The sequence below is a fragment of the Streptomyces sp. NPDC012935 genome (assembly GCF_042900345.1).
In the GTDB taxonomy this organism is placed as follows: Bacteria; Actinomycetota; Actinomycetes; order Streptomycetales; family Streptomycetaceae; genus Streptomyces.
This window is the reverse complement of the sequence record NZ_JBIBBC010000023.1, coordinates 1-114541: the sequence shown is the minus strand read 5'-3', so window position 1 is coordinate 114541 and position 114541 is coordinate 1. Positions and strand designations below refer to the sequence as shown.

General features: G+C 70.2%; 95 protein-coding genes, 1 other RNA gene, 4 pseudogenes and 1 riboswitch (1 of these 101 cut by a window edge). Of the genes and pseudogenes, 44 read left to right on the top strand and 56 right to left on the bottom strand.

The annotated features are described in order from the left end of the window. Nucleotides 1–666: the 5' portion of a peptidoglycan-binding domain-containing protein gene (locus tag ACFY5C_RS36990; RefSeq protein WP_389453317.1), read on the bottom strand. Its footprint begins 339 nt before the window's first position; 666 of the gene's 1005 nt are visible here — the first part of the coding sequence; it begins with the start codon at nt 664–666; the stop codon falls past the left edge of the window. Nucleotides 667–836: 170 nt separating this feature from the next. On the opposite strand from ACFY5C_RS36990, the gene ACFY5C_RS36985 reads away from it, so the two are divergent. Continuing rightward, nucleotides 837–2888: an MDR family MFS transporter gene (locus tag ACFY5C_RS36985; protein WP_389453314.1), complete on the top strand. Its 2052-nt coding sequence runs from the start codon at nt 837–839 to the stop codon at nt 2886–2888. 223 nt (nt 2889–3111) lie between these two features. Here ACFY5C_RS36985 and ACFY5C_RS36980 read toward each other — a convergent pair whose 3' ends face one another. Continuing rightward, a complete protein-coding gene (locus ACFY5C_RS36980) occupies nt 3112–3603 on the bottom strand; it encodes a GNAT family N-acetyltransferase (protein WP_389453311.1) in 492 nt (163 codons plus the stop codon). 102 nt (nt 3604–3705) lie between these two features. Between ACFY5C_RS36980 and ACFY5C_RS36975 the strand changes: the two genes are divergently transcribed. Further along, nucleotides 3706–4383 (top strand): hypothetical protein, encoded by a 678-nt coding sequence (locus ACFY5C_RS36975; protein ID WP_389453308.1) that lies wholly within the window; start codon nt 3706–3708, stop codon nt 4381–4383. Nucleotides 4384–4388: 5 nt separating this feature from the next. Further along, nucleotides 4389–4832 carry a hypothetical protein gene (locus tag ACFY5C_RS36970; RefSeq protein WP_389453305.1) on the top strand — a complete coding sequence of 148 codons (444 nt, stop codon included), beginning with the start codon at nt 4389–4391 and terminating at the stop codon, nt 4830–4832. Here ACFY5C_RS36970 and ACFY5C_RS36965 read toward each other — a convergent pair. Next, complete coding sequence (locus ACFY5C_RS36965) at nt 4821–5255, bottom strand: DUF1992 domain-containing protein (RefSeq protein ID WP_389453302.1); 435 nt, start codon at nt 5253–5255, stop codon at nt 4821–4823. The two genes, ACFY5C_RS36970 and ACFY5C_RS36965, sit on opposite strands and share 12 nt — an antisense overlap. A 97-nt stretch (nt 5256–5352) precedes the next feature. Between ACFY5C_RS36965 and ACFY5C_RS36960 the strand changes: the two genes are divergently transcribed. After that, nucleotides 5353–5745 (top strand): hypothetical protein, encoded by a 393-nt coding sequence (locus ACFY5C_RS36960; RefSeq protein ID WP_369270746.1) that lies wholly within the window; start codon nt 5353–5355, stop codon nt 5743–5745. Between the two features lie 8 nt (nt 5746–5753). On the opposite strand, the gene ACFY5C_RS36955 is transcribed toward ACFY5C_RS36960, so the two are convergent. Both ACFY5C_RS36955 and ACFY5C_RS36950 read right to left on the bottom strand, forming a co-directional pair. Beyond that, nucleotides 5754–6425, bottom strand: coding sequence for an O-methyltransferase (locus ACFY5C_RS36955; protein ID WP_389453299.1), 672 nt, complete (start codon nt 6423–6425; stop codon nt 5754–5756). Between the two features lie 75 nt (nt 6426–6500). Then, complete coding sequence (locus ACFY5C_RS36950) at nt 6501–7634, bottom strand: DUF2330 domain-containing protein (RefSeq protein ID WP_389453296.1); 1134 nt, start codon at nt 7632–7634, stop codon at nt 6501–6503. Between the two features lie 306 nt (nt 7635–7940). On the opposite strand from ACFY5C_RS36950, the gene ACFY5C_RS36945 reads away from it, so the two are divergent. Then, complete coding sequence (locus ACFY5C_RS36945) at nt 7941–9995, top strand: phosphatase PAP2 family protein (RefSeq protein WP_389453294.1); 2055 nt, start codon at nt 7941–7943, stop codon at nt 9993–9995. Here the strand turns inward: ACFY5C_RS36945 and ACFY5C_RS36940 are convergent. Together ACFY5C_RS36940 and ACFY5C_RS36935 are read right to left on the bottom strand one after the other, a co-directional pair. Next, on the bottom strand, nt 9949–11598 hold the full coding sequence (locus ACFY5C_RS36940; RefSeq protein ID WP_389453291.1) for a hypothetical protein: 1650 nt from the start codon (nt 11596–11598) through the stop codon (nt 9949–9951). The genes ACFY5C_RS36945 and ACFY5C_RS36940 overlap by 47 nt on opposite strands. Before the next feature lie 67 nt (nt 11599–11665). After that, on the bottom strand, nt 11666–12100 hold the full coding sequence (locus ACFY5C_RS36935) for an ATP-binding protein (RefSeq protein ID WP_389453289.1): 435 nt from the start codon (nt 12098–12100) through the stop codon (nt 11666–11668). 93 nt (nt 12101–12193) lie between these two features. Between ACFY5C_RS36935 and ACFY5C_RS36930 the strand changes: the two genes are divergently transcribed. Both ACFY5C_RS36930 and ACFY5C_RS36925 read left to right on the top strand, forming a co-directional pair. After that, nucleotides 12194–13042 carry a helix-turn-helix domain-containing protein gene (locus ACFY5C_RS36930; RefSeq protein WP_389453286.1) on the top strand — a complete coding sequence of 283 codons (849 nt, stop codon included), beginning with the start codon at nt 12194–12196 and terminating at the stop codon, nt 13040–13042. Then, on the top strand, nt 13002–13346 hold the full coding sequence (locus ACFY5C_RS36925; RefSeq protein ID WP_389453283.1) for a DUF397 domain-containing protein: 345 nt from the start codon (nt 13002–13004) through the stop codon (nt 13344–13346). Before ACFY5C_RS36930 ends, ACFY5C_RS36925 begins: the two co-directional genes overlap by 41 nt. On the opposite strand, the gene ACFY5C_RS36920 is transcribed toward ACFY5C_RS36925, so the two are convergent. Then, the gene (locus tag ACFY5C_RS36920) at nt 13330–14499 is read right to left on the bottom strand and encodes a steroid 3-ketoacyl-CoA thiolase (protein ID WP_389453280.1); all 1170 of its coding nucleotides are present in this window, start codon (nt 14497–14499) and stop codon (nt 13330–13332) included. The genes ACFY5C_RS36925 and ACFY5C_RS36920 overlap by 17 nt on opposite strands. A 291-nt stretch (nt 14500–14790) precedes the next feature. On the opposite strand from ACFY5C_RS36920, the gene ACFY5C_RS36915 reads away from it, so the two are divergent. After that, complete coding sequence (locus tag ACFY5C_RS36915; RefSeq protein ID WP_389453277.1) at nt 14791–16026, top strand: cytochrome P450; 1236 nt, start codon at nt 14791–14793, stop codon at nt 16024–16026. A 214-nt stretch (nt 16027–16240) separates the two neighbouring features. On the opposite strand, the gene ACFY5C_RS36910 is transcribed toward ACFY5C_RS36915, so the two are convergent. The 9 genes from ACFY5C_RS36910 to ACFY5C_RS36870 form a co-directional block, all read right to left on the bottom strand. Further along, on the bottom strand, nt 16241–16657 hold the full coding sequence (locus ACFY5C_RS36910; RefSeq protein ID WP_389453274.1) for a transglycosylase SLT domain-containing protein: 417 nt from the start codon (nt 16655–16657) through the stop codon (nt 16241–16243). 334 nt (nt 16658–16991) lie between these two features. Next, nucleotides 16992–17858, bottom strand: a complete 867-nt coding sequence (locus ACFY5C_RS36905; RefSeq protein ID WP_389453271.1) for an ECF transporter S component — start codon at nt 17856–17858, stop codon at nt 16992–16994. Next, complete coding sequence (locus tag ACFY5C_RS36900; protein ID WP_389453268.1) at nt 17855–19570, bottom strand: ABC transporter ATP-binding protein; 1716 nt, start codon at nt 19568–19570, stop codon at nt 17855–17857. The genes ACFY5C_RS36905 and ACFY5C_RS36900 overlap by 4 nt, the downstream gene beginning before the upstream one ends. Next, nucleotides 19567–20742, bottom strand: a complete 1176-nt coding sequence (locus ACFY5C_RS36895) for an energy-coupling factor transporter transmembrane component T (RefSeq protein WP_389453265.1) — start codon at nt 20740–20742, stop codon at nt 19567–19569. The genes ACFY5C_RS36900 and ACFY5C_RS36895 overlap by 4 nt, the downstream gene beginning before the upstream one ends. After that, the gene (locus ACFY5C_RS36890; RefSeq protein ID WP_389453262.1) at nt 20742–21407 is read right to left on the bottom strand and encodes an SCO2322 family protein; all 666 of its coding nucleotides are present in this window, start codon (nt 21405–21407) and stop codon (nt 20742–20744) included. Before ACFY5C_RS36890 ends, ACFY5C_RS36895 begins: the two co-directional genes overlap by 1 nt. Further along, nucleotides 21404–22639 carry a prenyltransferase/squalene oxidase repeat-containing protein gene (locus ACFY5C_RS36885; protein ID WP_389453259.1) on the bottom strand — a complete coding sequence of 412 codons (1236 nt, stop codon included), beginning with the start codon at nt 22637–22639 and terminating at the stop codon, nt 21404–21406. The genes ACFY5C_RS36890 and ACFY5C_RS36885 overlap by 4 nt, the downstream gene beginning before the upstream one ends. A 512-nt stretch (nt 22640–23151) precedes the next feature. Next, nucleotides 23152–23625, bottom strand: coding sequence for a nuclear transport factor 2 family protein (locus ACFY5C_RS36880; protein ID WP_389453256.1), 474 nt, complete (start codon nt 23623–23625; stop codon nt 23152–23154). Between the two features lie 34 nt (nt 23626–23659). After that, the gene (locus tag ACFY5C_RS36875) at nt 23660–24688 is read right to left on the bottom strand and encodes an MBL fold metallo-hydrolase (protein WP_389453253.1); all 1029 of its coding nucleotides are present in this window, start codon (nt 24686–24688) and stop codon (nt 23660–23662) included. Between the two features lie 93 nt (nt 24689–24781). After that, entirely contained in the window at nt 24782–25039 is a 258-nt protein-coding gene (locus ACFY5C_RS36870; RefSeq protein WP_389453250.1) for a hypothetical protein, read from the bottom strand. A 133-nt stretch (nt 25040–25172) separates the two neighbouring features. Between ACFY5C_RS36870 and ACFY5C_RS36865 the strand changes: the two genes are divergently transcribed. After that, complete coding sequence (locus ACFY5C_RS36865; RefSeq protein ID WP_389453247.1) at nt 25173–26630, top strand: aldehyde dehydrogenase; 1458 nt, start codon at nt 25173–25175, stop codon at nt 26628–26630. Between the two features lie 2 nt (nt 26631–26632). Further along, nucleotides 26633–26866, top strand: a complete 234-nt coding sequence (locus ACFY5C_RS36860) for a ferredoxin (RefSeq protein WP_389453245.1) — start codon at nt 26633–26635, stop codon at nt 26864–26866. A gap of 91 nt (nt 26867–26957) precedes the next feature. Beyond that, nucleotides 26958–27136: riboswitch (TPP riboswitch) on the top strand. Nucleotides 27137–27151: 15 nt separating this feature from the next. Here ACFY5C_RS36860 and ACFY5C_RS36855 read toward each other — a convergent pair. Further along, nucleotides 27152–27772: a TetR family transcriptional regulator gene (locus tag ACFY5C_RS36855; protein ID WP_389453242.1), complete on the bottom strand. Its 621-nt coding sequence runs from the start codon at nt 27770–27772 to the stop codon at nt 27152–27154. 210 nt (nt 27773–27982) lie between these two features. On the opposite strand from ACFY5C_RS36855, the gene ACFY5C_RS36850 reads away from it, so the two are divergent. From ACFY5C_RS36850 to ACFY5C_RS36840, 3 genes are all read left to right on the top strand, one after another. Then, nucleotides 27983–29575 carry a glycosyltransferase family 4 protein gene (locus tag ACFY5C_RS36850; protein ID WP_389453239.1) on the top strand — a complete coding sequence of 531 codons (1593 nt, stop codon included), beginning with the start codon at nt 27983–27985 and terminating at the stop codon, nt 29573–29575. A gap of 100 nt (nt 29576–29675) precedes the next feature. Continuing rightward, nucleotides 29676–30410, top strand: a complete 735-nt coding sequence (locus ACFY5C_RS36845; RefSeq protein ID WP_389453236.1) for a class I SAM-dependent methyltransferase — start codon at nt 29676–29678, stop codon at nt 30408–30410. Next, entirely contained in the window at nt 30407–31477 is a 1071-nt protein-coding gene (locus ACFY5C_RS36840; protein WP_389453234.1) for a prenyltransferase, read from the top strand. Before ACFY5C_RS36845 ends, ACFY5C_RS36840 begins: the two co-directional genes overlap by 4 nt. Before the next feature lie 8 nt (nt 31478–31485). Here ACFY5C_RS36840 and ACFY5C_RS36835 read toward each other — a convergent pair whose 3' ends face one another. Next, nucleotides 31486–31779: a hypothetical protein gene (locus ACFY5C_RS36835; protein WP_328428111.1), complete on the bottom strand. Its 294-nt coding sequence runs from the start codon at nt 31777–31779 to the stop codon at nt 31486–31488. Between the two features lie 171 nt (nt 31780–31950). Here ACFY5C_RS36835 and ACFY5C_RS36830 point away from each other — a divergent pair, with 171 nt between their 5' ends. Genes ACFY5C_RS36830 through ACFY5C_RS36820 form a run of 3 tightly spaced genes read left to right on the top strand, consistent with a single transcriptional unit; the run spans nt 31951 to nt 35604 of the window. Beyond that, a complete protein-coding gene (locus ACFY5C_RS36830) occupies nt 31951–33279 on the top strand; it encodes a hypothetical protein (RefSeq protein WP_389453231.1) in 1329 nt (442 codons plus the stop codon). Next, entirely contained in the window at nt 33276–34844 is a 1569-nt protein-coding gene (locus ACFY5C_RS36825; protein WP_389453228.1) for a substrate-binding domain-containing protein, read from the top strand. The genes ACFY5C_RS36830 and ACFY5C_RS36825 overlap by 4 nt, the downstream gene beginning before the upstream one ends. Further along, on the top strand, nt 34831–35604 hold the full coding sequence (locus ACFY5C_RS36820) for a hypothetical protein (RefSeq protein WP_389453225.1): 774 nt from the start codon (nt 34831–34833) through the stop codon (nt 35602–35604). The genes ACFY5C_RS36825 and ACFY5C_RS36820 overlap by 14 nt, the downstream gene beginning before the upstream one ends. A gap of 15 nt (nt 35605–35619) precedes the next feature. Here ACFY5C_RS36820 and ACFY5C_RS36815 read toward each other — a convergent pair whose 3' ends face one another. From ACFY5C_RS36815 to ACFY5C_RS36795, 5 genes are all read right to left on the bottom strand, one after another. Continuing rightward, the gene (locus ACFY5C_RS36815) at nt 35620–36630 is read right to left on the bottom strand and encodes an LLM class F420-dependent oxidoreductase (RefSeq protein ID WP_389453222.1); all 1011 of its coding nucleotides are present in this window, start codon (nt 36628–36630) and stop codon (nt 35620–35622) included. A 102-nt stretch (nt 36631–36732) separates the two neighbouring features. Beyond that, nucleotides 36733–37527, bottom strand: coding sequence for a hypothetical protein (locus ACFY5C_RS36810; protein WP_389453219.1), 795 nt, complete (start codon nt 37525–37527; stop codon nt 36733–36735). Between the two features lie 164 nt (nt 37528–37691). Next, entirely contained in the window at nt 37692–38630 is a 939-nt protein-coding gene (locus ACFY5C_RS36805; RefSeq protein WP_389453217.1) for an N-acetylmuramoyl-L-alanine amidase, read from the bottom strand. Nucleotides 38631–38694: 64 nt separating this feature from the next. Then, on the bottom strand, nt 38695–39345 hold the full coding sequence (locus tag ACFY5C_RS36800; RefSeq protein WP_389453214.1) for a class I SAM-dependent methyltransferase: 651 nt from the start codon (nt 39343–39345) through the stop codon (nt 38695–38697). A gap of 121 nt (nt 39346–39466) precedes the next feature. Beyond that, entirely contained in the window at nt 39467–40312 is an 846-nt protein-coding gene (locus ACFY5C_RS36795; protein WP_389453337.1) for a hypothetical protein, read from the bottom strand. 189 nt (nt 40313–40501) lie between these two features. Here ACFY5C_RS36795 and ACFY5C_RS36790 point away from each other — a divergent pair. Further along, nucleotides 40502–40768, top strand: a pseudogene (locus ACFY5C_RS36790) (hypothetical protein); the annotation flags it as partial. A 36-nt stretch (nt 40769–40804) separates the two neighbouring features. On the opposite strand, the gene ACFY5C_RS36785 reads toward ACFY5C_RS36790, so the two are convergent. Then, nucleotides 40805–42547, bottom strand: a complete 1743-nt coding sequence (locus ACFY5C_RS36785) for an MFS transporter (RefSeq protein WP_389453211.1) — start codon at nt 42545–42547, stop codon at nt 40805–40807. Between the two features lie 184 nt (nt 42548–42731). Between ACFY5C_RS36785 and ACFY5C_RS36780 the strand changes: the two genes are divergently transcribed. Beyond that, on the top strand, nt 42732–44162 hold the full coding sequence (locus ACFY5C_RS36780; protein ID WP_389453208.1) for an MFS transporter: 1431 nt from the start codon (nt 42732–42734) through the stop codon (nt 44160–44162). Nucleotides 44163–44557: 395 nt separating this feature from the next. On the opposite strand, the gene ACFY5C_RS36775 is transcribed toward ACFY5C_RS36780, so the two are convergent. Then, entirely contained in the window at nt 44558–45190 is a 633-nt protein-coding gene (locus ACFY5C_RS36775; RefSeq protein WP_389453334.1) for a response regulator, read from the bottom strand. A gap of 499 nt (nt 45191–45689) precedes the next feature. On the opposite strand from ACFY5C_RS36775, the gene ACFY5C_RS36770 reads away from it, so the two are divergent. From ACFY5C_RS36770 to ACFY5C_RS36760, 3 genes are all read left to right on the top strand, one after another. After that, on the top strand, nt 45690–46565 hold the full coding sequence (locus ACFY5C_RS36770; RefSeq protein ID WP_389453205.1) for a MaoC/PaaZ C-terminal domain-containing protein: 876 nt from the start codon (nt 45690–45692) through the stop codon (nt 46563–46565). Between the two features lie 32 nt (nt 46566–46597). After that, the gene (locus tag ACFY5C_RS36765) at nt 46598–47674 is read left to right on the top strand and encodes a Zn-dependent alcohol dehydrogenase (RefSeq protein ID WP_389453202.1); all 1077 of its coding nucleotides are present in this window, start codon (nt 46598–46600) and stop codon (nt 47672–47674) included. Between the two features lie 70 nt (nt 47675–47744). Beyond that, entirely contained in the window at nt 47745–48683 is a 939-nt protein-coding gene (locus tag ACFY5C_RS36760; RefSeq protein ID WP_389453199.1) for a 3-oxoacyl-ACP reductase, read from the top strand. A gap of 360 nt (nt 48684–49043) precedes the next feature. On the opposite strand, the gene ACFY5C_RS36755 is transcribed toward ACFY5C_RS36760, so the two are convergent. Further along, nucleotides 49044–50219, bottom strand: a complete 1176-nt coding sequence (locus ACFY5C_RS36755; protein ID WP_389453196.1) for a hypothetical protein — start codon at nt 50217–50219, stop codon at nt 49044–49046. 256 nt (nt 50220–50475) lie between these two features. Here ACFY5C_RS36755 and ACFY5C_RS36750 point away from each other — a divergent pair, with 256 nt between their 5' ends. Genes ACFY5C_RS36750 through ACFY5C_RS36740 form a run of 3 tightly spaced genes read left to right on the top strand, consistent with a single transcriptional unit; the run spans nt 50476 to nt 53467 of the window. After that, nucleotides 50476–51351 carry a Nif3-like dinuclear metal center hexameric protein gene (locus ACFY5C_RS36750; protein ID WP_389453193.1) on the top strand — a complete coding sequence of 292 codons (876 nt, stop codon included), beginning with the start codon at nt 50476–50478 and terminating at the stop codon, nt 51349–51351. After that, nucleotides 51348–52091 (top strand): zinc ribbon domain-containing protein, encoded by a 744-nt coding sequence (locus ACFY5C_RS36745; protein ID WP_389453332.1) that lies wholly within the window; start codon nt 51348–51350, stop codon nt 52089–52091. Before ACFY5C_RS36750 ends, ACFY5C_RS36745 begins: the two co-directional genes overlap by 4 nt. 11 nt (nt 52092–52102) lie before the next feature. Next, on the top strand, nt 52103–53467 hold the full coding sequence (locus tag ACFY5C_RS36740; RefSeq protein WP_389453190.1) for a bifunctional RNase H/acid phosphatase: 1365 nt from the start codon (nt 52103–52105) through the stop codon (nt 53465–53467). On the opposite strand, the gene eda is transcribed toward ACFY5C_RS36740, so the two are convergent. Together eda and yaaA are read right to left on the bottom strand one after the other, a co-directional pair. Further along, complete coding sequence (gene eda / locus ACFY5C_RS36735; RefSeq protein WP_389453187.1) at nt 53450–54082, bottom strand: bifunctional 4-hydroxy-2-oxoglutarate aldolase/2-dehydro-3-deoxy-phosphogluconate aldolase; 633 nt, start codon at nt 54080–54082, stop codon at nt 53450–53452. The two genes, ACFY5C_RS36740 and eda, sit on opposite strands and share 18 nt — an antisense overlap. A gap of 82 nt (nt 54083–54164) precedes the next feature. Next, nucleotides 54165–54947, bottom strand: a complete 783-nt coding sequence (yaaA, locus tag ACFY5C_RS36730) for a peroxide stress protein YaaA (RefSeq protein ID WP_389453184.1) — start codon at nt 54945–54947, stop codon at nt 54165–54167. 73 nt (nt 54948–55020) lie between these two features. On the opposite strand from yaaA, the gene ACFY5C_RS36725 reads away from it, so the two are divergent. Continuing rightward, complete coding sequence (locus tag ACFY5C_RS36725; protein WP_389453181.1) at nt 55021–56457, top strand: RNB domain-containing ribonuclease; 1437 nt, start codon at nt 55021–55023, stop codon at nt 56455–56457. Here the strand turns inward: ACFY5C_RS36725 and ACFY5C_RS36720 are convergent. Both ACFY5C_RS36720 and ACFY5C_RS36715 read right to left on the bottom strand, forming a co-directional pair. Next, entirely contained in the window at nt 56408–57022 is a 615-nt protein-coding gene (locus tag ACFY5C_RS36720; protein WP_389453329.1) for a hypothetical protein, read from the bottom strand. The two genes, ACFY5C_RS36725 and ACFY5C_RS36720, sit on opposite strands and share 50 nt — an antisense overlap. Continuing rightward, nucleotides 57022–57783: a MerR family transcriptional regulator gene (locus ACFY5C_RS36715; RefSeq protein ID WP_389453179.1), complete on the bottom strand. Its 762-nt coding sequence runs from the start codon at nt 57781–57783 to the stop codon at nt 57022–57024. The genes ACFY5C_RS36720 and ACFY5C_RS36715 overlap by 1 nt, the downstream gene beginning before the upstream one ends. Nucleotides 57784–57904: 121 nt before the next feature. Between ACFY5C_RS36715 and ACFY5C_RS36710 the strand changes: the two genes are divergently transcribed. From ACFY5C_RS36710 to rnpB, 4 genes and pseudogenes are all read left to right on the top strand, one after another. Further along, nucleotides 57905–58471 carry a Uma2 family endonuclease gene (locus tag ACFY5C_RS36710; protein WP_389453176.1) on the top strand — a complete coding sequence of 189 codons (567 nt, stop codon included), beginning with the start codon at nt 57905–57907 and terminating at the stop codon, nt 58469–58471. 21 nt (nt 58472–58492) lie between these two features. Next, nucleotides 58493–59341: an AraC family transcriptional regulator gene (locus tag ACFY5C_RS36705; protein ID WP_389453173.1), complete on the top strand. Its 849-nt coding sequence runs from the start codon at nt 58493–58495 to the stop codon at nt 59339–59341. A 19-nt stretch (nt 59342–59360) separates the two neighbouring features. Continuing rightward, nucleotides 59361–60143, top strand: a pseudogene (locus ACFY5C_RS36700) (DMT family transporter); the annotation flags it as partial. Nucleotides 60144–60243: 100 nt separating this feature from the next. Next, nucleotides 60244–60650, top strand: an RNA gene (gene rnpB / locus ACFY5C_RS36695) — RNase P RNA component class A. A gap of 64 nt (nt 60651–60714) precedes the next feature. On the opposite strand, the gene ACFY5C_RS36690 is transcribed toward rnpB, so the two are convergent. After that, nucleotides 60715–61161: a DNA/RNA helicase domain-containing protein gene (locus tag ACFY5C_RS36690; protein ID WP_389453326.1), complete on the bottom strand. Its 447-nt coding sequence runs from the start codon at nt 61159–61161 to the stop codon at nt 60715–60717. Between the two features lie 435 nt (nt 61162–61596). On the opposite strand from ACFY5C_RS36690, the gene pglW reads away from it, so the two are divergent. Continuing rightward, nucleotides 61597–65982, top strand: coding sequence for a BREX system serine/threonine kinase PglW (gene pglW / locus ACFY5C_RS36685; protein WP_389453170.1), 4386 nt, complete (start codon nt 61597–61599; stop codon nt 65980–65982). A 144-nt stretch (nt 65983–66126) separates the two neighbouring features. Here the strand turns inward: pglW and ACFY5C_RS36680 are convergent, their stop codons facing one another. The 3 genes from ACFY5C_RS36680 to ACFY5C_RS36670 all read right to left on the bottom strand — a co-directional run bounded on the left by ACFY5C_RS36680 (nt 66127) and on the right by ACFY5C_RS36670 (nt 69597). Beyond that, the gene (locus ACFY5C_RS36680) at nt 66127–67602 is read right to left on the bottom strand and encodes a hypothetical protein (protein ID WP_389453167.1); all 1476 of its coding nucleotides are present in this window, start codon (nt 67600–67602) and stop codon (nt 66127–66129) included. Further along, nucleotides 67599–68951 (bottom strand): KGGVGR-motif variant AAA ATPase, encoded by a 1353-nt coding sequence (locus tag ACFY5C_RS36675; protein WP_389453164.1) that lies wholly within the window; start codon nt 68949–68951, stop codon nt 67599–67601. Before ACFY5C_RS36675 ends, ACFY5C_RS36680 begins: the two co-directional genes overlap by 4 nt. Nucleotides 68952–69021: 70 nt before the next feature. Further along, on the bottom strand, nt 69022–69597 hold the full coding sequence (locus ACFY5C_RS36670) for a hypothetical protein (RefSeq protein ID WP_389453162.1): 576 nt from the start codon (nt 69595–69597) through the stop codon (nt 69022–69024). A 155-nt stretch (nt 69598–69752) separates the two neighbouring features. On the opposite strand from ACFY5C_RS36670, the gene pglX reads away from it, so the two are divergent. After that, nucleotides 69753–73514: a BREX-2 system adenine-specific DNA-methyltransferase PglX gene (gene pglX, locus ACFY5C_RS36665; RefSeq protein ID WP_389453159.1), complete on the top strand. Its 3762-nt coding sequence runs from the start codon at nt 69753–69755 to the stop codon at nt 73512–73514. A 66-nt stretch (nt 73515–73580) separates the two neighbouring features. Here the strand turns inward: pglX and ACFY5C_RS36660 are convergent, their stop codons facing one another. After that, entirely contained in the window at nt 73581–73772 is a 192-nt protein-coding gene (locus ACFY5C_RS36660; protein ID WP_389453157.1) for a DUF397 domain-containing protein, read from the bottom strand. Then, nucleotides 73769–74599, bottom strand: coding sequence for a helix-turn-helix domain-containing protein (locus ACFY5C_RS36655; RefSeq protein ID WP_389453154.1), 831 nt, complete (start codon nt 74597–74599; stop codon nt 73769–73771). Before ACFY5C_RS36655 ends, ACFY5C_RS36660 begins: the two co-directional genes overlap by 4 nt. 153 nt (nt 74600–74752) lie before the next feature. On the opposite strand from ACFY5C_RS36655, the gene ACFY5C_RS36650 reads away from it, so the two are divergent. Continuing rightward, nucleotides 74753–75262 (top strand): ATP-binding protein, encoded by a 510-nt coding sequence (locus ACFY5C_RS36650; protein WP_389453151.1) that lies wholly within the window; start codon nt 74753–74755, stop codon nt 75260–75262. On the opposite strand, the gene ACFY5C_RS36645 is transcribed toward ACFY5C_RS36650, so the two are convergent. Continuing rightward, nucleotides 75220–76329, bottom strand: coding sequence for a hypothetical protein (locus tag ACFY5C_RS36645; protein ID WP_389453148.1), 1110 nt, complete (start codon nt 76327–76329; stop codon nt 75220–75222). The genes ACFY5C_RS36650 and ACFY5C_RS36645 overlap by 43 nt on opposite strands. A gap of 340 nt (nt 76330–76669) precedes the next feature. On the opposite strand from ACFY5C_RS36645, the gene ACFY5C_RS36640 reads away from it, so the two are divergent. The 5 genes from ACFY5C_RS36640 to ACFY5C_RS36620 are packed head-to-tail and all read left to right on the top strand — an operon-like array spanning nt 76670 to nt 87082. After that, nucleotides 76670–80590, top strand: a complete 3921-nt coding sequence (locus ACFY5C_RS36640) for a PglY protein (protein WP_389453145.1) — start codon at nt 76670–76672, stop codon at nt 80588–80590. Beyond that, a complete protein-coding gene (gene pglZ, locus ACFY5C_RS36635; RefSeq protein ID WP_389453142.1) occupies nt 80590–83355 on the top strand; it encodes a BREX-2 system phosphatase PglZ in 2766 nt (921 codons plus the stop codon). The genes ACFY5C_RS36640 and pglZ overlap by 1 nt, the downstream gene beginning before the upstream one ends. A 5-nt stretch (nt 83356–83360) precedes the next feature. Then, nucleotides 83361–84692: a BREX system ATP-binding protein BrxD gene (brxD, locus tag ACFY5C_RS36630; protein ID WP_389453323.1), complete on the top strand. Its 1332-nt coding sequence runs from the start codon at nt 83361–83363 to the stop codon at nt 84690–84692. Beyond that, nucleotides 84689–86818, top strand: a complete 2130-nt coding sequence (locus ACFY5C_RS36625; RefSeq protein WP_389453139.1) for a DEAD/DEAH box helicase — start codon at nt 84689–84691, stop codon at nt 86816–86818. The genes brxD and ACFY5C_RS36625 overlap by 4 nt, the downstream gene beginning before the upstream one ends. 12 nt (nt 86819–86830) lie before the next feature. Then, nucleotides 86831–87082 carry a hypothetical protein gene (locus ACFY5C_RS36620; RefSeq protein WP_389453320.1) on the top strand — a complete coding sequence of 84 codons (252 nt, stop codon included), beginning with the start codon at nt 86831–86833 and terminating at the stop codon, nt 87080–87082. A 295-nt stretch (nt 87083–87377) separates the two neighbouring features. Here the strand turns inward: ACFY5C_RS36620 and ACFY5C_RS36615 are convergent, their stop codons facing one another. The 14 genes from ACFY5C_RS36615 to ACFY5C_RS36550 all read right to left on the bottom strand — a co-directional run bounded on the left by ACFY5C_RS36615 (nt 87378) and on the right by ACFY5C_RS36550 (nt 104032). Beyond that, complete coding sequence (locus tag ACFY5C_RS36615; RefSeq protein ID WP_389453136.1) at nt 87378–89231, bottom strand: DUF2075 domain-containing protein; 1854 nt, start codon at nt 89229–89231, stop codon at nt 87378–87380. Nucleotides 89232–89442: 211 nt separating this feature from the next. Further along, nucleotides 89443–91383, bottom strand: coding sequence for a DNA/RNA helicase domain-containing protein (locus tag ACFY5C_RS36610; RefSeq protein WP_389453134.1), 1941 nt, complete (start codon nt 91381–91383; stop codon nt 89443–89445). Between the two features lie 348 nt (nt 91384–91731). Then, entirely contained in the window at nt 91732–92481 is a 750-nt protein-coding gene (locus ACFY5C_RS36605; RefSeq protein ID WP_389453131.1) for a hypothetical protein, read from the bottom strand. Between the two features lie 24 nt (nt 92482–92505). Further along, a complete protein-coding gene (locus ACFY5C_RS36600) occupies nt 92506–92970 on the bottom strand; it encodes a hypothetical protein (protein WP_389453128.1) in 465 nt (154 codons plus the stop codon). Nucleotides 92971–93047: 77 nt separating this feature from the next. After that, entirely contained in the window at nt 93048–94325 is a 1278-nt protein-coding gene (locus tag ACFY5C_RS36595; protein WP_389453125.1) for an MCE family protein, read from the bottom strand. After that, nucleotides 94322–95617 carry an MCE family protein gene (locus ACFY5C_RS36590; RefSeq protein ID WP_389453122.1) on the bottom strand — a complete coding sequence of 432 codons (1296 nt, stop codon included), beginning with the start codon at nt 95615–95617 and terminating at the stop codon, nt 94322–94324. The genes ACFY5C_RS36595 and ACFY5C_RS36590 overlap by 4 nt, the downstream gene beginning before the upstream one ends. Continuing rightward, a complete protein-coding gene (locus ACFY5C_RS36585; RefSeq protein ID WP_389453119.1) occupies nt 95614–96765 on the bottom strand; it encodes an MCE family protein in 1152 nt (383 codons plus the stop codon). The genes ACFY5C_RS36590 and ACFY5C_RS36585 overlap by 4 nt, the downstream gene beginning before the upstream one ends. After that, entirely contained in the window at nt 96762–97922 is a 1161-nt protein-coding gene (locus tag ACFY5C_RS36580; protein WP_389453116.1) for an MCE family protein, read from the bottom strand. Before ACFY5C_RS36580 ends, ACFY5C_RS36585 begins: the two co-directional genes overlap by 4 nt. Further along, complete coding sequence (locus ACFY5C_RS36575) at nt 97919–99022, bottom strand: MCE family protein (RefSeq protein ID WP_389453113.1); 1104 nt, start codon at nt 99020–99022, stop codon at nt 97919–97921. The genes ACFY5C_RS36580 and ACFY5C_RS36575 overlap by 4 nt, the downstream gene beginning before the upstream one ends. Then, nucleotides 99019–100269 (bottom strand): MCE family protein, encoded by a 1251-nt coding sequence (locus ACFY5C_RS36570; protein ID WP_389453111.1) that lies wholly within the window; start codon nt 100267–100269, stop codon nt 99019–99021. Before ACFY5C_RS36570 ends, ACFY5C_RS36575 begins: the two co-directional genes overlap by 4 nt. Before the next feature lie 17 nt (nt 100270–100286). Beyond that, nucleotides 100287–101102 carry an MlaE family ABC transporter permease gene (locus ACFY5C_RS36565; protein ID WP_389453108.1) on the bottom strand — a complete coding sequence of 272 codons (816 nt, stop codon included), beginning with the start codon at nt 101100–101102 and terminating at the stop codon, nt 100287–100289. A gap of 11 nt (nt 101103–101113) precedes the next feature. Then, nucleotides 101114–101884: an MlaE family ABC transporter permease gene (locus ACFY5C_RS36560; protein WP_389453105.1), complete on the bottom strand. Its 771-nt coding sequence runs from the start codon at nt 101882–101884 to the stop codon at nt 101114–101116. Continuing rightward, nucleotides 101881–102831, bottom strand: coding sequence for an ABC transporter ATP-binding protein (locus ACFY5C_RS36555; RefSeq protein WP_389453103.1), 951 nt, complete (start codon nt 102829–102831; stop codon nt 101881–101883). The genes ACFY5C_RS36560 and ACFY5C_RS36555 overlap by 4 nt, the downstream gene beginning before the upstream one ends. A gap of 154 nt (nt 102832–102985) precedes the next feature. After that, nucleotides 102986–104032 carry a sigma-70 family RNA polymerase sigma factor gene (locus ACFY5C_RS36550; RefSeq protein ID WP_389453100.1) on the bottom strand — a complete coding sequence of 349 codons (1047 nt, stop codon included), beginning with the start codon at nt 104030–104032 and terminating at the stop codon, nt 102986–102988. Nucleotides 104033–104433: 401 nt separating this feature from the next. On the opposite strand from ACFY5C_RS36550, the pseudogene ACFY5C_RS36545 reads away from it, so the two are divergent. Beyond that, a pseudogene (locus ACFY5C_RS36545) lies at nt 104434–104658 on the top strand (helix-turn-helix domain-containing protein); the annotation flags it as partial. Next, nucleotides 104616–105406, top strand: a pseudogene (locus ACFY5C_RS36540) (hypothetical protein); the annotation flags it as partial. The pseudogenes ACFY5C_RS36545 and ACFY5C_RS36540, both read left to right, overlap by 43 nt. A 116-nt stretch (nt 105407–105522) precedes the next feature. On the opposite strand, the gene ACFY5C_RS36535 reads toward ACFY5C_RS36540, so the two are convergent. Both ACFY5C_RS36535 and ACFY5C_RS36530 read right to left on the bottom strand, forming a co-directional pair. Beyond that, nucleotides 105523–105897 carry a MazG-like family protein gene (locus tag ACFY5C_RS36535; protein ID WP_389453098.1) on the bottom strand — a complete coding sequence of 125 codons (375 nt, stop codon included), beginning with the start codon at nt 105895–105897 and terminating at the stop codon, nt 105523–105525. Between the two features lie 25 nt (nt 105898–105922). Then, nucleotides 105923–106495 (bottom strand): DoxX family protein, encoded by a 573-nt coding sequence (locus tag ACFY5C_RS36530; RefSeq protein WP_389453095.1) that lies wholly within the window; start codon nt 106493–106495, stop codon nt 105923–105925. A 165-nt stretch (nt 106496–106660) separates the two neighbouring features. Between ACFY5C_RS36530 and ACFY5C_RS36525 the strand changes: the two genes are divergently transcribed. Next, entirely contained in the window at nt 106661–106987 is a 327-nt protein-coding gene (locus tag ACFY5C_RS36525; protein ID WP_389453092.1) for a nuclear transport factor 2 family protein, read from the top strand. Between the two features lie 78 nt (nt 106988–107065). Beyond that, nucleotides 107066–108052: an aldo/keto reductase gene (locus tag ACFY5C_RS36520; protein WP_389453089.1), complete on the top strand. Its 987-nt coding sequence runs from the start codon at nt 107066–107068 to the stop codon at nt 108050–108052. A 265-nt stretch (nt 108053–108317) separates the two neighbouring features. Here ACFY5C_RS36520 and ACFY5C_RS36515 read toward each other — a convergent pair whose 3' ends face one another. After that, nucleotides 108318–109094, bottom strand: a complete 777-nt coding sequence (locus ACFY5C_RS36515) for an SDR family oxidoreductase (protein ID WP_389453086.1) — start codon at nt 109092–109094, stop codon at nt 108318–108320. 134 nt (nt 109095–109228) lie between these two features. Between ACFY5C_RS36515 and ACFY5C_RS36510 the strand changes: the two genes are divergently transcribed. Then, a complete protein-coding gene (locus ACFY5C_RS36510; protein WP_389453083.1) occupies nt 109229–110872 on the top strand; it encodes an alkaline phosphatase D family protein in 1644 nt (547 codons plus the stop codon). Here the strand turns inward: ACFY5C_RS36510 and ACFY5C_RS36505 are convergent. Then, nucleotides 110859–111905, bottom strand: a complete 1047-nt coding sequence (locus tag ACFY5C_RS36505; protein ID WP_389453080.1) for a Gfo/Idh/MocA family protein — start codon at nt 111903–111905, stop codon at nt 110859–110861. The genes ACFY5C_RS36510 and ACFY5C_RS36505 overlap by 14 nt on opposite strands. An 88-nt stretch (nt 111906–111993) precedes the next feature. Between ACFY5C_RS36505 and ACFY5C_RS36500 the strand changes: the two genes are divergently transcribed. Both ACFY5C_RS36500 and ACFY5C_RS36495 read left to right on the top strand, forming a co-directional pair. After that, on the top strand, nt 111994–113310 hold the full coding sequence (locus ACFY5C_RS36500) for a multidrug effflux MFS transporter (RefSeq protein ID WP_389453078.1): 1317 nt from the start codon (nt 111994–111996) through the stop codon (nt 113308–113310). Next, on the top strand, nt 113262–114437 hold the full coding sequence (locus tag ACFY5C_RS36495) for a serine hydrolase domain-containing protein (protein ID WP_389453076.1): 1176 nt from the start codon (nt 113262–113264) through the stop codon (nt 114435–114437). The genes ACFY5C_RS36500 and ACFY5C_RS36495 overlap by 49 nt, the downstream gene beginning before the upstream one ends. Nucleotides 114438–114541: the final 104 nt, after the last annotated feature.

Here is a 114541-nt window from a genome sequence, read left to right as displayed (position 1 = left end):
CGGCGAGGGGGAAGCGGACGCGCTCTGCGTGGGCGTCGGCGACGCCGGCGGCGCTGCCGACTGCGTCGATGGCACCGTGGGGGACGGCGTCTCCCGGGCCTCGCTCGTGGCCGGCGCCGGCACGCTCGCCCGTACGTCGTCCGGCAGCGCCGTGTCCCGTACCGGCGCCTCGTACGTGAACATGCCGCTCGCCAGGCCCGCCGCCGTGAAGACGGCCACGAGCGCTCCGCCGGCCCCGAGCAGGACCGTGCGCGTACGACGGCGACGGGTGGTGGCCGTGCCGGGATCGTCGGCCGGATCGGACCGGTCGGACACCCCGTCCGGTTCGAACAGGCTCAGGTCCTGCGCGCTCGGTGTCGTGGCCGGAGGTGCCAAGGGGGTGGGCGGCGATACCGGCACCGCCCGCAGCGGCATCGTCTCGCCGACCGCTTCGCCGGTACCCTCCAACTCCACGTATGGCCGTATCCGCAGCGGATCGAAGTCCTCCGCCGCGGCCGCCTCCGCCGTACGGGCGTCTCGCAGGGCTTCGGACACGCGCAGGCCGCAGCCGCAGGACGGGGTGTTGTCGGCCCCTCTTGGCGTACCGCACTCCGGGCAAAGGTGACCGTTCTGGCCTATCGGGCCGTCCTGGCTGTCCGGACCCTTCGCGCCCGTCGGCTCAGTCACGTGTTCGTCCCTCCCCTCGCGAACTCCCCAGATTATGCAGACGTTCCTCACGTCGTCTCCCCAAGCCCCCGGAAGGACTGCTTCCAAAGGGGCTCAACAGGCCATAACTGATCAAACCGATCACGATGGGAGGTGCATGGGAGGTGTAACGAGACGCTCGGGAGGTCTTCATGGCCGAGGACGCGCACGGTATGACGGGAAATGTGCGTGACGCGCAGCCCCCGCAACGGCGAGCCGACGCGCACGAGAACGTGCCCGGCAACGTCCTCGTCTCTATCGGCGCGCTGCTCCTCGGCATGCTGCTCGCCGCACTCGACCAGACCATCGTGTCGACCGCCCTGCCCACCATCGTCAGCGACCTCGGCGGCCTGGAGCATCTGTCCTGGGTCGTGACCGCGTATCTGCTGGCGTCCACGGCCGCGACTCCGCTCTGGGGCAAACTCGGTGACCAGTACGGGCGCAAGCGGCTGTTCCAGGTCGCGATCGTGATCTTCCTCGTCGGCTCCGCGCTGTGCGGCATGGCGCAGGACATGGCCCAGCTCATCGCCTTTCGCGCCATTCAGGGTGTCGGCGGCGGCGGGCTCATGGTGCTGTCCATGGCGATCGTCGGCGACATCGTCCCGCCGCGGGAGCGTGGGCGGTATCAGGGGCTGTTCGGGGGCGTGTTCGGGGCGACGAGTGTGCTCGGGCCGTTGCTCGGTGGGGTGTTCACGGAGCATCTGAGCTGGCGGTGGGTGTTCTACATCAACCTTCCCATCGGGGTCGTCGCCCTTGCCGTCATCGCTGTCGTGCTGCGCACTCCGCGTAAGTCGACGCGGCATGTCATCGACTATCTGGGCACTTTCCTCATCGCCTCCGTCGCCACCTGTCTCGTGCTGGTGGCCTCCCTCGGGGGGACCACATGGGCATGGGGGTCGGTTCAGATCGTCGGGCTGGCTTTGCTCGGAGTGGTGCTCGCCTTCGCGTTCGTCGCCGTGGAGCGGCAGGCTGCCGAACCTGTGCTGCCGCTGAAGCTGTTCCGCGTGCGGACGTTCTCGCTCTCCGCGGTCATCAGCTTCATCGTCGGCTTCGCCATGTTCGGCGCGATGACCTACCTGCCGACGTTTCTCCAGGTCGTACAGGGAGTCAGCCCGACCACGTCCGGGGTGCACATGCTGCCGATGGTGGCCGGCATGCTGCTGGCGTCGACCGGTTCCGGGCAGATCGTCAGCCGTACCGGACGCTGGAAGGTGTTCCCGATCGCGGGAACGGGCGTCACCACGCTGGGGCTGCTGCTGCTTCACCAGTTGGACAGGGACAGCTCCACCTGGGAGATGAGCGTCTACTTCTTCGTCTTCGGGCTGGGCCTCGGGCTCGTCATGCAGGTGCTGGTGCTGATCGTGCAGAACGCCGTGTCGTACGAGGATCTCGGCGTGGCCACTTCCGGGGCGACGTTCTTCCGGTCCATCGGGGCGTCGTTCGGTGTGGCCATCTTCGGGACGATCTTCGCCGGCCGCCTCGATGACAAGCTCGTCGAGGCGTTTCGGGGAGTGTCGCTTCCCCCCGGGGTCTCACTGGACGGGCTTGAGGCGGATCCGCGGGGTATCGGGGAACTGCCGGCGGGGCTGCGGCCGGCTGCGCTGGACGCCTACGCGTCCTCGATCACCGACGTGTTTCTGTACGCGGCGCCGGTCGCTCTGGTGGGGTTCGTGCTCGCCTGGTTCCTGCGGGAGGACAAGCTGCGGGGGTCCGTGACCGCGCCCGACGTCACCGAGACGCTGGCCAGCAATCCCGTCGAGCGGTCGTCCTACGACGAGGTGTGCCGGGCGTTGTCGGTGCTCGGTACCCGGGAGGGGCGGCGGGAGGTGTATCGGGACATCACCGAGCGGGCGGGCTACGACCTGTTGCCCGCGGCCAGTTGGCTGTTGTTGCGGATCAAGAGGTACGGGTGGGTGGAGCCGGGGGTGCTGTCGGAGCGGAGTTCTGTGCCGCTGTCCGTGATTCTCGATGCCGCTCGGGAGGTGGAGGGGCGGCGGCTGGCTGTTCGGGAGGGGCTCGATCTGGTGCTGACGGACCGGGGGCGGGAGGTCGCCGAGCGGTTGGCGCTCGTTCGGGAGGAGTCGTTGGCCGAGTTGTTGGGGGACTGGTGGGGGCCGGATCGGCCTACTGATCTGGTGCAGCTGGTCAAGGAGTTGAATGCGGAGTTGTGTGGGTCTGATCGGGAGCAGCCGCGGGATTCTTGAGCGCCGGGTGCCTGCGGCGGCCCCTCGCTGTCCGGTGGGGGTGCGCGTAGCGCCTGCGGGTGGGTTGTGGGTCGGGGACGTGCCGGGGGGTGTCCGTCCCCGGTCGGGCGGTTGCTGTCTCTTGAGGGGTGCTGGTTCTTGACGCCCGCCGCTGCGGGGCGGACATTCCCCGGTACGTCCCCTTGCCGCCGTGCGTGGCTGCGGCGCCGCGGGGTACGCCGACCTAGTCGAGGGGCTTCGTGAACCAGTGCTCGGCGTAGACGCCGTCGTTGTGTGGGGGTGTTTCCTCGTAGCCCAGAGCTGTGTACAGGGCGCGTGCCTCTGTCAGGTCGTGGCGGGTGTCGAGGATCATGCGGGTTGCGTGGAGCGTGCGGGCTGTGGCCTCGGCTGAGAGGACCAGGAGTTTGCCGCCGCCCTTGCCTCGCATCCTCGGGTCTACGAACACCCTGGTGAGTTCGGCTGTGTTCGGGTTCTGGAGTCTGATGCCGACTGATCCGGCCGGCTCGCCCTCGTAGCGGGCCACCAGCAACTGGCCTCCGGGAAGGGTGAGTTCGGTGGTCGGGGGGTTGGCGAGCTCGCGGGACAATTCGGACGGGTCGGTGGGGTGGCCCTTGTGGAGTAGGTAGTAGCGGTCGCTGACCTCGGTGTAGTACGCCCGCCAGAGGGCCTTGGCCATGGGGGAGTCGGGGGATTCCGGGGCTACGGTCCAGGTCATGGCCGCAATTGTCGGCGAGGGGACCGGCGGGCTCGCAACTGAGTTTGTGGGCGGCCGGTTCGACGGCCGTTTGGGGAGCGTTCTGGGGGCAACCCGGCACACATGTCCACAGGTGTGATCATTCTGATCGTGATAGCGGTGGTCGTCGTCGTGCTCGGCGCGGCCGTCCTGGCCCTGCGTACTCGGGGTGCGCAGGGCGGTCGGGGTCTGAAGCGGCGCTTCGGGCCTGAATACGAGCGGGCCGTTGCCCGGCACGACGGAGACGTCAACGCTGCCGAGCGTGAGCTGGCTCAGTTGGTGGAGCGGCACGGCGGGCTGCGGGAGCGGCCGTTGGAGCCGACCGAGGTCGAGCGGTTCGAGGCGCGCTGGGCCGCCGCCCAGGAGCACTTCGTCGAGTCGCCCAAGGAGGCCGTCGCCGAGGCGGACCGGCTGCTCGCGGAGCTGGCGCAGGCACGCGGGTTCCCGGACGGCGCGCAGTACGAGGAGCAGCTCGCCGCACTGGCCGTACACCACGCGGACCATGTGCAGGGCTACCGGCACGTGCACCACGTCTCTCACGCGCACGTGGGTGGCGAACGGGAAGGCGGGGGTGCGGGTACGGAGGAGATGCGCGAGGCCATGATCGAGGCCCGGGCCCTGTTCGAGGACCTGACGGGGCCGGTCGGGCGGCGGGCTTCGCACGAGTCCCGCAGGGACGCCGAAGGGCAGGCACCCGCCCGCAGCAACGGCCACCGCGGGCATCTGCCGTGGACGTTCACCCGTCACGCGAAGGGGAGTTGAGTGACATGACGGACGCCACGACCGGCATGGGCGCCGGCAAGGTGACGGATCACGACCTCGCGAAGAGCGCGCCCCCGGTCGCTCCCACCGGTGGGAGCGAGCGGCGTGGCAGTGAGGCGCGTGCGGCGGCCCCTGCGAAGAGCGGGCGTGAGGTCGCGCGGCTCTTCCCGCACGACGAGTCCGACAAGTTCGAGCTCAAGCTCCAGCACGCGGTCTCCGGATTCGTCGACGGCCCCCGGGGCGCCGTGGAGGAGGCCGACCGCGTCCTGGAGGAGCTCGCCGCCCGCTTCACCGAGGCGGTGACTCAGCGCCGGCGTACCCTGCGCGGGGCCTGGCAGACGACCGGTCCCGCGGCCGAGGGCAAGGGCGCGTCCTCCACCGACACCGAGCAGCTCAGGCTCGCGCTGCGCGACTATCGAGAGCTGGCGGAACGGCTCCTACGCATCTGACGCAACACCCGACTCGCCCGCCGCCCGGCGTCTCTCCCGCCACTGCCGTACGACCTCTTCGACGTCGTACGGCTTTCGGCCCAGGGGAGGGCCGGGCGGCGGCTTCAGCAGCATGTCGCGGATCTTGACGTTGACGTCCGTGATGATCTTCCGGACCGTCCGTTCCGTGGGAGCCGCGTACGCCGCGGTCAGGGCGTCCTCCGCCTCCTTGCGCAGGGCCAGGGCCGGGGGCAGGACCGACAGGCCCTCGCGGGCCATCTTGCGTTTGACCCACCACAGTTCGTCGTACGGCGCTTCCAGGTCGGTCGGCAGCGGTTTGCCGGTGCCGGGCAGTCTGTCGAAGTCGCCGCGGGACTGTGCGTCGTGGATCTGCTTGTCGACCCAGGACTCGAACGGGACGCCCGGGGGCTTTCGCTCGGTCATGAGTTCATTGTGCCGGACGCGGCAGTGCCGGGCGATTTATCATGCGGGCGCGGTGGCCAAACGGCCGCTGTTCAAGGATGTTTCAGAAGGAGCGCACGTGCTCGAACTCACCATGGCCGCCGTGTCCGCGGCGGACGAGGGTGCCACGGCCGGCATGCTCATGGCCGACGCGCCCAGCGAGCCGGGCGCCGTGCTGCGGGTGGGCCGCGACAAGTCGGTGTGCCGGCTGGTGACGCCGGACGAGTGGCTGTTCGTCTCGCGGGTGCACCTGGAGTTCCTGTGCGGGCCCGACGGCAGCTGGCAGGTGACCTGGCTGCGCGGCTCGCAGCCCGACCCGTCCTCCGAGGTGCGGCTGACCGTGGGGCAGTACGCCCAGCCGATCGGCTACGGCGGGACCGTGCCGCTGCCCAGGGGCGGCAGCGGCGAGATCATCATCCACGACCGCACCGAGCCGCGCAGCGTCAACGTGGGCTTCTATCACGAGGCTTGAGCCAGGCCTCAGGCGAGGACGCGCGCCAGCGCGAAGCCGTCGTAGCCCTTGCTGCCCACCGTCTGGATCGCCGTGCCGCTCAACCTCGGGTGGCTGCCGATCAGTTCGATGGCGGTCCGGGTGCCCTGGATGTCGGGGGCCGTGCTGTCGGCGTCGACGATCCCGCCGCCGCGCACCACGTTGTCGACGACGATCAAACTGCCCGTGCTGGTGAGCCTGAGGGCCCACTCGACGTAGTGCGGGTTGTTGGCCTTGTCGGCGTCGATGAAGACCAGGTCGAAGGGGGCCGGGTTCTCGTCGGCCAGCTTGGGCAGCGACTCCAGGGCCGGGCCGACCCGGACCTCGACGAGCTTGTCCAGGCCGGCCCGCGCGATGTTGCGGGTGGCGACCTCGGCGTGCCTGGGGTTGTACTCCAGCGAGATCAGGCGGCCGTCGGCGGGCAGGGCCCGGGCCAGCCAGATGGTGCTGTAGCCGGCGAGCGTGCCGATCTCCAGGATGTTGCGGGCGCCCTGGATCTGGGCGAGGAGCTGGAGGAACTTGCCCTGGGACCGGCTGACGGCGATCGGCGGGAGCTCGGCCGCCTCGCTCTCGCGCAGGGCTGCCTGGAGCGTCTCGTCATCCGGTGAGAGGTGGGCGGAGAAGTACTCGTCGACGTCGTCCCAGAGCTGCGACTCGCTCATCGCCTTGCCTTTCCTATGGCTAGTTAGATGCGCTAACTACCCGTCTTCGCCGTCGGTGATACCAGGATGGTCGATTCAGGTGCCGGGCGCAGGCGGCTGCGCCGGGGGTGTCGGCAGCTCCGGCCGCCAGGTGCGTCGCACGGCGAACCAGGCCGCCGTCGCCACGGTCAGGGCGAGACCGCCCGTCACCGTCAGCAGCCACGCCGGGAATCCGGCCACGGTGCGCAGCCGGTCCTCGTGGATCACCTGCTGGAAGGGGTCGTCGGCCGGCGCGCGGCGCAGCTCGTGGTCGCCCACGATGCGTTCGGGATACGGGAACTCCTGGCCGATCGCGGTGAGGAACGGTGTGCCTGCCGCCAGTTCGGCGAGCGGGCCCGTCCGCTGCGTGACCCGGCCCGCGTAGGTGACGCGAGGGCGCTCCCCGCCGATCGGGGACGCAGGTTCCATGCGGTGTGCGGCAAGGACGTACAGGCCCAGGGACTGGGGCGTGTCCGCGAGGCGTGACAGGCGCATCGGGTAGACCGGCCGGTCGGTGCGGAAGGTGAGGTGCAGGGGGTCGAGAGTGCCGGTGAGGGGGGTGCCGGTGGTCTGCGGGGTGAGCTTGACGGCCACGTACTCCCAGCGTTTGTCGACGTACGGGCGCAGGGCTTCCGTCAGGCGGGGCGGCAGTGCGAAGCCGTTGCTGTCCAGCCAGCCGTCCAGGGCGCCGGGATCGGTGGCGGTCAGCCGGGCCACGTCGAAGGGGCCGAGCCGCTGGCGGCCGACGACGCCCACCGGAGAGCCGGCGCCGGGCGGGGGCGGCGGGGCGCCCGCGGTGCCGTCGCCGCCGCTCACCAGCGGCCAGTCACCGTCCTGGGGCCAGAAGTGGTGGCGGGTGCGGTGCACGGGGGCCGTGATGGTGTGCAGCTCGTCGAAGAGGGCCGGGTCTCCGAGGCGGACCGTGGCCCGGCGCGGCACCGGCATGATCCACGCGACCCGCTCGGCGTCCCCGCCGACGGTCAGCCGCATCACGACCTGCTCGCGTGCCCCGTCCCACCGCACGACGGACTCCTCACGCCCGACCGCCACGCGCGCCGCGTCGCCGGGCACCATGGCCCCGCAGCCGCACGCCCAGGCGGGCGCCGCGAGCTGGCCGAGCTGGAGGGCGAGCAACGCCAGGACGACCGTCAGAACCCGCCTGCCCGCACCTGCCCGCAGTAAGTCCGCCATCGCGCAGCCCCTCCCTCCCCGCAAGCCCCTCCACCACCGTGACGGCGGCCGTTCAGACGGTACGGCGGATGACGCGGTTCCGTGGCCGGGGCCCGGCGATGTGATCGATTCCGCCCCTCCGGGGTGACCCACCGGAGGCGGGCGAACCGCCCCCCGACTATCGTCTCCGGACAAAAGGAGAGCGGACGTCAGGTGAAGTCGGGGTTGCCTGCGTCTCTCTCTGCGGGGGTGCGAGCCGCATAGGGTTCGTAAGGATTCCTGACGCGTGGGACGTGTGTGACGACCGGGGCGGGAGGCCGACGAGGCGTGGCGAATGCGGATCACGGTGGGCGACCGGCGGAGGCACTCGGAGCCACGGCCGTCGGCACGGTCCAGGCACGTGTGCGCGTGGCGCGGCTCGGCCTGTGGCTGGTCGCCGCGGTGCTCGCCCTACGGCAGGTGGCCGTCGTCCTCAGTACGCCGCGCGGGGAGCGGCTGACGGATCTGGAGACCTGGGTCGGGGCGGACGGCGTCCTGCATGTGAAGGGTTCGCTGTACGACTCGACGCAGTTCACCGGTACGCCGTTCGGCGGGCTCGCCCTCAAGCCGCTGACCCGCGCCGCCGAACAGGCCCTCGGCTGGGGCTGGACGTTCGGCACCCTCCTGCTCGTCGTCGCCCTCGGCCTGGTCGCCGCCCGCGCTCTGCCGCAGCCGGTGAGCCGCAGGACCTCGCTGCTCGCGGCGCCCGTCGCGATCAGCCTGCTGATGCTCTCGCTGCCGGTGCGCAACACCCTCTACCTCGGCCAGACCAGCATCATGCCGGTCCTGCTCGTGCTGCTCGGCTGCTTCGCCGTCCGCGGCGAGCGCACCAGCGGCGTGCTCATCGGCGTCGCGGCCGCGCTGCAGCCGACCCTGCTGCTGTTCACCCCGCTGCTGTGGTTCACCGGCCGGCGCCGGGCCGCGCTCTCCACCGGGGCCACGTTCGCCGCGTGCACGGCGCTCGCGTGGGCGGCGATGCCGCGCGACTCGTACACCTACTGGGTGCACCACATGGCCGGCGTCGGGCTCGGCGGCCGGGCCGACGACCTCGGCAACCAGTCCCTGCACGGCGCCCTGCTCCGGCTGGGCCTGACCGGCCCGCTGGAGATCGCCCTCTTCCTGCTCCTCGGCGCCGCCGTCGCCGTCCTCGCGCTGCGCCGGGCCGTTCGCTACGCCCATGACGGGCAGCTCCTGCTGGCGGTGGCGATCACCGGCTGCGCGGCGATCGCCGTGTCCCCCACCGCCTGGCAGCACCAGCTGCTGTGGGTGCTGCTCGCGATCGTCGGCCAGGTCGGCAAACGGGACTCCGACCGGTACGTGTGGCCGGTCGCCGTCATCCTGATCATGACGCTGCCGGCGCGGATGATGGTGCCGGACAAGGTGATCCTCCACCCGCTGCGCGCCGACCTCGTCCTTCTGGCCGCGCTCGCCACGGCCGCCGTCGTGCCCTTCCTGTCCCGCACGTCGCAGTACTGGCAGACGCCGATCCCCACCCAGTACGCCACGCCGGTGCCGTCCCGCTTCCGGCACATCCCGCTGGTGGGGTTCCTGCGCCGGGTGATCACCCGCCCGAACCTGCTCTTCGAGCTGCTCCTCATCCGGGTCACGTACTACGCCTACGCCCAGATCCGGCTGGCAGCCGCGGGCGGCTCCAACTCGGCCGGCCGGGTCACCGCCGAGGAACACGGCGAGGAGATCTACTCGATCGAACGTGCCCTGCACATCGACATCGAGCGCTGGGCCAACCATGCCGTCGTACAGGTCGACTGGGTCCGCGACTTCTTCGACTTCTACTACGAGTCGTTCCACTTCGGCGTCCCGCTCGCCATCCTCGCCGTCCTCTACTGGCGCCGCCCCGTCGACTACCGCTGGGCCCGCACGGCCATCGGCTTCGCCACCGTCTTCGCCCTGATCGGCTTCTGGCTCTACCCCCTGGCACCCCCGCGCCTGATGCCGGGCCTGGGCTTCATCGACACGGTCCACGGCCCGCAGGACTTCTCCCGGCCCGACTACGGCACCCTCACCGAACTCACCAACCAGTACGCGGCGATGCCGTCCCTGCACTTCGGCTGGTCCCTGTGGTGCGGCCTGGTGATCCTCGTCCTCGCCCCGAGGTGGTGGATGAAGGCCCTGGGCCTCCTCCACCCCCTGTTCACGCTCACCGCGATCGTCGTGACCGGCAACCACTGGGTCCTGGACGCGGTCGGCGGTGCGGCCGTCGTGGGCGCGGGCTTCGGGATGACGTACCTCTTCCAGGGGCCGCGGGCCCGGATGGTGGCGGCACAGGCCGAGAAGGTCAGCAGTGACTCCCCGGCTCCGGCGAAGGCGCGTACTCCGAGCTGATCCGGTACGTGCCGGGGGCGGTGACGGTGAGGCGGGTGAACTCGCCCTGCCGGGTGAGGCAGCCGCCGCCGTCGGCGTGCAGCCAGGGGGAGTAGGCGACCCGCACGGTCGCCGATCCGGACCGGGACATGCGCACGACGAGGTCGGCGCTGGAGGTCGAGACGACGCTCGCGGGATCGGAGACGAGGGGTACGGCGTCCCGCACCCGGAAGATCCGCCAGTGCTCGTCCTGCCACACGGGCTCCAGCCACTCGGGCCGGTCCTCGCGTATGAGCCGGGCCTCGACCTTGGCGTACCCGTCCGGCTTGCCCAGCGGGAGGACGACGTAACCGACGGCCCAGCGGTCCAGCCACTTCCGGTAGGTCGCCGCGGAGAAGGAACCGTCGTAGAAGAGGCGGGCCCGCTCCATGTCCAGCTGGCGGTTCCAGCCGCGGGCCATGTTCACGTGCGGGGCGAGCCCGCTGGCCTCGCGGTGGTTGCGGGCCGGCACGACCTCGACGCGGGTGCGGTCGGCGCCGAGGTGGTCCAGCGCGCGGACCACTCCGTGGGTCTCGGCGGCCCAGGCGGGCACCGTGGTGGAGACGTACAGGTCGTCGCCGGTCTTCTTGGTGACCCAGCCGACCGAGAGGACGAGAGCGGCGATCAGCAGGTTCCGGCGGACCTTGGCGAGACGGGGCTGGGCCACCAGGACGGCGAGGAGGGCAGCGGGCGCGAACAGCTCGGCGAAGCGCTCGACGTTCGTGCCGATGGGGGATGGGATGAGATACGTCAGGACCGCGCCGGCCGCGTATACGGCACCGCTCCAGCGGGCCACGCGCCAGGAGCGCGGGGCGAGGAACGTGACGGCCAGGCCCAGGAAGAACGGCGGCCATATTCGGTCGGCGAACATCAACTGCTCGCCCTTGAAGGGGAAGAGGAGGGTCGTCACGCCGACGGTGACGGCGGGCGGGAGCAGGAGAGTGAGGGCGCGGGCCCACTCGCGGGTGAGGAGGAACGCGGCCCCCACGACGACGAGGAACAGCCCTGCCACGGGGCTCGCCATCGTCGCGAGGGCGGCGTACGCGGCGGCGAGGACGAGCCGCTTCTCACGGGTCAGCAGCAGACAGGCGGCGAGTCCGAAGGCCACACCGAGCGCGAAGGTGGTGCGGCCCGAGGCCACGTTGCACCACAGGGCGAAGGCCGCGAGGAGGGCCGGGCCGAGGGGGCGCGGGATGCCCTTGGCGCGCGTGATGAGGACCGCCGCGAGCCAGGTGGCCGCGAGGCCGGACACGACGGTGACCGTGCGGACGCCGAGCGCGGCCATCAGGTACGGCGAGATCAGGCTGTAGTTGGCGGTGTGCGTGCCGCCGTACCAGAACAGGTTGTAGGCCGAACCGCCGTGCTGGGTGGCGAAGCCGGTCCACGCGTCCTGCGCGGCCAGGTCACCACCGCCGGTGGCGAGGAAGAGGGCCCAGATCGCATAGAGGGGGACGGTGGGGAGCGTGGCCAGCAGGGGTATTCGGTACCGGGCCCAGATCGTGTCCAGCAGCCGCTCCCGGGCAGGGGGTGCCTGCTGCGGGGCGCTCGGGCGGGTGCGGGTGCGGGTGAGGTCGGCTTGGGCCACGTGATCGAAGACGTCGAATCGAGTGAGAGCGTTTACTGGCCGATGAAGTGGCTGTCTCCCCTCCGCTTCAGGCCGGCCAGCCACTTCCGCACCAGCACTCGAACCACACCGCCTTGCCGCCGTCCGCCACCGGATCCACACCCCACTTGCCGGCCACCGCGTCCAGCAGCAGGAGCCCCCGGCCGCCCTCGTCGTCCGGCCCCGACTGCACGGCGAACGCGGGCAGTTGAGCGAAGCCGTCCGTCACCTCGACCCGCACCCCGCCCGGCCGCCGCAGGATCAGCACCTCGCACCGGCGGTCCGGAACATGCCGTACGACATTGGCGACCAGCTCGGTCACGCCGAGTTCCACGGCGTCGGTGAGTGCGGGCATCGCCCACTCGGCGAGCAGCGAGCGGGCGATGGTGCGGATGTGCCGGGCCGAGTGCGCGCCGGCGGTGAGGCGCAGCCGGTACTGGGCACGGAAGGGGACCAGGGAGGTGGGGGGAATGTATCCGTTCACGGTACGAGCGTGACCTGGCGCAACTACTCTGGGCTACCGAACGGATACAACAGGTCCAGAAGTGGGCCGAGTTGCGTTGAGAGGGGCCGCTGCGTGACCCACATCCACACCCTCGACCCGGGCGCCTCGCCACTCGACTACTACGGCTTCGAACTACGCCGCTACCGCGAGGCCGCCGCGCTGACCCAGAAGCAGCTCGGGGACATCGTGTACTGCACGGGGTCGCTGGTCGGCCAGATCGAGACGGCACGGAAGCTGCCGACGTTGCCGTTCAGTGAGCGGGTGGATGTCGCGCTGGGGACGGGCGGGTCGCTGTCCCGGCTGCATGAGCTGGTGATGCGCAGTCAACTTCCGGCCTGGTTTCAGCAGGTGGCGGAGTTGGAGGCGCGGGCGATCGAGATCTGCTCCTTCCAGGACCACATGGTTCTCGGTCTCCTCCAGACCAGGGCATACGCCCGTGCCGTGCTCGGCGTCCTGGACGAAACCGACCTCGACGACCGCACCGAGGTACGGCTGGCGCGTAAGCGCATCCTTGAGAAGGGCGACCCGCCGCTCTTCTGGGCGATTCTGGGTGAGGCGGCGCTGTTCCAGGAGATCGGCGGCCGGGAGGTCATGCGCGAGCAACTCGCCCACCTGTTGTCCTTCGAGAACAATCCTCGGATCAACATCCAGGTGTTGCCGTTCGCGGCGGGTGCGCATGCAGGGCTGACAGGCTCGTTTGACCTCTACCGGTTTGCGAGCGATCCGACCATTGTCTACACGGAGAGCTACGGCAGCGGGCATCCGACGGCCAATCCGGACACCGTCGGGGACTGCTCGCTCCGATACGATCATCTCCAGGCTGCCGCCCTCTCCCTCAAGGACTCGGCGGAGCTGATCCGGCGTGTAAGGGAGGAGCGCTATGGCGAGCAACGCGATTCCGGCGGGGACCCCGTGGCGTAGGTCGTCCTACAGCAGCGACCAGGGAGGTCAGTGCGTTGAATGCGCGCCGCTCGGTGCTTTGGCGTGGCGCAAGTCTTCGCGCAGCAGTGATCAGGGCGGCGATTGCGTCGAATGCGCGACCACCGGCTCACTGACCTGGAGCAAGTCGACGCACAGCGGCGACCAGGGCGGCGATTGCGTCGAGGTCGGTGAAACGCACACCGTCATCGCCGTCCGCGACTCCAAGAACCCGGCGGGGCCGATCGTCACCCTCGACCCCGCCGCATTCAACGCGTTCCTGGGTTGGGCTACAACCGCTGAATGATCGTGCCGGTGGCGAGCCCCCCGCCCGCACACATCGTCACCAGCGCGAACTCCTTGTCCGCCCGCTCCAGTTCATGCAGGGCGGTCGTGATGAGGCGGGCCCCGGTCGCCCCCACCGGATGCCCGAGGGCGATCGCGCCGCCGTTCACGTTCACCTTCTCCAGGTCCTGTTCGAAGACCTGAGCCCAGCTCAACACCACCGACGCGAACGCCTCGTTGATCTCGACGAGGTCGATGTCCTTGAGGGACATCCCGGCCTTGCCCAGCACGGCCTTCGTCGCGTCGATCGGTCCGTCGAGGTGGAAGTGCGGGTCGGCGCCCACCAGCGCCTGGGCGACGATCCGCGCACGGGGCCGCAGCTTCAGGGCGCGAGCCATCCGCTTGGACGCCCACATGATCGCCGCCGCGCCGTCGCTGATCTGGGACGAGTTGCCCGCCGTGTGCACGGCCGTCGGCATGACGGGCTTGAGCCTCGCCAGGGCCTCCATGGACGTGTCGCGCAGCCCCTCGTCCTTGTCGACGAGCCGCCACATGCCCTGCCCCGCGCGCTGCTCGTCCTCGGTGGTCGGGACCTGGACGGCGAACGTCTCCCTCTTGAAGCGCTCCTCAGCCCACGCCGTCGCCGCGCGTTCCTGCGACACCAGCCCCAGCGAGTCGACGTTCTCGCGCGTCAGCCCCCGATGGCGGGCGATGCGCTCGGCCGCCTCGAACTGGTTGGGCAGGTCGACGTTCCACTCGTCGGGGAAGGGCTTGCCAGGACCGTGCTTCGAGCCGGACCCCAGCGGCACCCGGGACATCGCCTCGACGCCGCAGCTGATGCCGACGTCGATGACGCCCGCCGCGATCATGTTGGCCGTCATGTGCGACGCCTGCTGCGAGGACCCGCACTGGCAGTCGACTGTGGTCGCGGCCGTCTCGTACGGCAGGCCCATGGTCAGCCAGGCCGTGCGCGCGGGGTTCATGGACTGTTCGCCGGCGTGGGTCACCGTGCCGCCGACGATCTGCTCGACCGCGTCGGCGGGGATGCCGGTGCGGCCCAGGAGTTCGCGGTACGTCTCGCCCAGGAGATAGGCGGGGTGGAGGTTGGCGAGCGCGCCGCCGCGCTTGCCGACGGGGGTGCGTACTGCTTCGACGATCACGGGTTCCGCGGCCATGGGGAGTGTCCTCTCCTCGGTTACCCGCGCGGCGCGGGGGCGTCCCGGCCGGCCCCGCCACGCGGAACTAGAACACGTACTAGTTCCATTTGCAGTCTGCTGACAGCGCGTCGACTGCCGCAAGAGTCGTGCAGCGTCTGAAGTCTTGATCTGCGGAGATCTGCACGAATCCCGCACGCAATTCGGGGTGCCGTGCCTCTTGCCACTTGTAGAACCCGTTACTACCTTCGCGGCAATCCTTGTTCTGATGGTCCGTCAGATGGCTACATGGCTAGATGGCTGGAGTTGCCGATGCCTTGTCCAGCGCTTCCCGACGGGTTCGACTTCACCGACCCCGATGTGCTGCACCACCGCGTACCCCTCCCGGAGTTCGCCGAGCTGCGCCGGGCCGAACCGGTCCGCTGGATCCCGCAGTCGGGCAACGTGGCCGGGTTCCAGGACGAGGGCTACTGGGCGGTGACCCGGCACGCGGACGTCAAGTACGTATCCACGCATCCGGAGTTGTTCTCGTCCTCACTGAACACCGCGATCATCCGCTTCAACGAACACATCGAGCGCGACGCCATCGACGCGCAGCGACTGATCCTGCTGAACATGGACCCGCCCGAGCACACCCGGGTCCGCCAGATCGTCCAGCGCGTCTTCACCCCGCGAGCCATCCGGGCGCTGGAGGAACGTCTGCACGCGCGGGCGCTGTCGATCGCCGCCAACGCCCGGCAGCACTCCGGCCCCTTCGACTTCGTCACCGAGGTCGCCTGCGAACTGCCCCTGCAGGCCATCGCCGAGCTCATCGGCGTCCCGCAGGACGACCGGGCCAAGATCTTCGACTGGTCCAACAAGATGATCGCGTACGACGACCCCGAGTACGCCATCACCGAGGAGGTCGGGCAGGAATCGGCCACCGAACTCATCTCGTACGCGATGAACATGGCCGCCGACCGCAAGGAGTGCCCGGCGAAGGACCTCGTCACGACGCTGGTGGCGGCGGAGGACGAAGGCAACCTGCGCTCCGACGAGTTCGGGTTCTTCGTGCTGATGCTGTCGGTGGCCGGCAACGAGACCACCCGTAACGCCATCACGCACGGGATGCACGCCTTCCTCACCCACCCCGAGCAGTGGGAGCTGTACAAGAGGGAGCGCCCGGCGACGGCGGCCGAGGAGATCGTCCGCTGGGCGACGCCCGTCGTCTCCTTCCAGCGGACGGCCACTCAGGACACGGAGTTGGGCGGAAAGCGCATAAGGAAGGGGGAGCGGGTAGGAATCTTCTATGCCTCGGCGAACCACGATCCCGAGGTCTTCGACCAGCCGGACACCTTCGACATCACGCGTGACCCCAATCCTCACCTGGGCTTCGGCGGGGGCGGTCCCCACTACTGCCTCGGCAAGTCCCTCGCGGTCCTGGAGATCGACCTCATCTTCAATGCCGTGGCCGACGCCATGCCCGGCCTGCGACTGGTCGGTGACCCGCGCCGATTGCGTTCGGCCTGGATCAACGGCGTCAAGGAACTCCAGGTGACCGCCGGCTGAGGACGCACGGCGCCACACTCGGGCCGACGGCTTCCCGGCGCCGTCGGCCCGTCCCGAGGGAGGCAGGAGCACCCCTTATCCCTACGCCCCGTTCCTGCCTCCCCCGAGACGGCTCCGTCGGCACACCGGTCAATACACGTGGTACGCATGGCGAAGGCGACGGCCCCGGGGATCGGGGGCCGCCGCCTTCGGTTCAGGGTCCGGCGGGGTCGGCTCAGTACCAGCCGTTCGACTGCCAGAAGTCCCAGGCGCCACAGGCGCTGCCGTAGCGCTCCTTCATGTAGTCCAGGCCCCACTCGATCTGGGTGGCCGCGTTCGTCTTCCAGTCCGAGCCGGCCGAGGCCATCTTGTCGCCCGGCAGGGCCTGGACGAGGCCGTAGGCGCCGCTGGAGGAGTTGGTGGCGTTCACGTTCCAGTCGCTCTCGTGATCGACGATCTTGGAGAAGCACTGGTACTGGGCCGAGTCCGAGATCATCTTCTTCGCGACCTTCTGCGCCGAGCCGGCCTCGGTCGACGCGGCCTGGGCGGGCGCGGCGGCGAACAGGGTGCCGGCGGCCGTGGCGGCCAGGGCGGCACCGGCGAGGGCCTTCTTCGGGGCGGAGATGCGGCGGAAGGTGGAAATCGCGGACACGGAGAGCCTTTCTTCGGGGACAGGGGCCGCAGGCAAGCCGGAACCACGCGATGCGAGGCGGGGGCGTACGTCGGCGCCGCGGCCCTGAGGGCACGTCGGCGCCGTGCGACGTCGTCCAGAGAAACAGGCCCGGAAGGTGTCCGCAATGGGCCCTTTTGCTAGTTGTGGTCGTATGCGGGGGAGTGGAGCCCCGTGTGAGGTGGCTCTCAGTGCGCAGGTCAGGCCGGGTTTCGGCATGCACATGGCATCCGATTTGTCCGACTAAGGCGGATCGTAGGTGATGTGAGTCATGTGGGGTGGTTCACCGTGTGGATCACGGACCGCGCGTGGCCCCTCACCCTGTGGGAGCGTCGAATGTGACCGGGCTCTCGAATGCCGCCCGGCGCGTGGCACGGCGCAGCGCCCTGAGGATCACCGGGCCGAGAGTGACGGTCAGGACGACGGTGACGAGGGCCCGGCCGAGGTCCCAGCCGAGGGAGGTCGCCAGGCAGTACGCCACGAAGCGAGCCAGGTTCGCAGGGACGGCCGCCTCGGGGTCGAAGGCCACGTCCGAGGCCAGGGCGGACATGAAGGGCCAGCCGGCGAGGTTCATGATCGTGCCGTAGACGAAGGCCGCGAGGAAGCCGTAGACGGCCAGCATCAGCAGTTCCGCCCGCCCGCGCAGGCGGTCCGGGCCCGGCAGCAGGCCCGCGCCCATCGTGAACCAGCCCATCGCCAGCATCTGGAACGGCATCCAGGGACCCACCCCGCCCGTCAGCAGCGCCGACGCGAACATGGTCACCCCACCGAGCACGAACCCGAAGCCCGGGCCCAGGACGCGCCCGCTGAGCACCATCAGGAAGAACATCGGCTCGAGGCCGGCCGTACCCGCCCCGATCGGCCGCAGCGCCGCCCCCGTCGCCGCCAGGACGCCGAGCATCGCGACCGCCTTGGGGCCGAGCCCCGACTCGGAGATCGTGGCGGCGACCACCGCGACGAGAAGGACCAGCAGCGCCGAGAAGAGCCAGGGCGCGTCCTGGGCGTGGGCGCTTAGCTGGGAGCTGGGCGGCGTGAGAAACGGCCAGCCGAACGCCGCGACGCCGACCGCGCTGACGAGGGCCAGGGCGGCGATGGAGCGGGGGCCGAGGCGGACGGCTCGGGCCTGGCGGGCGGGGCGTGCGGCTCCGGTTCGGGGAGCGGGGTGCGGGGCGTGGGCCTTCATGCCAGCGCCTCCCGTACCTGGGCGACCGTGAGCCACTTCTGCGGGGCCAGGATCTTGGCCACCTGCGGGGCGAAGGAAGGGGAGGCGACCACCACGTCCGCCGCCGCGCCGTCCGCGATCACCTCGCCGTCGGCGAGGAGGATCACCCGGTGCGCCAGTTCGGCGGCGAGCTCCACGTCATGGGTGGCCAGGACGATGGCGTGCCCCTCCGCGGCCAGCCCGCGCAGAATGCCGAGCAGGCGTGCCTTCGCCGCGTAGTCCAGGCCGCGGGTCGGTTCGTCGAGGAGGACAAGGGGCGGCTTGGCGGTCAGGACGACGGCCAGGGCCAGGGTGAGGCGCTGGCCCTCGGAGAGGTCGCGCGGGTGGATGTCGTCCGGGATGTCCGGGAGGAGCTCGGAGACGAGGGCGCGGCAGGTGCCCGGTGCTGCGCCGGCGTCGGCGTCGGCTGATGTGCACTCCGCCGCGACCGTGTCGGCGTAGAGCAGGTCGCGGGGTTCCTGGGGGACGAGGCCCACTTTGCGTACGAGGTCGCGGGGCTGGGTGCGGTGCGGGACGGCTCCGCCTACGTGCACCGTGCCGGCGGAGGGTTCGACGAGGCCGACCAGGGTGTTGAGGAGCGTGGATTTTCCGGCGCCGTTGCGGCCCATGAGGGCGATGGTTTCGCCGGGGGTGACGGTCAGGTCGACGCAGCGTAGGGCTTGGATTCGGTCGCGGGTTACGGCCAGGGCCTGTACTTCGGCCGAGTGGGGGGAGGGTGGGGTGGGTCCGGTGCGTTTGCGGCGGAACCAGCGGGGGGTGGCGCCCAGGGGGGTGGGGGGTGCGGACTCGTCGCGGGTGCTGGTCGGTTGTGGCTGGTCGCGCAGTTCCCCGCGCCCCTTTAGGGCGTTGTCGTCCCGCCCCTCAAGTCGTTGCCGTAGGTTCGTCGCCTTTCGCCTCGCGTCCCTGACCGTCAGGGGCAGCGGGGACCAGTCCGCCAGGCGGCCCAGGGCCACGACCGGGGGGTACACCGGCGATACGGCCATGACCTCCGCCGGGGTGCCCAGGACGGGGGCCGCTCCGGGCGAGGGGAGCAGGACGACCTGGTCGGCGTACTGGATGACACGTTCCAGGCGGTGTTCGGCCATGAGGACCGTGGTGCCGAGGTCGTGGACCAGGCGCTGGAGGACCGCGAGGACCTCTTCCGCGGCGGCCGGGTCGAGGGCCGAGGTCGGCTCGTCGAGGATGAGGACCTTGGGGTGCGGGGTGAGGACCGAGCCGATCGCGACGCGCTGCTGCTGGCCGCCGGAGAGGGTGGCGATGGGGCGGGCCCGGAGGTCGGTGAGGCCGAGCAGGTCGAGGGTCTCCTCGACACGGCGGCGCATCACGTCCGGCGCGAGGCCCAGCGACTCCATGCCGTAGGCGAGTTCGTCCTCGACCGTGTCGGTCACGAAGTGGGACAGGGGGTCCTGCCCGACCGTGCCCACCACGTCGGCGAGTTCGCGCGGCTTGTGGGTGCGGGTGTCGCGGCCGGCCACCGTGACGCGGCCGCGCAGGGTGCCGCCGGTGAAGTGCGGGACCAGGCCGCTGACGGCGCCGAGGACGGTGGACTTGCCCACGCCCGACGGCCCGACGAGGAGGACGAGTTCGCCCTCCGGCACCTCGAAGTCGACGCCCTGCACGGTGGGTTCGACGGCGCCGTCGTAGGTCACCGATACGTCCTCGAAGCGGATCACGACGGCTCCTTGGGGATCACGAAGGCGGGCAGCAGGCCCAGCAGTACGGCCGCCGCCGGCCACAGCGGGAGGGCCGGGGCGACCAGGGGCACCACACCGGGGTGCAGCGCCTCGGGGTCGCGGGAGGCGGCGAGGGTGAGCAGTGCGGCCACCGCGACGCCGGAGCCGGTCACCAGCCAGGCGCGGGCGTCCCAGCGGTCGGGGCGGTAGCGGGTGCGAGGGGTGCGGCGGCCCCCGAGCCGGAGTCCGGCCAGCGCGGCGGCCAGCCCGGCGAGGAGGACGGGCAGGCCGTAGGTGGCGCCCTGGGCGGTGAGCAGGCCGTACGTTCCGGCGCAGACGCCCAGCAGGCCGCCGAGGGTGAGCGCGGTGGTGGTGCGGCGGACCGGGGCGGGAACCTTGGCGGTGCGGCCGTATCCGCGGGCGTCCATCGCGGCGGCGAGGGCGACCGAGCGCTCCAACGCGCCCTCCAGGACCGGGAGTCCGACGTGCAGGAGGCCGCGGATGCCGCGATCGGGTCGGCCGCGCAGACGCCGGGCGGCGCGCAGGCGCTGGACGTCGGCGATCAGGTTGGGGGCGAAAGTGAGGGCGACGACCACCGCCACGCCCATCTCGTACAGGGCGCCCGGGAGGGACTTCAGCAGGCGGGTGGGGTTGGCGAGGGCGTTCGCCGCGCCCACGCAGATCAGGAGCGTGGCCAGCTTCAGGCCGTCGTACAGGGCGAACACGAGCGCCTCGGCGGTGACCGTTCCACCCAGGCGGATGCCCTGGGCCCAGTCGGGGAGGGGGACTTCGGGAAGGGTGACGATCACGTGGGTGCCGGGGATGGGGGAGCCGAGGGCCACGGCGAAGAAGAGGCGGATCAGGAGGACGGCCAGGGCGAGCTTGACGAACGCGGAGTAGGAGCGGGCCCAGGGGGCGTTCGGGCGGCAGGTCGCCACCACGTAGGCGGACGTGGCGATGAGGAGGGTGAGCAGGAGGGGGTTGGTGGTGCGGGTGGCCGCGGTGCCGAGGGACAGGGCCCAGAGCCACCAGGCGCCGGGGTGGAGCTGTGCGCGGGGACGCGGCTTGGGGACGGGGCCGCCTGCCGGCGCCGGCGGGGTGCCGTCTCCCTTCGGGACGGGCACCTCCCCGGCGGCACGAATGCCCGCAGGCCGGCTGGGGCGGCTTGCCATCAGGTCCGCCGCCGCCGCGCCTGCCACACCGCTGCCGCGCCCAGCACCGCCACCACTCCGATCCCCGCCACCAGCCCCAGCGACGGACCGTCGTCCGAGGCGTCCTTCTTCGCGGAGGACGCCTGCTCGGAAGGCGTCCCCTCGGACGCCGTCGACTTGTCGCCCCCGGCCATCTGCTCCCCGCACCCCTTCTCCGGATAGCCCCCGATCGCGCACAACAGCGCGTCCGTGGCGTACCGGAGGGGCTTGGCCACGGTGGCCAGGGCCTCTGCCGTGGTCGCGTCCGGGGCGACGCGGGCGCATACGGTGCGGCGGGCCGGGGGCGTCTCGCCCGACGGGGCGTCGGCCGCCGTACCGAAGTCGATGACGAGAGCCACCCGCTTCTTGCCGTCCTGTGCGGGCGTCCGCGCGCAGATCACCTCGAACTCTGCCGCGCCGCTCGGCTGGGCGGCGTCCTTCGAGTCCTCGCTGACCGCGAAGCGGAAGCCCTGGACGTCGCCGTCGGAGGGCCGGGCCGTGGAGGGGCCCTGGGTCGCGTACGTCCACTTGGCGCCGTCGCGGTCCCAGAACGACCAGTAGCGGTATCCGGCCGCCTGGGCGGCCTGGGCCGCGCCGGTCACGAGGACCAGCGCGACCAGGAGGAGGGTGAGAGCGCGGCGGATCACGATCGCTTGGCCTTGTTGCGGCCGCTCAGCAGGAAGCCGACGCCGATGCCCGCGACAAGGCAGACGCCGACGAACCACCACACGCCGAAGCCGTTGTCGTCGCCCTCCTGCTTGTCCGAGGCCTTCGCCGACGCCGTCACCGACCCGTTCGGCGCCGACTGCGGTGCCGGGCCGGTCGCGTTGAGCTGCTTGACCAGGTCCGTGCCCCCGAAGCCACGCGGGTCGGCGCCCGTCGCGTGGGCGGCGAAGATCAGCTGGGCGTAGGCGGCCGGGCCGCTCTGCGCGGCCCACTTCGCGGAGTTCTGCTCCAGCCAGCGCAACGGCTTCTGCGCGGCGCCCGCCCCGCTCTGCGCGGCGAGGGCGACGACCGCGTCGGCCGTGTTGCCGTAGTCGGGCTGGTCCTCGGCGCCCGGGAGTGCCGACGTCAGGTGACCGTCCTTGGCGAGGGCCTGCGTCAGGTAGGCGGCGCCGTTGGCCGCGGCCCGCTCAGGGGTCGCGGAGCCGGCGTCGCTGCAGGACGGGTCCGACTGCTTGCCCGCGCTGACCACGAGACCCTTGCCGAGCGCGCCGACGACACCCGCCGCGGTCGCGTCCGCGTTGGCGGCCAGGCCGCCCTTCTTGTCCGGCTGGAACGCGAAGGCACCGGCGTCGCTGCCCTTGCAGGGCAGAGCCAGCTCGAGCAGGGCGTCGTACGGGGACTTCCCGCCCTTGACGACCTCCGCCGGCTTCTCGCCCGCTGCGGCCAGCGCGCCGACCACGACCGACGTCGAGTTCGTGTCGGTGGCCCCGCCCGCCGTGTAGCCCCAGCCGCCGTCCTTGTTCTGGACCGACTTCAGCCAGGACACCGCCCTGTCGGCCGCGAGGTCGTGCCCGCCGAGCGCGGCCAGCGCCTGTACGGCGGCGGCGGTGCTGTTGGTGTCGATGAGATCCTTCGGGCCGCAGTCCGCGCTCGTGTCGGCGCGGTAGGGCGCGAAGGCCCCGTTCGCGCACTGCTGCCCGACCAGCCAGTCCACCGCCCCCTTCGCCGGCTTCACGTCCACGGTGTCCTGCGCGAGCAGGGCGAGGGACTGGCGCCAGACGCCGTCGTACTTGGGGTCGGAGTCGCCGTACAGCTCGGCGGGGTACGCCTTCGACGGCGACGTGGAGGGGGTCGGGTCGGCGGCTACGGCGGGCGCGGCCGCGCCGATCACGACGGTGGCGGCCAGGGCCGCTGCGCTGCGGCGGACGTACATGATCGGCGGGTGCCCTTCCCTAAGGGGAACCGGGCAGCACAGGGGAAACCCCCGGCGGCTCGGCTCCGTATACCTCGACGGTGCCGCGCTCCGGCAGGCTGCCGGTGCACGTGAGCCGGTCACTGTCCCGTACGCGGCGATCCGGCTCACCGGCCTTCGATGACCGGTTCACGAGGGGGTCCCTCCCAGGCCCTTAGGGCACTGGGGGAGGGTCAGCGCCGGATTTGCACCGGCTTTCCCCCGTACGGGTGTGATGACGACGCGGTCACTCTACCGGCCCGTAGGGAAGTGGCTGAGGGGAGGTTGAGGGGAGGTTGAGGACGGGGGTAGCTGCGCCCCGAACCGAGCAGCCGTCCGGTCCTCCCCGTGATCCCCATGCGGCCGAAAGGGCGACCCGGGTCTGGACTGGGGCATGTCCGCGGTGATCCTCGCGCAGGCGGCCCCGGCGGACGAGCGGTACGCCGCGCCGGCCGGCGCGATGCTCGCCGCCCTCCTCGCCGACCCCTCGGCCCTCACCCGGGGCGGCCTGACGGAGGCCCCGCGGACGCTCGCGGGGTCGGGCCGCCGAAGGCCAGGTGGAGGACTCGGGCGCAGAGCAGCCAGGTGCCGTCCGGCGACCTGCGGAACGTGTCCTCGTAGTGACCCACCTGGACCGGAGGCCCCGGCGGGACCAGGCCGCCCTCGTGGCCGTCGACCCGGTACGTCGTGAAGTACGAGGTCGCCGTCGCGGTGCCGGGGGACGTCACCGTGACGAGGACGTCGGACATCAGACGGCGCGAGAGCCGGTCGGCGGGACGGGAGCCGAAGTACTCGGCCAGCGCGTCCCGCCCCGCCACGAGCCGTTCTCCCGCCGGCCACTCCCACGTGCCGTCCTGCGTGAACAGCTCGGCGACGGAGGCCGGTTCGCCGAGGTCGAGGCGGTGGACGAAGTCGACGACGAGGCGCTCGCAGGCTCGCTCGGCGAGCAGCAGTTCCATGGGGTCCATGGCGTCCATGGTGATGCTTCGCAGGGGTGACGCCTCACACGGCCACGTACGTCACCGGCTCACTCCCCGCCACCGCCTCAGCCCGCCCCAGCTTCACCAGTCGCCGCAGATGGGCCTCGGCCTCCGCGATCGCGATGTTCCGTGATCCGTAGGGGATTTGGTCCCACGGCCGGTTCCACTCCATGCGTTCGGCGAGTTGCCAGGGGGTGAGGGGGGCGGCGAGGAGGGTGAGGAGGCCGGTGAGGCGGGTCTCGTGGTGGTTCAGCAACTCGCTCACGCGGGCGGGGGCGTCGGTGAACGTGTGCTGGTGGGCCGGGAGGATCTCGGCGGGGGTGAGGCGGCCGACGCGTTCGAGGGAGGCGAGGTAGTCGCCGAGGGGGTCGGTGACGGTGGTGTCGTCGGGGTCCTCGTACAGGCCGATGTGCGGGGTGATCCCGGGGAGCAGGTGGTCGCCGGAGAACAGGCGGCCGTGGCCGGGAAGTTGGGATGGGTGGTCCTCCTCCAGGTGCAGGCAGACGTGGCCCGGTGTGTGGCCCGGGGTCCAGATCGCGCGCAGGCGGCGGCCGGGGAGGTCGAGGAGTTCGCCGGGGACGATCTCGCGGTCGGGGGCGGCGGGGGTGAAGCCGGGCAGGGTGCTCGGGCGGCGGGCCGTGCGCAGGGGGGCCACGTGTGCGTCCGGGGCTCCGGCCGCCGTGAGCTTGGCCGCCATGTAGGAGAACCAGCGCTCCGGTCGGGTGGTGCGGGTGCGCCGTACGATCGCCGCGTCCGCCGCGTGCATCGCGATCCAGGCGCCGGAGGCCTCGCGCACCTTGCCGGACAGGCCGTGGTGGTCGGGGTGGTGGTGGGTGATCACCACGCCGTGGATGCCGGCGGGCGCGGTGCCGCAGGCCGCCAGGCCCTCGGCGAGGGTGTCCCAGGAGGCCGGGTCGTCCCAGCCGGTGTCGATCAGCACCGGGCCGCGGTCGGTGTCGACGACGTAGACAAGGGTGTGTCCGAGCGGGTTGTCGGGGATGGGGACCTGGATGGACCGCACGCCACCGCCGTGGTCGTACACCTGCGCCATGGGCTCCCCAATCGCCGCGACACTTTCCGGCCGACCGGCCCACTATAACTAGAACAGGTTCCGATGGGAGCTCGAGTCATCTACCCCTGTCGTCTACCAGCAGTTCGGCGAGAGCAGGGTGGGGAAGTGCTCGCAGGAATCCCACGCCGGCATCTCGACGGGTTCGGCCCGTTTGAGGCGCTCGGGAGTCCAGAACTTCCTGATCTCCTCGGGGCTCTTCGTCTCCCGGTGCACGGACACCCCGTTGCCGCTCTTGACGTCGCCCCAGGTTGATGCCATCCATGCGGCGCCGCCGACGCCCACCGCCATGGCCGTGGCGAACGCCGCCCAGTCGCGCCCGCGCGCAGCCATCCCATGCCCCCTCGCTGTCCCGCTCAGCGTAGGGGCGAGGTGTGTGCTCTCCGTGGACTCCTCCGGGTGGAACTGGTATCAGTTCCGTGTATCTGATGGATCGTCAGAGTCCCGCTCTGGGGAGGCAGTCGCCATGACCGAGCTCGTGGAACACGGACAGCTGTTCATCGGCGGGGAGTTGACCGACCCCCTGGGCAAGGACGTCATCGAGGTGATCTCGCCGCACACGGAAGAGGTCATCGGACGCGTGCCGCACGCCTCGCCGGCCGACGTCGACCGGGCCGTCGCGGTGGCGCGCAAGGCGTTCGACGAGGGGCCCTGGCCGCGGATGAGCCTCGACGAGCGGATCGAGGTGGTCACCCGGATCAAGGACGCCATCGCCGTGCGGCACGAGGAGATCGCCCGAGTGATCTCCTCCGAGAACGGCTCCCCGTACTCCTGGAGCGTCCTCGCGCAGGCGCTCGGCGCGATGATGGTGTGGGACTCGGCGATCACGGTCGCGCGGAACTTCCCGTACGAGGAGACACGCGACGGCGTGCTGGGGAAGATCCTCGTGCGGCGCGAGCCGGTCGGGGTCGTGGCCGCCGTCGTGCCCTGGAACGTCCCGCAGTTCGTCGCCGCCGCCAAGCTCGCGCCCGCGTTGCTGACCGGGTGCACGGTGATCCTCAAGCCGTCCCCGGAGTCGCCGCTCGACGCCTACCTCCTCGCCGAGATCGCGAAGGACGCCGGGCTGCCCGAGGGTGTGCTGTCCATCCTCCCGGCGGACCGCGAGGTGAGTGAGTACCTGGTCGGACACCCGGGGATCGACAAGGTCTCCTTCACCGGGTCGGTGGCGGCCGGCAAGCGTGTCATGGAGGTCGCGGCCCGCAACCTCACCCGCGTGACGCTGGAGCTGGGCGGCAAGTCGGCTGCCGTGGTCCTGCCGGACGCGGACGTCGAGGCGACCGTCGCCGGTGTCGTCCCGGCGGCCTGGATGAACAACGGCCAGGCCTGCGTGGCCCAGACCCGCATCCTGCTCCCGCGCTCCCGCTACGACGAGTTCGCCGAGGCCTTCGCCGCGGCGGCCGGCGCGCTGGTGGTCGGCGACCCGCTGGACCCGGCGACCCAGGTCGGCCCGCTGGTGGCGCAGCGCCAGCAGCGCAGGAACCTCGACTTCATCCGCATCGGACAGGAAGAGGGCGCGAAGATCCTGACCGGCGGCGGGCGTCCGGCGGGGCTGGAGAAGGGCTGGTACGTCGAGCCGACCCTCTTCGGGGACGTCGACAACTCGATGCGCATCGCCCGCGAGGAGATCTTCGGCCCGGTGATCTGCCTCCTGCCCTACGGCGACGAGTCCGAGGCCGTCAAGATCGCGAACGACTCCGACTACGGCCTGAGCGGCAGCGTCTGGACGGCCGACACCGCGCACGGCATCGACATCGCCCGCCAGGTCCGTACCGGCACCTACTCGGTGAACACCTTCAGCCTGGACATGCTGGGCCCGTTCGGCGGCTACAAGAAGTCCGGCCTGGGGCGGGAGTTCGGGCCCGAGGGGTACGGGGAGTACCTGGAGCACAAGATGATCCACCTGCCGGCCGGCTGGGAGGCGTAGGGATGGGCGACCGCTGGCACGTCGAGGTCGACCGGTCGGTGTGCATCGGCTCGGCCCAGTGCGTCCACCACGCCCCCGACGGCTTCCGCCTCGACACCGCCCGCCAGTCCCATCCGGCCGACCCGGAGACCGACGCGAACGAGACGATCCTGGCGGCGGCGGAGAGCTGCCCGGTGGAGGCGATCGTGATCACGCTGCTGGGGAGCGGGGAGCCGGTGTTTCCACCGGAGGAATAGGCGGTGGAGCAGGCGGTGGAGTAAACGGCAAAAAAATATGCTTCAGGGGGTTTCATCCCTGGGTGGGCGTTCTATCCTGGAAATTGGCCTACGGGACGAGTGAGGGAGTCCGAACCGGAGTAGCCGACTCAGGCAGGAAGCACACGGCTTCCGCCAGGGCCGACGTCGACGGTCCGGGCTGAGAGGCCGGAAGGCAGCAGTTGGGCCGGAAGGCGACCCCCAGCACCTGATCCGGACAATGCCGGCGAAGGGAACCCGTCTCGTAGGTTTTCCTGTGCGTGGAACCTACTTGTGCCCTTCCGGGCTCGTCAGGTCGATCAGCCGGCACACCGTCTCGATGTCGATCTTCACCTGGGCGATCGAGGCGCGGCCCGACAGCCAGGTGATCAGTGCCGAGTGCCAGGTGTGCTCGATGACGCGGACCGCGGATAGCTGCTCGGGCGTCGGGTTCTCCAGGCCCATCGCGTCCAGGATGATCACCGTGGTCTGCCGGGAGACCTGGTCGACCTCGGGGGAGACGCTACGGTCGGCGAAGGTCAGGGCGCGGACCATGGCGTCGGCCAGGTGCGGCTCGCGCTGCAGGGCGCGGAAGGCCCGCATCAGGGTCTCCGCGACCCGCTCGGCCGCCGTCTCCCCCTGCGGCGGCTTCTTGCGCAGCGTGCCGTGCATGTGCTCCAGCTGGTCCTGCATCGTGGCGACCAGCAGGTGCACCTTGGACGGGAAGTAGCGGTACAGCGTGCCGAGCGCCACCTGCGAGGACTCCGCGACCTCGCGCATCTGCACCGCGTCGAAACCGCCCCGGCTGGCGAGCTGCGCACTGGCGTGCAGAATGCGCCGACGGCGGGCCTCCTGCCGCTCGGTGAGGGGCGGTGAGGCGGGGCTCGCGCTACTGACTTCCGCAGGCATGGATCCCGTTCCGTGACAGTCGGTGAGGGTGAGTGACCGGACAGAGCATGCCAGCGCGTGGGCCGTGGCGTGAATCACCTGATCCATCGCTCACAGCGGCGCTACCTGCCGGTAGATTCAGAGCCTCTTGAACGATCAAGTCTGAAACTTGTTCTAGATTAGCGTCCCGGCGTAATCTCGCGGGACAGTGCAGGGAGAAGGGGGCCCAGAGTGACCGCTGAGGCCAGGGAGGCCGGGTCCCCGACGGACCTTGCCGCCGACGGCGAGCGACCGCTCGACATCGCGCTTCTCACCTATAAAGGGAACCCGTTCTGCGGTGGCCAGGGCGTCTATGTCCGGCACCTCTCCCGCGAACTGGCCCGCCTCGGACACCGCGTCGAGGTCATCGGCTCGCAGCCCTACCCCGTCCTCGACGAGGGTGCGCAGTACGCCGGCCGCCTGACCCTCACCGAGCTCCCCAGCCTCGACCTCTACCGCCAGCCCGACCCCTTCCGCACGCCCAAGCGTGACGAGTACCGCGACTGGGTCGACGCGCTGGAAGTGGCGACCATGTGGACCGGCGGGTTCCCCGAGCCGCTGACGTTCTCGCTGCGCGCGCGCCGCCATCTGCGCGCCCGGCGCGGCGAGTTCGACGTCGTACACGACAACCAGACGCTGGGATACGGCCTGTTGGGCGACGTGGGCGCACCCCTCGTCACCACCATCCACCACCCCATCACCGTCGACCGGCAACTGGAGCTGGACGCGGCGGAGGGCTGGAAGCGGCGGATGTCCGTACGCCGCTGGTACGCCTTCACGCGCATGCAGAAGCGGGTCGCGCGCCGGCTGCCGTCGGTGCTGACCGTGTCGGGTACGTCCCGTGCGGAGATCGTCGACCATCTCGGCGTCGGGCAGGACCGTATCCACGTGGTGCACATCGGCGCGGACACGGACCTGTTCTCGCCGGATCCTTCGGTACGGCAGATCCCGGGCCGCATCGTGACGACGTCCAGCGCCGATGTCCCGCTGAAGGGCCTGGTCTTCCTCGTCGAGGCCCTCGCCAAGGTCCGCACCGAGCATCCCGACGCCCACCTGGTCGTGGTCGGCAAGCGGCCCGAGGAGGGCCCGGTCGCGCAGGCCATGGAGCGCTACGGCCTCGAAGGCGCCGTCGAGTTCGTCAAGGGCATCTCCGACGCGGAGCTCGTCGACCTCGTGCGCTCGGCGCAGGTCGCCTGCGTGCCGTCGCTCTACGAGGGCTTCTCCCTGCCGGCCGCCGAGGCCATGGCCACGGGGACGCCGCTCGTCGCCACGACCGGCGGGGCGATTCCCGAGGTCGCCGGCCGCGACGGTGAGACATGTCTGGCGGTGCCGCCGGGCGACCCGGGCGCCCTGGCCGCCGGCCTGAGCCGCCTGCTCGGCGACCCCGAACTCCGTGACCGCCTGGGCGCGGCCGGACGCGACCGGGTCCTGCGCAACTTCACCTGGGCCAAGGCGGCGGAGGGGACGGTGTCCCGCTACCGCGAGGCCATAGCCCGCTCGGAGGGCCGCGAGGCGGGCCGCGCCGCGGGCCCGAGCACCGGCCGCTCCATGCCGGCACCGGAGGCCGAGCCGGTCAGGGGGGCCGAGGCAGGCAAGACGACCGAGCCTGCGCAGTCCGGCGATGCCATACGGATGACGGAGGTCGAGGTCGCCGTGACGGCGGGCGACGCCGTGCCGGGGCCGGAGGAAGCCGCCAGGGTCGGAGAGGCCGCGCAAGTGACGGAGGCTGCCGCGGCGGCCGCCGGGGCCGGCGAAACCGTGCGCGTGTCCGAGGCCGCCCAGTGACCGTCGTCCACCCGCCCACCCACTCCCGCCACCTCAGCCGCTCAACCTCCTCCAGTTGCTCCCTCCACCCCCACCCTTCCGACCGCGAAAGCAGGGCCACGTGCTGACCGTCGACTTCTCCCGGTTCCCGCTCGCCCCGGGGGACCGTGTTCTGGATCTCGGCTGTGGGGCCGGCCGGCACGCGTTCGAGTGTTATCGGCGCGGTGCCCAGGTCGTGGCGCTGGACCAGAACGCCGAGGAAATCCGCGAGGTCGCGAAGTGGTTCGCGGCGATGGAGGAGGCGGGAGAGGCCCCCGAGGGCGCCACCGCCACGGCGATGGAGGGTGACGCGCTCGCGCTGCCGTTCCCCGACGAGTCCTTCGACGTCGTGATCATCTCCGAGGTCATGGAGCACATCCCGGACGACAAGGGCGTACTCGCCGAGATGGTGCGGGTGTTGAAGCCCGGCGGGCGGATCGCCGTCACCGTGCCCCGCTACGGGCCCGAGAAGGTCTGCTGGACGCTCTCCGACGCGTACCACGAGGTAGAGGGCGGCCACATCCGCATCTACAAGGCGGACGAGCTGCTCGCCAAGATCCGCGAGGCCGGACTGAAGCCGTACGGCACGCATCACGCGCACGCGCTGCACTCGCCGTACTGGTGGCTGAAGTGCGCGTTCGGCGTCGACAACGACAAGGCGCTGCCGGTGCGGGCGTACCACAAGCTGCTGGTCTGGGACATCATGAAGAAACCGCTGGCGACGAGGGTGGCCGAACAGGCTCTCAACCCCCTGATCGGCAAGAGCTTCGTGGCGTACGCGACCAAGCCCCACCTCCCCCGGGTGGACGCCAAGTGACGACCCCCCGGACAGAACACCTCGTCCTGCCCGGGGTCCTCACCGCCGAGCAGGCCGCCGCGACCGTCGCAGGGATCCTCGCCGTACAGCGGGAGGACGGGGCGATCCCGTGGTTCCGTGGGCACCACCTCGACCCGTGGGACCACGTCGAGGCGGCGATGGCGCTGGACACGGCCGGTGAACACGCCGCCGCCGAGCGGGCGTACAGCTGGCTGGCCACCCACCAGAACGAGGACGGCTCCTGGTACGCCGCCTACGCCGACGGGGCCCACGACGACGTCACCGACTCCGGGCGCGAGACCAACTTCGTCGCCTACATAGCCGTAGGCGTCTGGCACCACTATCTCGCCACCGGCGACGACACGTTCCTGGACCGGATGTGGCCGTCCGTCTACGCGGCCATCGAGTTCGTCCTGAAGCTCCAGCAGCCGGGCGGGCAGATCGGCTGGCGGCGCGACGACGACGGCACGGCGACGCCGGACGCGCTGCTGACCGGTTCGTCGTCGATCCACCACGCGCTCAGGTGCGCCCTCGCGATCGCCGAGCAGCGCGAAGAGCCCCAGCCGGACTGGGAGTTGGCGGCGGGTGCGCTACGGCACGCGATCCGTCGCCACCCCGAGCGGTTCCTCGACAAGAACCGCTACTCGATGGACTGGTACTACCCGGTGCTGGGCGGGGCGTTGACGGGCGCCGAGGCCAAGTCGCGTATGGAGGAAAGCTGGGACCGATTCGTCGTCCCCGGACTCGGGGTGCGGTGCGTCGTACCCAACCCGTGGGTGACGGGCGGCGAGTCGGCCGAACTCGCCCTGGCCCTGTGGGCGATGGGCGAGTCCGACCGGGCGCTGGACATCCTCCAGTCGATCCAGCACCTGCGGGACCCGGAGAGCGGCCTGTACTGGACGGGCTATGTCTTCGAGGACGCCGCCATCTGGCCGCGCGAGCTCACGACTTGGACGGCGGGGTCGCTCCTGCTCGCCGTCGCCGCGCTGGGTGGGCATGAGGCGACATGCACGGTGTTCGGTGGGGATCGCCTGCCGACGGGCCTGGACCCGGACTGCTGCGGCTGACGTCGAGGTCAGTGGCGGTGGACCCGGTTGGCGATGGCGTGACCCACGAACAGGTACACGACCGCCGCCAGGCCGTACCCCGCCACGACCCTCGCCCACTCCTCGTCGAAGGTGAACAGGTCGTGGGACCAACCCGCCAGCCAGCGGGCCGCGTCATGGACGAACTGGACGAAGTCGTTCGCCCGGTTGGCGTCCAGCAGGTACATCAGGATCCACATGCCCAGGATGAGGGCCATGACGTCAGCGACGATCGCTATGGCCGTGCCGGCCTGGTTGGAACCGTTGCGATATCTAGGGGACATGCTCTGCGGGTAGCCCTGGATGCGTGACTGAAACCCTTGACCAAAACTCGCGGTTGAACATTCCGACCGGAACCCGAACGGGTCCTCACGTTCAACTGGCGTTCCGCGCAAGGACATTCACCGCTCATCGTGATCACCGACGATCCTCCTCCCGAGAGGGCAGGAGAGCCGGTGTCCGAAGCAGACAGACCGCACGCCACATCCGAGGCCGACAGACCACGCACCGCTCCGGAACCACGACTGCGCACCCGTGACAGGGGCCGTCCCCGTGCACGGTTACCGATCCACGTCATCGTCGCTCTTCCGCTCGCCCTGGCAGGGCTGATCGCACTGCTGATCACGGGCAACGCGCTGCGGCCGTTCGACCGCATCACCACGATCGAGGCCAGGATGGCCTCCAAGTCGGACTACTTCAAAGACCCCGAGGTGCAGCGGCTGCTGCTGAAGCACGGCCTGCGCGTCGACATCCACCGGCTCGGCTCCCGCGGCATCGCCACCCAGTCCCTGAAGGGCATGGACGCGGTCTTCCCCTCCGGCCAGCCCGCCGCGAAGCTGATCCTCGACCGCCAGGACCACTCCGTGCGTTCGGTCCGCCCCTTCGTCACGCCCCTGGTGCTCGGCACGTTCCGGGACTACGCCGAGACCCTGCGGAAGATGGGCGTGGCCAGCGCCCAGCCCACCACGGACGGCGGCAGGACGCTCTACTACGACCTCGACATGCGCAAGTTCATGGACCTGCTGGACGGGACGGCCGGCGGCCGTGAAACCGGCGACCAGGACCGGGACGGCACCCCCGAACGCGCCGACACCTGGAACGGCATCGGCTTCGACAAGGCCGGCGTGCGCAGCAACAGCGGCCGCGTCCTGGTCCGCACCTCCAGCGTCTGCGAATCCAACTCCGCGGGCACCTACCTGAGCATCCTCGCCTTCGTGGCGAACGGCGACAGCACACCCGGCGCGGGCGCGGGCGACGAGGCCAGGGCGACGGAGGAGGCCGAGGCGGTCGCACGGAGGATCAAGCCCCTCATCGACCTCCAGGGCATGTGGGCCGACGAACAGGCCGACAGCTACCTCTCCGACCTCGGCGAGAGCATCGCCCCCATCTCCCTGATCTACGAGCACCAGTACCTGGCCCACCAGATCGAGTACCGGCAGAAGTACAGCAAGCAGGACACCGACCGCGTACTGCTCTACCCCACCCCCTACGCCCTCACCGAGCCGCAGCTCATCGCCCTGAACGACAAGGGCGACCGGCTGGTCCGCGTCATCGAGCAAGACCCGGAACTGCGCCAGCGGGCCATCGAGTTGGGCTTCCGCGTCCGCTTCTCCGGCGAAGAGGGCACCAGCGACCAGCTCAACGACTACCTGGGCGAGCACGGCATCCAGGTGCCGACTCCCAACCGCGACGAGACGAAGGTGTACGAACCCGACCTGGACGTCCTCCAGGAGATCATCAACTCCGTGGGCTCCTGCCCGCCGCCCGTGCTGGACGCCCCATGAAGCAGTACGCACGCACCCTCACCGCCTGTCTGACGCTGACCCTGCTCGCCGCCCTCACCTCCTGCACCCAGGGCGACGAGAACGTGACCCTGCGGGTCCTCGCCAGCCCCGAACTCGCCGACCTGGAACCCCTGCTGGGCGAGCTGAGGGACGACACCGGCGTCGCGCTGGACATGGACTACCGGGCGACCGCCGACCTGTCAGGCGCCGGGAGCTCGTCGTACGATCTCGCCTGGCCGGCATCCGACCGTTCGTACCTGCTGCGGCTCCTGGAGAAGGGCGAGCAGACGGCCCGGCCCGAGTCGACCTCGATCATGCGCTCGCCCGTGGTGGTCGGCCTCACCCCGGAGGTCGCCGACAAGCTGCGTGCCGACGTACCGGGCGGACGGCTGTCGTGGGCCGACATCGCGGATGCCGCCGCCGACGGCACCGTACGGTTCGGGATGGCCGACCCGCGCAGCAGCGACACCGGGCGCGCGGCCCTTGTCGGCGTCGCCACCGCGGCGGCCGGAACCGGCAGCGCGCTGCGCGAACAGGACGTCTCCTGCGACCGGTTGCGCGGCTTCCGCTCCGGGCAGACGCTCACCGCCGCCAGCTCACGGGAGCTGATCGCGTCGTACCCGGGCCATCAGGACGAGGCCAACGCGCTGATCGCCCACGAGTCCGAGCTGCTGTCCCTGAACTCCGCGAAGAAGCTGCGTGAGCCGCTGCGGATCGTCCACCCCGAGGACGGCATGGTGCTCTCCGACTTCCCGCTGCTCCTGCTCGACCCCGGAGAGCGGACCGCGTACCGCAAGGTGGTCGACTGGCTGCTGACCGACGACGTCCAGAAAAAGCTGATGCAGCGCACCTGGCGCCGGCCCGTCAACCAGGACATCACTCCGGCCGAGCCCCTGCGGGAGGCGGTCGGCAACGCCCTGTCCTTCCCTGACCGGCTCTCCATCGTGGAGCAACTGGTCGCCGACTACGGCGATCCCGCGAGCGCCACCACCGACCAGGTGGTGTTCCTGCTCGACTTCTCCGGCTCCATGCGCGGAAAGCGCATCGCCGACCTGCGCGCCGCCTTCGCCGGACTGAGCGGCGCCGACCCCTCGTCCACCGGCAAGTTCGCCCGCTTCTACCGCGGCGAGCACCTCACCGTCGTACGGTTCGGCGGCCGGGTTCTTCAGGAGCGCACGGTGACCGTGCGCGGCGGCGGCGATCTGCGCACCCTCGGCAAGGTCGTGGCCACCGACTCCTTCGACGACTCCACCGCCGTCTGGTCGGCGCTGGACCGCGGCTACCGCATCGCCGCGGACGCGGTGCGCCAGGCGCCCGCACGACCCGTCGCCATCGTGCTGATGACCGACGGCGAGAGCAACGCCGGCATCTCCTATGCGGAGTTCCTGCGCCGCTACGACCGCCTCGGCGCCGACGCACGCGACGTGCCCACCTTTCCCGTCCACTTCGGCGAGGCCGACGCGGCGGCATTGAAGAAGGCGGCCGCGGCGACGGGCGGCCGCATGGTCGACGCGAACCGTTCCTCCCTCTCCGACGCATTCAAGGAGATCCGTGGGTGTCATTGACAGTCAGTGGTGGAGCATGCGGTGGCCGTGGATGGTCGTCTGGCTCCTGACCGCGGCCTGCGTCGCCGTGGTGGCCCAGTACGTGGTCGCCCGCTGGGTGGCCGCCCGGCGCAGGCGGCGTCTGAGGGACGGGCGCATGTTCTCCGGCATGTGCATCTACCTCCACGAGACGCGGGTAGAGGGCGTCGCGGACATCCTCGGCATACCGAAGGCGGACGTGAACGTCTCCCACGAGACCAGCCTCTCCACCGGCTTCGGGCTGTTCAGCCGGTTCACCCTCGGCGGCCGGGCCGAGCGCGACCGGAACACGCAGACGCGCACGGAGTACTGGGAACCCAACACCCCCATGAAGACGATCCGCCTGATCATGGACCGGCTGCGGGAGCGGGACATGGTGGTGGACGCCGACCTCGCGACCGAGCAGCTCTTCCTCACCGCGGCCCTCGCCGATCAGCTGCGGGGCACGGAGACCAGGGGCACACCGCTGACCGCCGTCAGGGGCACCTACATCTCCGTCTCCGGCCTCTTCACCGTCCGCAGGGACGGCGAGGACGTCATCCTGCGCGCCCGCTACGGCACCGGCGAGCCGCGCGCGCAGGTGAAGATCACCTGCGAGAGGTCCTGGGTCCGTGAGGAGGAGTTCCGGGTCGACAGCTTCGCGGCGGAGGAGGAGTTCCCGGCCACGTGTCTGGGCCGGGTGCGCACCTGGAACGGCACGACGGGCGAACTCACGCTGGACCCGATCTCCGTCTTCCAGTGAACAACAGCTGTGCGGCTACGAGTTGAGCTCGGCGAGCACCCGCAGCGTGGCCCGGTCGGGTGAGAGGGCGAGCAGGTCGGTCACCGGCCCCTTGCGCCACAACTCCAGCCGCTCGGCGATGCGTTCACGGGGACCGACGAGGGAGATCTCGTCGGCGAACGCATCGGGTACGGCGAGCACAGCCTCCTCCCGCCGCCCGTCGAGGAACAGCTCCTGGATCCGCCGAGCCTCCTCCTCGTACCCCATCCGCGCCATGAGGTCGGCGTGGAAGTTGCGGGCCGCGTGGCCCATGCCGCCGATGTAGAAGCCGAGCATGGCCTTGACGGGGAGGAGACCCTCGGAGACGTCGTCGCAGACCTGCACTCGGGCCATGGGGGCGACGAGGAAGCCGTCGGGAAGGTCGCCGACCGCCTCCCCGTACACGTCCGGCCTGCTCGGCGACCAGTACAACGGCAGCCAGCCGTCGGCGATGCGGACGGTCTGGGCGACGTTCTTCGGCCCCTCGGCGCCGAGGAGCACGGGGAGGTCCGGGCGCAGCGGATGGGTGATCGGCTTCAGCGCCTTGCCGATGCCGGTGGCGTCCGGACCGCGGTACGGGTGGGCGTGGAATCGCCCGTCGAGTTCGACGGGTGCCTCGCGCCGCAGCACTTGCCGTACGACATCGACGTACTCCCGCGTCGCGGTCAGCGGCGACTTCGGGAACGGCCGCCCGTACCACCCCTCCACCACCTGCGGGCCCGACAGCCCTAGCCCCAGCATCATGCGACCGCCGGAGAGGTGGTCGAGCGTGAGGGCGTGCATCGCGGTGGTGGCGGGGGAGCGGGCTGCCATCTGCGCAACGGCCGTACCGAGCTTGATCCTTGAGGTCTGCGCGGCGATCCAGGTCAGCGGCGTGAAGGCGTCGGAGCCCCAGGACTCGGCGGTCCACACCGAGTCGTAGCCGAGCCGCTCGGCCTCCTGGGCGAGGGGTACGTGGTCCGCGGAGGGGCCGCGGCCCCAGTATCCGAGTGCGAGCCCGAGCCGCATGTCCGCCTCCTGACGGTACGTCAGATGTGCTTGGAGGCTTGGACTGTACGACGACGGCCCCTCACCGGGAAGGGTGAGGGGCCGTACGGGACGGTCAGGGGCTCAGCCGCGCTGAATACCCGAGGTGTCCTGGAGCACGCCACGGCGGCCGTCCTGCGTCTGCGCGACCAGGGCGGCTCCGCGCTGCTCGACGGCCAGGTACCAGGTGCCGGGCGCGAGTTCGGCGATCGGCGTGGGTGAGCCGTCCTCGGCGAACAGGGGGCGCGCCACGGGTACGGCGAACCAGAACGGGGAGAAGTCGCCGGCGGGCGCGGGCGTCGGCGAGGGCGCCTGCGGCTGACCGCCACCGAAAGGCTGCCCCGGCTGCGGCTGCCCACCGTACGGCTGCTGCGGCTGCTGGGCGCCCGGGTAGCCGTAACCACCCTGCGGCTGGCCGCCGTAGGGCTGGGGGGCGGCGGGGCGGGGAGCCGGGAGCAGGGCGGCCTGGAGGGCGGGGACGAGGGGGGTGGCGATGGCGCTGCCGGCGAGGGCCAGGGCGGCGATCAGACCGAGGATGAGACCGACACCCGTGTCTTCCGCGTCGATCGTCCACCACAACAGCGCCCAAGCGGCCGCCACCGCCAGGCCGACACCGAGGGGGCCCATGTCAAGACCGGCGACCTTGCGCGGCTGAGGGAGCAGGTGGGCGACCACGATGAGTGCGGCGCCGATCACGCCGGTCATGTACGTACCGAGCCCGAGGCCGATGCTCACGTCCCAGGCGTTCGGAATGCTGACGTTCTCGCAAACGGCGTCCGGGCCGTCGCAGCTGGCAACGCCGAGGAATGACGCGATGAACAGCAATACCGCTGCTCCGATCACCACGCCGTCGCCTCGAGTGAGGGAGCGGATATTCACTTCAGGTCCTTCGTCAGTCGTCTCAACATCGGTATCGCTGGAGGCGTCGCTGTCACCATGTCGCCGTCAGGCCCCGGTGTGAAGCGCGGGGGTGGCCCCTCATCGTAGGAATGACCTTATCGTCCGACCGACGAGGGTGTCCGCCGGGATCAACCCGTGGACCACTACCCGCGCAGGAAACTCACGATTCCCTCAGAGATCCCTCGCGCAGCCTTCTGTCGCCACACGTCGCTGGTGAGCAACGCCGCGTCCTTGGTATCGCGCATGTTGCCGCACTCGATGAACACCTTGGGAACCGTTGACAGATTGAGACCGCCGAGGTCCTTACGCGTGACGAGGCCGGTGCCGTCGCCGACGTAGTTGGAAGGGGCGTTGCCGGTGACGCGGACGAAGGAGCCGGCGATGCGCTCGCCGAGGTCGCGGGAGGGGACGACGATGGGACCGGTGTCGGCGGCGCCCGCGTCGACCTCGCCGGGGAGGATGACGTGGAAGCCGCGCTGGCCCGCGCCGGCGCCGTCCGCGTGGATGGAGACGACCGCGTCGGCGTCCGCCTTGTTGCCGATCTTGGCGCGCTCGTCGACGCAGGGCCCCCAGGAACGGTCGCCGTCCTGGGTGAACTTGACCGTGGCGCCCTGCTGCTGGAGCAGTGTGCGCAGACGGTGGGCGACGTCCAGGGTGAACTTGGCTTCGGTGTAGCCGTCGTTGGTGGACGTGCCCGTGGTATCGCACTCCTTCCAGTTCGTGCCGATGTTCACCTTGCGGTTGATTTCGGCGGTGTGCTGGAAGTTGTTCGGGTTGTGGCCCGGGTCGATGACGACGACCTTGCCCTGGAGGGGGCCGGAGACGGACGTGGAGTCCGCGGTGGGCGTCGGGCCCGGCGGCTTGTCGTCGTTCGTGGCGGAGACCGTCGGTACCGAGTCCGACGGGGGCGAGGACGGCTGCACGGCGGCGTTGCCGGAGCCGCCGCCCTGGGTGCCCAGCGCCTCGTACATCACCCATCCGAGCAGGGCCCCCGGCACCAGGGCGGCGACCGCGACGGTCAGGGTTCGGCGGCGATTGCGGCGGGGCTGGGGAGGATCGAAGTCCGGACCTACGTACGACACGCGTGACACCTTACGGGCCGAACATGGCGTGCGTTGGGAAGGCGCGGTCGGGCGGCGCCGGAGTTCAGACCCCTGGCCCCGTCCGCCGCAGCACCCGCAGCGAGTCCGTGACCGATGTCTCCGTGAAGGCCGCGGACTCCAGTGCCCGCAGATACACCCGGTACGGCGCCTGTCCGGTGAACTCGTCCTCCGGGTCCGGGAACACGTCGTGGATGACGAGCAGACCGCCCTCGGCGACATGCGGGGCCCAGCCCTCGTAGTCGGCGGTGGCGTGTTCGTCGGTGTGACCGCCGTCGATGAAGACGAGACCGAGGGGGGAGTTCCAGACCTTCGCGACCTGCGGGGAGCGGCCGACGAGGGCGACCACGTGCTCCTCCAGACCGGCCCGGTGCAGGGTCCTGCGGAACGTCGGCAGCGTGTCCATCACGCCGAGCTCGGGGTCGACCGTCTCCGGGTCGTGGTACTCCCAGCCCGGCTGCTGCTCCTCGCTGCCGCGGTGGTGGTCGACCGTGAGGGCCGTCACACCGGCCTCGCGGGCGGCGTCGGCGAGGAGGATCGTGGACCGGCCGCAGTAGGTGCCGACCTCCAGGAGGGGGAGGCCGAGGCGGCCGGCCTCGACGGCGGCCTCGTACAGGGCCAGGCCCTCGTTCACCGGCATGAAGCCCTTCGCGGCCTCGAACGCGGCCAGGATCTCGGGCTTGGGGGCCAAGGTCATCGAGGGGGCCTTCCGGTCGTACGTGCGTCAAGGCGCCCCATGCTGCCGTACCCCCTGGTCGGCGGGTCACAGGGGGGTACGGCGGTGCTGCATCAGGATGCGTCGCAGATGTCGGGTTTGCTCACCTTGATGCCGGTGGTGGCGAGGTCGTTCGGGCCGATCGGAGCTGAGCGCGCAGGGCAGGCAGCCGGGCGCAATCTGCCGAGTCGGACAGGCCCTCGCTCAAGGCCAGCAGCGAAAGGAGTTGCACCGGTCGGCCGGCTGTGGCGGCGGCTTCCAGTTTGTGGTGGCCGTCGAGGAGGAAGTGCGTCAGGCCCCAGTGCCGGTAGTGGTCGGCCGGCATGCCGGAGGCTGGTTCACACACGTCCAGAGTCGAGACCGCGACAGCCGTCGGGACCGTTCCCCGGCCCATGAGTTCGACGTACTGCTCGACGCGGTCCCGGGTGTTCCACGTCGGGGGAACCATGGGTACGACGAACTCATAGAGGTGAGCGGACGTGTCGACTGCGGTCTCGAAGGTCCGGTAGTACGGCGTATGCGGGTACTCCGGGAGGCCCCAGAACTGGTCGAGCCCCCATGTGGCCACCTGCTCGCCGCTGAAGTAGTCGCCTTCCCGGCCGGGGACGATCAGGCGGGGCTCCACGCGCAGCAGCGCCGGAACGTACTGGCCCTCCGGCAGCAACGCACCGAACGCATCGATCACGTCGCCGTCGTCCGGATCGGCCAGCGCGCCGGTGAGCCGTTCCTGCACGCTCTCCAGCGACAGCGTCTGCGTGGCGGTCTGCAAGCGACGGAACAGGAAAGGGCATGTTCCGCACCAGAAGCTGAGTTCGAAGGCGGGTTCCCCGTCGACCACCAGCAACCTGCGCCCGGGCCCGCCCCCGGTCTCCTGCCGCTCCGCCTCGAAGCGCAATCGAGCGTCGGTGGCAGGGACGCCGAGCCTGCGCGGCTCGCCCGATTTGATCATCACGCACCGACCGTATGGGACGCTGCGGGCCGACACCACCGGTTACTGAGCTTGTTCGGCGGGCGCACTGCCCAACCGCCCACCGGGCCCGTGCGGCCGGCGTGAGGGGCCTGTCGGACGTCAGCGTGTTCAACAAGGCGAACTGTCGGGGCTTCAGCGACCGGGTGGACACCCGGTGCGAGAAGAAGAGCCAAGCTCACCGTCACCGGCAAGCTGTCCCGGGCCAACTGGGAGGACCTGAAGTACCACGGTTTCACCGGGCAGAGCGTGAAGCTTCAGTTCAAGAAGGCCGGGACCGCTCACTACCGCACGGTCAAGACGGTGAAGACGGGCGAAGCCGGGAAGCTCAGCACCAAGGTCACCGCCACCTCGGCGGGAAGCTGACGCTGGTACTTCCCCGGCACTACGAGGACCGCACGGGTCGTGTCGGCGGGGGACGGCGTGAATCTGAAGTAGCGGCCTGCCCGGAAGCCCCGCGCCCTGGCGAGGCGGCTACGCCGAGACCGTCTCCTCCGGCAGCGACAGGTCCAGGTCCACCGGGCTGTCGTCGCCCGCGTGCGTCGCCGAAGAGGCGAGCGGGGCGTGGCCGTCGGCTCGGGCGGCCAGGACGTAGGGGCCCTGGGCGGGGACGGTGAGGGCGTAGGTGCCGTCGTCCGCCGAGAGGGTCGCGCCTGCCTGGCGGCCGCGGCGGTCGATGAGCGTGACCTTGGCGCGGGCGACGGGCGTGCCGGTGGCGTCCAGGACGCGGCCGCGGAAGCCGCGCAGGGCCTCCTCGGCGCGTTCCAGATTGGCGTCCTCCTCGCTGCTGGCGCGCAGCTGCGGGTGGGCGGTGGCCGAGCGCTGCTTCGGGAGGAAGAGGGCCAGCAGGAGGCCGACGGCGACCGCGCCGGTCGCGATCAGGAAGGAGACGCGGAAGCCGTGCATGGTCGGGATCTCGACGCCGCCGACGTTGTTCGCCGTGTTGGCCAGCACCATGCCGATGACGGCGCTGGAGACCGACGTACCGATGGAACGCATCAGCGTGTTGAGGCCGTTCGCCGCGCCCGTCTCCGAGGCCGGGACCGCACCGATGATGAGGGCGGGGAGGGAGGAGTAGGCGAGGCCTATGCCCGCGCCGAGGATCACCGCGATGACGAGGCTCTGCCAGGGGGCGCTCATCAGGCCGAGGCCGGCGCCATAGCCGATGGCGATGATCAGCATGCCGAGGATCAGGGTCGTCTTGGGGCCGTACTTCGCCGAGAGGCGGGCGTAGACCGGGGCGGTGAACATCATCGTCAGGCCCAGCGGCGCCACCAGCAGACCCGCGACGACCATGGACTGGCCGAGGCCGTAGCCGGTCTCCTTCGGCAGCTGGAGCAGCTGGGGGAGGACCAGGGAGACGACGTAGAAGCTGACGCCGACCATGATCGAGGCGAGGTTGGTGAAGAGGACGGCCGGGCGGGCCGTGGTGCGCAGGTCGACCAGGGGGGCCTTCGTGCGCAGCTCGTAGACGCCCCAGAGCAGGAGGACGGCGGCCGACGCGCCGAACATGCCGAGCGTGGTGGCGGACGTCCAGCCCCAGTCGCTGCCCTTGGTGATCGGGAGGAGGAAGAGGACGAGGCCCACGGAGAGGCCGAGGGCGCCGAGGTAGTCGAAGGAGCCTTCCGCGCGGAGCTTGGACTCCGGTACGACGAGGAGGGTGAGGCCGATGGCCAGGACTCCGAGGCCGGCGGCGCCGTAGAAGAGGGCGTGCCAGTTCGCGTGCTGGGCGACCAGGGCCGCGGCGGGCAGGGCCAGTCCGCCGCCGACGCCGATCGAGGAACTCATCAGGGCCATGGCCGAGCCGAGCTTCTCGCGGGGCAGCATGTCGCGCATCAGGCCGATGCCGAGCGGGATCGCGCCCATCGCGAAGCCCTGGAGGGTGCGTCCGACGATCATGGGGAGGAGGGTGCTGGTGAACGCGCTGATCAGCGCGCCGATCACCATCACGGACAGGCTGGCTATGAGCATGCGCCGCTTGCCGTAGAGGTCACCGAGGCGGCCCATGATCGGCGTGGCGACGGCGCCCGAGAGGAGAGTCGAGGTCAGGACCCAGGTGGCGTTGCTGGGCGCGGTGCTCAGCAGCTGCGGCAGGTCCTTGATGACGGGGACGAGCAGAGTCTGCATTACCGCGACAACGATGCCCGCGAAGGCGAGGACCGGGACGAGAGGGCCGGTCGCTCCGCCGGTGGGCTTTTCGGTCGTCGTTTGTGTCATGTGTACCCCGAACTCCGTCTGCCTGGGCAACTATTCCGATGCTTTGGGTCACTAACGAAATCTTGACCTTCTCTTGAGGAACGGACCGCGGCCCAGGTCGGCGTGATTTGTTGACCGGCTTGATTTGTTGACCTAGGGCGAATTCCTGATGCCAGGAGCGTCCGTCGTTGAGAGCATGACAGGCATGCTCGAAGCCGCCGACGTCACCCGTGCCCCCCGCCGTGCCACGCCGCCCACCTGGCTGGTGGTGGCGCTCGCCTGTGCGGGGCAGTTCCTGGTCGTGCTCGACGTGTCCGTCGCGAACGTGGCACTGCCCTCGATGCGGGCCGACCTGGGGATGAGCGCCCAGGGGCTGCAGTGGGTCGTGAACGCGTACGCCATCGCCTTCGCGGGGTTCATGCTGCTCGGCGGACGGGCCGGGGACCTCTACGGCCGTAAGCGGATGTTCCTCGTCGGGCTCGGGGTGTTCACCCTGGCCTCGCTGGCCGGCGGGCTGGCCCAGCAGGAGTGGCAGCTGCTGGCCGCGCGGGCCGTGCAGGGGCTGGGTGCGGCGGTGCTGGCGCCCTCGACGCTGACGATCCTCACGGCGGCGGTGCCGGAGGGGGCGGCTCGGGCGCGGGCCATAGGCACGTGGACCGCCGTCGGCGCGGGCGGTGGTGCGGCGGGCGGGCTCGTCGGCGGGCTGCTGGTGGAAGCCCTGTCGTGGCGCTGGGTCCTGCTGATCAACGTGCCGGTGGGCGCGGTCGTACTGGCCGGCTCCGTGCTGTGGCTCGCGGAGAGCCGGGCCGGGGACCGGCGGCGGCTGGATCTGCCGGGGGCGGTGCTGGTGACGGCGGGGCTGGCGACGCTGGCGTACGGCATCTCGCAGACGGAGGCCTCCGGCTGGACGGCGGCGGACACGGTCCTGCCCCTGCTCGCCGGGGCCGCCCTGATCGGCGTCTTCCTCGTCGTGGAGTCGCGTACGGCGGCGCCGCTGATGCCGCTCGGGCTGCTGCGGGGGCGGGCGGTGGCGTCGGCGAACGCGGCGATGTTCCTGTGCGGGTCGGCGATGTTCTGCATGTGGTACTTCATGACGCTGTACGCGCAGAACGTGCTCAGTTACACCCCGCTGGAGGCCGGACTGGCGCTGGTGCCGAGCTCGCTGGCCGTGATCCTCGGCTCCAAGCTCGCGCCGCTGCTCATGCGGTGGTCCGGCCCGCGCACCGTCGCGGCCGCCGGCACGCTCGTGGCGGTCGCCGGCTTCGGCTGGCAGTCGACGCTGAGCGTGGACGGCGCGTACCTGACCTCGATCATGGTGCCGGGCATCCTGATGATGCTGGGCGCGGGCCTGGCGGCGACACCTCTCGCGGCCCTGGCCACGTCGGGCGCGGAGCCGGGGGAGGCCGGTCTGGTCTCGGGTCTCGTCAACACCTCCCGCACGATGGGCGGTTCACTCGGCCTCGCGGTCCTGTCGACCTTGGCGGCGGCCCGCTCGGGCGGCAGCGATACACCGGCGGCGCTGACGGAGGGGTATGCGCTGGCGTTCCGGACCGGGGCCGGGGTGCTGGCCGGTGGAGTGGTGCTGATGGTGGTCTGGCTGCCGCGGAGGGGACGGGGCAGTGAGGGGGCGAGCTGACGCGGGGGATGTCGGCTCGGCATTGCCGCGGGGTGGTTCGCGCGAGGGGGTGCAGTCGTCCGCGTGACGGGTCGGCCGGCAAATGCTCAGGGGCGCAGGGGAGGCTCGTCCGTGGGGGGAGGAGGAGGGGCGGCGCGGTCGGGCCCGCGCCCGGCGCCTTCGCCTCCGCAGCTGCGGTGGCTCGGTGGTCGGCTGCCCCGGCCGGGTGGGCGTGTGTCTGGTGCTGGCCGGGTGGGCGAGTGCCTGGTGTCGGTCGGGTGGGGGAGTGCCTGGTACCGGCCGGGGGGCGAGTGCCTGATACCGACTAGGGGGCGAGTGTCTGGTGCCGGCCGGGTGGGGGAGCAGCGCCCCGGCGCCGGCCGATCCGGACGAGCTCCTTGCGGGGAGGAACCCCGCTACAACCAGCCCTGCTGCCGAGCCTCCCGCAAAGCCTCCATCCGGTTGCGCGTACCCGTCTTGCCGATCGCGGAGGACAGGTAGTTGCGGACCGTCGACTCGGAGAGGTGGAGCCGGGTCGCGATGTCGGCGACCGTCGCGCCGTCCGACGAGGCGTTGAGAACGTCGCGTTCGCGGGCGGTGAGGGGGCTGGGACCGGCGCTCAGGGCGGCCGCGGCGAGCGCCGGGTCGATCACCGTCTCGCCGGTCAGCACGCGGCGGATCGCGGCCGCCAGTTCCTCCACGGGGCCGTCCTTGACCAGGAAGCCGGCGGCGCCCGCCTCCATGGCCCGGCGCAGATAGCCGGGGCGGCCGAAGGTCGTCAGGATCAGCACCCGGCAGTCGGGGGCCTGGTCGCGCAGCTCGGCGGCGGCGTCCAGCCCGCTGCGGCCAGGGAGTTCGATGTCGAGGAGGGCCACGTCCGGGCGGTGGGTGAGGGCGGCGTCCACGATCACGTCCCCGGTCCCCACCTGTGCCACGACCTCGATGTCCGCCTCCATCCCGAGCAGTAAAGCGAGTGCCCCGCGCATCATGCCCTGGTCCTCGGCGAGCAGGACCCGGATGGACTTGGCGGGCCGGTGATCCTGCGGCATCTCGTTCACGGGGCAAGAGTAGGACGCACGGGGTTCGGTGGACCGTCCCCGGTCAGCACGAAAAGTGGTTGCCCCCTGACATGGAAGGGGGCGTGCACCGGTGGGTGAATCTCGCTCCGCGTGCTGTCTGCGGACGCGGCCCTCAGCGGAGTCGGTGTGCACGAAACCTTGCGCCTCCAGGACATGTCCCGTCCCCCGTTCGTCGGTTCCGTCCCCAGTGTCATGGCTCCGACGCTACGGATCGAGGCGCGCGTGCGGCAGGTCCGGTTGTCAGCACTCCGGCAGGACGAATGTCACGGCCCCCGTCGAGCAGGCAGAGCAGGTGGACGCCGAAACCAGATCTGATGCCACGTCAGGAGCCTTCACAACTGCCGAGCGCTCGGCTATACAGAGGGCGCCGGACTGGAACGCGTTCTAGAACGGCCCGTGACGACCTCGGTGCGGCCGACGGTGCGGACGGCCGTACCGGGGTCTTGACTCCGCCACCTTCAGGAGCCGTATGCCCATCGACGCAGCCAAGGCCCTCGCCGCCGAGCCCCGGACCGGCGAGATCTCCTGGAACTCCAAGGACGTCCAGCTCTACCACCTCGGCATCGGCGCCGCCGCCAATCCCGACCGGCGCAGCCCCGCCACCGACCCCGACGAACTGCGCTACACCCTGGAGTCCCGGCTGCACGTGCTGCCCAGTTTCGCCACCGTCGCGGGCTCCGGCTCGCCCGGAGTGATCAGCGGACTGTCCATGCCGGGCATCGAGGTCGACCTCGCCCGCGTCCTGCACGGCGGCCAGAGCCTCGTGATCCACCGGCCCATCCCGGCGGCGGGCACCGCCACCGCGACCAACCGGATCGCCGCCCTGTACGACAAGGTCAAGGCGGCCGTGCTGGTGCTGCGCACCGAAGTCGCGGACGCCGAGGGCCCGTTGTGGACCAACGACGCCCAGATCTTCATCCGCGGTGAGGGCGGCTGGGGCGGCGACCGCGGTCCGTCCGCTCGTCTCGAACCACCCGTCGGCGAGCCCGAGCGCACCGTCGAGCGGCCGATCCGCGAGGACCAGGCCCTGCTGTACCGCCTCTCCGGCGACTGGAACCCGCTGCACGCCGACCCGGAGTTCGCCAAGGTCGCCGGCTTCGAGCGGCCCATCCTGCACGGCCTGTGCACCTACGGCATGGCCCTCAAGGCGGTCGTCGACACGCTGCTCGGCGGGGACGTGACCCGGGTGCGGTCCTACGACACCCGGTTCGCCGGGGTCGTGTATCCGGGGGAGACCCTGCGCATCCGCATGTGGCCCGGCGCGGGCAGCGTCCGCGTGGCCGTGAGCGCCGTCGAGCGGGACGACGCGCCCGTCCTCGCCGACACCGTCGTCGAACACACCTGAGTCAAGAAACGCCGTACGAGGGGAGCCGCACCATGCGCGCAGCCGTACTGCACGAGATCGGCCAGGACAAGCTGGAGGTCCTCGACGACGTCGAGGCGGTGGGCTTCGGCCCCGGGAGGGCGAGGGTCCGGGTGCGGGCCACCGGACTGTGTCACTCCGACCTGTCCGCGATGGGAGGGGTGCTGCCCCAGCCGGCGCCCTTCGTGCCCGGCCACGAGGGAGCGGGCGAGATCCTCGAGGTCGGGGAGGCCGTCACCCACCTCAAGCCGGGCGACCGGGTCGTCGTCTGCTGGCTGCCCGCCTGCGGCGCCTGCCCCGCCTGCAAGCGCGGCCAGACCGAGCTGTGCCTGGCCGGGTTCATGAACGCCGGCACCCCCAACTTCAAGCGCCCCGGCGGTGACGTCTTCGGCTTCGCCGGCACCGGCACCTTCGCCGAGGAGGTCGTCGTGGACGCCGGCTGCGCGGTGCCGATCCCCGACGACGTGCCCTTCGACATCGCCGCCCTCATCGGCTGCGGCGTGACCACGGGACTCGGTGCCGCCCTCAACACCGCAGACGTGGAGGCCGGTTCGTCGGTCGCCGTCATCGGCTGCGGGGGCGTCGGCATCTCCGCGATCCAGGGAGCGCGGCTCAAGGGTGCCGCCGAGATCGTCGCCGTCGACCCGGTCGCCTCGCGCCGCGAGTCCGCGCTCAGGTTCGGCGCGACCAGGGCCGTCGCACCGGACGAACTGGCCGACGCCAAGCAGCAGGTCACCGCCGGTGAGGGCTTCGACTACGTCTTCGAGGTCGTCGGCAAGTCCGCCACCGCCCGCACGGCATACGAGTACACCCGGCGCGGCGGCACGCTCGTCGTCGTCGGCGCGGGAGCCATGGACGACTTCCTCCAGCTCAACATGTTCGAGCTGTTCTTCGACGAGAAGCGGATCCTGCCGTCCATGTACGGCGGCGGTGACGTCCTGCGCTCCTACGAGCGGACGATCGCCCTGTGGCGGGCGGGCCGGATCGACCTCGCGGGCCTGATCACCCACCGGGTGCCGCTGGCCGACATCAACGAGGCCCTGGACCAGATGCGGACGGGCACGGCACTGCGCACGTGCATAGAGATCTGACCGCGCTGACTGACCGCGGCGCTGACTGACCGACCACGCTTCCTGACGGCCACGCTTCTCTAGGAGCCCGATGTCACTGCCACTCGAGGGACTGTCCGCGATCGTCACCGGCGCCGGACGCGGCCTGGGCCGGGCCGAGGCGCTCGAACTCGCCCGGCTCGGCGCGGCCGTCGTCGTCAACGACTACGGGCAGCCCGGCCGGGACGGCTCGGGCGAGGCATCCGCCGGGCCCGCCGAGGAGGTCGCCGCCGAGATCCGCGCGGCGGGCGGCACCGCCCTCGCCCACACCGGGGACGTGGCCGACTTCCAACAGGCGGGCGTGCTGGTCGAGTTGGCCGTCGCCGAGTTCGGCAAGCTGGACATCCTGGTCAACAACGCCGGCATCCTGCGCGACCGCATGGTCTTCTCCATGGCGGAGGCGGAGTGGGACTCGGTGATCCGGGTCCACCTCAAGGGTCACTTCAACACCATCCGCTTCGCCGCCGCGCACTGGCGTGAGCGGTCCAAGGCGGCGGGCGGGGCGGTGTACGGCCGGGTCGTGAACACGTCCTCGGAGGCGTTCCTCGCCGGCTCCGCCGGACAGCCCAACTACGCGGCCGCGAAGGGCGGAATCGTCGGGCTCACCACCTCCACCGCCCTCGCGCTCGCCAAGTACGGCGTGACCGCCAACGCCATCTGCCCGCGCGCCCGGACCCGCATGACCGAGGACGTCTTCGCGGGCCTCGACCGGCCGGAGGACGGCCTGGACCCGCTCGCCCCCGAGCATGTCGCCCCGCTCGTCGGCTACCTGGCCTCCCCGGCCGCCGCCCGGATCAACGGCCAGCTGCTCGTCGTGCACGGCGGCATGGTGGCGGTCGTCGAACGGCCGCGGGTGGCCGCGAAGTTCGACAGCAAGCAGGAGACGTTCACCTATGACGAGCTGGACGCGCTGCTCACCCCGCACTACGCGGAGCTGCCGGAGGGGGAGACGTTCGGGGCGGTGGAGGTGCTGGGGCTGAAAAGGGCATAGCCGGGTGCTGGGACTGAAGAGGGCATAGCCGGGCGGGGTGCAGGAACGGGAACGGCCCCGCCCTTCGCGGTGAAGGGCGGGGCCGTGCGGATTCGGCGTCAGGCTGCCGTCTCGGTTTCCTCAGCCGGCTTGCGGTGACGGCCGCGGGGGGCCGTCTCGCCGTCCTGGGCGGACACCGGACCCCGGTGCCTGCCGTGACCGGCGGGCTTCTGAACGTCGTGAACGTCGGCCGGCCCCGGCTGGGTCGTGCTGGCGTTGCTCATCGGAAAACTCACCCCGTCAACATGATCTTCTGCTCACAGCCGGGCGAGTTTAACCAACGCCCCAGGGGCCGAATCCAGGCGGCCACGCCAACCGCCACTACTTCGTTACAAGACCACCCAACGGGGCTTGCTGCAACGGCACGGGGCGGGGGATGGCGGGAGCCGGAGGGTCCGTTTCCGGGGGCGCGCACGACACCGAATCCGGCGTCCCGGAGGCCGAGTTCGCGGGCGGCGCCCCCGGCGGAGGCACCTCCACCTTCGCCACCCCGCACGGCACCTCCCCGGTCGCATACGGCAGTTGCAGCACCCCGTCCGGCGTCCACGACCCGGCACCCGTCAACCACCCCTCGGGAGCCGGAAGATGCCGTACCTGCCGTTCGGCGGGCCGCCACACCCCGACCCAACTCCCGACCGGACCGTCGACCCGCAGCGCCACCCCGCAGCTCTCCGGCGTCAGCACCTGCCCGGGCTGGATCGCGAACGGCGTCACCGCGCAGTCGGGCATCCGCAGGCACTCCGGGAAGCGCACCGGCAGCGTGCTGCCCAGTACGCCCCAGCCCAATCGTTCCTGCCCCGGCGACGGCGCGTCCGAGCCGATCAGCAGCAGCCCGCTGTCCGGGTCGGCGAGCAGCAACCGGTCGTCGCTGTCCTGCGCGATCTGCAGCAGCGGCGACACCTCTCCGCCCCGCTCCAGATCGACCACGACGGCCTTCGTACGGCCCCCGGGCTCCAGGTCGAGACGGTCGAGGGCCAGCATCCGCCCGCCCCGGTCCAGCCACACACCGCCCGAGCAGCGCCCCGGGACCTCCGCAAGCTGCTCCGGCCCGAACGTGCCCCCCGCCACCAGCCACACCGCGCTGGAGTGCCGCCCCACCGCGAGGGCGTACGCCTTGCCGCCGCCCGGCGCCGGGGGCAGCAGCCGCAGCCGGGTCTGCTCCGGCGGGCACTGGACCGCGCCGAGCAGCAGTTCGCCGGTGCCGGGACCGGTCGGATACAGCAGCGAGAAGATGTGCCGTCCGTCGGTCGGGCGGCAGATCAGGACCCGCCCGTCGGCCATCGGCTGCACCTCGGTGCCGGGCTCCTCCGGCTGGTGGGCGGGCAGCGGCACGGCGTAGGGCTCGGGGCCGTCCAGGGTCCAGCGCTCCGGGAACCAGTTCTCCCCGTCCAGCGCGAGGCGGGCGGCGTAGGAACCGTCCGCCGTGATGGTGCATCCCGCCCGGGGGGCGTCGCCGTCCTCGTGCTCCGCCGCGGGCTCGATCGCACAGGCCGTCATGGTCCGGTCACCTCCGGTAACGAAGCTAGTTTTCGCACGCACAGGCGTGGGACCGACGAGGTTCCCTTCACACAAAGGGATGGCCCAGGAACGATTCGCCTGAGGAAACGGGGGTGGTTGTGCTGAGCGGGGTCAGGGGTGACCGGAGGGTGGCCCCCCGGACGACCCGAAGATGGCCGGGGTGTGGCCCGCAGGAGCCTTCCGCCTCCTCCCGTGCCGGTACAGCCGTACGGACCAGGCAGGTAGCCTTGCCTGCGTGCCCCGTCTGTCTGAAGTCATCGCCGCGCTGGAGAACCTGTGGCCCGCCGAGCGGGCCGAGTCCTGGGACGCGGTCGGCACCGTCGTGGGCGACCCCGACCAGGAGGTCTCCCGGGTCCTGTTCGCCGTCGACCCGGTCCAGGAGATCGTGGACGAGGCGGTGAAGCTGGGCGCCGACCTGCTCGTCACCCACCACCCGCTCTACCTGCGCGGTACGACGACGGTCGCTGCGACGCACTTCAAGGGCCGGGTCGTCCACACCCTCATCAAGAACGACATCGCGCTGCACGTGGCCCACACCAACGCCGACACGGCGGACCCGGGCGTCAGCGACGCGCTGGCCGGCGCGCTGGACGTGCGGGTCGTACGCCCGCTGGTGCCGGACCCGAGCGACCCGGAGGGCCGCAGGGGACTGGGCCGGATCTGCGAACTCGACCACCCGCTCACCGTCCGTGAACTCGCCGCCCGCGCCGCCGAGCGGCTGCCCGCCACCGCGCAGGGCATCCGCGTGGCCGGCGACCCGGAGGCGACGGTGCGTACGCTCGCCGTGAGCGGCGGCTCCGGCGACAGCCTCTTCGACGACGTACGCGCCGCCGGCGTCGACGCCTTCCTCACCGCGGACCTGCGCCACCACCCGGCGTCGGAGTTCATCGCGGACCGCGCCCACAGCTCCGCCCACAGTCCTCTCGCGCTGCTCGACGCGGCGCACTGGGCCACCGAGTGGCCCTGGTGCGAGCTGGCCGCCACCCAGCTCGACGAGATCTCCGACCGCAACGGATGGGACCTGCGCGTCCACGTCTCGAAGACGGTCACCGACCCCTGGACCGCCCACGCGGCGTCCGCCATCACGGATACATCTGGAGCCCCCAACTGAACGCCGAGCCCGCCGACCAGATCCGCCTCCTCGACGTCCAGGCCCTCGACGTCCGCCTCCAGCAGCTCGCGCACAGGCGGAGGTCGCTGCCCGAGCACGCCGAGATCGAGTCGCTGGCCAAGGACCACACGCAGCTGCGCGACCTGCTCGTCGCCGCGCAGACCGAGGAGAGCGACTGCGCCCGCGAGCAGACCAAGGCCGAGCAGGACGTGGACCAGGTGCGTCAGCGCGCCGCCCGCGACCAGCAGCGCCTGGACTCCGGTGCCGTCACCTCCCCGAAGGACCTGGAGAACCTCCAGCACGAGATCGCCTCCCTCGCCAAGCGGCAGGGCGACCTGGAGGACGTCGTCCTAGAGGTCATGGAGCGCCGCGAGTCCGCGCAGGAGCGGGTCGCCGAGCTGACCGAGCGGGTCGGCGCCGTGCAGGGGAAGGTCGACGACGCGACCGCCCGCCGGGAAGCCGCGTTCGAGGAGATCGACGGCGAGGTGGCCACGGTCACGAAGGAGCGCGAGGTCATGGCGGGCTCGGTGCCCGCGGACCTCCTCAAGCTCTACGACAAGCTGCGCCAGCAGCAGGGCGGCGTCGGCGCGGCCAAGCTGTACCAGCGCAGCTGCCAGGGCTGCCGCCAGGAGCTCGCCATCACCGAGCTGAACGAGATCCGCCAGGCGGCGCCGGACACCGTGGTGCGGTGCGAGAACTGCCGCCGGATTCTGGTGCGTACGGCCGAGTCCGGCCTCTAGGAGCCTGTGCCGTGCGGGAGTTCATCGTCGAGGCCGACGGCGGGTCACGGGGCAACCCCGGGCCCGCGGGCTACGGTGCCGTCGTCATCGACGCGGCGACGGGGCAGACGCTGGCCGAGGCGGCCGAGTACATCGGTGTCGCCACGAACAACGTCGCCGAGTACCGGGGCCTGTTGGCAGGCCTGCGTGCCGCTCATGAACTGGACCCGACGGCCACCGTCCACGTCCGCATGGACTCCAAGCTGGTCATCGAGCAGATGTCGGGCCGCTGGAAGATCAAGCACCCCGACATGAAGCAGCTGGCCTTCGAGGCGGCGGCCGTGCTGCCGGCGTCCCAGGTGACTTACGAGTGGATCCCCCGCGAGCAGAACAAGCACGCCGACCGGCTCGCCAACGAGGCGATGGACGCCGGGAAGCGGGGCGAGCAGTGGTCGGCCGCGGCGTCCACGGCCGAGCTCGCGGCGGCGGACGCGCGGGCTGCGCGGGCCGCTGCCGAGGCCGAGCCGTCCGGTCAGCCGTCCGGCCCGCCGGGGGACGCCGCCGAGGGCGCGGCACGAGCGCGGGCGGCTCTGGCCGAGCGACGGGCCACCACCGCCTCAACCGCCTCAACCGCTCCCACGGCTCCCACCGCCCCCTCCGATTCAGCAGCGGCGGAGTCCGCCGTCGGCGCGGCCGGGAAGGCCGAGGCCGATGTCAGGGCCGCGCGCACCGTCGCCGCGCCCTCGTCCGGCTGGGCTCCTGCCGACATGGGGGCGCCCGCGACCTTCGTTCTGCTGCGGCACGGTGAGACGCCGCTGACGCCGCAGAAGCGCTTCTCGGGCAGTGGCGGTACCGATCCGTCCCTGTCCGACGTCGGCCGGGAGCAGGCCGAGCGGGTCGGGGCCGCACTCGCCCGGCGCGGGACGATCCAGGCCGTCGTGGCGTCGCCGCTGGCCCGTACCCGGGAGACCGCCGGCATCGTCGCCGCCCGCCTGGGCCTCGACGTGAGCGTCGACGACGGTCTGCGCGAGACCGACTTCGGCGCCTGGGAGGGGCTCACCTTCGGCGAGGTCCGCGAGCGTCACCCCGATGACCTCAACGCCTGGCTGGCCGACCCCGAGGCCCGGCCCACCGGCGACGGCGAGAGCTTCGCTGCGACCGCCACCCGTATCGCCGCCACCCGCGACAAGCTGATCGCGGCGTACGCCGGCCGCACGGTCCTCCTCGTCACGCACGTCACGCCGATCAAGACGTTCGTACGCCTCGCCCTGGGCGCGCCGCCCGAGTCCCTCTTCCGCATGGAACTCTCGGCGGCCTCCCTCTCGGCGGTCGCGTACTACGCCGACGGCAACGCGAGCGTGCGGCTCTTCAACGACACGTCACACCTGCGCGCGTGAGCCTGTGAGGCCGGCCGCCTCCCGCGCCAGCGCCTCGACACGCCCCCAGTCCCGTGCCGCCACCGCGTCCGCCGGAAGCATCCAACTGCCGCCCACGCAGCCGACGTTGGGCAGCGCGAGATAGTCGGGTGCCGTCGTCGGGCCGATTCCGCCGGTCGGGCAGAACCGGGCCTGCGGCAGCGGGCCGTTCAGCGACTTGAGATAGGCGGTGCCGCCCGCCGCCTCGGCCGGGAAGAACTTCATCTCCCGGACCCCGCGCTCCAGCAGCGCCACCACCTCGGACGTGGTCGACACCCCCGGCAGATATGGCACTCCGGACGCCCGCATGGCCTCCAGCAGCAGGTCCGTCCAGCCGGGGCTGACCAGGAAACGCGCCCCCGCCGTGACCGCTCGCGTCACCTGCTCCGGTGTGATCACGGTGCCCGCGCCGACCACCGCGTCCGGCACCGCGTCCGCGATGGCCCGGATCGACTCCAGGGCGGCCGGCGTCCGCAGCGTCACCTCGATGGCGGGCAGCCCTCCTGCGACCAGGGCCCGCGCGAGAGGTACGGCGTCGGAGGGGTCGTCGACCACGACCACGGGGACGACGGGCGCGAGATCAAGGACTGAGGTCATGGCCTCATCCTGCCGACGGCACGCAGCATGCGCAAAAGGCGTTGCGCATGCTGCAATGAGTGTCCGCGTGGTCGCCGAACCGCTAGTGGATCTCCGTCACCAGCACATCCAGCGTCCACGCCTTGCCGCCCTTGGCCGGCGCCTCCACCTCCACCGCGTACCCGAGGTCCCGCAGCGCCTCCACCAGCTCGGCCGGGCCTGCGGGCACGGCGCCCGCCGTCAGCAGGCTGCGTACGATCCGCCCCTTCGTCGCCTTGTTGAAGTGGCTGACGACCTTCCGGGTCGGCGCATGCAGCACCCGTACCGACGCCGTCCGCCCGGCCACCTCGCCCTTCGGCTTCCACGCCGCCGCATACGCGGACGACCGCAGATCCAGCACCAGCCCGTCCCCGGCCGCCTCGGGCAGCACATCCGCCATAGGTGCCCGCCAGTGCGCCCCGAGCGCGCCGAGCCCGGGCAGCTTCACGCCCATCGAGCAGCGGTAGGAGGGGATGCGGTCGTTGATGCGCACCACGCCCCACAGCCCTGAGAACACGAGCAGCGACCGAGTCGCTCGCCTCTTCGCCGCCGCGTCCAGCGACGCCAGGTCGAGGGCGTCGTACAGCACGCCGGTGTAGATCTCCCCGGCCGGCCGTGCCCCCGCCGTCGGCAGCCCGGCGTTCTTCGCGACCTCGCCCCGCAGTCCCTCGCTCAGTCCGAGCACGTCCCGCGCCTTGTCCTCGTCGCCGCGGCACAACTCGACCAGCTCACTCAGTACGGCCTCCCGGGCCGCGGTGAGTCCCGGCAAGGACAGCGACTCCAGCTTCAGCGAGGCACCCCGGCCGGACGAGGCCTTCCCCTCGGAAGGCGGCAGCAGGACAAGCACACGTACTCCTTCGATCGAACCCCGCCACAGGGTACGGCGTGCCACCCGGCCCCCCTCGCCCTACGCTCGACTCATGCCCCGCCGCCACATCCGAGTGACCGGCGCACCCGAAGCCCCCCTCCGGGCCGCCCTCACCGCGCTGCGTACCGAACTCGGCGTCCCCGGGAGCTTCCCGCCCGAGGTCGTGGCGGAGGCCGAGCGGGCCGCGAAGGCCCCGGCCCTCCCTCCGTCCGACGCCACCGACATCCCCTTCTTCACCATCGACCCGCCCACCTCCACCGACCTCGACCAGGCGATGCACCTGTCCCGGCAGGGCACCGGCTACCGCGTCCGGTACGCCATCGCGGACGTCGCCGCCTTCGTCGTGCCGTCGGGCGCGCTCGACCAGGAGGCGCACCGGCGGGTGACCACCCTGTACTTCCCCGACGAGAAGGTCCCGCTGCACCCCGAGCTGCTGAGCGAGGGTGCGGCGAGCCTGCTCCCCGACCAGGACCGGCCGGCCGCGCTGTGGACGATCGACCTCGACGGGGACGGCCGTACGCTCGCCGTCGACGTCCGCCGCGCCCTCGTCCGCAGCCGGGCCAAGCTGGACTACGCGGCCGTACAGAAGCAGATCGACGAGGGAACCGCCGAGGAGCCGTTGGCCCTGCTGAAGACGATCGGGAAGCTGAGGGAGCGGCTGGAGGTGGAGCGGGGCGGGATCTCGCTCAGCGTGCCCGAGCAGGAGATCGTCGAGCACGGTCACGCCTATGAACTCGCCTATCGCGCCCCACTCCCCGCCGACGGCTGGAACTCCCAGATCTCCCTGCTGACGGGCATGGCCGCCGCCGACCTGATGCTCGCGGCCGGCACCGGCATCCTGCGCACCCTGCCCGCTGCCCCCGACGGCGCCGTCGGCCGTCTGCGCCGTACCGCGCACGCCCTGCACATCGACTGGCCGCACCACGTCTCGTACGCCGAACTCGTCCGCTCCCTCGACCCGCACCGCCCGAACCACGCGGCCTTCCTCCAGGAGTGCACGACGCTGCTGCGCGGCGCCGGCTACACGGTCTTCCGGGACGGAGCCCTGCCGGACATCACCACACACTCCGCCGTGGCCGCCCCCTACGCCCACTGCACGGCCCCCTTGCGTCGCCTGGCCGATCGCCACACCTCCGAGATCTGCCTCGCAGCCGCCGCCGGCCGGCCGATCCCCGACTGGGTTCTCATGGCTCTTGACGCCCTGCCCGCCCGGATGGCCGAGGGCACCCGGCGCGCGGGCACGGTCGAGCGTGCGTGCGTCGACCTCGTGGAGGCGGCGCTGCTCAAGGACCGGGTGGGGGAGGTTTTCGACGGCTGGGTGGTCGACGTGGAGGAGCGCCAACCCGCCGTGGGAACCGTGCAGTTGGAGTCACCGGCGGTCATCGGCCGCATCGCGGGCACGGGCGCGCTACCGCTGGGGGAGCGGCTCAGGGTCCGCCTCACACAGGCAGATCCGGAAGCGCCGAAGGTGCGGTTCGAGCCTGCTTGAGCGCCTCTACGACCGTCTGTACGAGGCTGTCGGAGTCGTCGGCGTGGAAGCGCACGAGACGGACGTCCCGCCGGCGGCCGAGGAAGGTGAAGTGGGCGACGGGCTCGGCGAGTTCGAGCGTCACGGTCGTCTGCGCGCCGATGGCCAGGTTGAGTTCACCGTCGGCCCGCTCATGGGTGGTGCGCAGTTCGCGTCGCACGTGGGCGATCTTCTCCAGCGGTATGCGCAGATCGACGTGCGCGGCACGGCGGATGCGCAGGGAGCCGGCGTCGAGGACGTGCGGTCGTACGACGGACGCGGCGTGCATCCCGATGATGATCAGCAGGGTGTACATGTCGACCATGAACCACCCCCGTTGCACCACCGGGTAGTTCCGCAACAGCACGGACATCATGATCGACTCGATGACGATCACGAACCCGAACCCCAGCATCATCGTGCCCTGCCCGCGCGAGTACCCGTAGCCGGTGCCGGCACCGACCCCGTGCCGGTGCCGGATCACCCACAGCCAGATACTGGCGACGAGCCGCAGCTCGTGCCGGAGCAGGGTGAGCGCGGTCCGCATCACGGCCCGTCCCCTTCCATGAGCAGGCGCAGGGTGCGGCGGATCGCCTCCGCCTGGGCCGGGGCGAAGTCGGCGTAGAAGGCGCGCAGGAAGCTGTCGTCCTGGTCGATGCTCCCCCACCCCTCCGGGAGCAGTTCCCGGGGCAGACAGTCGGCGAGCGCGCGGGCGGCCTCGTCGACGCGAGGGTCGTCGGGTTCGGCATCGGCGAGGTCATCGAGCAGGGCGTAGGCGGCGAGGGCCCGCTCCACACCGTCCGGCGTGGTCAGGGCGCCGCCCATCACGCCCATGAGCCGCTCCCGGTCCTCGGGGGAGGCCGCGGTCTCGATCAACGCGAGCACCTCGCGGTCCTTGGCGGCCATGGGGGAGTCGGAGACATGGGCCATGTCCTTGAAGAGTGCGGCCAGTTGAGGCGAGACCGGCCCCTCGGCGGGCAGCCCGCCCTCCGTCTCCAGCAACGCCCGCAACCGCGCCCGCCGCTCCCGGATGGCGTCCTCCTGCCGGGCAAGATCCTCATCGAGCTCGGTGAGCACCTCGACAAGATCCTTCCCGGCATCCTCCGCGAGCACGTCCCGCACCTCCGCGAGCCCCAGCCCCAGCTCCGTCAGCCGCCGGATCCGCGCCAGCATGACGGCATGCCGCAACGTGTACTCCCGGTAGCCGTTCGGCCGCCGCTCCGGCTCGGGCAGCAGCCCCTGATGGTGGTAATGCCGCACCGTGCGCGTGGTGACGCCGACGGCGGCGGCGAGTTCTCCGATCCGCATGGGATCAGTAGAGACGTTGACGTTGCGGCAAGGTCAAGCGGACGCCTCCGGCGGATTCCCGTACAGGTGACCCGCCACTGTTCCGCTCCGGTGAGCTGCCGACGGGGCGTTCCATGGCCCCATGCCACAGGATCCGATCACGCAGAAGCTGCTACTGGACTGGTTTGTCGACCTGGATATGCCGGAGGGCCTCCGAGCGGAGCTCGTCGAGGGCGAATTCGTCGTGACGCCGGTGCCGGACGGGCATCGCGAGCACTGCCTCAGCCGGATCGTGGACCAGATGCACCGGCATTCTCAGACCGACATGCAGTTCTCCGGGAACAAGGGGCTGAGGCTGAAGCATGCGGATGGCTGCCCACAGGACCACGTGATTCCGGACGGCACGTGCGCTCCCAAGGAGCTGAGGCTCTTCCGTGGGGCCGATCCCTGGATGCCGTGCGAAGGAGTCGCCATGGTCCTGGAGGTCACGTCCTCGCAACCGCAGATCGACCGCGAGGTCAAGCGGCGCAGTTACGCCCGCGGCGGCATCCCGCTCTACCTGCTCGTCGACCGGGAGACCTCGTGGATCACGCTGTTCGGCAACCCGGAGTCGGGCGACTACCAGGAGCTCCACGCCGTGGCCTTCGGCAAGCCGCTCGCCCTGCCCCAGCCCTTCGCCTTCGACCTGGACACGACGGACTTTCTCTGAGGCTCCCCGTGTTGCACTGCCATGAGGACCGTAGGGGGCGAAGAAGTGGGCGAACAGGCACTGTGGACCAGGGCGAGGCTCGGCCGGGACGGCCCCCCGCTCGACCTGCTCACCGCCCGCTTCGACCGGCACGTCTACGCCCCGCACGCCCATGACGAGTTCACGATCGGCGTCTGCGTCGGCGGCAGCGAGATCATCGACTACCGGGGCGGCCGTATCCGCCCCACCCCCGGCTCCATCGTCGTACTGGCACCCGGAGAGATGCACACGGGCGGCCCGGCCGAGACCGGCGGCTACGCCTACCGAGCCCTGTACGCCGCTACGTCCCTGCTGACCGACGGCAGCCTCGGCACCGCAGCCCCGCACTTCCGCGACCCCCTCCTCGACGACCCCGACCTGGCTACGGCCCTGAGTCGCACGCACACCGAACTGGCCGCCTGCCCGGACCCCCTGGAGGCCGAGTCCCGCATCCCGTGGCTCATGACGGCCCTGACCCGCCGCCACTCCACGGCCCGGGCGATCACCGACACGGTCGCGGGCGCCGATCACATAGCGAGGACCGTCCGCGACCGCCTCGCCGACGAGCTCATGTCCCCACCGTCCCTCGCCGCCCTGGCCGCCGACCTCGGTCTCTCCCGCTATCAGCTCCTGCGCGCCTTCCGTACGACGATGGGGGTACCGCCGTACGCCTGGCTGGCCCAGCACCGGGTGAGCAGGGCACGGGGCCTGCTGGAGACGGGCCTGCGCCCGGCCGAGGTCGCCGGCCTGGTCGGCTTCGCGGACCAGGCGCACCTCACACGCTGGTTCCGGCGCGTGCTGGGCGTCACCCCGGCGGCGTACCGCAACAGCGTTCAAGACACCGGAGTGTGAGCCGACCGAAACTCGCCGCATGACTGCACGCGGTTGGTTTCTCTTCGCCCTGATGAGCGTGGTCTGGGGCATCCCGTATCTGCTGATCAAGGTCGCGGTGGACGAGGTCTCCCCGTCGATGGTGGTTTTCACGCGATGCGCCCTGGGCGCGGCGCTCCTGCTCCCTTTCGCCATCCGCCAGGGAGGCCTGCCCCGGACGGTACGACGGCACTGGCGGCCGATGCTGGCCTTCGCGTGCATAGAGATCATCGGCCCGTGGTGGACCCTCACCGACGCGGAACGCCACCTGTCCAGCTCGACGGCGGGTCTGCTGATCGCCGGCGTACCGATAGTCGGCGTCGTCCTGGCCCGCTTCTTCGGTCGGACGGAGCACCTGGGCGTCCGCCGCCTGACCGGCCTCACCCTGGGCCTGGCAGGCGTGGCGACCCTGACCGTCCCCCACCTGACGGGCGGCGACGCGCGTTCCCTGGCGGAGGTCCTGCTGACGGTACTGGGCTACGCGACGGCGCCCCTGATCGCGGCGCGCTGGCTGAGGGACGTCCCCTCCCTCCACCTGACCGCGGCCTGCCTGACCTTCGCGGCCCTGGTCTACGCCCCCGCGGCGGCGCTGACGTGGCCTGCCACGATGCCGTCGACCGAGAGTCTGGCCGCCCTGGCCGCCCTGGGCGTGATCTGCACGGCGGTCGCCTTCGTGGCCTTCCTGGAGCTGATCAAGGAGGTCGGCCCCACGCGGGCGACGGTCTTCACGTACGTCAATCCGGCGGTCGCGGTGGCGGCCGGGGCCCTGTTCCTGGACGAGTCCCTGACCGCGGGGATCGCGGTGGCCTTCGCCCTGATCCTGGCGGGGTCGGTCCTGGCGACGACGGCCCCCCGCAGGCCGGTAACATGGTCCACACGGCAGACGAGCCGGGCGGACGGCCGCGTGAAGTCCCTCAGGGGGCTTCCCGAGGAACGTCCGGGCTCCACAGGGCAGGGTGGTGGCTAACGGCCACCCGGGGTGACCCGCGGGACAGTGCCACAGAAAGCAAACCGCCCGGCGCTTCGGCGCCGGGTAAGGGTGAAACGGTGGTGTAAGAGACCACCAGTGCTCAGGGTGACCTGAGCAGCTAGGTAAACCCCACCCGGAGCAAGGTCAAGAAGGGGCCGCCTTAACCGGTGGCCCTGCGCGGACGTTCGAGGGCTGCCCGCCCGAGTCCGCGGGTAGACCGCAGGAGGCCGGCGGCAACGCCGGTCCTAGATGGATGGCCGTCGCCCAGGGCTCCGCGAGGAACCCTGGGAACAGAACCCGGCGTATAGCCCGACTCGTCTGCCAGTAGAGCTCCCTGACCGGTAAATATGCTGGTCCGGGGACCTTTCTGTTAGTTCGGGAGGATTCAGTAGATCCCGTAGCACCGCAGCCTCGCGGGAAAGCCGGGGATCTGCTGTCGGCCTATCGTGCCCGGGATGAGCCAACGCAACACGCTTTGGGTGCGGGCGTCATGTGAGTACAGCACGGTTCCTGCCATGCCCCGAGTGAGCAGGACCTGGTAGGCGTTCCGGATGCAGCGTTCGACGATGTCGTCGGGGGCACCCCGAAAGGCAGGGTCCTTCGAGGTCGACCGGCCCACGGAGAAACGGCCGTCACGCCACAGGAGTTCAGGGCCGATGCTGACCGCGTTCCAGTCGTACTCGAATGTCTGGGCGATGTAGACGCAGCTGATTCGGTCGATACTGCGACGGTTTGTCGCCCGCGGAGTGCCCAGCGGCGCGTCCGGCACATGGTGCTGTGATTTGACATTCCAGGGTCTGCGCCAGTCGTCGATCTGGGGATCGGATACCAGGGCGCCCTCTTTCGGATTGTTCCATGTGCACCAATCCGGTGAGGACGGATGTCCGGTGGTTTTTCCACCAAATCCGGGGTCCCGACTCCTCCAAGGAGATGCTCAGCATGACCCGTGTCGACAGGTGGGCCACTGTCATACGTTCATCCCGCGACCCGCGGCTTGTACTCCCTCCGAGGAGGGGTATGCGGCGCACGGCCACGTTGTCGCACAACTGCGCGTCCATACCGCTGAGTTGTCGAGTCGGGCAGCGATCGGAGTTGTTGTATCCGTGCAGGCTCGACGAGTCACGGTCGTTGGCCCGTCAGCTCTGGGAGCAAGGCAAACGGATACTGCCTGTCAGTGGTGCGCGGTAAGGTCGACCAGGAATTTTCGCCCGAAAGGGCGTGAGGAGACAGCGGAGGTCGGACGGTGGCGGCAGGAGACTCGCGTCCGGTGCCCAAGCCCGGCCCGCCGCGTCCGGCGCAGCAGTGGTTCCAGGAACGGCCCTCCCCGTATCCCTGGGAGCAGGACGCTCTCGATCACGTACAACGCCTGATGCCGGCCGCCGAGCCGTATCGCGCCTGGGCCACGTTCTCCTTCACCGCGCAGTCGGGCCGCATCAACGAGTGCGACCTGCTGATCGCGGTACCCGCCGGCCTTTACCTGGTCGAGATCAAGAGCCATCCAGGGCGCCTGGAGAACAACGGATCCACCTGGAACTTCCGAGGCTCCGACCGCACCCGGACGATCAACAATCCGCTGCACTTCAACGATGCCAAGTCGAAGGACCTCAAGAGCAGACTCCTGTGGGCGGCCCGCAAGTTGGGCATCCCCGAGCGCTCCGTGCCACGTGTGGAACCGGCGATTTTCCTCTCGGCTCCGGACCTCGAGAGCCATCTCGACGACGTCCAGAAGGTCAAGGTCTACGGTCGTGACGACCGCCCCACCGGCCTGAAGCGCATCTGGCAGGACTTTCTCGGCCTGCCGCCCGACCGCCCCGACCGCCGCATCACGCCCGACTTCTCCCGCAACACGCTGCCGCGCCTGCTGAAGGCCATCGGTGTCCAGCAGTCCACGGCCCATCTCAGGTTCGGCGACGCCTGGAAGCTGCAGCCGCACCCCCTGGACCGCGGGCAGTCCTGGGAGGACCGCCTGGCCACGCGCGACGACGGCCTCGTCCAGGAGGAGGGCCGCGTCCGCATCTACCTGGTCGGCCATATGGCCACCGAAGCCGCGAAGAAGTCGACCGATCGCGCGGCCCGCCGCGAGTACCAGGTCCTGCAGGGCATCACGCATCGCGGCATCGTCGAGGCCGTCGAGATCCGCGAGCATCAGGGCGGACCCGCGATCCTCTTCCGGCACCGACACACAGATCTGCGCCTCGACCAGTACCTGGCCACCTACGGGGGCAAGCTCACCCCCGAGATCCGCCTCGATCTCGTGCGACAGCTTGCCGAAGCCGTCCGCTACGCGCACAACCGCGCCCTCTACCACCGTGCCTTGGCGGCCAGTTCCGTCTACGTCTCCTTCCGGTCCGACGGGACACGCCCCGAACTGCGCATCACCGACTGGCAGACCGCGGCCCGCGACTTTGACAGCAATGCCACCTTCTTCCGCTCTATCGGCGGGTCGGCGCTCGACGCCGCACTGATCGAAGATGCAGCCCGCCTCTATCTCGCCCCCGAGACCGACCAGCCGTACGCGGATCCGGCCGACCTGGACATGTTCGGACTCGGCGCTGTCGCGTACCTGATCCTCACCGGTCAGCCTCCCGCCACTCAGCGCAGCGCGTTGAGCGAGCGCCTGCGCACCGACTCGGGCCTGCATCTGTACGCCGTCGCCGACGGCTTCTCGGACGCGCTCGACGACCTGGTCTTCAAGGCCACTCGCTCCGACGTCAACGAACGCCTCGGCTCCGCCGAGGAGTTCCTCGACCTTCTGGACAACGCCGAGCGCGCCAGCGTGCTACCCGAGGCACCCACTGCCATCGGCGTCGATCCGCTGGAGGCTCTGCCCGGCCAGTCGCTCGACGCGGAATGGTCCGTACGCCGCGTCCTCGGCACCGGCGCCACGGCCCGTGCCCTTCTCGTGGAGCGCGCGGTCGAGGACGACGACGGTGACGTACAGATCGACGAGTGGGTCTTCAAAGTCGCTCTGGACGAGCAGAAGGCGGAGCGGCTGCGGGCCGAGGCAGGCGTCCTCAAGGAGGTGGGCGGCGGCGCGATCGTGCAGCTGCGGGGCGAGGGGCTGCGCGAGATCGGCGGGCGGACCGTCCTGCAGCTCGAGTGCGCCGGTGAGCAGTCCCTGGGCGCCCGGCTGCGCGGCAAGGGCAAGCTGACCTACCACGAGCTGGAGCGCTTCGGCGACGATCTGTTCAGGGCGCTCGACCAGCTGGCCGCCAACGGAGTCCTGCACCGCGACCTGAAGCCCGACAACTTCGGCATCCACCACAGCAAGGACCGGATCTGGCGCCTGAAGCTGTTCGACTTCTCCCTCGCCGACGCCTCCGAGCGTGACATCAAGGCGGGCACGCGCGGCTTCCTCGACCCCTTCCTCGGCTCCCTGCGGCGGCCGTACTACGACGACCACGCCGAGCGGTACGCGGCGGCCGTCACCCTGCACGAGATGGCCGGCGGTGAGCGCCCCATGTGGGGCGACGGACAGCTGGACCCGCTCACCAATGAGTCCGCCGAACTGTACGTCGCCTCCGAGCTGTTCGAGCCGGCCCTCAGGGACGGCCTCACGTCCTTCTTCCGGCGGGCGCTGCACCGCGACACCGAGCACCGCTTCGACACGCTGCGGCAGATGCACGACGAGTGGCGCGAGGTGTTCCGGGCGGCCGACGCGACCAAGCCGGCCACCACCCCGGCCACGGTCGGCGCCCAGGCCGAGGACGCGGAGGAGGCCCGTGACGCCGCCGCCGAGGCCGCGGACGCCGAGACCCTGCTGGACGCCGCAGGCCTGTCGCCCCGGGCCGTGTCCGTCGCGCACGGGCTGGGCGCCACCAAGGTGGGAGAGCTGCTCAACGTCCAGCCGTACGCGATCTCGAAGGCGCGGGGCGCGGGTGCGCTCGTACGCAAGGAACTCAACCGGCGCCGCAAGCAGTGGGCGATCGCCCTGCGGCAGCTCACCGGGGCCGACGTCCGACCCGCGGTACCGGCCGCGCGTACGGACGGTGACCCCGAGCCGGACGGATCGCTGCTCCTGTCGATAGACGACATGGCCGCCAGGCTCACCCCCGAACCCGGTCGCAAGGGTTCCCACCGTGCGCCGGTGGTCAGGCTCACGCTCGGTCTGCCGCCCGAGGAGGGCGGGCTGTCGCCGTTGGGACCCTGGCCTGTCCAGGCCCGCATCGCCGACCACCTCAAGATCAAGCAACCGCCGGTCTCGCGTCACCACCGCATCGAGATCAAGCAGTGGGCTGAGGCGGACTGGCTGCGACGGGTGCGCGAAGAGCTGGTCGAGATCGTCACGGCGGCCGGGCGGGTCATGACCGCGCAGGAGGCGGCCGCCGAGCTGCGCGTCCGGCACGGCGCGGGCGACGACACCCCCGAGCGTACGCTCGCGAGGGCGCTGGCCGTGGTACGGGCCGCCACCGAGGCCGAGCTGTGGGACGGCGAGGGCGTGGAACAGCACGAGCCGCGCCTGGCTGTGCACCGACGAGGCGACACCGTACTGATCGCCGCGGAGTCGTTGCCCGGGACCGACGACCCGAGCCCTCGTGAATTGGCCGACTACGCAGCCGAGTTGGGGTCGGTGGCGGAGCGACTGGCGCGTCAGGAGCCATTGCCGGGACGAGCCGCGGTGGTCCGGGACCTGCGCGCGGTGCCCGCCCCGGAGGGCTTCGCCCCGCTCGCGGACACCCGGCTGGTCGACCTCGCAGCCGCCGTCGCCGTGGGGACCGAGGTCACTCCGCGCCTTGAGCTGTACCCCCGTGACCTCAGCCTGGACCGCGCCCTGCGCATCTCGCAGGCAGGGGCGGGAGTACGACGGGACCGTGGCATCACCGTCGCCGAGCTGCTGGCGCGGCTGCGCGCGCGCTTCCCCGTGCTCGACGCGCTCTCCACAGAGCGCGAGCCGACGTATGTCGAGCTGGAGGACCCGCTCAGGGAGGCCCGCTTCGAGCTCCAGTACGACACCAAGCTGGAGCGGTTCTTCCCGCCGGCCCTGGAGACGGCCGGCCAGTGGACGTCCACCGGGACGGGCACCAGTTACGTGTCGCCCGGCCATGGCATCCCGGCGGTCGCGGAGGTGGACGGGGACCTGCATGCCGCCACCCGTGCCAGGCTCGTTTCCCGCGTTCAGCGCGGCGGGTTCCTCGCGCTGACCGTGAAGGGCAGCCGGCTGCCGGGTGCCGCCGAGGCGGTGGCCGCGGCGTTCCCCGTCGAACCCGTCGACCTGGGGCGGGAGTTCCTCGCCCAGTTCCGCGCGCTGGCGGCGGAGAAGGGGCAGGACTGGGAGAAGGTCCTGCGCGCCGACGCGGGCTCCGCGCCGGGGCAGATCAAGCGGGGTCTGGCTTCGTTCGTACGTGCGGTCTGGGTACGTCTGGAGGCGGCCCTGCTGGAGCGGGCCGCGGCACCTCGCACGGTCCTCTTCCTGCATGATGCGGGGCTGCTCGCCCGGTATTGGGACGAAGGCGGCCACGACCTCCTGGTCCGACTCCAGACGGCGGCGCGCAGACCGGCCGACGACCCGCACGGGCTGTGGCTGCTGTGCCCCGTGGACACGCGGACGCAGGTCCCGCACCTGGACGGGCGGACGGTCGAGGTGATCGGCGGCGACGGGGAACGGGCGTACCTCGACGGTGACTTCCTGACGGCAGTGACTGCGGCGGCCTGAGCGCTCTGCTGGAAGTGCCGCGTGGAAGTGCCGCGATGTGCCGTCGGTCGTCTGTGGCGCCGTCGTGGCCGGTCGCGCAGTTCCCCGCGCCCCTTCGGGGCGCCTCCGCCGCCTTCAAGGCCGCACGCCGGGATCTGCCTGTGGTCAGTGTGCGCGCCGGGAGACGCCCCCCTTGCGGCCGATGCCGAAGGCCAGGCGGTAGACGTCGGGGATGTCGACCGCGTAGTCGCGCAGGTCGGTGGCGCCCGCCGCTCGCCGTGTCATCACGCCGAGCCTCTCCAACTCGTCGATCAGCTCACGGTGGTTGTCGACATCCTCCGGGCCGCTGCCCTGCGAGCCGTTCACCAGGACCTCGCGCAGCTTCGCGGAGAGGGAGGCGTCCCGCCAGTAGGCGAGGACCACGGACGGCTGCATCGGAACCTGGCCGCCCCGCAGTTGCTCGACGGCGACCGCCGCCCAGCGGATGTCTTCCGTGATCTCGTCCACGCGGATCTGGGAGGCGGTACTCACGGACGCTCGGATGGCGTCGTAGTGAAGGGCGTATTCGTGTGCGGGGTATCGATCCCGGCTGATGGTCGCCGCTGTGGAGACGGCCTGGAGGAGCGTGCGTGGACTCACCTGGCCCTTGCCGTCCTGCAGGTGGTTGGGAAGCCAGGTGTACGTGTGGCCGCGGCGGTGGCTCGCGCCCATGTACGGGCCGGCCATGGTGACGAACAGTTCGTGCTGCCGCTTCGGGGTGGCGATGACATCGACGGGGGCGATGCACCTGCCTTCGCCCTCACTGCGCCAACTGCCGGTCCACGAACGGAACTTCTCCGCCTCGGGGCTCGGGTGGTTGCCGAGCTGGTGGTAGAGGAGGCCGTACAGGTTCTCCGTGGTCCAGGTCAGGTCGGTGGCGTTGGCGCCGAGTTTGGAGGCGTCGGGGAAGTGTTTGGGCGCGCTCTCGTACATGTCCGGGCGGACGAAGATCTTCGCCCGGATGGCGCTGGTGCTCATACGGAGATCCAGCGCCACCTCGAAGAGGCCGGACACCAGCTGGTCGACGACCGGCCTTTCGTTGTGGAGGTGCTCCAGGGCATCGAAGATCAGCAGGCGGGTGCGGCCGCTCTTGCGGGCCTCCTGGTCGATCGTCCACAGGGCGCGTTCGTAGGACTCCATGTGCTCGGCGACCCAGCGGACCCGCTTGTCCCAGCCTTCGATGCGCAGGATCTCCGGGGCCCCGAGTCCGGTCAGGACCACGGCTGACCAGAGGTGCTGGGGCTTGACGCCGTCCTCCAGGAGTTTGCTGATGGCGTTCTTACTGGGGTGGTGCAGGTTGGGCTCGCCACCCTTCGCGTGGCCCGTGGCGACCGTCATCCGTTGCAGCCGGGGCATCATGTACGAGGCCGCGGCGATCTCGCGCATGCTGTCGTCGCTGAGGACCTTGGTCCACACGGTCTTGCCTGAACCGCGTGCGCCGCGCACCACCGTCACGTCGGGGTCCAGCGCACGCCGGTGGCTCGACGGCGTGAACAGCCGCGTGACGTCGGGGCTCACGGTGTCGGCGTCGAAGGCGCTGCCGGGGGCGGTGGCGAGCAGCGTCCGGTACTCGTCGGTGGACAGTGGGTCCCGGTCCGTCATGACAGCTCCTCGCTGGGGAAGACGAGTTGGTAGACCTCGTCGAGGAACCTCTTGTACGCGGCCTCCACGAAGGGCAGTTCGGGCCAGTCGCGGTCCTGGAGCGGGTCGAGGCCGATCAGGTCGTGGCTGAAGAGGATCGGGATGGGCGAGTGCGGGGCCTGGTCGTCCTCCAGGGCCGGGTGGTACGCGTCCAGGTCCCCGCCCTCCGCGTCGTCGTAGAGCGTCTCGGCGAACATCTTCTGGGCGTTGTCGCGGAGCTTGTGCAGGCGCTGTATGTCCCCGGCGGATCGGAACATGGCGGCCACGATCCGGAGGCGCTCGCGCAGGTCGACGGCCCGGTCCGGGCGCTGCTTCCACTGAGAGAACAGCATGCCGTAGCCGTACCAGGTGGACGGGTTGTCGACGGTGAAGAGCAGGGAGAGCCCACTGAGCTGGGTGAGGGTGACGGCGGCGATGTCGTGAATGCCGGCGCGGCTGTCGAGCAGGACGACGTCTGGCTGCCGCGAGATCCCGGCCACCTGCGCCTCGCAGGCGGCGATCGCCTCCTCCAGCCGTACGCAGAACGGCTTGGGCGCGCCGCCCGGTTCGGCGGCCGGAAGGTCGCTGTAGATGCGGTTCAGTTTCGCGAGGTAGTCGTAGTCGTCGCGGGGGCGGCCTCCGGCGGGGGCCAGCCAGATCTCGCCGTTGCCCTGGGTGGGCACGAAGAATGAGCTCTGGGTGACGAGGTCCAGCTCGTCCGCGTTGCCGACGCCGGCTTCGACCAGGTGGTCGACGATGCCGTGCTCGGGCAGTTCGTCGAGGCCGTGCAGGAGCGTGGAGACTCCCGGGGACTCCAGGTCGAGGTCGACGACGAGGACGCAGTGGCCCTTGTCGGCTAGGTGCCGGGCAAGGACGGCGGTGGCGGTGGAGCGCCCGACGCCGCCTTTGAAGCCGTACAGGGCGACGCGCCGCTCTCGCACCTCGGGCTGCGGTGAAGCGCCTGGTGCGGCTTCCCGGGCCCAGTCGGCGCCCACGACGGTCCGTTCGAGCACGGCGACGCGGCCTCGGTGGCCTGGCTCGCCCTCGTCCTCGACGATGAGTTCGGGGGAGGCGAAGAACATCTCCGGTGCGAACATCGTGGACGCGGCCTGGACGGGTTGGGGGCCTGCGAAGGCCTGGGTGTCGCGTCGGAACGCCTCCGCCAGCGATTCCAGCTCTTCGGCGGGCAGTGGCTCGGACTCGTCGTCGATGAGGAGCGACGCACGCCCGAACAGGTCGCGTACGAGGACGGTGTCCCGGCCGGTTTCGGCGGCCCGGTGGGCGTGGCCCAGGGCGGCGTGCCACGCGGCGTCGAATCGGGTGGGGTTCATGGGGCGGGCGCCTGCTTTTCCACTTCGGCTTCGGCTTTGGCTCGGGCTTTGGCTGCGTTTGTGCTTTGTGCTACCTCGCCTGTTGGTAGGCGGCGATCACGGTACGGGCCGCGGCGAGGTGACGTTTCACGCGCTGATCCGATATCTGGCTGCTGTCACGGTAGCGGTGGGCCACGTCCCACTCGTCGGCGGATTCGCGGAAGGGGTTCTGCTGGGGGATCTGCGCGAGGACGGTGGCGCCGCGGTGGCCGTTGGCGAGCAGGAGGAGTTGGTCCCAGACGTGGGGGAGATGACCGTGTTCGGAGGCCTTCCTCGCCTTCTCGATCTGGGTCTTGCTCGGCGCCGCCGGGTTGTTTCTGATCGCGGGGCTGTAAGGGATCCCGAGGGGGGTGTCCTGTCGGGAACCAAAGAAGTCGAGGAGCATCGCCTTGATGACGCACTCCGCCGCGATTCCGGCCAAGTGGTCGGCGGAGCCGAAGAGCGGGGGTGACTTGGCGAGTTGCGTTGCCGCGTCGTAGTGGCAGCGGCCCACCTCCAAGAAGGAGTGTTGGTGGGCGGGTGCGGGTGTCGGCGTAGGTGCTGCGGGTGCCGGGGCTGCGTGTGTGGTCGAGGCCGCCAGGACCGGAGGAGGTGTCTGAGCCGTCACGGTGATCACCTTAGCGGCGTGATCATGGCAGATGAGAGTACTTTGCCATGACTCCTGCGGGATCTGTTTCGGTCGACGGTGCTGGCAGGATTGGGACGCGAAACCGTGTAGCGATGTGCGGTGGGTGACGTGGTGCTGCGAGAGGGATGCGAAGAGTGACGGTCACGGGCCAGGGTGAGCGGGCGGGGCTGGATCAGGCGGCGCTGCTGAAGGATCTGCGGCGGCAGGTCGTCGTCCTGGAGGACGATCTGCGTGCGCGCAGTGAGTCCGAGGAGGAGTACCGCGTCCGGCTGGAGTCCGAGTACCGGCGGGCCCGGGAGGCGCAGCGTACGGCGGCGACGTATGGGGCGTGGCGGGACGAGAGGGTGACTCAGGCTGCGGTGGCTTGGGTGCTGGCCTGTGTCTTCGTACGGTTCTGTGAGGATCACGGGCTGATCGAGGCGCCGTTCATCGCCGGACCCGGGGAGCGGTTGGTCGAGGCGGAGGAGCGGCATGAGGCGCACTTCCGTGACCATCCGGATCACAACGACCGGGACTGGTTGCTTGCGGCGTTCAAGCATCTTGCGAGGGCCCATGAGACCGTGGCCGGTCTCTTCGACCGCGCGCACAATCCGCTGTGGGAGCTGATGCCGAGCTATGAGGCCGCGACGGAGTTGTTGCGGTTCTGGCGGCGGTGGGACGCGGACGGGCGGATCGTTTACGACTTCTCGGATCTGGACTGGGATACGCGGTTCCTCGGTGACCTGTACCAGGACCTGAGTGACCACGCCCGGAAGACGTATGCGCTGCTGCAGACGCCGGAGTTCGTCGAGGAGTTCATCCTCGATCTGACGCTGGAGCCGGCCATCGAGGAGTTCGGGCTGGATCCCGTGGTGGAGGGGCCGGGGGGTGTCGAGCGGCGTGGGCTGCGGACGATCGACCCCGCGTGCGGGTCCGGGCACTTCCTGCTGGGGATCTTCGAGCGGCTCGTGGAGAAGTGGCGGGAGGCGGAGCCGGGCGCGGACGAGTGGTCGGTGGTGCGGAGGGCTCTGGAGTCTGTCCATGGGTGCGACAAGAATCCCTTTGCGGTGAGTATCGCTCGGTTCCGGTTGCTGGTTGCGGCTATGCGGGCTGCGGGGGCTTCGCGGTTGGCGGATGCGCCAGTGTTTCCCATCAATGTGGCTGTGGGGGACTCGTTGCTTCATGGGCGGGATGCGGCGGGTATTCAGACGGATTTGGGGACGCTGTTTGAGGAGTTGGAGAGGGGCGACTCTGGGAGTGGGCGCGCCTTTGTTTACTCTTCGGAGGATGTGGGGGATTTCGCCGGGGAGGTGGAATTGTTGGGGCGGGGATCTTATCACGTTGTGGTGGGTAATCCGCCCTATATCACAGTGAAGGACAAGTCGGAGAACGATAACTACCGAGCTGCGTATGACGCTTGCTCGGGCAAGTACGCCTTGTCTGTACCCTTCGCGCAGAGGCTCTTTGACTTGGCATTGAAGGGGGCGGGTGGCGGCAAGGGGGGAGGTGGTTTCGTCGGGCAGATCACGGCGAATTCATTTATGAAGCGAGAGTTCGGCAAGAAGCTCATTGAGGCTGTTTTTCGTGAGCGCGTTGAACTGTCACACGTTATTGATACATCGGGGGCGTTCATCCCTGGGCACGGTACGCCGACAGTGATTCTTGTGGGGCGGAACCGACTGCCGAACCCCGATCGGACGATTCGGGCCGTGTTGGGGGTTCGAGGGGAGCCGTCGCAGCCGAGAAAGGCTGCAGAGGGTCTTGTTTGGAAAGCGATTGTTGAGCAAACGAGTCGTCCGGGGAGTGAATCAGAGTGGGTCTCGGTCGAGGATGTCCCCGCTCAAGGATTCCGTTCCCATCCGTGGTCGGTAAGCGGCGGCGGCGCAGGCGCACTGCTCAATCGCATTGAGATGGCTGTGCAGAGCAAAGTCGCTGCACGAGTTGAATCGCTCGGCATCGCCAGTTTCACTCTGGAAGACGATCTGTATTTGTTGCCTGAGCGTAGTGCCAGGCGTCGAGGCATCACCGCTGATTGGTCTCGGACAATGGTGACTGGCGACTTGCTGCGTGACTGGAGGGGGGGCGAGTTCGAGCACGTACTATTCCCGTACACTCAAGAATTCGAGGCGGTGGATGTTGAGGCGGAGCCGCCGCTCTTGCGTTACATGTGGCCCGCCCGGACGACGATTTCAAACAACATTCTATTCGGAAGGCAAACGAAAGTAGAGGGCGGCCTCAAGTGGTCGGAATTTGGGCGCTTGACGCGGTCCAAGTTGAACACGCCGTTGGCGATTGCGTATGCGGAAGTGAGTACACACAACCACTTCGTTTTGGATCGCTCTGGAAAGGTATTCAACAGGACTGCCCCGGTAGTCAAACTTTCCAGGGAAGCAACAGATATTGAATATCTAGAGATCTTGGGGCTGTTGAATTCTTCTACTGCCGCGTTTTGGTTGAAACAGAACTGTCATGTCAAGGGGGGTAGCGGTATCGGCAGGGGGGTCCAGGACGAACTTTGGGAAGCGCGATACGCCTTCAATGCAACACGGCTGGCAGAGTTCCCGCTACCAGATAGGCTGCCGCTTGCTATGGGGTCCGTATTGGACTCGCTGGCACAGAAGCTAGAAAAATCCGAGCCCTTTGTGATCAGCAAGGACATCGCCCCCACTCGTGCGGCTCTGGATGGAGCGTGTGCCGAGTACACACGCATCCGCCAGCGTATGATCGCCCTCCAGGAAGAGCTGGACTGGCAGGTGTATGGGCTATACAAACTGCTGTTTGAAGCCGACCTGACGCGGACGACCGTACCGGAGCCCGATCCCGACACCATCCCCGAAGTACGGCTCGGAGAGCGGGCTTTCGAGATTGTGCTAGCTCGAAAGCGCGCGGCGGGCCAAGTTGACACCGCGTGGTTCGAGCGGCATGGATCGACGCCCATCACCGAGATTCCAGGGCACTGGCCCGACTGGTACCGAGACATCGTGCAGGCTCGAATCGACATCATCGAGCGGCGTACGGACATTGCGCTCATCGAGCGGCCCGAGTGCAAGCGGCGTTGGTTGGCTGAGCCCTGGGAGAAGAAGGAGAAGGCCGCCCTCCGCACGTGGTTGTTGGATCGGTGTGAGGATCCCGCGCTCTGGTTTAGTCTGCGGGAGGGTGTGAAGCAGCCTCGCACGCTCACCGCCAACCAGATTGCCGATGCCCTGAGTTCCGACGCTGATTTCACCTCCGTCGCCGCGCTCTACGCCTCCGACCACCTCAACAAGCCCGACCTCCCGCTCGGGCAGGTGCTCGCTGATGTCATCGCCGATGAGCACGTGCCGTACCTCGCTGCCATGCGCTACAAAGACCCCGGCCTGCGCAAGCGTGCGCAGTGGGAAGAGGTCTGGGAGCAACAGCGGGAGGAGGACCGGACTGGGCAGCGGCTCGACATCCCCGTACCGCCGAAGTACTCGTCCGCTGACTTCCTCAAGCACTCCTACTGGTCCCACCGCGGCAAGCTCGACGTGCCCAAGGAGCGGTTCATCTCCTACCTGGAGGCCGGGCCCGACGCCGATCCGACCGTGCTGCTCGGGTGGGCCGGGTGGGATCACAAGGACCAGGCCCAGGCGCTCGTCAACCTCATCGAGGACCGCACGGAGCAGAGTGGTTGGGGCACCGAGCGGTTGACCCCGTTGATCGCCGGGTTGCATGAGGTCATGCCCTGGGTGCGGCAGTGGCACGGTGAGTACGACGGCGAGTGGGAGTCCGTGCCGGCGGAGGACTGTGATGCCTTCCTGGACGAGCAGATGGGAAAGCATCGGCTCAGCGCGGCGGATCTCAAGGCATGGCGGCCGGTGAAGCGCGCGCGAGGGCGGAAGGCTGCCGCCTCGAAGAAGGCGAGCGCCCCGGAGCAGCCCGCCCTCGACGTCGAGTAGGCGGAACGTGGCGATGGGGCTGCCGGAGTTCAGTACTCCGGCAGCCCCACGGGCGTTGAGCGGGTGTCAGAGTCGGGGGTCTGCCGCGTACGCGACGAAGGTCGACCACGTGGTGCGGGAGAGGGCTAGCTGACTGCCCTCCTTGTCCTTGGAGTCCCGGACGTGGACAGCTTCAGTGCAGTGAGCGACCTCAACACAGTTGTCGCCCTGTGTCCCGCTGTAGCTGCTCTTGAACCAAGTCAGCTCGGTGGTGCTCATAGCGCTCCTCGCATCTGTTTCAACAGCCCCACGGTCGCCTCGTGGCTGAGGGCCTGCGAGCGCATCTTCCCATAGCGCTGAAGGAGGGCGCTGGTGTCTTTCGAGCCTGTGATCAGGGCACTTCCCTGCTGTCCCTCGAAGTAGCCGAACCACTGATTCTCCGGAGACTCCGCCAGGTACATGGGGCCGTCGAGTCCTGCGTGATCGTCTTGGCGCATGGGCATGATCTGGAGCTGCACATTGCGGAGTTCGGCCCGCTGCAGCAGGTGGTCGATAAGGATGCCCGTGACCTCGTCTCCACCCGTCCGGCGTTCGAGTAGCGCCTGCTCGATGATGAAGCTGAAGGCCATGTTCTGCTTCTCGGACAGAACACGCTGTCGTTCGAGCCGTGCCTCGACCTGCCGTTCGAGTTGCTCATCAGTCAGCGGAGGCAAGCTACTCAGGAAGACCGCCCGAGCGTACGCCTCCGGCTGCAACAACCCAGGAACAGCTCGGCACTCATACGCATAAAGCGAGATCGCCTCCTCCTCGATCCCCGCCCACTGCACAAACCACGAAGCCAGCCCCTGCCTCCGCGTCAGATGCCGTGCCGCCGCCTTGAGCACCCTCGGCGCCTGTAGAACCACCCCGGCCCGCTCGATGAACCTCACCGACGGGAACCGCTTCCCCTGCTCCAGCTTGGCCACCGCATGCACCGAGTACCGCACCTGCGGCGCGAACTCCTCCTGCGTCAGGCCCGCTTCCTCCCGCAACGCCTTCAGGACCGCGCCGAAGCTCTTGAGGCCGTCCGACACTTCCGGTTCACTGCTCGCGACGCCGTCCAACACGCCCGGCCCACCTCCCACGTACCCCACCGGGACATCAACCCACCCATGGTTACGGGGCGTCACCCACCCTGTCCACTCAGTGAACCCACCCAGCCGCGGCTGTACCAGCGTCGTGCCTGTTGAACCGCTCTCCCTCCCGCGACGCTGGACCGCATGACCGCACCTCAGGCCCAACCGGCCGTCACCGTACGTGTGTTCTTCCAGAGGCTGAGCGCGACCCGGCGCGGCGCCCGCCTCGCCCGTCACCTCGCCACGCACCAACTCGACGCCTGGGGCATCCCGTTCGGCTCGGACCTCTCCGACACCGCCGCCCTCGTCGTCGCCGAGCTGGCGTCCAACGCCGTACTCCACGCCCGCGTACCCGGCCGCGACTTCGCCCTCCGCCTCGAGCACCGTACGGACGCACTCCGCATCGAGGTCGCCGACGCCCGAAGCGACCGCCCTCTCACCGCACAGCCACCCGCGACCGGCGCCACGGACGCGACCACCGATCAAGACCACGGCCGTGGCCTCGTCATCGTCGACGCCCTCGCCTCCCGTTGGGGCGTCGCCGACCGTCGAGGGCCCGGCAAGGTCGTCTGGGCCGAGATCGACCTCCTCGACAGCGCCCCGAGCATCCGTCACGGCATCGGAACCGCCGGCGGGCTCGGCCGCTGCCAGTAGTGCAGCACCGGAGGATGCGCGACCTCCTCCCCGAGATCGGAGGTCAGCAGGTGATGCCGGGCAACCGCGTCGTCGACGATCTGCCGCCACCACTCCAGCCTGTCCGGACCAGCGTCGGCCGAGATCAACTCATCGTGCAGCGCGTACAGCTCACACGTGTTGTGCCACTGCGACTCGCGTACGTCGGCGTTGCTCTCGCTGAAGCGGGACAACTCGGCGCCCTCGCACACCGCGCACCCGCACGTCCACGGTTCGACGCGCGCGAACCAGTTCTGCAGCACCTCCACGCGGTGGTACTTCAGCAGCTCGCGGACGAGCACCACCGGATACGGCCGCCAGCCCCGGCCCTTGCTGCGCGGGTCCATGCCGTGACGGAGCATTGCGGTGACCCCTACCGCCGTGCCCAGCGCGCCGTGTGCCAGTGCGTCGAACGCCGCCAGGTCCGTCCGCCACAGCAGCAGACGCGGGCAGGACCGGCACAGCACACGTAGGCCCTCGGCCACACCCACCCGCTCCAGCGGGTCCTTGTAGTGCTGCATGATCAACGCCACGGGGTGCCGACTGTCCCGTACCGCTTCCACCAGGTGCAGCAGCGACTCGTTCCGCAGCCAGCGGTAGCTGCACGGCAGCAGAACGACCGTGTCCGTTCGCTCCAGCCGGTTGGCCTGGGTGATCACGGCACGCAGCACGCGCGCGTCGCCGTCCTCGTCCGGCGGCGGTATGAAGCAGGTCGGGGTTACCGCGAACGCCGCCTTGTTGGCCAGCTGGCCGTTCAGGGCCTCCTCCAGGCCGGAGAAGTCGAGCGCGTGCCAGCCGTCGGACGCCTGATAGCCGAAGGGGCGGTCGGCGGTCGCGACCCGGTGCTCGTGGCCGCCGTAGTCCACGGCCACGACCGTGTCCGGGTAGCTGTTGCGTATGTTCCGGCACCTCACCGCCGCATCGGCACCCGTGAGGAGCAGCCCTCCGGCGTTTCCGTCGATGTACGGCAGCAGGCCGATCGCCGACCTGTCGTTCACCATGATCAGTAACCTGTCGCGCAGTAAGCCCTCGATCCCGGTGCTCCCCATGGGTCCCCCTCGCGGTCCTCAAGCACGCCGGCATGTCCCGCTGGTCACGAGTGTCAGAGCCGGTTGAAAAGAAGCACAAGACGGTCGTATGCGGGCTTAAGTGGTTCTCGGCCAGGCTGTCGACGGGCCTACACCCAGGTGGAAGTCACGGAGAGATGCTCACTCGTCGCTTTGCGTGAGAGAATCGTGCGCTCGAGTCGCTCAACGTGACATCAGCGTCACGCAACTTGCGTCTGGCCTGGGCACAAGGCATCCCAAGACTGGCAAGATTGGATGTCGCGCGTGAGATCCGGGAGATCGGCGCGCCCCGACTGCTGCCGAGTGAGGGAACGAGAGCCGGATGCCCACCAGCGAACTCTTCCTGCGGGATGTCATCGACATCAAGGAAGACGTCCATGCCGGCGATTTCAAGGTCGAGCTGTCCGGCGGGTTCACCGAAACCGATGCCCGCGTCGCGGAGTACGTGGTCACCGAGCAGCTGCAAGGGGCCTTCCGGAGCGCGCTCGGGCTGGTTGGGGCGGCGGTCAGGTCGGGGAATTCGCACGCCGCCTATCTGCATGGTTCGTTCGGCGCTGGTAAGAGCCACTTCCTGACCGTGCTGCATGCCGTGCTGAACAACAGCGCGGCGGCCCGCTCCAAGCCGCGGCTGCAGGAGGTCATCGCCGAGCACGACGACTGGCTGCGCGACAGCAACTTCCTCATGGTGCCCTACCACCTGGTGGGCTCCACCGACCTGGACTCGGCCATCCTCGGCGGTTACGTGCACGCCGTGCGGTCCCTGGACGGGAACAAGCCGACCCCCGCCGTTTACCGGGCCGACTCCGCGCTCGCGGACGCGCGCAGGCAGCGGGAGTTCCTCGCCGACGACGCCAAGTTCGTGCAGTGGCTCGGTGACGGGGCCGCCGCGGTGGCCCCGGGTGGCGGTGCCGTCGGCGCGGACGGCGATGACGACGACCTCGACATGCTGGACGCGGACGACGCCGCCCCGGCCGCCGGCAGCTGGACCTCCGCCGACCTGGACCTCGCCTTCGACGCGCCCGCCGGGGACCCGTACCGCGAGGCGCTCGTGTCCGCCCTGCTCTCCGGGCCCATGGCGGCGTACGCGCAAGGAGCCCGCGGCGACAAGGACGCCTTCGTGCCGCTGGAGAACGGGCTGTCGGTCATCTCCCGGCACGCCAAGTCCCTCGGCTACGACGGCATCGTGCTCTTCCTCGATGAGTTGATCCTGTGGCTCCAGGCGCACATGGGCGAGCAGGACTTCGTGCGCGACCAGGTGCAGCGGCTGGTCAAGCTGATCGAGTCCGGCGACACCGACCGGCCCGTGCCGATCGTGTCCTTCATCTCGCGTCAGCGCGACCTGTCGCAGCTCATCGGCTCCGACGTGGCGGGCGCCGAGGTGCAGAACCTAGAACAGCAGATCGAGTATCTCGCCGGACGCATCGACGTCGTCAATCTGGAGGACAGCAACCTCGTCGAGATCATCAAGCGCCGTGTGCTGGAACCGAAGCCAGGGATGGAATCGGCCCGCGACGAGGCCTTCACGCTCGTCGAGTCGTCCAAGGACGAGGTCCGGCAGGTGCTGCTCGACGCCCACGGGCGGACCGAGGCCAGCTGGGACGACTTCCGCACCCTGTACCCGCTCTCGCCCGCGCTGCTCAATGTGCTCGTGGACCTCTCCGGAGCGCTCCAGCGCGAACGCACCGGCCTCAAGCTCGTCCAGGAACTGCTGCGGCGCCGGCGCGACGACCTGAGGATGGGGGAGCTGATCCCGCTCGGCGATCTGTGGGACGTCATAGCGTCGGGCACCGGCGAGGCGTTCACCGCCAAGCTGCGCCGCGAGTCCGAGATCGCGCACCGCTTCCATGCGCGCGTACGGGCGCATCTGCTGGAGAAGTACGGGTCCGTCGACGATCCGCGCTACCGGCGGGACGACCGGCTCGTCAAAACGCTGCTGCTCGCCGCGCTCGCCCCCAACGTCCCGGCTCTGGCACGGCTGACCGGTGGGCGGCTCGCCGCCCTCAACCACGGCACGATCAGGGCCCGGGTGGGGTCGGCCGGATCGATCGCGGTGAAGGCGCTGCGCGACCTGCAGGCCCAGGGTTTCGGGGAGCTGAGGAGTGAGGGCGACGCCGACCCGGTGTTCCATCTGCACCTGTCCGACCTGGACGTCGAGCCGCTGCTCGAAGAAGTCCAGGGGGTCGCGGACAAGGGCGGACACCGGCGGCAGTGGGTCAAGGACCAGCTGTGGGCGGCCTTCGGCATCAAGGACACGCAGGCGTTCGTGTGCGAGCGCGAGATCGTCTGGCGGGGCACCAAGCGGACCGCCGAGTTCGTCTTCGGGAACGTGCGGGATCCCCATCTGCCCGACGAGCAGTTCGAACCGCAGACCGACGGCAACATCCGTTTCGTACTGGACTATCCCTTCGACGAGCCGCAGCGCTCGCCGATCGAGGACGTCCACCGGATCGAGGCCCTGAAGCGGTCGGGACGCACCGCGAACACCATCGTCTGGCTGCCCGACTTCTTCTCCGAGCAGCGGGCCCGGCAGCTCGGACGACTCCTGAAGATCAACTATCTGCTGGAGCGCGACCGCCTCGACGACGTCACCGCCACCCGCCCGACCGAGGAACGGATCCAGATCCGCCACCAGCTCAAGGCGCAGAGCGACAATCTCACCACCCAACTCTCCGCCGTACTAGAGCAGTTGTACGGGATCAGCAAGGCGGAGGCCGCGAACGTCGGGGCCGAGGTCCCGGCGGACCAGCACGTGTGGTCGCTGCGGCCCGGCTTCACGCGGCAGAAGCCCGAGCCCGGAATCGGCTTCGAGAAGAACCTCTACGCCCTCGCGGACGAGATGTTCGCCGTGCTCTACCCGAAGCACCCCGACTTCGACCCCGCCCTCACCCGCAAGCCGGTCACCCTGCGCGAGCTCAAGACGGCGCTCGAATGGATCGGCCGGGCCATGGAGAGCGGCGAGCGACGCATCGTCGTCGACAGCCACCAGCTGGCCATGGTGAAGAAGATCGTGCACCCGCTGGGACTGGGCGAGGTGTACGACGGTCCGCTGAACGTCAGCCGTGAGTGGCGGCTGCGGATCAACCAGAAGGCCGCCGACGCGCACGCCGGCACGGACCTGTCCGTCGAGGACATCCGCAGGTGGATCGGCCAGCTCGGGTTCACCGGCTTGGAGAAGAACGTCAGCAACCTGATCATCGCCACCTACGCACTGCTCGACGACCGGACGTGGGTGTACCAGACCTCACCGCTGCGGCAGGCGCCGGAGCTGGACAAGATCGGTCCCGGCTACGGACTGCGCGCCGTCGAGAAGCCGACCGACGAGGAGTTCGCGACCGCGCGTGAACGGGCCGGAAGGATCTTCGGGGTTCATGTACCGCCCGCGCTCATCGCACTGAACGTCGCCAAACTCGCCACCGGCGTGAAGGAAGTGGCCGAGAGGCATCGCGATGCCGTGAGCGGGGTCCGGTCCGTGCTGCAGAAGCGGGCCGGGGAACTGGGGCTGCAGGGCCCCCAGGGGGCGGACGCCCCGCGGATGAGGTCCATGAAGGCCGCGGCGGACCTGGTGGCGCGGCTCGGGCGCACCGACGACGCGGCCGTGGTGGTGCGCGAGCTCGCGGCGGTGGCGTACGACGTGACCGACCAGGAGATCGGGGCCGCCCTCAAGCAGGCCCCCGAGGTGCTGGCCGCGCTCGACGACACCAACTGGAAGCTGCTGGGCAGCGTGCGCGGCTTCACCGGCCGGGACGACGGCGTGGGCGACCGGGCCGCACGATTGATCCAGGTCATCGAGGAGACTGCGAACGACCACGAGCAGGCCCGCTCGCTCGTCCCCGTACTCGAACAGCTCCAGGACCGGGCGCTGGCCCTCGTCAACGAAGTCGCACGCCTCGCGCAGGTCGCCCAGCCCGTGCCACCTCAGCCGCAACAACCACAGCCGACCGCCGACGACATCAGCTTCACGGAACACGGGAAGCCGGTGATCCCGTCGGCGCCCGTCGTGCCGGAGGACACGCCGCAGCAGGTCGACGGTGGCGGGCGGCCGGTCGACGTACCCGCTCACGCCGTACGCCCGGGGGCTCCGCATGTCGTCGAGCCCACTCGGCTCGAAGCGTCCCTCGCCGCCACGGTCGCCGACGTGGAGGAGGAGATCAGGTCGTATCTCGCCACGCATCCGGGCACCCGCATCCAGGTCACCTGGCGCCCCGTGCCCACCGGCGACCAGGAGAAGGAGACCGGACGCTGATGGGCGCCGCCCTGCCCCAGGTGGGCCGTCGCACCATCGAGGCCCTGCTAGCCACGCACGCCTCCGGGCTCGGAGACCGGCGTCTCGTCCTGGTGCACGGGCGCTACACGGCCGGCGCGCCCGAGGAGTTCACCGTGCGGACGGGGGAGGAGACGCGGCGCGTCCGCGTCAGCCACCAGGCGTCCGTCCTGGGCATCCTCGAGGAGTGGACGAAGCACCGGGACAAGGCCGCCGGTGCGGACCTGCTGGTCGTCACCACCGGCGTCGACGACGGTCAGATCGGCTGGGACCTGCGCGGGCAGGCGGTACGGCGGCAGACGCTCACGGTGGAGAACGCCGAAATCGTCATGCAGCGCTTCGGAGCAGCCGGACTCGACCCGCGCATGTACGACGAAGGATGGCTGCTGGAGGCGCTGCTCGACGCCGAGCCGTCCCGGGGGTGGACACGCGCGGGCTCCGTCCTGACGCGGGACGCGGCGCTGCGCGCGCTGGTCGTGGCCCGGCTCGGGCTGGGCGACGGCGACGACGGGGCGGCACCGGCGGCGGGGACAGTCGTCGATCTGGACGCCCTGCTCACCTGGTCCCGTACCCCTGCGGGGCCCCTGCGGTTCGCTGAGCTGGACCAGACCGAACGGGACGAGCTGAAGAAGTGGCTCGGTGAGACCACGGGCCCGGCGGCACCGGTCCTGATGTCCCTGGCCGAGACCGGGCGCGGATCGGACGCGATGCCGCTCGGTCTGCTGGGAGCCGTCCTGCGCGACCAGGCCGCGAGCCCGGACGTGGTGCTCGCCGTGGGCGGGCTGTTCGGCCAGGTGATGCCGCGCCGGACCGAACTGCAGTCCTTCACCGAGGCCGTCGAGGGCGCCCTCATCCGCTGGATCGGGGAGGCCCGGCACAACGCAGACGCACTGGAGCGGGTCTCCGCCGTCCTCAAGCGCGCCGACAAGCTTGCCGAGGACGCCGGACTCACCACGGCCCTCGAATCCAACCGCTTCCTGCCGTCCAGCTTCACGGCCCAGCTGCGGCACGTGACGGCAGCGGCCCGTACTTCCCCGGAAGCGGGGGAAGCGGCCCTGTCCGAGCTGAACGCGCACATGCTGGCCCGCCTGAACACGGACCGCGTCGGCGTGGCCGAGATGGCCGTACGCATCGCCCGCTGGCTGGCCCTTCCGCGGCCCTCGGTGGCGTCGGTGGCGGCCGGAGTACGGGACCAGGCAGGGGACTGGGGCTGGGCGGACCGGGCGCTCGCCGTTCTGTGGGCCGGCGACCCCGAGGGTGACGCCGCCGCGGGCGAGGACCTCCGTGCGCTGTACGAGGCGGCCAGGGAGCGGCGCGAGCGGCTGGACGAGGAGTTCGCCCGGCGGCTCGCCTCCTGGACGCCGAATGCCACCGCGCTCCACCCCGGCGGCTGCCTGGTCGTCGAGAACGTGCTGGCCGAAGCCGTCAGGCCGCTGGCTGGCGATACGGCTCCGCTCGTCCTGGTGCTGGACGGCATGAGCTCTGCCGTCGCCGCCCAACTGGGCGAGGAGGTCGAGCGCGAGGGCTGGACCGAGGCCGTGCCCAGCAAGGCGGGCTCGGAAGAAGAGCCGCGGCGGATGGCCGCGGTCTCCATGCTCCCCTCGGTCACCGAGGTCAGTCGTGCCTCCCTGCTCACCGGAACGGCGGTCAAGGGCGGGCAGGCGAAGGAGAGTTCGGGCTTCGCCGCCTTCTGGAAGCAGCGTCGACTCGACGCGCTGCTCTTCCACAAGGCCGGGATAGAGGGAGGGGCGGGAAGGTTCCTCTCCGAGGAGATCATGGCCGCGCTCGCCTCGGATGCGGTCGTCGGCGTGGTACTGAACACCATCGACGACGCCCTCGACAAGGGGCAGCAGGGGCGGCGCACCCAGTGGAGTTTGGGTGACGTGACCTATCTGCGGGAGCTGCTGTCGGCGGCCAAGGGGTACGGGCGCCCGGTCGTGCTCGTCGCCGATCACGGCCATGTGGTGGAGCGGGGCGCGAGCCAAGGGCCCGTGGGTGACGAGGGCGCGGGGTCCGGCTCGGCCCGATGGCGTACCGGCGCGGCGAAGGACGGTGAGGTCCATCTGTCGGGGCCGCGTGTCCTGGAGGGCGGCGGCAGTATCGTCGCGCCCTGGCGGGAGGACATCCGCTACACCGGCCGCCGGGCCGGGTACCACGGCGGAGCCGCGCTCGCGGAGGTCACGGTGCCGCTGCTGGTCCTGGTGCCCGACCGCGATCTGGTGCCGAAGGGGTGGGAGGCCCTGCCCCGGGAGCAGGCCGTCCCCCGGTGGTGGGCCCCCTACAAGGGCGGGCGGCCCGAGGCCGTGGCAGCGCAGGAGCCACCACGCAAACCGAAGCGGGGCAAGCCGAAGGAGCAGCACGCGGGCGAAGGGCTCTTCGCCGCCGCCGACGTCGTAGTGCCGGCCGCGGACGGAGCCGCACCTGCCACCCTGGGCGAGCGGGTGGTCGCCAGCGAGGTGTACGAGGCGCAGAAGGAGTACGTCCGCAAGGCTCCCGAGAGCAAGGTCGTGGCGGCCGTCATCGACGCGCTGGCCGGGGCGGGCGGCACCATGTCACCGGCCGCGCTCGCCGGCGCCATCTCGGCGACCGGGCGGGTGCGGCGCAACATCGACGGGTTCATCGCCACCGTGCAGCGGCTGCTCAACATCGAGGGCTACCCGGTCCTCGGCTTCATCGACGCCGGGCACACGGTGAAACTCGATGTGACCCTGCTGCGCGACCAGTTCTTCCCGAAGGAGCCGACGTGACGCCGATGACGCCGTCGCCCGACGTGAGCGCGGTCCGGCGGCGGGAGGTCGTCGACGCACTGCGCCGGGGCACCGTGCCGCACTCCGGGCTCGACCTCTTCGCGGTCGGCCTCGACCGGTTCACCGGCGCCCTCGACGAGGACGTGGCCACGGTGGCGCGGGGCGGGGCAGCCTTCCACGCCATCCGCGGCGAGTACGGATCCGGCAAGACCTTCTTCGCACGCTGGCTCGCCGAGCGGGCCAAGCGCGCCGGGCTCGCCACGGCCGAGGTGCAGATCTCCGAGACGGAGACACCTCTGCACCGGCTGGAGACGGTGTACCGCCGGCTCACCGAGCGGCTGTCCACGGCGACCCACCAGCCCAGTGCGCTGCGCGCGATCGTCGACTCCTGGTTCTACACATTGGAGGAGGAGGTCCTCGACAACGGGGACGTGGACGAGGACGACGAGGTGGCGCTGGCAGCGGCCGTCGACGTACTGATGGAGCGTCGGCTTGCCGATGTGGCCCGCACCACGCCGGCGTTCGCCGCGGCGCTGCGCGGGTACCGGCGCGCGGTCGCGGCCGACGACGCGGCGACCGCCGAAGCCCTCATCGCCTGGCTCGGCGGTCAGAGGTCCGTCGCGGCGTCTGCCCGTAGGGCCGCCGGAGTCCGGGGAGACCTCGACCACTTCGCGGCCCTCGGCTTCCTGCAGGGACTGCTCACGGTGCTGCGTGACTGCGGCCATCCCGGCCTGCTGGTCGTCCTCGACGAGATCGAGACTCTCCAGCGGGTACGTGGTGATGTGCGGGAGAAGGGACTCAACGCTCTACGGCAGCTTCTCGACGAGATTGACGCGGGGCGCTTTCCCGGGCTGTTTCTCGTCATCACCGGGACCCCGGCATTCTTCGACGGTCAGCAGGGAGTGCAGCGGCTTCCGCCGCTGGCGCAGCGGCTGGCGACCGACTTCAGCACCGACCCGCGATTCGACTCTCCGCGAGCGGTCCAACTGCGGCTTGCGGGCTTCGACTTGGAGCGGCTCGGCGAGTTGGGCAGGCGGGTGCGCGACCTGTACGCGGGTGCTGCCCGGTATCCGCAGCGAGTCGAGCAGCAGGTGGACGACGCTTATCTCATGGAACTCGCCACTGCCGTCACCGGCGGACTCGGGGGCAAGGTCGGGGTAGCGCCCCGCGTCTTCCTGCGCAAGCTCGTCGCCGATGTGTTGGACCGGGTGGACGAGTTCGAGGACTTCGATCCGCGCAAGCACTACGCGCTCACCATCGCGGACGGCGAGCTGACCGAAGTGGAACGCAACGCGGCGGCCGCACGCGCGGACGACATCGACCTGGAGATGCCGTGAGCGGCATCGACGATCTCGAACCCGCGCTGGTCCACCACATCGTCAACACGCTCGGCTGGACCGGACTGCGCCCTCTGCAGGAGGAGGCCATCGGGCCGTTGCTCGCGGGCGACGACGCGATCCTTCTGGCGCCTACCGCCGGAGGCAAGACGGAGGCCGCCTCGTTTCCGCTGCTGTCGAAGATGGTGCAGCGGAAGTGGTCAGGGACGTCCGTCCTCTACGTGTGTCCGCTCAAGGCGCTGCTGAACAACCTGCTGCCCCGGCTGGAGACGTACAGCTCGTGGCTCGGACGCACGGCCGCCCTGTGGCACGGGGACGTCACCTCCGGCGCGCGGAAACGGATCCTGGCCGCGCGGCCCGACATCCTGCTCACCACGCCCGAGTCGCTGGAGGCGATGCTGGTGAGCGCGAACGTCGATCACACGTCCTTCTTCTCCGGACTGCGCACCGTGGTCGTCGACGAGGTGCACGCCTTCGCCGGGGACGACCGGGGCTGGCATCTGCTCGCGGTCCTGGAGCGGCTGCAGCGCGTCGTCGGACGCCCCGTCCAGCGCGTCGGGCTGTCCGCCACGGTCGGCAACCCTGAGGAGCTGTTGCTGTGGCTGCAGGGATCCGGAGCGGGGAAGCAGCCGTCCGTGGTGGTGGCACCGCATCTGGCCGACCCGCAGCCGGAGACACCGGGAGCGGTGCCGCCGCCCCCGGACATCCAGCTCGACTACGTGGGTTCCGTCGACAACGCCGCCACCGTGATCGCGGCCCTGCACCGCGGCGAGAAACGGCTCGTCTTCTGCGAGTCCCGTCGGCTCGTCGAGGAACTGGGCGAGAAGCTGCGAGCAAAGGGCGTGACGACTTTCCTCTCGCACGCCTCCCTTTCGGTCGACGAACGCCGTCGCGCGGAACAGGCATTCGCCGAGGCCCGCGACTGTGTCATCGTCTCCACGAGTACCCTCGAACTCGGCATCGACGTTGGGGATCTGGACCGGGTCATCCAGATCGACGCCCCGCTCACCGTCGCCTCCTTCCTGCAACGGCTCGGCCGCACCGGACGCAGGCCCGGGACATCACGCAACTGCCTGTTCCTCGCGCTGGACCGCGATGGACTCCTCGGCGCCGCGGCCCTTCTCCTGCAGTGGTCGCGCGGCTGGGTGGAGCCTGTCGTCGCCCCGCCGGAGCCGCGGCACATCGTGGCCCAACAGCTTCTCGCGCTGTGCCTGCAGGAACCACAGGTCGGGGACCGTCTCTGGCAGGAGTGGTGGAATGGCCTCGGCCCGTTCGGCCAGTCCGCCGAGCCGATCGTCCGGCACCTGGTCGACAACGGCTACCTGAACCAGGACGGCGGACTCCTGTTCATCGGCCCCGAGGCGGAACGGCGCTTCGGGCACCGGCACTTCATGAACCTGACGGCGGTGTTCACCGCGCCTCCGCAGTTCACTGTGTTGCAAGGCCGCAGGGAGATCGGCAGGACGGATCCGAGCCTGCTCACCGAACGGATCGACGGGCCACGGCGGTTGCTCCTGGCCGGGCGGAGCTGGCAGGTCACGTACATCGACTGGAAGCGCAAGCGGTGCTTCGTCGAATCCGTCGACGGCGGCGGCAGAGCAAAGTGGAGCGGTGCCGGGCTCGACTTCGGCATCTCCTTCGAACTCACCCGCGCAGTACGAGAAGTGCTCCTCGGGGCGAACCCGCCGGTGGACCTCACGGCGCGAGCGGAGAAGTACCTGGTCGAAGCACGGGAGCACTTCATGGAAGCGGTGCACCCCGGAGGCACGGTGATCACCCGCGGTTCCGGAGGATACGTGAGGTGGTGGACATGGGCCGGCCATCGGGCGAACGCCACACTCGCGGCGACGCTCGCTGAGGTCGCCGTACCTGCCCAGCAGATCAACGACTGCTGGATCCGGCTGCGTGAGGACCTCGGCCCTGACGACTGGAAACAGGTTTCGGTCGCCGCCTCGGACCATCTGTGCCTGCCGGAGGTCGACGAGCGGGCGGTCAAAGGACTGAAGTTCGCGGATGCACTGCCACCCAGGCTCGCCGAATCGACGCTGGCAAGGCGGCTGGCGGACCTGGAGTCGGTAGCGCGAGTGCTTTCCGAACCTGTGCGGTTCATTGTGTGTCCACGATGAGGGCCTGGGCACCTGACAACTGGCCGAACACCGGGATGCATTTTTGAGCGCCAGGTAGAGCGGGCGATTCGAGGCGGGTCACTCCAGGGATACCCGGACGACCGAGGACACGTTTTTGTAGTCCGGGGCCGCATCCGCGAGGCCGAGCAGGCCCTCAGACGGTTCGGCACCACGCTGCCCGTGCCCGTCGAGATCGCGTACGACGAGTTCACCACGGACATCACCGAGAACAGGCTGCTGCACGCTGCCACTGATCGGCTCTAGGCGGTGACCAGATGCATGCGTACTGCACCGCGTTGAGGCTCCCCGCAGGTCATCTTGTGTACGCACAGAGCAACGCCCCGCACGCCGGCCATCGCGTACGCGATGTGCGGACCGTCCTGCACCAGCACGCCCTCGCCCTCGACCAGCCGCCGGACGACCTTGTGACCGACGTGAGCTATTTGGCCGGGGAAATGGCCGCGACCAGCCCGACTCGGCTGCCGCTGCCTGCGGCCTTACCTCGGAAGGGGCCTCTGACCTGCGCCAGAGGCTGCCCGCCGCAGGCTCGTGTCCCGCGTCATGACGTAGGGACGCGGCCCGGGATAAGGGTGCGCAGCAGAGCCTGAGTTCTCGCGTCGTCCGAGTACAGGACTGTGCCGGTCAGGCCCCTCGTGAGGAGTACCTTGTAGCGGTTTCGCGTGAGGCGTTCGAAGTGGTTGGGTGAAGCGTGGCGCAGGCTGCTGTCCTTGCATTCCGTCGGATTAATGCGCCAGCTATCGCCTGCCCAGGCTAGATCCTTGCCGAGGATTACGCCGTTCCACGCGTATTCGAAGCCCTGAGCTGTATAGATGCAGCCGATTTGCCCGATGCCTGCTTGTTCGGTGGCCCAGAGCGAGGAGCGTGGGGCGCCGCGAACTTCGCGTTCTCCCTTGACGTTCCATGGCCGACGCCATTCCCCTATAACCACGTCATCGACCAGACTGCCGTCACTTCGCGGATCACTCCATGGCCAGCAGAAGCCGGCGGTCATACGCGCGGTAGATCCAGCTGCTTGCTGCGAGTGAAGGTACGACTCCATCGCTTGCGGAGCGTCGGCCAGTAGCAGCTCGAAGTTCGGTTCAGGCTCCCAAGGCACCGGCCCTCCCGGCTCCAAGCCCAGGAGACGTCGGACCCAGTGTTCATAGGCGCGGCTTCCACCGCAGCGGAACTGCTCATCGAGGTCGACGTGACGGACGACGCACCCGCGTTCCTTTGCAGCTCGATCAATCTCCCGAACGCTTCCCATCTCGTCAGGGCGCACTACTTGGTGTTCATCAAGGAGAAAAACAGGAACCCTGGCGGCGTCGATGAGCTCCTCGACCTGACTGCGTCCGCTTCTCTGGGTGTTCAAGGGGCCCTGGGTTCTGGAATGGTGGCGGATGCGGTGCGCTTCATCGCAGATGATGACGTCGAGATCGTTTCTATCTACAGTGCGGAAGTCGAGGAAATAGCGGAAAAGTTTGGCGACGCGTTCGTTCTTCTGGCCGACGACGTGGCGAAGGGTGGTGGTGAAAGATTTGGAGCCGGTGGCATGGACGACATTCCGTCGGTTTCTGCCGAGGTAGCTCATGAGATGGAGGGCTATCAGGCTCTTTCCTGAGCCGGGTCCTCCTGATACCACTATCACTTCCTTGGTGTCTGATCTCCGCGATATGGATACTGCGCGCTTGACCAAGGAGGCCGCGACCTGTTGTTCGTCCATGAGTCGGAAATTGCCGCCATAGAGGATCTCATCGGCAGCCGCTTGCATGAGTTGCTGACCAGGTGTGATGGGACTGTCCAGGAGGGCATCCGCCTCAAGGGCGCCATCCAGCGGAGAGAGCTGATTCTGCAGATGTCGTATGAGTTCACCGCGGGACGTGCTGGTGAACAGATGCGCTTTTCCGTCGTTTAGTTGCAGCAATTCGCTCACGTCTCGGTCTTGGGCATTATGTAAGTAGGCTAAGCCCGCGACGTGATTCTGCGAATCATTCAATAGGGCGGTGAAGTCCTCCAGGTAGTCGCAGTATCGACGAACTTGCGTGACAGGATGAAGAGAGGAGCGGTACCCGGCTCCAGGGACTAAGCACAGATCTCGTGTGTCGGGTACCAGGCGTGCCTCACTCCATTGTTTGAGTTCGACGATGACGAATGATGGCCTGCCTGTGTCTGGATGTGTGCCGACCAGGACAGCGTCCGCCCGGAGGCTGCTGAGAGGCATCCGATACTCGATCAGGACCTCAATCTCGTGAAGCCCGGCGTCGCACAGTACGTCCGCCAGGGCCGGAAGACTGTTCAGCCAGGCCCGACGCTCACCATCCGAAGGTTCCTGAAAAAGCGTGGAGCGGGAACGCTCTGCGAGTCGCTCCACCAAGGCTGCGTTGCTGGTGCTTTGCAGTGCGCGTGCGGACATTCGTATAAGTGTCACCAGCGATCTCCGTATTCTTGGCCCAGCCACAATGCGTAAGAAGCGAGCTTGGTCAGCCTTCGAATGGCAATCGACACTCAAAGCTCTTCGGCCTAATGTCCTCCTTGGTCGGAGGTCTCCCTCAAGGTGCGTCACTCTGCCGCCGCTTGCACTTCATCGATTGAGCCCGATGAAGGAGAACGAGCCTTGCAGCGGGCTACGCCACTGCTGGCACCTTGGCGCCGGCAGCCGGATGGATGAGCGACCGCAGCTTCTCGCGCGTCTCCGGGTCCGTCGAATAGAGGATCGTGCCGACCATGCCGCGGGTCAGCAGCACTTTGTAGGTGTTGCGGATGAGTCGGTCGATGTCCTCGTCAGATGTTGCCTTAGTAAAGGACGGGTCCTTTGAGGCTGAGCGGTCCACGATCCAGTGGTCTGTTCGCCACAGGAGGTCCGGGCCGATGATGACGCCCGACCAGTCGTACTCGAAGCCCTGAGCGGTGTAGACACAGCCGACCTGTCCGAAGCCGGCTGGGTCGGTGGCCCAGAGAGGGGCGGGTGGTGCGCCAAGTACGGATCTGTCGCCGTACACATTCCAGGGGCGAGCCCACTCACCGATGGTGACGTCGGTGGGGAGTGTCGCCATGCCGGGGGTGATCTTTGTCGTCCACTTCCAGCAGTACCCGGCCGACATCCGTGCGCCGTAACCTTCTTCGCGGCGCGCGATGAGGAAGTCCTCCAGTTCCTGGGGGCTCTCGGCGGTCAGCAGCTTGAACTTGCCGTCCGGCTCCCAGCGGTGGGGCGTGCCGCCGTCCAGGCCGAGAAGGTCGATGACCCACTTCTCGTACGCCTCGCTGCCGCCGCACCGGAACTGGCCGTCCAGCTCCACCACGGTGCAGTCCACACCTTGCGCAGCGGCGGCCCGCTGGATCGCCTCTTTGGTGCCCATCTCGCCGGGGCGCACCACCTGGTGCTGGTCGAGGAGGAACACCGGCACCCGAGCGGCGTCGATCAGCTCCGCGACCTGGGGGCGGCCGGTGCGCAGCTCCGCCTTCGTGTAGCGGTTGGCGGAGGTCTTACGCAGGCGGTGGGCCTCGTCGCAGATCAGTACGTCGAGGTTGTTTGGCTCGGCGTCCATGAAGCTGTTGAAGTACTTGAAGAGCTGCTGGACCTCCCGCTTCCGTTCTCCCGCGACCTTCCGCATGGTCTTGGTGAACGACTGCGAACCGGTCGCGTGCAGAGTGGGTACCCCGCGCCGGTACAGCTCGCCCAGCAGGGACATCGCGATCACGCTCTTGCCGGAGCCGGGTCCGCCGGTCACCACGATCACCTGCTTGTGGTTGGACTGCCTGGCCTTGCGTACGGCGGACATCACCTTCTCGTAGGCGACTCGCTGTTCGGCGATGAGCACGAACTGCTCGCGGTCGCGGATCTCGGCCGCCGCGACGGCCATCAGCTGCTTCGACGGCCGTACCTTGGCGTCGAGCAGTACGTCCGCCGCCTGGGCGCCGGGCTTGGTGGCGAGGCGCGAGCGTAGGAAGTCGAGAAAGGTGCCTCGCTGTTCGCCGGTGTACATCCGGCCGTGTTGGTCCTCCGTGACCTCCCGCAGCCCCGCGACGCCGAACTCGGTCGCGTTGTGGAGGAAGGCCGCACCGGCCAGCGACTGAGGCATCCGCTCCAATGCCCCGTTGAACGACAGCAGGTATTCGCAGTAGCCCCGCACCTGCTCGATCGGGTTCAGCACGGGCTCCGCGTAGGAGTCGATCCGGCACAGGAGGGGCTGGTCCTCCTCGGGGTAGGCCGTGCTCCACTGCTTCAGTTCCACGACTACGTACGACGGTTCGCCGGTGGTCGGGTGGACGCCGGCGAGGATGGCGTCGGCACGCTTGCTGGTGAGAGGCAGGCTGTACTCGACGAGGACCTCGACGTTGTCGAGCTCAGCCTCGATGAGTGCGTTGACGAGCGCGGGCAGGCTGCGTTCCCAGGACCGTATCTCTGCCAAAGCGGGTCTCCGGCCATGCTGGTGACGGAAGTTCTCGGTCAGATGCAGCGCCAGCGACCCTTCGAGGATGCGGGCGGCCACGGACGCCGCGGACTCACGGAACAGCAAGGAAACGCCCCCAGGCAGCACGAAGAAGACTCGTGCGGGTGGGGGCATGTCCTCCGGTGTCCGCCGCGCAGGCGGACCAGGAAGCCCGTCGGGCCGCTGAGATGGTGTTCGCCATCCTAAGTGAGCGTCTCGATCGGGAGGAGGGGAGCGGGGAGGGGGCGGTCTGGTGGTGCGATGGCGCGCGGAGGCTGGGCGGCCGGACCCAGCGTTGCGCGTGCTGGTAACCTCGTGCCTTGTCCGTGCAGTAAGCGGGCGACCGCGGGCAGGTCCTCGGACACCGTGGGGCTCCTCTCGCGCCTCGGTAACGCGGATTGCGGACAGGCGCTTGCCAACTCCCACCGCCCGCGTGACGAGAGCTGCCGGCTGTCCGGCATCACGGGAGTCGGTCGCGCAGGGTCACAGCGCGTCCACGGCGCTCACCTTCCACCCCTCGTCCGTGCGCGTCATGGTCATCCGCACCCGATTCAGATCCACCCGAGCCCCCGAGACCTGCGTGCTCTCGGTGACCTGGTTGACGAAGAGCAGCACCACGACCTTGTCCGGCGAGGCCGAGACGACGGACGCCGCCGGGGATCCGCCGGAGGCAGGGGCTGCGACCGTCGCCTTCACCACGCCCCGGTACTTCCTGGCCGTCGGGCCGACCACGGTCTTCGTGGTCCTGCCGTACTCGTCGCGGAAGTCGCCGGTCAGGTGGGTTCGGGCCGCGGCGAAGCCCTTGTCCAGGCGGCGGTAGTCGTACGACAGGACGACAGGCGCCGACTCCCGCGCGGCCGTCAGTGCCTGGGTCCGGGCGGTCTCGGTCCGGCGTCCGTCCCAGTACTGCCATCCCAGTGCCGCGACCGCCACCAGGCCTGCCACCAGTAGGACGCCGAGCACCGCGGTGAGCAGCCGGCGCCGACGACGGGGTGACCCCCCGTCCGCCGGCGGCGGGTCCTCCTCGGCAGACTCCAGCGACGGCTCGGGCGGGTCCTCCCAGCCGTCCTTCGGGGCCTCGATGAGTATGGTGCGTCCGGCGACGGCGACGGTGGCCTCCGTGGCCGGTTCGTGGTGGCCGCGTTCCGCACGCTTCGCTGCCGCGCGGGCTGCCGCCGTCATGGTGCGCCGGGTGCCGGAACCGGGGGCGCGGCCGGTGGTCGTCTTCGCCATGGTCGTACTCCTCGTTGGTGCTTGTCAGCCGACGAACTCGACGTCGGACGCCAGCCAGCGGCCGTCCCGGTGGACCAGATCCAGCTGCAGCCGATACGTGCGCGCCTCGCCCTGCGGCACGGCCGTGTTGGTCACCTTGCTGTCGGCGACCACCAGGACGCGGGCCGAGTTCTCGGAGGAGCGGACGATGCCAGCCTCCAGGACCTGGCCCTCGGATACGGACTTGTTCGTCGCGACGAGCTGCGTCAGCTGCTCCGTCTGTGCCGCGAACTGCTTCTTGAAGTCGCCGGTGGCGCCTGCCAGTACGTTCGCGCTGTCGCGGTCGTAGTGCCGGTAGTCGAGGGAAGTGAAGTTCAGTGCTGACTGGCGGGCCGCGGCCAGGATGTCCTGGCGGCGCTGGTCCGCCTCGCGCTGTGCGGAGAGGGTCAGGGCCAGCCAGACTGTGAGTGCCGTGGTGAGGATCGTCGCCGCGACGAGTCCGGCCGTCATTGCCCTTGAGCTCCTCCCGCCCTTCGAGCTCCTCCCGCCTTTCGAGCTCCTCAATTTCTTCAAGCTCCTCAGGTTCTTCATGCCATCGGGCCAACGAGCAGCCATTGCCACGACTCCTTTCCGAACACGGCCCGCTGGCCGCCCGTCGAGCCGATCTCGACGTTTCTTCCGTCCGGGCCGGTGGTGGTGCCGGTCTCCGGGTCGTACGGCGTGACGTATGCCGTGGGCTGAGCGCCGCCGGAGGCGGTCGATGCGCCCGGGGCGTTCTGTGCGCCCCGTACCGACGACTCGCTCCCGCGCGGCAGCGTGCAGCGGGCCTCGGTGTTCGCCTCGCGTGTACTGGTGTCGCTGGGGTCGCGGCGGGCCGTGCCGTAGCCCTGGGTACAGGCCGGTGGGTCGTCGGCGTTCACCACGAGGCCGAAGTGGGTCGTGCCGTCGCCGGGGATGACCGTGTAGCTGCCCGCCACCATCACCGGGAAGGTGACCAGGGCCTGTTCAACGCCGGGCAGGCGGGCCAGCGTCACCTGGCCGCCGCTGATCAGGTTGGCGAGCAGGACCGACAGCTCCGGCCCGGCCGACTTCAGCAGCGAGTTCACCTCCTGCGCCGCCGGCCTCGCGTTGCCGATCAGCTTGCGCAGGTCTCCGTCGCTCGCCTTCAACTGGGCCGTGAGCGCCGCCAGATCACGCGAGAATGATTTGATCGACGAACCCTGGTCCGCCTGGGTCTTCAGTACCTTCCGCGAGTCCTTGATCAGCGCGATCGTCTCCGGGAGCGCCTCCGACGCCGACTCGACCAGCGCGTTGCCCGAGTCCACCAGGCGGCTCAGGTTCGGGCCCGTTCCCGCGAAGGCGTCGCCCAGTTCGTCAACGGTGACCCGCAAATCCTTCCTGCCGACCGAGTTCACCAGGCGGTCCAGGCTCAGGACCAGGTCCGTCGTCGGCAGCGGTACGCGGGTGTTCCGACGCGGGACGGCACTGCCGTCCAGCAGGTACGGGCCCTTGGACGTGCGGGCTTGCAGATCGACGTACTGTTCGCCGACCGCCGAGCGGTTCGCCACCACGGCAAGCGTGTCCGCAGGGATGCGGGGTGCCCCGTCCTCGATGTCGAGGGCGATCGAAACCCCGTCCTTGCCCGTCAGGCGCAGCGCCCCGACCCTCCCCACCGGAACCCCGCGGTAGGTCACCTCGGCGCCGGAGAAGACGCCCCCGGAGTCGGCGAAGTCCGCGTGGACGGTGTACCCGCGGTCCAGGACCTCGTCCACCAACCCCGTGTACTCGGCGCCGACATACGAGACGCCGACTGCGGTCATGGTGGCGAAGGCCAGCAGCTGGACCTTGACCGTACGGGTGATCACGGCTGGACCCCCTTCAGCATCAGCTCGGCGAGTTCGAGGTCGATCCCCTCGGGCCAGTCGCCCCCAGCCGCATACGCGGCCGTGCACACAGGCGGACACAGCCCGTCGCCGCCGTCCCCGTTCGGGGCCGAAGGAGACGGCACGCCCGGACTGGTCGGCAACGCCGTGGGCGTCGGCACGCCCGGCACATCCGGTACATCCGGGAGATCCGGTACGTCCGGCAGGTCAGGGGTCCCGGGAAGGTCGGGCCCTTGGGTCTCCCCGTCGTCGTCCCGGCCGCCGCCCGGCTCGTCCGTCAAGTTGCCGTAGATCCCGGCCAGGTCGATGTCCGCCGTGATGTGCAGGTTGACGTAGTCCCCCTTGATGGCGTCCACCGCGTTGCGCGGGAACGGGTAGGTCGTCAGCAGCTCAAGGGAGTTGGGCAGGTCGTCACCCGCCTTGTTGAGCTGTTGCAGGATCGGGCGGAGCTGCTTGAGGTTGGTGACTGTGTCGTCGTGCGAGGCGTTGACCACCTTGGTGCCCGTCCGGCCCAGCTTCGACAGCGCCGTGAGCATCCTCGTCAGGTCGCGCCGCTGGTCGGCCAGCACCTTCAGGGCCGGAGGCATCGTGTCGACCGCCTCGGCGATGGTCTTCTTCTCCTTGCTGAGGCGCTTGGCGAGCCGGTCCACGGCCGTCAGGGCCCGGACGATGTCCGCCTTCTGTTCGTCCATGGCGCCCAGGAACGTGTCGAGCTCCTTCAAGAGCGACTTGACGCGGTTCTCCCGGCCCTCAAGCGCCTTGTTCAGCTCTACGGTGATCGTCTTGAGCTGGGCCACCCCGCCGCCGTTGAGCAGCGCGGACAGGGCGGACAGCACCTCCTCGATCTCCGGGTTGCGGCCGCTGCGGGACAGCGGGATCACATCGCCCTCCCCGAGACGACCGACCGGGGCCGTGCTCGCCGGCTTCGACAACGCCACGTACTTCTCGCCGAGCATGCTGGTCTGCCGTAGCTCGGCGATCGCGTTGCCAGGCAGCTTCACCGAGTCGGCGACCCGGAGGCGCACGCGCGCGTGCCAGCCCTTCAGCTCCACCTTCTCGACCGCGCCGACGGTGACGTTGTTGACCTTCACCGCCGACTGCGGCACCAGGTCGAGGACGTCACGGAACTCCACGGTGACGTGGTACGCGTTGCCGTCCGAGGCGGCGCCGCCGGGTAGTCGGACGTCGTACAAGCCGTTGAACTCGCAGCCGGAGAGGGTCAGCGAGCCGACTGCAGCCCAGGCCGCGACCCCGCACTTGCGCAGCATGCTCATGCGCTCGCCCCCAGGATTCCCCCGAGGGTGCGGTCGACCGTGCCCGTGACCGCCGCGCCGCCCTGCGGCACCTCCGGCAGGGAGTCGAACAACTCCCGCAGCTCTCCGCAGTCCGGGTGCTCGCCGCCCTCGTCGCCCGTCGTCCTTAGCACCGAGCACAGCAGCGACGCCGGATCCTGCGCCTGATCGGCGTTGTTGCGGGTGTCGAGGGTGCCGGCGGACGGGTTGTAGGCGTTGTTGAGGTTCGACATGCCGGTCGGGGCCACCTCCAACAGCTCCTCCAGCGCCGCCCGTTGGGTGACGAGTACCTTGGTCACCCTGCTGAGACCCTCGACGTTCGAGGTCAGCGACTTCTTGTTCTTCCTCACAAAGGCGGACACGTCACCGAGCGCCGACCCGAGGTTCCTCAGCGCCGCCGCCAAGTCCTCGCGCTCGCCCGCCAGCTGCTCTGCGACCTTCGCAAGGCTGCTGTTGAACGACCGCACGCTCTTGTCGTCGGCCGCCAGCGCCGCCGTGAAGACCTGGAGGTTCCGGATCGTGCCGAACAGGTCCGTGCGGCCGTCGGACAGGGTCGTGACCGCTGCCGAGAGGTCCTTGACCGTCTGGTTCAGGTTCTTGCCCTGGCCGTCGAAGTTGTCCGCGCTCACGCCGAGCAGCCGCGACAGGGAGCCGTCCTTGTTGGCGCCCTTCGGGCCGAGCGCCTCGGCCGTGGTGTGCAGGCTGTCGAAGACACGGTCCAGTTCGACGGGTACGGCGGTGCGCGACTCGGGGATCTCGTCCCCGGTCCGCAGTGCCGGGCCGCCCCGGTACACCGGCAGCAGCTGCACATAACGGTCGCTGACGACCGAGGAGTTGATGATCGCCGCCTGGGCCTCGGCCGGGACCTTGCGGTCCGCCTCGTACTCCAGCTCCACCCGCACCCGGCCGCCCTCCGGCGTGATCTCCTTGACCTCGCCGATCCGTACCCCCAGCACGCGGACGTCCGAGCCCGGGTAGATGCCGACCGTGCGCGGGAAGTACGCCGTGACGTGGACGGGCTCGGGGCGGGGCCACAGGGCGTAGGTGAGGGCGGCGACCAGGACCAGGGCGGTCAGCAGAGCCGCCCGCTTCTTCCAACGGTTGTTCACCGCTCGCCAACGGCTGGTCACTGGGTCCCTCCCGTCCGCGGCGCCACCGGAGCCGCGACCAGGTTCTGTACGTAGGAGTCGAACCAGCGGCCGTTGCCCAGGGTGTTGGTGAAGACTCGGACATAGGGCGCGAGGAGCTTGATGCTCCGGTCCAGGCTGGACTGATTTCGCTCGAGCATCTCCACCACTCGGTTCAGGCCCTTGAGCGCGGGCCCGATTTCCTTGTCGTTGTCCTGGACCAGGCCGGAGAGCTGGATGCCGAGCGTGGCGGAGCTCTTCAAGAGTTTGTGGATCGCCTCGCGCCGCTTGCTGATCTCCTTGAACAGTTTGTCGCCGTCCTTGACCAGGGCGGTGAAGTCGTCGGATCGGTCGGCCAGTACGTCGGTGACGCCGTTCGCGTGGGCGAGCAGCCGGCGTAGCGCCTTGTCGCGGGAGGCCACCGTGCGGGAGATCTGCGACAGGCCCTTGAGGGAGGCCCGTACCTCTTCCGGTGAGTCCTCGAAGGTGGTGGAGATGGTGTCCAGGGCCTTCGCCACACGGTCGGTGTCGACCTTCTCCGAGGTCGTGGTGAGGTCGCTGAACGCCTGTACGACGTCGTACGCAGGGACCGTGCGGTTCAGCGGTATCTCGCTGCCGGGTGCCAACTGGCCCCCGCCCTTGGGGTGCAGCGCGAGGTACTTCGCGCCGAGGATCGTCTTGACCCGGATCGACGCGCCGGTCCCGGTGCCGAAGTCCGGCTCGTCCTTGATCTTGAAGGTGACCTTGACGTGGTCGCCGTCCAGGTCGACCTCCTCGACCTTGCCGACCTTGACCCCGGCGATCCGCACCTCGTCACCGGGCTTGAGTCCGCCGGCTTCCGCGAAGGCAGCGCTGTACGTCTCGCCGTCCCCGATGACCGGCAGGCGGTCGGCGTTGAACGCGGCCGCGGCGAGCAGCGCGAGGACGGTGAGGCCGACCGCTCCGATGACGACGGGGTTTCGCTCGCGGAAGGGGGCGAGGTGGGGGCGCCGCAGCCGTAGCCTCAAGATCCGTGGCGGCTCGACGCGCACCTTGATCAGCGGTTGCCGCCGGGGCTCGCGGCGTGGCAGGAGGCGTACCTTCGGCAGCCGTATCCGCGGCAGCTTCGGCGGCTCCACCCGCACCTTGAACAGCGGCTCCGGACGATGCTTACGGCTCATGCCCCGCACCTCGCCCTCGCCACATGAAACTCGGGTGTGAGTACCTGCCGGGACTCCGCCCCCGACCCCGACCCCGCCCCAGACCCCGACTTCGTCTGCGTCTTCGGCAGCACGATCCGGCCGTCGAAGTCGCAGAGGTAGAAGTTGAACCACGAGCCGTAGGACGCCGTCCCGGTCAGCTCGCCCAGCTTGTTCGGCAGCCGCTTCAGCACGCCCTCCACCGTCTTCTCGTTGTCGTTCAGCGTTCCGGTGAGCTCGGTCAGCTCGGCGAGGTCGTCCTTCAGCGGCGGTCGCGCGTCCTTCAGCAGGCCCGAGGTGGCCTCGGTCAGGTCGCCGATGCTCACCAGCGACCGCCCGACGGGCTTGCGGTCGGCGGACAGGCCCGAGATGACCCGGCGCAACTGCTTGAGCAGCCCGGAGAAGCGGGCGCCCCGCTTGTCCAGCGTCCCCAGCACGGTGTTGAGGTTGTCGATCACCGAGCCGATCAGCTTGTCGCGGCCGGCCAGCGTCGAGGTGAGGGACGCCGTGTGGACGAGCAGGCTGTTGACGGTGCCGCCCTCGCCCTGGAGGGTCTTGATGATCTCGGTGGCGAGCTGGTTGACGTCCTTCGGGCTGAGCGCCGCGAACAGCGGCTTGAAGCCGTTCAGCAGCGCGTTGAGGTCAAGGGCGGGCTGGGTGCGGGATAGCGGGATCGTCGCGCCGGGCCGCAGCCGCCGGGTGCCGTCGCCCGCGCCCTCGGTCAGCGCGACGTACCGCTGGCCGACCAGGTTGCGGTACCGGATGACGGCGCCTGTGCCGGTGAGCAGTGGGCGTTCCTGGCTGACCGTGAAGGTGACCTCGGCCAGCGTCCGATCCTTGATCCGGATGCCCTCGACCTCGCCGACCCGCACCCCGGCCACGCGGATGTCGTCACCCTCCTCCAGGCCGGTGACGTCGCTGAACACCGCGCGAAAGCGATGCTCCGGGGTGAAGGAGATGTTCACGATGGTGGCCGCGAGCAGGGCCGTCGCCAGCACCGTCACCAGCGCGAAGAGGCTGAACTTGATGAGCGGGGCAGCGGTCTGCCGGGCTCCCGCGCTCCTCGTACGACCGGTCCTCATGCCACACTCACCGCCGTCCCGCGCGCCAGCGGCCCGAACAGCAGCGTCGCGACCGGCGGCACCTCGTCGGCGGGCATCCCCAGGACGGGCGCCACGAGCGAACCGACGGCCCGCTGCTCGGCCCGGGTGGCTGACACGCCGTGCGGACCGCCCGGAGGCGAACCCCCGGCCTTCGAACCGTCATTGAGGTGTGCTCCGGGCGCCGGCACCGGAGGATGCGGCAGATCACGGCAGTGGGGCCCGGACCGCTCGCCGTAACGCGGCTCCTCGCCCGGTTCGTACGCCCCCTGCGGCCGCACGACCTCCAGCGTGATGTGCATCTTGCCGCCCCGGAACGCCTCTTCGGATGCTCGCTCCTGCCGGACCAGACCGGCCAGCAGGCACGGGTACTCGGGGGAGTAGCGGGCGAACAGCTCCAGTGTGGGACGCGAGACCTGGCCGAGGGTGATCAGCCGGTCGCCGTTCACGGAGAGGAAGTCCTCGGCCGTCCCCGCGACGGTCGCCGTGGTCCTCAGTGCAGCCGCCAGCCGATCCTTCTGCTCGACGATCGTGCGGCTGGTGGTGACGGTGTTGCGCAGGATCTCCATCAGGTCGGGCGCCGCGTCGCCGTACACCTCGGCGACCTCGGCGAAGCGGCCGATGTCCTCGGTGAGGGACGGCAGATGGGGGTTGAGGCGGCGCAGGTAGGCCTCCAGGCGCGTGAGGTTGTCGCCGATCCGGTCGCCGCGGCCCTCGAGGGCGGTGGCGAACGCGGAGAGGGTGGCGTTGAGCTTGCCGGGCTGTACGGTCCGGAGCAGGGGCAGCAGGTCGTTCAGCAACTGCTGCACCTCGATGCCGACGCGGGTGCGGTCCTGGGTGATGACGTCACCGGCACGGATCGGGCGGGCGGCGGAGCCGGTGGGCGGCACCAGGTCGACGTACTTCTCGCCGAACAGGGTCTTGGGCAGCAGCCGCGCGTGGACATCGGACGGGATGTACTCGACGTGCTCCGGCTTGAGCGCGATGTCGAGCGTCGCCTTCGTCCCGTCGGCCCGCACCTCGCGCACCTCGCCGACCAGCAGCCCGCGCAGCTTGACGTCGGCGCGCGGATCGAGCTGGTTGCCGAGGCTGTCGGCCTCCAGGGTGATCCGGACGACCGGCGTGAACACCTGCCGGTAGACGGCCACGGACAACGACAGCAACAGCGCGAGTACGGCGAGGAAGACGACGCCGTACAACCTCAGCCTCAGCACTCTCGGCACCCTCATCGGGCGGCTCACCCGGCTCACCCCGCTATCCGCACGGTCGTGTTGGCGCCCCAGATCGCCAGCGACAGGAAGAAGTCAAGAACGTTGATCGCCACGATCGAGGTCCGCACCGCGCGGCCCACCGCCACGCCGACGCCCGCCGGGCCGCCGCTCGCGTAGTAGCCGTAGAAGCAGTGGACCAGGATGATCACAACGGCGAAGACGAGCACCTTGCCGAAGGACCACAGCACGTCGACCGGTGGCAGGTACTGCTGGAAGTAGTGGTCGTAGGTGCCCGCGGACTGGCCGTAGTAGACGGTGGTGATGGTGCGGGCGGCGAGGTACGAGGACAGCAGGCCGATCACGTACAGCGGGATGACGGCCACGAACCCCGCGATCATCCTCGTCGTCACCAGGAACGGCAGCGAGGGCACGCCCATCACTTCGAGCGCGTCGGTCTCCTCGCTGATCCGCATCGCGCCCAGCTGGGCGGTGAACCCGGCGCCGACGGTCGCGGACAGGGCGAGCCCGGCCACCAGCGGGGCGATCTCGCGGGTGTTGAAGTACGCCGAGAGGAACGCCACGAAGTTGGAGGTGCCGAGTTGGTTGAGTGCCGCATAACCCTGGAGGCCGACCTCCGTGCCCGTGAAGAAGGACAGGAAGGCGATCACGCCGACCGTGCCGCCCACGACGGCGAGCGCGCCGCGGCCGAAACTGACCTCGGCGAGCAGCCGCAGGATTTCCTTCTTGTAGCGGCGCAGGGTGCGGCCGGTCCACGCCAACGAGCGCCCGTAGAAGGAGAGTTGGGTGCCCAGCGCTTCCAGTGAGCGCAGGGGGCGGTCGAGAAGTCTCATCGGCTAGCCCCTCAGCCTCTCTGCGGGACGACCTGGAAGTACACCGCGGTCATCACGAAGTTGGTCACGAACAGCAACATGAAGGTGATCACCACCGACTGGTTCACCGCGTCGCCCACACCCTTCGGCCCGCCCTTCGCGTTGAGCCCCTTGTACGAGGCGACGATCCCCGCGATCGCGCCGAACACCAGCGCCTTGACCTCGGCCGCCCACAGGTCGGAGAGCTGGGCGAGGGTGGTGAAGGAGGCGAGGTACGCGCCCGGAGTGCCGTTCTGCAGGACGACGTTGAAGAAGTAGCCGCCGGCCACGCCGACCACCGACACCAGGCCGTTGAGCAGCACCGCCACGACCATCGACGCCAGCACGCGGGGCACGACCAGGCGGTGGATCGGGTCGATGCCGAGCACCTGCATCGCGTCGATCTCGTCCCGGATCTTCCGCGCCCCGAGGTCCGCGCAGATCGCCGTGCCGCCCGCGCCCGCGATGAGCAGCGCGGTGACGATCGGCGAGGCCTCCCGCAGCACGGCCAGCACGGAGGCGGCCCCCGAGAAGGACTGGGCGCCGAGCTGCCGGGTCAGGCTGCCGATCTGCAGCGCGATGACCGCACCGAAGGGGATGGAGACCAGGGCTGTCGGCAGGATCGTCACGCTCGCGACGAACCACGCCTGCTGGATGAACTCCCGTGCCTGGAAGGGCCGTCGGGGCACGGTCCGGACGACGTCCAGCGCCATCGCGAACAGGCTGCCCGAGTGCCGCAGCGCTCCGATCGGTGACAGGCTCATGCGCCGGCCATCGCCTTCTGTTGCAGCGCGGCCTCGCGCCGGGCGATGGCCTCCCAGCGGGGCGGCCGGGGAATGCCCGGCCCCGGCAGCAGGCGGGGAGCCATGGCCTGGCGGCCGGGAGACCGTGCGCCCTTGACGCCGTCGTCGCCGAGGGCGGCCAGCTCCTGCTCGACCTGGGCGGCGTCCTTCTCCTCCGCCATGCCGATGGGGCCCTGCATGCGGCCGTTCAGGAACTGCCGTACGACGGGCTCGTCGCTGGTCAGCAGTTCCTCGCGCGGCCCGAACATCACCAGTTCGCGGCGGAACAGCAGCCCGATGTTGTCCGGCACCTGGCGGGCCGAGGCGATGTCGTGCGTGACGATCAGGAAGGTCGCGTCGATCTGGGCGTTGAGGTCGACGATGAGCTGGTTGAGATAGGCCACGCGAACCGGGTCGAGGCCCGAGTCGGGCTCGTCGAAGAGGATGATCTCCGGGTCGAGCACCAGGGCCCGGGCCAGCCCGGCCCGCTTGCGCATCCCGCCGGAGATCTCGCCGGGCAGCTTCCCCTCGGCGCCGATCAGCCCGACCATGTCCATCTTCTCCAGCACGATCCGCCGGATCTCGCTCTCGGACTTACGGGTGTGCTCGCGCAAGGGGAAGGCGATGTTGTCGTACAGGTTCATCGAGCCGAACAGCGCGCCGTCCTGGAACAGCACGCCGAAGAGCTTGCGCACCTCGTACAGGTCGTGTTCGCGCAGCCGCGTGATGTCCCGGCCCTGGATCGTGATCGAGCCGCGCTCCGGCTTCAGCAGTCCGACGAGCGTCTTGAGGAACACCGACTTGCCCGTGCCCGAGGGGCCGAGCATGACCGAGACCTCCCCGGCGGGCAGCGTCAGCGAGACGTCCTGCCAGATGACCTGGTGACCGAAGGACTTGGTCAGCCCTTCCACGCAGATCTCGACACCCATCCGGTCCACCCTTCAGCCCTGAAGCAGCTCCGACATCTGCTCTACGGGGAGGGGCGGGGTGTCCGTCGCTGGGATGGCGGACTTTTTTCGAGCGGGTTTCCGTGCGGGGAGGTTCGGGGGGATTTGCCGATGATTTACGGCTGCCTGTCCGGGGCTACGGCAACGCGCTCGCCGTCGGCAGGGGGAGCGCGGCGGACGGTACGGCGGCGGAAGCGTCCGGGACCGGCGGGAGTGCCGAGTCCGTCGGAACGGCGGAGGGTGTGACCGGCATGTCGGGGGCCTCGGGCAGTTCCGGAACGGCGGGGACCCGCGGGACCTCCGGCGCTGACAGTACCGGCAGCGGGGTCAACGACACCTCCGGGACCTCAGGCACTGACGGCACGGACAGCGGCAGGAACGGTTCGCCCGACCGCGCCCCGGCCGCCTTCCGTTCGGCCGCCGTGGCCGTGGGCCGGTTCCCCTCAGCCCTGCGGCCGCCCTCGCTGCTGTCCGGCCGCAGCGCTTCCGCGTCCGGCGAGGCCACGGCGGACCGAGGAGCCGTACCGCTTCCGCCGTCGCCACCGTCGAGGGCGTACGGCAGGACGAGCCCGGCCACCGCCAGGGTCACCGCCGTCGAGGCCAGCGCCACGGCCGGGGTCTTGCCGGCCGGCCTCGGCCGCCCCCACCCCAGGAGGAACAGTGCGAACCCGAGCGTCGCGGCCAGCGACTGCCGAAGCGTCCGCCGCGCCCTGGCCAGCAGCGACTCTACGGTCCGGTAGCTCAGCCCCATCCGGACGGCGACCTGCCCGACGTCGAGGTCCTCCGACTTCAGCCGCAGCGCCTCGGCCTGCCGCGCGGGCAGCTCACCACTGCGCACCGCCAGCCACTTTGCCTCGGCCCGGTCGCACACCGCCTCCTCGACGGGCACCGGGCCGGGGGCGACGAGGGTCGGACTTGTACGCACCTCGGCCTCACGGTTCACCTGCCGGTACCGGTCGACGCACAGCCGCATCGTCACCGTCGTGAGCCACGCAGCGAGCCGCTCGTCGTCCAGGTCAGGGCGTTCGGCGGCCCGCAGCATCGCCTCGTGCACCGCGTCCTCGGCGTCCTCCGGGCTCATCGACCTGCGCCGGGCCACCTTGAGCAGTTGCTCGCGGTGGCTCCACATGCGCTGCCAACGGCCGTCGGAGGCTTCCATCTCCGCAGGCATGTCCGTCGCCATGAGGGCTCCTTCGCGCTCACCCACCGGTCTCGTTCCGTCCGGCGGGGCGCGAGATTACCGCCCAGTATCAGCGGTTGTGGAGGGGGCGGCGGTCATCGAGTCCGCGTTGTTACTGGTCAGTGCGCCGCCGCTGGGAAGCATGCCGTCGGCGGGGAGCTCGATGTCCGGGCCGTGAAGGGGAAGTTGCTATTCCCCGGCCTGTCCGGTCCGGCCGGTCCGCCCGGGTCCGCCCTGCCTCCTCGGATTCGTCGGCCGGAGGGGCGTGGGCTGCCCGTCGTGATGCATGAGGGGATCGCGTCCACTGGCGTCCCATCCAGCTCGACGCGCCCCCGGACGGGCAGGAGGCGTCGGGATCGGCGACGGTGTCGCTCGCGACCACCTTTCCCAAGAGCGGCCTGAGGCACCGGCTGCTGCGCTGCCTGCGCGTGAACGCCGGGCGCGTGCTGTCCAAGGAGCAGATCGGGCGGCACGTCTGGGACGACCCGCCGACGGACGGCGCGATCGAGCGGCTCGTGTCGCGGCTGCGGCGCAAGGTGAACGGGGAGTGGGAGCAGGCCGCGCTGATCCATACCCGGCGTGGCTTCGGCTATTGGCTGGGCACGGCCGTGACGGACCGTACGGCGTGACCGTCGACCTCGGCGGCAAGGTGTACGCCGCCGACCACTACCGGGTCGCGAGCCCCGAGCCCTCGCCGGAGGGCGGCGTCACCACGCACTTCCTGCAGCCCTTCTCGCACGGCATCGTGGCCCACGGTGGACTCCTGCACACCACCTCGCAGTTCGGGCAGGTCCAGACGTACGACCCCGGGACCGGGACCAGACGGGAGCGGGCCGGCGGGCTGCGGCGGCCGCTCGGGATCGCCGTCACGCCGGACGGCTCGCTCGTCGTCGCCGAGTCGGACGCGGGGCGGGTCGTGGCCGTCGATGAGCGGGACGAGCTCACCGTGCTCGCGGACGGGCTCGAGCAGCCCGTGGACGTCGCCTGTGACGCCGAGGGGCACTGTTACGTCAGTGACGAGCGGCTGGGCGCGGTGCTGCGGGTCGAGGTGGACGGGCCGCCGGCGGTCGTGGTCGACGGGCTCGACGCGCGCAGGGACTCGCGGTGCTCGGCGAGGAGTTGTTCACGGTGGAGACCGGCCGGCGCCGGTTGCTTGCGGTGTCCCTGACGACGGGGGAGCGCCGGACCGATGCCGAGGACCTGCCGGTCGGGCCGCCGCCCGGCGTGGTGCCGCGGGCGGAACCCGCCCTCTTCGCCAACGGGATGCCGGGGATGGCGCGCCGGTTCGCCGGGTTGGCGGTCACGGCGGACGGGGCGCTGCTGCTGTCGGCGAACGGGGAGGGGACGGTACTGCGGCTGACACCCGGGCCGTGCTGAACCTGCGGGCAGGTGGGGGCTGGTCGCGCCCACGCGGCGGAGCCGCACATCGATCCAGCCCCGTGCCCCTACGGCCCCGTGCCCCCACAGCCCCGTGCCCCTAAAACCCCGTGCCCCTACGGCGCCGAACCCAGCGACCGCTCCCGCACCCGCGCCAGATGCCGGGTGAACACCTCACGCGTCTCGGGAGTGAGCGTCCGCAGCGCGACCAGTGCCGTGATCACCACGTCGCACAGCTCGCCCTGTACGTCCTCCCAGGTGTGGGTGACGCCCTTGCGCGGGTTCTGACCGGTCGCCCCGATCACCGCCTCGGCCACCTCGCCGACCTCCTCCGACAACTTCAGCATGCGCAGCAGCATGCCCTCCTTGCCGCCGACCGGCTGGTCGGTGTCGAGCCAGGTCCACAGGTCGTCGATGGTCGCCCAGAGGTCATCGGCGGGCGCGGTGGCGGGCTCGGTGGCGGTGCCGGGAGGGGCTGCCTGATCGGTCATGCGGGCAGCTTGGCACAGCGGCTGCCTACTCCTCGAACAAGGCCTCCTGATCCTCGAGCGCCCCCGCCTGCTCCTCCCTGTCCGTCCTCGCCTCGTCCAGCCTCTTGTTCCGCGTCCCGATCACCACCGCCGTCGTCGCCGCCGTCGCCGCCAGTGCCGTGGGAACCATCCAGCCGCGGTCGACGACATGGCCGAGGGCGTGGTCGAGGGAGAGGCGGCCGGGGCCCGTGATCGCGAGGCAGGCTGCGGCCAGGCCCAGGGTGGCCGCGTGCTCGTAGCCGCCCTCCTGGTTGAAGAAGCCGTTCGGGGCGTGCACCGCGGCGGCGCCCGCCATGGCGCCGGCCGCCGCCGCACCCGCCGCCGGGGTCGCGAGGCCCAGCGCCAGCAGGGTGCCGCCCCCTGCCTCCGCGAGGCCCGACGCCGTTGCGCTGGCCTTGCCCGGCTTGTAGCCGATCGACTCCATGAACTGGCCGGTGCCCTCGATGCCGTGTCCGCCGAACCAGCCGAACAGCTTCTGCGTGCCGTGCGCGAACAGCACGCCGCCGGCGCCCAGCCGGAGCAACAGCAGGCCCAGATCACGTCGGTCGTAAGCACTCACAATGACTCCCGATGGCTCCCGGAACAGTCCCCTGGTGACGGATCCCCGCCCGATCCCCGCCCGATCGCGTCCTCGTGTCCACCGTCGCACCGAAGTCACCCGCCCGGCCTGCCATGGCCGCCGTTCGGGTGGCGGGGCCGCGGACGCGGTGTGAGGCTGACCGGTATGACGATTCAGACGTCCAAACTCAGCGACCCCGCCGTCCGCGCCTTCGTCACCGCCGTCAACGCCCACGACCGCGAGGGCTTCATGAGCATCCTCGCGCCCGGCGCGACCATGGCGGACGACGGCAGCGACCGCGACCTCGCCGACTGGATCGAGCGGGAGATCTTCTCCTCCAACGGCCACATGGAAGTCGACAACGAGTCCAACGACGGCCGCGATCTCCTCACCCACTACCGCAACGACACCTGGGGCGAGATGCGCACCCGCTGGCACTTCGAGGTCGAGGGCGACGGCAGGATCTCCCGCTTCGAGACCGGTCAGGCTTAGCGGGGCGCGAGAAAGCCGGCGCGAGAGCCGCTCAAGCGCTTGCCCTCGTGCGCACTTCAACTTCTAACGTCCCACCTCATGGAGACCAAGAGGACTTTGGGACGGACCGGCATCGAGGTCAGCGCGCTCGGCTTCGGCTGCTGGGCCATCGGCGGTGAGTGGCAGTCCGCCGACGGGCAGCCGCTCGGCTGGGGCAAGGTCGACGACGAGAAGTCCGTACGGGCCGTCCGGCGCGCCCTGGATCTGGGCGTCACCTTCTTCGACACCGCGGACACCTACGGCGCCGGCCACAGCGAACGCGTCCTCGGCCGCGCCCTGGGCAAGCGCCGCGCCGATGTCGTCGTCGCCACCAAGTGGGGCAACGTCTTCGACGAGGAGACCCGCACCCTCACCGGCGCCGACGACACCGTGCCGTACGCCCGCCGCGCGCTGACCGCCTCGCTGAGGCGCCTGGACACCGACTACGTCGACCTGTACCAGCTGCACCTGTCCGACGCCGACCCGGAGCGTGCCGCCGAGCTGCGTGACGTCTGCGAGGAGTTCGTGCGCGAGGGGCTCATCCGTGCCTACGCGTGGAGCACCGACGACCCGGCCCGTGCCGCCGTGTTCGCGCGAGGGGAGCACTGCGCGGCGGTGCAGCACGCGGCCAACGTGCTCCAGGACGCACCTGAGATGTTCGCGCTGTGCGAGGAGCTGGAGCTGGCGAGCATCAACCGCAGCCCGCTCGCGATGGGCCTGCTGACCGGCAAGCGCAGGACCGGGCAGGCCCTGGAGGCCGGGGACATCCGCAGCAGGCCGCCGCAGTGGCTGCAGGGGTTCGAGGACGGGTCCGGGGCCGACCCGCAGTGGCTCGCGCGCGTGGACGCGCTGAAGGACGTCCTCACCGGCGGCGGCCGTACGCTCGGCCAGGGCGCGCTCGCCTGGCTGTGGGCCCGCAGCCCGCGCACCGTGCCGATCCCCGGGTTCCGTTCCGTCGAGCAGGCCGAGCAGAACGCGGGCGCGATCGCCAAGGGGCCGCTCACCGCCGGGCAGATGGCCGACGTCGACGAGATCCTCGCTCGCTGAGCACCGCCGTAGGCACGGGACACAGCACGGCAGCCGTTCCACGCACCGGTGCGCACCTCACGGTCCCTCGCGAGGTCCACCCCCACCCGGTGTCGTGGAACGGCTGCCGTTCCCCCCTCGGTATGGCCTGTGGAATCCTCCTGCTCCACATGTGAAGCTCTGGTGCAGGAGATTGTGAGCATAAGACGCTCACCGTGCTCGACGTGCCGGAATTCAACATTCCGATTGTGTGAGTTGTGGAGACAGTGTGCAGGCGGGTGAGCCGTCAGCCACGCCCCACGTACGGCATCGCCGTCGCCAGCACCGTCGCGAACTGCACGTTCGCCTCCAGCGGCAGCTCCGCCATGTGCCGCACGGTCCGGGCCACGTCGGCCACGTCCATCACGGGCTCGGGCACCACCGAGCCGTCGGCCTGCAGGGCGCCTGTCTGCATGCGGGCGGTCATGTCGGTCGCCGCGTTGCCGATGTCGATCTGGCCGACGGCGATGTTGTACGGCCGCCCGTCCAGCGACAGGGACTTGGTCAGTCCGGTCAGCGCGTGCTTGGTCGCCGTGTAGGCGACGGAGTGCGGGCGGGGCGTGTGCGCCGAGATGGACCCGTTGTTGATGATCCGGCCGCCCTGCGGGTCCTGCTCCTTCATCTGCCGGTACGCCGCCTGCGCGCACAGGAACGCCCCGTTGAGGTTGGTGTCCACCACATGCCGCCAGGCGTCGTACGCCAGCTCCTCGACCGGCACCCCGCCCGGCCCGAACGTCCCGGCGTTGTTGAAGAGCAGGTCCACCCGCCCGAACCGCTCCACGGTGGCCGCGAACAGCGCGGCCACGTCCTCCTGCCGTGACACGTCGGTCCGTACGGCGAGAGCGGCGCCGTCGGGTACCAGCCCCGCCGTCTCCTCCAGGGACCCGACGCGCCGCCCCGCCAGCGCCACCGACCATCCCGCGCGCAGCAGCTCCACGGCGACCGCCCGTCCGATGCCGGAGCCCGCGCCGGTCACCACGGCGGTCCTCGTGTCCGTCCTCGTGTCCGTTTGCCTGTCATTCATGGGGCCGCAGGGTACGGGACGGTCCGCCATCCGGAACTCATCCATCCGCCATCCGAGTGTTGTGTACGCGCCAAGCGAGTGTCGTCCCCGGCCACTCCAATGCCTCATGCATCCATCAGTCAGGGGAGGACCGGATGACACTCGCAGCACACCCTCAGCCCCAGCACGCCCCCGAACTGCGCGCGGCAGCACGCCACATCGGCCGCCGCCGCTTCCTGACCGTCACGGGCGCCGCCGCCTCGCTCGCCTTCGCCGTGAACCTGCCGGCCGCCGGCGCAGCGAGCGCCGCCGAGCTCGACGCCCGCCGGATCACCGACAACCCCTTCACCCTCGGCGTCGCCTCCGGCGACCCGCTGCCCGACTCCGTCCTGTTGTGGACCCGCCTCGCCCCCGCCCCGTACCAGCCCGACAGCGGACTGCCCGCCCAACGGATCACCGTGCACTGGGAGTTGGCGCACGACGAGAAGTTCACCAGGATCGCCAGACGCGGTGCGGCCATCGCGTACCCCGAGTTCCACCACACGGTCCACGTCGAGGTCGACAAGCTCGACGCGGACCGCGTCTACTACTACCGCTTCCGCGCCGGCACCTGGATCAGCGAGACGGGCCGCACCCGCACCGCCCCCGCGACGGAAGGCGCGGCGAGCTCGCTGACCCTCGCCGCGGTCTCCTGCCAGGCGTACACCGACGGCTACTACACGGCGTACCGCCATCTCGCCCAGGACGACGTGGACGTCGTCTTCCACCTCGGCGACTACCTGTACGAGTACGCGGTCAACTCCGTCGGCGGCTACCGCAACTACACCGACCGCACACTCCCCGCCCTCTTCAACCGCGAGACGGTGACGCTGGAGGACTACCGCCTGCGCTACGCGCTCTACAAGTCCGACCCCGACCTCATGGCCGCGCACGCCGCGCACCCGTTCGTCGTCACCTGGGACGACCACGAGACCGAGAACAACTACGCCGACGACATCCCGGAGAACAGCGTCCCGCCGGAGGAGTTCCTGCTGCGCCGGGCCTCCGCCTACCGCGCCTACTGGGAGAACCAGCCGCTGCGCCGCCCGCAGCAGCCCGTCGGCCCCGACATGCAGCTCTACCGGCGCCTGCGCTGGGGCCGGCTCGCCCAGTTCGACGTGCTGGACACCCGGCAGTACCGCTCCAACCAGGCGTACGGCGACGGCGCCCAGATCCCCGGCCCGGACGTCGACGACCCGGCGCGCACGATGACCGGAGCGACGCAGGAGCGGTGGCTGCTCGACGGCTGGCGCGACTCGACAGCGCTGTGGAACGTCGTTCCGCAGCAGGTCACCTTCGCCCAGCGCAAGTTCGACCTCGCCACGCCCTCACGGGTGTCGATGGACGCCTGGGACGGCTACCGCGCCTCCCGCCGCCGCGTGCTGGACGGCGCCAAGGCCGCCGGCGTCGAGAACCTGATGGTGCTCACGGGTGACGTACACGTCGGGTACGGCTTCGACATCAAGGACGACTTCGACGACCCCGACTCCGCCACGCTCGGCACGGAGATCGTCGCCACGTCGATCGCCAGCGGCCGGGACGGCGCCGACAAGCCCGCCAACTGGGACACGTACATGCAGGCCAACCCGCACATGAAGTTCTACAACGGGCGGCGCGGCTATGTGACCGTCGCGCTGGGGCAGCAGCTCGCGCGGACCGACTTCAAGACGGTGCCGTACGTGACCACGCCCGGGGCGCCGGTCACGACGGCCGCGTCCTTCGTGACGGAGGTGGGGGAGCCGGGGCTCACGCCGGCGTGAGTTCGGGCGTGAGGTCCTCGCCCGCGTCCCCTTCGGGGGCCTCGCCCGGGTAGCGGACGCCGACGCGGTCCCGGATCGCGTCGAGCGTCCGCATCACGGCCAGCGTGCCGTCCAGCGGGACAAGCGGAGACTCGGTCTCGCCGGCCCGCAGGGCCCGCATCACCTCGGCGGCCTCGTGCCGCAAGCTGCTCCGCGCACCGTCCGCCGGGTCGGCCGTGAACTCCTCGGGGTCACGGCCGTCGCGGTGCAGGACGAAACGGTCCGGGAAGAAGAAGCCGTGCGGTACGTCGATACGGCCGCCCGATCCGGTGACCGACGCGGAGGTGGCCGTACCGCCGACGATGGAGCAGTGCACCGAGGCGAGCGCGCCGCTGTCCCAGGAGAGCAGGGCGCCCGTCTGCAGATCGACGCCCTCCGCGGACAGCGCCGCGCGAGCCGTGACGTCCGACGGCTCCCCGAGCAGCAGCTGGGCGAAGGAGACCGGGTACACGCCGAGGTCCAGCAGCGCGCCGCCGCCCTGCGCCGGGTCGCGCAGCCGGTGCGCGGGCGGGAAGGGGCCGGCCAGCCCGAAGTCGGCCTGCACATGGCGCACTTCGCCGATCGCGCCGTCGTCCACGAGGGCTTTGAGCCGCCGGATGAGGGGGTTGCAGTACATCCACATGGCTTCCATCAGGAAACTGCCGCGCGCCTTCGCCAGCGCGACCAGTTCCTCGGCCTCCCGCGCGTTCAGTGTGAACGCCTTCTCGCACAGCACGTTGTGCCCGGCCTCCAGGCACAGCCCGGCCGCGACGCGGTGCGCCGAGTGCGGGGTGGCGACGTAGACGACATCGATGTCGCCGTCCTCGGCGAGCGCGTTCCAGTCGCCGTACGCCCGCGGGATCCCGAAGCGCTCGGCGAACGTGTCGGCGGAGTCCTGGCTCCGCGAGGCGACGGCCACCACCTCGGCATCCGGCAGGTCCACCAGATCCGCGGTGAACGCGGCCGCGATCCCGCCGGTCGCCAGGATCCCCCACCGCACGCTTCGTTCCGTCACTGCGGTCCCGCCCCTCGCTCATGTGACCCTCGGCACTCTGTACGAGCTGAGAGCATAGAGGGCGGATCACTCGGAGAGGGAGGGGCGCATGGGCGACCGTGGGGGGCCGATACAGCCGGCGGAGCCGATACCGGACGTGTCGCAGCCGGCCGTACCGAAGACGGACAGACCGCCCGTCCGGTCCCTGCGGACCACCGGCCTGCTCGTCACCCTCATCCTCGGCGGCCTGACGGCGACGCCCCCGCTGGCGATGGACATGTATCTCCCGGCGCTCCCCGAGGTCACCGGGTCCCTGCACGCCCCCGCCGCGACCGTGCAGCTCACGCTCACCGCCTGCCTGGCCGGCATGGCGCTCGGGCAGCTGGTGGTCGGCCCGATGAGCGACCGGTGGGGCCGCAGGCGCCCGCTGCTGGCGGGCCTCGCCGTGTACGTCGTCGCCACCGCCCTGTGCGCACTCGCGCCCAACATCGGCCTCCTGGTCGCCTTCCGGCTGGCGCAGGGCCTCGCGGGGGCGGCGGCGATCGTGATCGCGAGGGCGGTCGTACGCGACCTGTACGACGGCGTGGCCATGGCCCGTTTCTTCTCCACCCTCATGCTGATCTCGGGAGTCGCCCCGATCGTGGCGCCGCTCATCGGCGGCCAGGTGCTGCGGGTGACGGACTGGCGGGGCGTGTTCGTCGTGCTGACGGTGGTCGGCGTACTGCTCGCCGCTCTCGTCTGGCGCAGGCTCCCCGAGACTTTGGCGCCGCAGGACCGGCACAGCGGCGGGGTCGGTGAGGCCCTGCGGGCCATGCGCGGTCTGCTCGCCGACCGCGCCTTCACCGGGTACATGCTGGCGGGCGGGTTCGCCTTCGCCGCGCTGTTCGCCTACATATCGGCGTCGCCGTTCGTGATCCAGGAGATCTACGGAGCCTCGCCGCAGACCTTCAGCCTGCTGTTCGGGCTCAACTCGGTCGGGCTCGTGATCGTCGGCCAGATCAACGGCAAGGTGCTGGTGGGGCGGGTCAGCCTGGACCTGGTGCTGGGCGCGGGGCTGGCCGTGGTGATCCTGGCCGCGACAGCGCTGCTGCTGATGTCGCTGGGCGTGTTCGGCGAGGTCGGGCTGGTACCGGTGGCGGCGGCCCTCTTCGTCCTGATGTCCGCGATGGGCGTCACCCTGCCCAACACCCAGGCCCTCGCCCTGCTGCGCACCAAGCACGCCGCCGGGTCCGCCTCCGCACTGCTCGGCACGTCCTCCTTCCTCGTCGGCGCCATCGCCTCGCCCCTCGTGGGCGTCGCCGGAGAGGACACGGCCGTCCCGATGGCCGTCGTCCAACTGGCCGCAGCACTGGTGGCGCTGGCCTGCTTCATGGGAATGTGCCGTCCCTGGAACAGTCGTGCGGGTGCGGAGGGAGCAGAGAGCTGAGCGCGCCGAGACTGCGCGGGGACACGCCGGAGAGGGCCGGACTCGACCCCGAGGAGATCCGTCAGCTCGTCCGCGAGGTCCACGACCTCACGACCGGCTCCCGCCCGTGGGCGGCCGGCGTTGTGCTGATCGTCGGGCGGGGGCCCTACCTCGCCGTCGAGGAGGCGGCGGGCTGGGCGGTGCGGTACGCGTCCTACGACGAGGACAAGGACGCCGGGTTGGAACTGCCGCCCGAGGCCCAGGTCCCGATGGCCACGTCGACCCCCTTCGACCTGGCCTCCCTCACCAAGCTCTTCACCTCGGTCGCCGCGGTGCAGCAGATCGAGCGCGGCACGCTGGGCATCGACGCGCGGGTCGGGGCGTATCTGCCGGACTTCCGCGCCGCGGCCCGGCATGACATCACGGTGCGTCAGCTGCTGACCCACACCTCGGGGTTGCGGCCCGAACTGCCGCTGTACGACTGCGCGGACGACGCGGAGCGGCTGGAGCGGTTGCGGGCGGAGCCGCCGGTGGGGGTGCCGGGAACGTACTGCTACTCGGACCTCAACCTGCTGTTGCTGCAGCACGTGCTCGAACGCATCACCGGCCGCACGCTCGACGTCCTGATCCACGACGGGATCACCCGGCCCCTGGGCATGACGGCGACCCATTTCGGGCCCTGCCCCGGCGCGGCGGCGACCGAGGACCAGCGGCGTCCGTGGGCCAAGGCGGACCGGGGGATGCTGCGGGGGGTCGTCCACGACGAGAACGCCTGGGCGCTGGGCGGGGTGGCGGGCCACGCCGGCCTCTTCTCCACGGGGCGTGACCTTGCGGTCTTCTGCCGGGCGCTGCTGTCCGGCGGCGCGTACGGGCCCGCCCGGATCCTCGGTCCGGACTTCGTGGAGCTGCTGCTGGCCGCGCCCGGGCTGGGGTTCGCGGTGGATCAGCCGTGGTTCATGGGGGAGTTGGCGGGGCGGGGGGCTGCGGGGCACACGGGGTTCACGGGGACCTCGTTGGTGGTGGATCCGGTGACGGACACGTTCGTGGTGCTGCTGGCGAACGCGGTGCATCCGCGGAGGCGGGCCGCCGACAGCAGGCCGCGGGCCGGGGTGGGGACGAGGGTGGCGCGGGCTGTGCGGGGGTTGTAGGGCCGTTTGTTCCGCCCCCGCCGCCCCTGCCCTTCCCGTCCCTGGGGGCTGCGCCCCCAGACCCCCCTTCGGCCTGAACGGCCTCGTCCTCAAACGCCGGACGG

Coding starts and splice junctions, on each gene's coding strand:
- ACFY5C_RS36985 (WP_389453314.1), top strand. CDS start 837: ATGGCCGAGGACGCGCACGGTATGACGGGAAATGTGCGTGACGCGCAG.
- ACFY5C_RS36980 (WP_389453311.1), bottom strand. CDS start 3,603: ATGACCTGGACCGTAGCCCCGGAATCCCCCGACTCCCCCATGGCCAAG.
- ACFY5C_RS36975 (WP_389453308.1), top strand. CDS start 3,706: ATGTCCACAGGTGTGATCATTCTGATCGTGATAGCGGTGGTCGTCGTC.
- ACFY5C_RS36970 (WP_389453305.1), top strand. CDS start 4,389: ATGACGGACGCCACGACCGGCATGGGCGCCGGCAAGGTGACGGATCAC.
- ACFY5C_RS36965 (WP_389453302.1), bottom strand. CDS start 5,255: ATGACCGAGCGAAAGCCCCCGGGCGTCCCGTTCGAGTCCTGGGTCGAC.
- ACFY5C_RS36955 (WP_389453299.1), bottom strand. CDS start 6,425: ATGAGCGAGTCGCAGCTCTGGGACGACGTCGACGAGTACTTCTCCGCC.
- ACFY5C_RS36950 (WP_389453296.1), bottom strand. CDS start 7,634: ATGGCGGACTTACTGCGGGCAGGTGCGGGCAGGCGGGTTCTGACGGTC.
- ACFY5C_RS36925 (WP_389453283.1), top strand. CDS start 13,002: ATGGCGAGCAACGCGATTCCGGCGGGGACCCCGTGGCGTAGGTCGTCC.
- ACFY5C_RS36920 (WP_389453280.1), bottom strand. CDS start 14,499: ATGGCCGCGGAACCCGTGATCGTCGAAGCAGTACGCACCCCCGTCGGC.
- ACFY5C_RS36915 (WP_389453277.1), top strand. CDS start 14,791: ATGCCTTGTCCAGCGCTTCCCGACGGGTTCGACTTCACCGACCCCGAT.
- ACFY5C_RS36905 (WP_389453271.1), bottom strand. CDS start 17,858: ATGAAGGCCCACGCCCCGCACCCCGCTCCCCGAACCGGAGCCGCACGC.
- ACFY5C_RS36895 (WP_389453265.1), bottom strand. CDS start 20,742: ATGGCAAGCCGCCCCAGCCGGCCTGCGGGCATTCGTGCCGCCGGGGAG.
- ACFY5C_RS36885 (WP_389453259.1), bottom strand. CDS start 22,639: ATGTACGTCCGCCGCAGCGCAGCGGCCCTGGCCGCCACCGTCGTGATC.
- ACFY5C_RS36880 (WP_389453256.1), bottom strand. CDS start 23,625: ATGGACCCCATGGAACTGCTGCTCGCCGAGCGAGCCTGCGAGCGCCTC.
- ACFY5C_RS36875 (WP_389453253.1), bottom strand. CDS start 24,688: ATGGCGCAGGTGTACGACCACGGCGGTGGCGTGCGGTCCATCCAGGTC.
- ACFY5C_RS36870 (WP_389453250.1), bottom strand. CDS start 25,039: ATGGCTGCGCGCGGGCGCGACTGGGCGGCGTTCGCCACGGCCATGGCG.
- ACFY5C_RS36865 (WP_389453247.1), top strand. CDS start 25,173: ATGACCGAGCTCGTGGAACACGGACAGCTGTTCATCGGCGGGGAGTTG.
- ACFY5C_RS36860 (WP_389453245.1), top strand. CDS start 26,633: ATGGGCGACCGCTGGCACGTCGAGGTCGACCGGTCGGTGTGCATCGGC.
- ACFY5C_RS36855 (WP_389453242.1), bottom strand. CDS start 27,772: ATGCCTGCGGAAGTCAGTAGCGCGAGCCCCGCCTCACCGCCCCTCACC.
- ACFY5C_RS36835 (WP_328428111.1), bottom strand. CDS start 31,779: ATGTCCCCTAGATATCGCAACGGTTCCAACCAGGCCGGCACGGCCATA.
- ACFY5C_RS36825 (WP_389453228.1), top strand. CDS start 33,276: ATGAAGCAGTACGCACGCACCCTCACCGCCTGTCTGACGCTGACCCTG.
- ACFY5C_RS36815 (WP_389453222.1), bottom strand. CDS start 36,630: ATGCGGCTCGGGCTCGCACTCGGATACTGGGGCCGCGGCCCCTCCGCG.
- ACFY5C_RS36800 (WP_389453214.1), bottom strand. CDS start 39,345: ATGACCTTGGCCCCCAAGCCCGAGATCCTGGCCGCGTTCGAGGCCGCG.
- ACFY5C_RS36795 (WP_389453337.1), bottom strand. CDS start 40,312: ATGATCAAATCGGGCGAGCCGCGCAGGCTCGGCGTCCCTGCCACCGAC.
- ACFY5C_RS36785 (WP_389453211.1), bottom strand. CDS start 42,547: ATGACACAAACGACGACCGAAAAGCCCACCGGCGGAGCGACCGGCCCT.
- ACFY5C_RS36780 (WP_389453208.1), top strand. CDS start 42,732: ATGCTCGAAGCCGCCGACGTCACCCGTGCCCCCCGCCGTGCCACGCCG.
- ACFY5C_RS36775 (WP_389453334.1), bottom strand. CDS start 45,190: ATGCCGCAGGATCACCGGCCCGCCAAGTCCATCCGGGTCCTGCTCGCC.
- ACFY5C_RS36770 (WP_389453205.1), top strand. CDS start 45,690: ATGCCCATCGACGCAGCCAAGGCCCTCGCCGCCGAGCCCCGGACCGGC.
- ACFY5C_RS36765 (WP_389453202.1), top strand. CDS start 46,598: ATGCGCGCAGCCGTACTGCACGAGATCGGCCAGGACAAGCTGGAGGTC.
- ACFY5C_RS36760 (WP_389453199.1), top strand. CDS start 47,745: ATGTCACTGCCACTCGAGGGACTGTCCGCGATCGTCACCGGCGCCGGA.
- ACFY5C_RS36755 (WP_389453196.1), bottom strand. CDS start 50,219: ATGACGGCCTGTGCGATCGAGCCCGCGGCGGAGCACGAGGACGGCGAC.
- eda (WP_389453187.1), bottom strand. CDS start 54,082: ATGACCTCAGTCCTTGATCTCGCGCCCGTCGTCCCCGTGGTCGTGGTC.
- ACFY5C_RS36725 (WP_389453181.1), top strand. CDS start 55,021: ATGCCCCGCCGCCACATCCGAGTGACCGGCGCACCCGAAGCCCCCCTC.
- ACFY5C_RS36720 (WP_389453329.1), bottom strand. CDS start 57,022: ATGCGGACCGCGCTCACCCTGCTCCGGCACGAGCTGCGGCTCGTCGCC.
- ACFY5C_RS36715 (WP_389453179.1), bottom strand. CDS start 57,783: ATGCGGATCGGAGAACTCGCCGCCGCCGTCGGCGTCACCACGCGCACG.
- ACFY5C_RS36710 (WP_389453176.1), top strand. CDS start 57,905: ATGCCACAGGATCCGATCACGCAGAAGCTGCTACTGGACTGGTTTGTC.
- ACFY5C_RS36705 (WP_389453173.1), top strand. CDS start 58,493: ATGAGGACCGTAGGGGGCGAAGAAGTGGGCGAACAGGCACTGTGGACC.
- ACFY5C_RS36680 (WP_389453167.1), bottom strand. CDS start 67,602: ATGACGGACCGGGACCCACTGTCCACCGACGAGTACCGGACGCTGCTC.
- ACFY5C_RS36675 (WP_389453164.1), bottom strand. CDS start 68,951: ATGAACCCCACCCGATTCGACGCCGCGTGGCACGCCGCCCTGGGCCAC.
- ACFY5C_RS36660 (WP_389453157.1), bottom strand. CDS start 73,772: ATGAGCACCACCGAGCTGACTTGGTTCAAGAGCAGCTACAGCGGGACA.
- ACFY5C_RS36650 (WP_389453151.1), top strand. CDS start 74,753: ATGACCGCACCTCAGGCCCAACCGGCCGTCACCGTACGTGTGTTCTTC.
- ACFY5C_RS36645 (WP_389453148.1), bottom strand. CDS start 76,329: ATGGGGAGCACCGGGATCGAGGGCTTACTGCGCGACAGGTTACTGATC.
- ACFY5C_RS36640 (WP_389453145.1), top strand. CDS start 76,670: ATGCCCACCAGCGAACTCTTCCTGCGGGATGTCATCGACATCAAGGAA.
- pglZ (WP_389453142.1), top strand. CDS start 80,590: ATGGGCGCCGCCCTGCCCCAGGTGGGCCGTCGCACCATCGAGGCCCTG.
- brxD (WP_389453323.1), top strand. CDS start 83,361: ATGACGCCGTCGCCCGACGTGAGCGCGGTCCGGCGGCGGGAGGTCGTC.
- ACFY5C_RS36615 (WP_389453136.1), bottom strand. CDS start 89,231: ATGTCCGCACGCGCACTGCAAAGCACCAGCAACGCAGCCTTGGTGGAG.
- ACFY5C_RS36610 (WP_389453134.1), bottom strand. CDS start 91,383: ATGCCCCCACCCGCACGAGTCTTCTTCGTGCTGCCTGGGGGCGTTTCC.
- ACFY5C_RS36605 (WP_389453131.1), bottom strand. CDS start 92,481: ATGGCGAAGACGACCACCGGCCGCGCCCCCGGTTCCGGCACCCGGCGC.
- ACFY5C_RS36600 (WP_389453128.1), bottom strand. CDS start 92,970: ATGACGGCCGGACTCGTCGCGGCGACGATCCTCACCACGGCACTCACA.
- ACFY5C_RS36590 (WP_389453122.1), bottom strand. CDS start 95,617: ATGAGCATGCTGCGCAAGTGCGGGGTCGCGGCCTGGGCTGCAGTCGGC.
- ACFY5C_RS36580 (WP_389453116.1), bottom strand. CDS start 97,922: ATGAGCCGTAAGCATCGTCCGGAGCCGCTGTTCAAGGTGCGGGTGGAG.
- ACFY5C_RS36575 (WP_389453113.1), bottom strand. CDS start 99,022: ATGAGGACCGGTCGTACGAGGAGCGCGGGAGCCCGGCAGACCGCTGCC.
- ACFY5C_RS36570 (WP_389453111.1), bottom strand. CDS start 100,269: ATGAGGGTGCCGAGAGTGCTGAGGCTGAGGTTGTACGGCGTCGTCTTC.
- ACFY5C_RS36565 (WP_389453108.1), bottom strand. CDS start 101,102: ATGAGACTTCTCGACCGCCCCCTGCGCTCACTGGAAGCGCTGGGCACC.
- ACFY5C_RS36560 (WP_389453105.1), bottom strand. CDS start 101,884: ATGAGCCTGTCACCGATCGGAGCGCTGCGGCACTCGGGCAGCCTGTTC.
- ACFY5C_RS36555 (WP_389453103.1), bottom strand. CDS start 102,831: ATGGGTGTCGAGATCTGCGTGGAAGGGCTGACCAAGTCCTTCGGTCAC.
- ACFY5C_RS36550 (WP_389453100.1), bottom strand. CDS start 104,032: ATGGCGACGGACATGCCTGCGGAGATGGAAGCCTCCGACGGCCGTTGG.
- ACFY5C_RS36535 (WP_389453098.1), bottom strand. CDS start 105,897: ATGACCGATCAGGCAGCCCCTCCCGGCACCGCCACCGAGCCCGCCACC.
- ACFY5C_RS36525 (WP_389453092.1), top strand. CDS start 106,661: ATGACGATTCAGACGTCCAAACTCAGCGACCCCGCCGTCCGCGCCTTC.
- ACFY5C_RS36520 (WP_389453089.1), top strand. CDS start 107,066: ATGGAGACCAAGAGGACTTTGGGACGGACCGGCATCGAGGTCAGCGCG.
- ACFY5C_RS36515 (WP_389453086.1), bottom strand. CDS start 109,094: ATGAATGACAGGCAAACGGACACGAGGACGGACACGAGGACCGCCGTG.
- ACFY5C_RS36510 (WP_389453083.1), top strand. CDS start 109,229: ATGACACTCGCAGCACACCCTCAGCCCCAGCACGCCCCCGAACTGCGC.
- ACFY5C_RS36500 (WP_389453078.1), top strand. CDS start 111,994: ATGGGCGACCGTGGGGGGCCGATACAGCCGGCGGAGCCGATACCGGAC.